Source organism: Rhizobium sp. NPDC092011 (assembly GCF_044756305.1).
Classification (GTDB): domain Bacteria; phylum Pseudomonadota; class Alphaproteobacteria; order Rhizobiales; family Rhizobiaceae; genus Rhizobium.
In genome coordinates this window covers 57,672-171,205 of the sequence record NZ_JBIVSO010000011.1, presented here as the reverse complement: position 1 = coordinate 171,205, position 113,534 = coordinate 57,672, and the positions used below count along the sequence as shown (strand labels likewise).

General features: G+C 60.1%; 101 protein-coding genes and 1 riboswitch (1 of these 102 only partly in view). Of the genes, 51 read left to right on the top strand and 50 right to left on the bottom strand.

Annotation, left to right across the window (positions count from 1 at the left end; all coding sequences use genetic code 11):
- Positions 1-90: 90 nt before the first annotated feature.
- The 9 genes from ACIQJ2_RS30285 to ACIQJ2_RS30245 form a co-directional block, all read right to left on the bottom strand.
- A complete protein-coding gene (locus ACIQJ2_RS30285) occupies positions 91-642 on the bottom strand; it encodes a glutathione peroxidase (RefSeq protein WP_400673803.1) in 552 nt (183 codons plus the stop codon).
- Between the two features lie 78 nt (positions 643-720).
- Positions 721-2,571 (bottom strand): ABC transporter ATP-binding protein, encoded by a 1,851-nt coding sequence (locus ACIQJ2_RS30280; RefSeq protein ID WP_400673806.1) that lies wholly within the window; start codon positions 2,569-2,571, stop codon positions 721-723.
- A 48-nt stretch (positions 2,572-2,619) separates the two neighbouring features.
- The gene (locus ACIQJ2_RS30275; protein ID WP_400673808.1) at positions 2,620-4,407 is read right to left on the bottom strand and encodes a gamma-glutamyltransferase family protein; all 1,788 of its coding nucleotides are present in this window, start codon (positions 4,405-4,407) and stop codon (positions 2,620-2,622) included.
- A 22-nt stretch (positions 4,408-4,429) separates the two neighbouring features.
- On the bottom strand, positions 4,430-5,308 hold the full coding sequence (locus tag ACIQJ2_RS30270) for an ABC transporter permease (RefSeq protein ID WP_400673809.1): 879 nt from the start codon (positions 5,306-5,308) through the stop codon (positions 4,430-4,432).
- Positions 5,305-6,252 (bottom strand): ABC transporter permease, encoded by a 948-nt coding sequence (locus tag ACIQJ2_RS30265; protein ID WP_400673811.1) that lies wholly within the window; start codon positions 6,250-6,252, stop codon positions 5,305-5,307. The genes ACIQJ2_RS30270 and ACIQJ2_RS30265 overlap by 4 nt, the downstream gene beginning before the upstream one ends.
- A 68-nt stretch (positions 6,253-6,320) precedes the next feature.
- The gene (locus ACIQJ2_RS30260; RefSeq protein WP_400673814.1) at positions 6,321-7,829 is read right to left on the bottom strand and encodes an ABC transporter substrate-binding protein; all 1,509 of its coding nucleotides are present in this window, start codon (positions 7,827-7,829) and stop codon (positions 6,321-6,323) included.
- Positions 7,830-7,910: 81 nt separating this feature from the next.
- A complete protein-coding gene (locus tag ACIQJ2_RS30255) occupies positions 7,911-8,648 on the bottom strand; it encodes a FadR/GntR family transcriptional regulator (protein ID WP_400673816.1) in 738 nt (245 codons plus the stop codon).
- A gap of 191 nt (positions 8,649-8,839) precedes the next feature.
- Positions 8,840-10,282, bottom strand: a complete 1,443-nt coding sequence (locus ACIQJ2_RS30250; protein WP_400673818.1) for a M81 family metallopeptidase — start codon at positions 10,280-10,282, stop codon at positions 8,840-8,842.
- A 7-nt stretch (positions 10,283-10,289) separates the two neighbouring features.
- Positions 10,290-11,423, bottom strand: coding sequence for an ROK family protein (locus ACIQJ2_RS30245; RefSeq protein WP_400673820.1), 1,134 nt, complete (start codon positions 11,421-11,423; stop codon positions 10,290-10,292).
- A 308-nt stretch (positions 11,424-11,731) separates the two neighbouring features.
- Between ACIQJ2_RS30245 and ACIQJ2_RS30240 the strand changes: the two genes are divergently transcribed.
- A complete protein-coding gene (locus tag ACIQJ2_RS30240; protein ID WP_400673822.1) occupies positions 11,732-13,228 on the top strand; it encodes an MDR family MFS transporter in 1,497 nt (498 codons plus the stop codon).
- A gap of 64 nt (positions 13,229-13,292) precedes the next feature.
- Here ACIQJ2_RS30240 and ACIQJ2_RS30235 read toward each other — a convergent pair whose 3' ends face one another.
- Entirely contained in the window at positions 13,293-14,087 is a 795-nt protein-coding gene (locus tag ACIQJ2_RS30235) for a FadR/GntR family transcriptional regulator (protein WP_400673824.1), read from the bottom strand.
- Between the two features lie 410 nt (positions 14,088-14,497).
- Here ACIQJ2_RS30235 and ACIQJ2_RS30230 point away from each other — a divergent pair, with 410 nt between their 5' ends.
- On the top strand, positions 14,498-15,961 hold the full coding sequence (locus ACIQJ2_RS30230) for a DHA2 family efflux MFS transporter permease subunit (RefSeq protein WP_400673826.1): 1,464 nt from the start codon (positions 14,498-14,500) through the stop codon (positions 15,959-15,961).
- Between the two features lie 21 nt (positions 15,962-15,982).
- On the opposite strand, the gene ACIQJ2_RS30225 is transcribed toward ACIQJ2_RS30230, so the two are convergent.
- Positions 15,983-16,123, bottom strand: a complete 141-nt coding sequence (locus ACIQJ2_RS30225; RefSeq protein WP_199151500.1) for a hypothetical protein — start codon at positions 16,121-16,123, stop codon at positions 15,983-15,985.
- Positions 16,124-16,381: 258 nt separating this feature from the next.
- On the opposite strand from ACIQJ2_RS30225, the gene ACIQJ2_RS30220 reads away from it, so the two are divergent.
- Together ACIQJ2_RS30220 and ACIQJ2_RS30215 are read left to right on the top strand one after the other, a co-directional pair.
- On the top strand, positions 16,382-17,428 hold the full coding sequence (locus ACIQJ2_RS30220) for an NAD(P)-dependent alcohol dehydrogenase (protein WP_400673828.1): 1,047 nt from the start codon (positions 16,382-16,384) through the stop codon (positions 17,426-17,428).
- Between the two features lie 270 nt (positions 17,429-17,698).
- Complete coding sequence (locus ACIQJ2_RS30215; RefSeq protein ID WP_400673830.1) at positions 17,699-19,441, top strand: cation:proton antiporter; 1,743 nt, start codon at positions 17,699-17,701, stop codon at positions 19,439-19,441.
- A gap of 3 nt (positions 19,442-19,444) precedes the next feature.
- On the opposite strand, the gene ACIQJ2_RS30210 is transcribed toward ACIQJ2_RS30215, so the two are convergent.
- Both ACIQJ2_RS30210 and ACIQJ2_RS30205 read right to left on the bottom strand, forming a co-directional pair.
- Positions 19,445-20,353, bottom strand: a complete 909-nt coding sequence (locus ACIQJ2_RS30210; RefSeq protein WP_400673832.1) for an acetamidase/formamidase family protein — start codon at positions 20,351-20,353, stop codon at positions 19,445-19,447.
- 99 nt (positions 20,354-20,452) lie between these two features.
- Positions 20,453-21,508, bottom strand: a complete 1,056-nt coding sequence (locus tag ACIQJ2_RS30205; RefSeq protein WP_400673834.1) for an alginate lyase family protein — start codon at positions 21,506-21,508, stop codon at positions 20,453-20,455.
- 322 nt (positions 21,509-21,830) lie between these two features.
- Between ACIQJ2_RS30205 and ACIQJ2_RS30200 the strand changes: the two genes are divergently transcribed.
- Together ACIQJ2_RS30200 and ACIQJ2_RS30195 are read left to right on the top strand one after the other, a co-directional pair.
- Entirely contained in the window at positions 21,831-22,811 is a 981-nt protein-coding gene (locus ACIQJ2_RS30200) for an alpha/beta hydrolase (RefSeq protein WP_400673836.1), read from the top strand.
- Between the two features lie 342 nt (positions 22,812-23,153).
- The gene (locus tag ACIQJ2_RS30195; RefSeq protein WP_400674114.1) at positions 23,154-23,987 is read left to right on the top strand and encodes an alpha/beta fold hydrolase; all 834 of its coding nucleotides are present in this window, start codon (positions 23,154-23,156) and stop codon (positions 23,985-23,987) included.
- A gap of 77 nt (positions 23,988-24,064) precedes the next feature.
- Here ACIQJ2_RS30195 and ACIQJ2_RS30190 read toward each other — a convergent pair whose 3' ends face one another.
- The 9 genes from ACIQJ2_RS30190 to ACIQJ2_RS30150 all read right to left on the bottom strand — a co-directional run bounded on the left by ACIQJ2_RS30190 (position 24,065) and on the right by ACIQJ2_RS30150 (position 33,881).
- Positions 24,065-24,238, bottom strand: coding sequence for a hypothetical protein (locus ACIQJ2_RS30190; protein WP_183079448.1), 174 nt, complete (start codon positions 24,236-24,238; stop codon positions 24,065-24,067).
- An 872-nt stretch (positions 24,239-25,110) separates the two neighbouring features.
- Positions 25,111-25,341, bottom strand: coding sequence for a hypothetical protein (locus ACIQJ2_RS30185; RefSeq protein WP_199149424.1), 231 nt, complete (start codon positions 25,339-25,341; stop codon positions 25,111-25,113).
- Positions 25,342-25,402: 61 nt separating this feature from the next.
- Positions 25,403-25,696: a cold-shock protein gene (locus ACIQJ2_RS30180; protein WP_199149425.1), complete on the bottom strand. Its 294-nt coding sequence runs from the start codon at positions 25,694-25,696 to the stop codon at positions 25,403-25,405.
- Between the two features lie 113 nt (positions 25,697-25,809).
- Positions 25,810-26,019, bottom strand: a complete 210-nt coding sequence (locus tag ACIQJ2_RS30175) for a cold-shock protein (protein ID WP_199149426.1) — start codon at positions 26,017-26,019, stop codon at positions 25,810-25,812.
- A 488-nt stretch (positions 26,020-26,507) separates the two neighbouring features.
- Positions 26,508-27,560 (bottom strand): DUF2218 domain-containing protein, encoded by a 1,053-nt coding sequence (locus tag ACIQJ2_RS30170; RefSeq protein ID WP_400673839.1) that lies wholly within the window; start codon positions 27,558-27,560, stop codon positions 26,508-26,510.
- Between the two features lie 2 nt (positions 27,561-27,562).
- Positions 27,563-29,566, bottom strand: a complete 2,004-nt coding sequence (gene fhuB / locus ACIQJ2_RS30165; protein ID WP_400673841.1) for a Fe(3+)-hydroxamate ABC transporter permease FhuB — start codon at positions 29,564-29,566, stop codon at positions 27,563-27,565.
- Positions 29,550-30,428, bottom strand: a complete 879-nt coding sequence (locus ACIQJ2_RS30160) for an ABC transporter substrate-binding protein (protein ID WP_400673843.1) — start codon at positions 30,426-30,428, stop codon at positions 29,550-29,552. Before ACIQJ2_RS30160 ends, fhuB begins: the two co-directional genes overlap by 17 nt.
- Before the next feature lie 211 nt (positions 30,429-30,639).
- Positions 30,640-32,829, bottom strand: coding sequence for a TonB-dependent siderophore receptor (locus ACIQJ2_RS30155; protein WP_400673845.1), 2,190 nt, complete (start codon positions 32,827-32,829; stop codon positions 30,640-30,642).
- 167 nt (positions 32,830-32,996) lie between these two features.
- A complete protein-coding gene (locus ACIQJ2_RS30150; RefSeq protein ID WP_400673848.1) occupies positions 32,997-33,881 on the bottom strand; it encodes a helix-turn-helix domain-containing protein in 885 nt (294 codons plus the stop codon).
- Between the two features lie 220 nt (positions 33,882-34,101).
- On the opposite strand from ACIQJ2_RS30150, the gene htpG reads away from it, so the two are divergent.
- Positions 34,102-35,991: a molecular chaperone HtpG gene (htpG, locus tag ACIQJ2_RS30145; protein WP_400673850.1), complete on the top strand. Its 1,890-nt coding sequence runs from the start codon at positions 34,102-34,104 to the stop codon at positions 35,989-35,991.
- A gap of 270 nt (positions 35,992-36,261) precedes the next feature.
- Positions 36,262-37,035, top strand: a complete 774-nt coding sequence (locus ACIQJ2_RS30140; protein WP_400673853.1) for a siderophore-interacting protein — start codon at positions 36,262-36,264, stop codon at positions 37,033-37,035.
- 63 nt (positions 37,036-37,098) lie between these two features.
- Here the strand turns inward: ACIQJ2_RS30140 and ACIQJ2_RS30135 are convergent, their stop codons facing one another.
- On the bottom strand, positions 37,099-38,094 hold the full coding sequence (locus tag ACIQJ2_RS30135; RefSeq protein WP_400673855.1) for an ABC transporter substrate-binding protein: 996 nt from the start codon (positions 38,092-38,094) through the stop codon (positions 37,099-37,101).
- 401 nt (positions 38,095-38,495) lie between these two features.
- Between ACIQJ2_RS30135 and msuE the strand changes: the two genes are divergently transcribed.
- The 4 genes from msuE to ACIQJ2_RS30115 all read left to right on the top strand — a co-directional run bounded on the left by msuE (position 38,496) and on the right by ACIQJ2_RS30115 (position 40,717).
- Positions 38,496-39,062 carry an FMN reductase gene (gene msuE, locus ACIQJ2_RS30130; RefSeq protein WP_400673858.1) on the top strand — a complete coding sequence of 189 codons (567 nt, stop codon included), beginning with the start codon at positions 38,496-38,498 and terminating at the stop codon, positions 39,060-39,062.
- Positions 39,063-39,125: 63 nt separating this feature from the next.
- Complete coding sequence (locus tag ACIQJ2_RS30125; protein WP_246762247.1) at positions 39,126-39,302, top strand: hypothetical protein; 177 nt, start codon at positions 39,126-39,128, stop codon at positions 39,300-39,302.
- 57 nt (positions 39,303-39,359) lie between these two features.
- A complete protein-coding gene (locus tag ACIQJ2_RS30120) occupies positions 39,360-39,944 on the top strand; it encodes an RBBP9/YdeN family alpha/beta hydrolase (protein ID WP_400673861.1) in 585 nt (194 codons plus the stop codon).
- Between the two features lie 113 nt (positions 39,945-40,057).
- Complete coding sequence (locus tag ACIQJ2_RS30115; RefSeq protein WP_400673863.1) at positions 40,058-40,717, top strand: peroxiredoxin; 660 nt, start codon at positions 40,058-40,060, stop codon at positions 40,715-40,717.
- Between the two features lie 48 nt (positions 40,718-40,765).
- Here ACIQJ2_RS30115 and ACIQJ2_RS30110 read toward each other — a convergent pair whose 3' ends face one another.
- On the bottom strand, positions 40,766-41,668 hold the full coding sequence (locus tag ACIQJ2_RS30110; RefSeq protein WP_400673865.1) for a LysR family transcriptional regulator: 903 nt from the start codon (positions 41,666-41,668) through the stop codon (positions 40,766-40,768).
- A 93-nt stretch (positions 41,669-41,761) separates the two neighbouring features.
- On the opposite strand from ACIQJ2_RS30110, the gene ACIQJ2_RS30105 reads away from it, so the two are divergent.
- From ACIQJ2_RS30105 to ACIQJ2_RS30095, 3 genes are all read left to right on the top strand, one after another.
- On the top strand, positions 41,762-42,796 hold the full coding sequence (locus ACIQJ2_RS30105) for an aldo/keto reductase (protein ID WP_400673868.1): 1,035 nt from the start codon (positions 41,762-41,764) through the stop codon (positions 42,794-42,796).
- A 160-nt stretch (positions 42,797-42,956) separates the two neighbouring features.
- A complete protein-coding gene (gene recX / locus ACIQJ2_RS30100; RefSeq protein WP_400673870.1) occupies positions 42,957-43,493 on the top strand; it encodes a recombination regulator RecX in 537 nt (178 codons plus the stop codon).
- A 129-nt stretch (positions 43,494-43,622) separates the two neighbouring features.
- Complete coding sequence (locus ACIQJ2_RS30095) at positions 43,623-44,171, top strand: DUF922 domain-containing Zn-dependent protease (protein ID WP_400674117.1); 549 nt, start codon at positions 43,623-43,625, stop codon at positions 44,169-44,171.
- A 53-nt stretch (positions 44,172-44,224) separates the two neighbouring features.
- Here the strand turns inward: ACIQJ2_RS30095 and ACIQJ2_RS30090 are convergent, their stop codons facing one another.
- On the bottom strand, positions 44,225-44,950 hold the full coding sequence (locus tag ACIQJ2_RS30090) for a ribonuclease activity regulator RraA (protein WP_400673872.1): 726 nt from the start codon (positions 44,948-44,950) through the stop codon (positions 44,225-44,227).
- 19 nt (positions 44,951-44,969) lie between these two features.
- Entirely contained in the window at positions 44,970-46,706 is a 1,737-nt protein-coding gene (araD, locus tag ACIQJ2_RS30085) for an L-arabinonate dehydratase (protein WP_400673874.1), read from the bottom strand.
- Positions 46,707-46,932: 226 nt separating this feature from the next.
- On the opposite strand from araD, the gene ACIQJ2_RS30080 reads away from it, so the two are divergent.
- From ACIQJ2_RS30080 to nadC, 5 genes are all read left to right on the top strand, one after another.
- The gene (locus ACIQJ2_RS30080) at positions 46,933-47,625 is read left to right on the top strand and encodes a GntR family transcriptional regulator (RefSeq protein WP_400674119.1); all 693 of its coding nucleotides are present in this window, start codon (positions 46,933-46,935) and stop codon (positions 47,623-47,625) included.
- 113 nt (positions 47,626-47,738) lie between these two features.
- A complete protein-coding gene (locus tag ACIQJ2_RS30075; RefSeq protein WP_400673876.1) occupies positions 47,739-48,641 on the top strand; it encodes an NrtR DNA-binding winged helix domain-containing protein in 903 nt (300 codons plus the stop codon).
- A 69-nt stretch (positions 48,642-48,710) separates the two neighbouring features.
- Positions 48,711-49,682, top strand: coding sequence for a quinolinate synthase NadA (nadA, locus tag ACIQJ2_RS30070; protein ID WP_400673878.1), 972 nt, complete (start codon positions 48,711-48,713; stop codon positions 49,680-49,682).
- On the top strand, positions 49,679-51,220 hold the full coding sequence (locus tag ACIQJ2_RS30065; RefSeq protein WP_400673880.1) for an L-aspartate oxidase: 1,542 nt from the start codon (positions 49,679-49,681) through the stop codon (positions 51,218-51,220). Before nadA ends, ACIQJ2_RS30065 begins: the two co-directional genes overlap by 4 nt.
- 1 nt (position 51,221) lies before the next feature.
- Complete coding sequence (nadC, locus tag ACIQJ2_RS30060; protein WP_400673883.1) at positions 51,222-52,079, top strand: carboxylating nicotinate-nucleotide diphosphorylase; 858 nt, start codon at positions 51,222-51,224, stop codon at positions 52,077-52,079.
- A gap of 17 nt (positions 52,080-52,096) precedes the next feature.
- Here the strand turns inward: nadC and ACIQJ2_RS30055 are convergent, their stop codons facing one another.
- The gene (locus ACIQJ2_RS30055; RefSeq protein WP_400673885.1) at positions 52,097-52,873 is read right to left on the bottom strand and encodes an SDR family oxidoreductase; all 777 of its coding nucleotides are present in this window, start codon (positions 52,871-52,873) and stop codon (positions 52,097-52,099) included.
- Between the two features lie 114 nt (positions 52,874-52,987).
- Positions 52,988-53,848 (bottom strand): MurR/RpiR family transcriptional regulator, encoded by an 861-nt coding sequence (locus ACIQJ2_RS30050; protein ID WP_199149448.1) that lies wholly within the window; start codon positions 53,846-53,848, stop codon positions 52,988-52,990.
- Between the two features lie 344 nt (positions 53,849-54,192).
- Between ACIQJ2_RS30050 and murA the strand changes: the two genes are divergently transcribed.
- From murA to ACIQJ2_RS29995, 11 genes are all read left to right on the top strand, one after another.
- Entirely contained in the window at positions 54,193-55,449 is a 1,257-nt protein-coding gene (gene murA / locus ACIQJ2_RS30045) for a UDP-N-acetylglucosamine 1-carboxyvinyltransferase (protein WP_400673889.1), read from the top strand.
- Positions 55,446-56,336 carry a BadF/BadG/BcrA/BcrD ATPase family protein gene (locus ACIQJ2_RS30040; RefSeq protein ID WP_400673891.1) on the top strand — a complete coding sequence of 297 codons (891 nt, stop codon included), beginning with the start codon at positions 55,446-55,448 and terminating at the stop codon, positions 56,334-56,336. The genes murA and ACIQJ2_RS30040 overlap by 4 nt, the downstream gene beginning before the upstream one ends.
- 273 nt (positions 56,337-56,609) lie before the next feature.
- Positions 56,610-57,533: an N-acetylmuramic acid 6-phosphate etherase gene (gene murQ, locus ACIQJ2_RS30035; RefSeq protein WP_400673893.1), complete on the top strand. Its 924-nt coding sequence runs from the start codon at positions 56,610-56,612 to the stop codon at positions 57,531-57,533.
- Between the two features lie 82 nt (positions 57,534-57,615).
- Positions 57,616-59,136: an ABC transporter substrate-binding protein gene (locus ACIQJ2_RS30030; RefSeq protein WP_400673895.1), complete on the top strand. Its 1,521-nt coding sequence runs from the start codon at positions 57,616-57,618 to the stop codon at positions 59,134-59,136.
- A gap of 129 nt (positions 59,137-59,265) precedes the next feature.
- Positions 59,266-60,225 (top strand): ABC transporter permease, encoded by a 960-nt coding sequence (locus ACIQJ2_RS30025; RefSeq protein ID WP_400673898.1) that lies wholly within the window; start codon positions 59,266-59,268, stop codon positions 60,223-60,225.
- Complete coding sequence (locus tag ACIQJ2_RS30020; RefSeq protein ID WP_199151081.1) at positions 60,225-61,064, top strand: ABC transporter permease; 840 nt, start codon at positions 60,225-60,227, stop codon at positions 61,062-61,064. Before ACIQJ2_RS30025 ends, ACIQJ2_RS30020 begins: the two co-directional genes overlap by 1 nt.
- A complete protein-coding gene (locus ACIQJ2_RS30015; protein WP_400673900.1) occupies positions 61,061-62,800 on the top strand; it encodes a dipeptide ABC transporter ATP-binding protein in 1,740 nt (579 codons plus the stop codon). Before ACIQJ2_RS30020 ends, ACIQJ2_RS30015 begins: the two co-directional genes overlap by 4 nt.
- 21 nt (positions 62,801-62,821) lie before the next feature.
- Positions 62,822-63,838 (top strand): serine hydrolase domain-containing protein, encoded by a 1,017-nt coding sequence (locus tag ACIQJ2_RS30010; RefSeq protein ID WP_400673902.1) that lies wholly within the window; start codon positions 62,822-62,824, stop codon positions 63,836-63,838.
- 9 nt (positions 63,839-63,847) lie between these two features.
- A complete protein-coding gene (locus ACIQJ2_RS30005) occupies positions 63,848-64,963 on the top strand; it encodes an anhydro-N-acetylmuramic acid kinase (protein ID WP_199151084.1) in 1,116 nt (371 codons plus the stop codon).
- A 109-nt stretch (positions 64,964-65,072) separates the two neighbouring features.
- On the top strand, positions 65,073-66,023 hold the full coding sequence (locus tag ACIQJ2_RS30000; RefSeq protein WP_400673906.1) for a lytic transglycosylase domain-containing protein: 951 nt from the start codon (positions 65,073-65,075) through the stop codon (positions 66,021-66,023).
- Between the two features lie 117 nt (positions 66,024-66,140).
- Entirely contained in the window at positions 66,141-68,411 is a 2,271-nt protein-coding gene (locus ACIQJ2_RS29995) for an FdhF/YdeP family oxidoreductase (RefSeq protein ID WP_400673909.1), read from the top strand.
- Between the two features lie 101 nt (positions 68,412-68,512).
- On the opposite strand, the gene putA is transcribed toward ACIQJ2_RS29995, so the two are convergent.
- On the bottom strand, positions 68,513-72,217 hold the full coding sequence (putA, locus tag ACIQJ2_RS29990) for a trifunctional transcriptional regulator/proline dehydrogenase/L-glutamate gamma-semialdehyde dehydrogenase (RefSeq protein WP_400673912.1): 3,705 nt from the start codon (positions 72,215-72,217) through the stop codon (positions 68,513-68,515).
- A gap of 184 nt (positions 72,218-72,401) precedes the next feature.
- Between putA and ACIQJ2_RS29985 the strand changes: the two genes are divergently transcribed.
- Together ACIQJ2_RS29985 and ACIQJ2_RS29980 are read left to right on the top strand one after the other, a co-directional pair.
- Positions 72,402-72,863: an Lrp/AsnC family transcriptional regulator gene (locus tag ACIQJ2_RS29985; RefSeq protein ID WP_168813940.1), complete on the top strand. Its 462-nt coding sequence runs from the start codon at positions 72,402-72,404 to the stop codon at positions 72,861-72,863.
- A gap of 241 nt (positions 72,864-73,104) precedes the next feature.
- Positions 73,105-73,371, top strand: a complete 267-nt coding sequence (locus ACIQJ2_RS29980) for a hypothetical protein (RefSeq protein WP_199149982.1) — start codon at positions 73,105-73,107, stop codon at positions 73,369-73,371.
- Positions 73,372-73,419: 48 nt separating this feature from the next.
- Here ACIQJ2_RS29980 and ACIQJ2_RS29975 read toward each other — a convergent pair whose 3' ends face one another.
- Entirely contained in the window at positions 73,420-73,605 is a 186-nt protein-coding gene (locus tag ACIQJ2_RS29975; protein ID WP_199149983.1) for a 4-oxalocrotonate tautomerase, read from the bottom strand.
- Positions 73,606-73,720: 115 nt separating this feature from the next.
- Between ACIQJ2_RS29975 and ACIQJ2_RS29970 the strand changes: the two genes are divergently transcribed.
- On the top strand, positions 73,721-74,605 hold the full coding sequence (locus ACIQJ2_RS29970) for a LysR substrate-binding domain-containing protein (RefSeq protein WP_400673916.1): 885 nt from the start codon (positions 73,721-73,723) through the stop codon (positions 74,603-74,605).
- A 99-nt stretch (positions 74,606-74,704) separates the two neighbouring features.
- Here ACIQJ2_RS29970 and ACIQJ2_RS29965 read toward each other — a convergent pair whose 3' ends face one another.
- The 4 genes from ACIQJ2_RS29965 to ACIQJ2_RS29950 form a co-directional block, all read right to left on the bottom strand.
- A complete protein-coding gene (locus ACIQJ2_RS29965; protein WP_400673919.1) occupies positions 74,705-75,622 on the bottom strand; it encodes a LysR substrate-binding domain-containing protein in 918 nt (305 codons plus the stop codon).
- 16 nt (positions 75,623-75,638) lie between these two features.
- On the bottom strand, positions 75,639-77,219 hold the full coding sequence (ahpF, locus tag ACIQJ2_RS29960; protein WP_400673922.1) for an alkyl hydroperoxide reductase subunit F: 1,581 nt from the start codon (positions 77,217-77,219) through the stop codon (positions 75,639-75,641).
- A gap of 118 nt (positions 77,220-77,337) precedes the next feature.
- Positions 77,338-77,901, bottom strand: a complete 564-nt coding sequence (ahpC, locus tag ACIQJ2_RS29955; protein WP_184706761.1) for an alkyl hydroperoxide reductase subunit C — start codon at positions 77,899-77,901, stop codon at positions 77,338-77,340.
- Positions 77,902-78,136: 235 nt separating this feature from the next.
- Positions 78,137-79,021 (bottom strand): LysR substrate-binding domain-containing protein, encoded by an 885-nt coding sequence (locus tag ACIQJ2_RS29950; RefSeq protein WP_400673927.1) that lies wholly within the window; start codon positions 79,019-79,021, stop codon positions 78,137-78,139.
- 148 nt (positions 79,022-79,169) lie between these two features.
- Here ACIQJ2_RS29950 and ACIQJ2_RS29945 point away from each other — a divergent pair, with 148 nt between their 5' ends.
- Positions 79,170-80,018 (top strand): urea carboxylase-associated family protein, encoded by an 849-nt coding sequence (locus ACIQJ2_RS29945; protein WP_400673929.1) that lies wholly within the window; start codon positions 79,170-79,172, stop codon positions 80,016-80,018.
- Positions 80,019-80,140: 122 nt separating this feature from the next.
- On the opposite strand, the gene ACIQJ2_RS29940 is transcribed toward ACIQJ2_RS29945, so the two are convergent.
- The 6 genes from ACIQJ2_RS29940 to thiC all read right to left on the bottom strand — a co-directional run bounded on the left by ACIQJ2_RS29940 (position 80,141) and on the right by thiC (position 85,036).
- Entirely contained in the window at positions 80,141-80,494 is a 354-nt protein-coding gene (locus ACIQJ2_RS29940) for a hypothetical protein (RefSeq protein WP_400673932.1), read from the bottom strand.
- Between the two features lie 157 nt (positions 80,495-80,651).
- Positions 80,652-81,266, bottom strand: coding sequence for a thiamine phosphate synthase (locus ACIQJ2_RS29935; RefSeq protein ID WP_400673934.1), 615 nt, complete (start codon positions 81,264-81,266; stop codon positions 80,652-80,654).
- Positions 81,263-82,036, bottom strand: coding sequence for a thiazole synthase (locus tag ACIQJ2_RS29930; RefSeq protein WP_400673937.1), 774 nt, complete (start codon positions 82,034-82,036; stop codon positions 81,263-81,265). The genes ACIQJ2_RS29935 and ACIQJ2_RS29930 overlap by 4 nt, the downstream gene beginning before the upstream one ends.
- A 3-nt stretch (positions 82,037-82,039) precedes the next feature.
- Positions 82,040-82,237, bottom strand: coding sequence for a sulfur carrier protein ThiS (gene thiS, locus ACIQJ2_RS29925; RefSeq protein WP_400673940.1), 198 nt, complete (start codon positions 82,235-82,237; stop codon positions 82,040-82,042).
- Entirely contained in the window at positions 82,228-83,208 is a 981-nt protein-coding gene (gene thiO / locus ACIQJ2_RS29920; protein ID WP_400673943.1) for a glycine oxidase ThiO, read from the bottom strand. Before thiO ends, thiS begins: the two co-directional genes overlap by 10 nt.
- A 1-nt stretch (position 83,209) precedes the next feature.
- The gene (thiC, locus tag ACIQJ2_RS29915) at positions 83,210-85,036 is read right to left on the bottom strand and encodes a phosphomethylpyrimidine synthase ThiC (RefSeq protein WP_400673946.1); all 1,827 of its coding nucleotides are present in this window, start codon (positions 85,034-85,036) and stop codon (positions 83,210-83,212) included.
- 92 nt (positions 85,037-85,128) lie between these two features.
- Positions 85,129-85,260, bottom strand: a riboswitch (TPP riboswitch).
- A gap of 683 nt (positions 85,261-85,943) precedes the next feature.
- Here thiC and ACIQJ2_RS29910 point away from each other — a divergent pair.
- The gene (locus ACIQJ2_RS29910) at positions 85,944-87,035 is read left to right on the top strand and encodes a porin (protein WP_199149996.1); all 1,092 of its coding nucleotides are present in this window, start codon (positions 85,944-85,946) and stop codon (positions 87,033-87,035) included.
- A 129-nt stretch (positions 87,036-87,164) separates the two neighbouring features.
- On the opposite strand, the gene ACIQJ2_RS29905 is transcribed toward ACIQJ2_RS29910, so the two are convergent.
- The gene (locus ACIQJ2_RS29905) at positions 87,165-87,806 is read right to left on the bottom strand and encodes a TetR family transcriptional regulator (RefSeq protein WP_400673949.1); all 642 of its coding nucleotides are present in this window, start codon (positions 87,804-87,806) and stop codon (positions 87,165-87,167) included.
- Positions 87,807-88,304: 498 nt separating this feature from the next.
- Here ACIQJ2_RS29905 and ACIQJ2_RS29900 point away from each other — a divergent pair, with 498 nt between their 5' ends.
- From ACIQJ2_RS29900 to ACIQJ2_RS29875, 6 genes are all read left to right on the top strand, one after another.
- The gene (locus ACIQJ2_RS29900) at positions 88,305-89,126 is read left to right on the top strand and encodes an EF-hand domain-containing protein (protein ID WP_400673952.1); all 822 of its coding nucleotides are present in this window, start codon (positions 88,305-88,307) and stop codon (positions 89,124-89,126) included.
- Between the two features lie 292 nt (positions 89,127-89,418).
- The gene (locus ACIQJ2_RS29895) at positions 89,419-90,036 is read left to right on the top strand and encodes an RNA polymerase sigma factor (protein ID WP_400673953.1); all 618 of its coding nucleotides are present in this window, start codon (positions 89,419-89,421) and stop codon (positions 90,034-90,036) included.
- Positions 90,029-90,478 carry a hypothetical protein gene (locus ACIQJ2_RS29890; protein WP_400673956.1) on the top strand — a complete coding sequence of 150 codons (450 nt, stop codon included), beginning with the start codon at positions 90,029-90,031 and terminating at the stop codon, positions 90,476-90,478. Before ACIQJ2_RS29895 ends, ACIQJ2_RS29890 begins: the two co-directional genes overlap by 8 nt.
- Positions 90,475-90,924 carry a periplasmic heavy metal sensor gene (locus ACIQJ2_RS29885; RefSeq protein ID WP_400673959.1) on the top strand — a complete coding sequence of 150 codons (450 nt, stop codon included), beginning with the start codon at positions 90,475-90,477 and terminating at the stop codon, positions 90,922-90,924. Before ACIQJ2_RS29890 ends, ACIQJ2_RS29885 begins: the two co-directional genes overlap by 4 nt.
- A gap of 75 nt (positions 90,925-90,999) precedes the next feature.
- Positions 91,000-92,514, top strand: a complete 1,515-nt coding sequence (locus tag ACIQJ2_RS29880) for a DUF1800 family protein (RefSeq protein WP_400673962.1) — start codon at positions 91,000-91,002, stop codon at positions 92,512-92,514.
- 2 nt (positions 92,515-92,516) lie between these two features.
- A complete protein-coding gene (locus ACIQJ2_RS29875; RefSeq protein WP_400673965.1) occupies positions 92,517-93,737 on the top strand; it encodes a DUF1501 domain-containing protein in 1,221 nt (406 codons plus the stop codon).
- Positions 93,738-93,759: 22 nt separating this feature from the next.
- Here ACIQJ2_RS29875 and ACIQJ2_RS29870 read toward each other — a convergent pair whose 3' ends face one another.
- Entirely contained in the window at positions 93,760-94,656 is an 897-nt protein-coding gene (locus ACIQJ2_RS29870; RefSeq protein ID WP_400673967.1) for a helix-turn-helix transcriptional regulator, read from the bottom strand.
- Positions 94,657-94,896: 240 nt separating this feature from the next.
- Here ACIQJ2_RS29870 and ACIQJ2_RS29865 point away from each other — a divergent pair, with 240 nt between their 5' ends.
- The 8 genes from ACIQJ2_RS29865 to ACIQJ2_RS29830 all read left to right on the top strand — a co-directional run bounded on the left by ACIQJ2_RS29865 (position 94,897) and on the right by ACIQJ2_RS29830 (position 103,528).
- The gene (locus ACIQJ2_RS29865; RefSeq protein ID WP_400674121.1) at positions 94,897-96,348 is read left to right on the top strand and encodes an aldehyde dehydrogenase; all 1,452 of its coding nucleotides are present in this window, start codon (positions 94,897-94,899) and stop codon (positions 96,346-96,348) included.
- A 69-nt stretch (positions 96,349-96,417) separates the two neighbouring features.
- Positions 96,418-97,731, top strand: coding sequence for an ABC transporter substrate-binding protein (locus tag ACIQJ2_RS29860; RefSeq protein ID WP_400673969.1), 1,314 nt, complete (start codon positions 96,418-96,420; stop codon positions 97,729-97,731).
- Positions 97,724-98,491: an ABC transporter ATP-binding protein gene (locus tag ACIQJ2_RS29855; RefSeq protein WP_400673972.1), complete on the top strand. Its 768-nt coding sequence runs from the start codon at positions 97,724-97,726 to the stop codon at positions 98,489-98,491. Before ACIQJ2_RS29860 ends, ACIQJ2_RS29855 begins: the two co-directional genes overlap by 8 nt.
- Positions 98,488-99,216, top strand: coding sequence for an ABC transporter ATP-binding protein (locus ACIQJ2_RS29850; protein ID WP_400673975.1), 729 nt, complete (start codon positions 98,488-98,490; stop codon positions 99,214-99,216). Before ACIQJ2_RS29855 ends, ACIQJ2_RS29850 begins: the two co-directional genes overlap by 4 nt.
- A complete protein-coding gene (locus ACIQJ2_RS29845; protein WP_400673977.1) occupies positions 99,213-100,109 on the top strand; it encodes a branched-chain amino acid ABC transporter permease in 897 nt (298 codons plus the stop codon). Before ACIQJ2_RS29850 ends, ACIQJ2_RS29845 begins: the two co-directional genes overlap by 4 nt.
- Positions 100,106-101,125, top strand: a complete 1,020-nt coding sequence (locus ACIQJ2_RS29840) for a branched-chain amino acid ABC transporter permease (RefSeq protein ID WP_400673980.1) — start codon at positions 100,106-100,108, stop codon at positions 101,123-101,125. Before ACIQJ2_RS29845 ends, ACIQJ2_RS29840 begins: the two co-directional genes overlap by 4 nt.
- A 41-nt stretch (positions 101,126-101,166) precedes the next feature.
- Positions 101,167-101,952, top strand: coding sequence for a coniferyl-alcohol dehydrogenase (locus ACIQJ2_RS29835; RefSeq protein WP_400673983.1), 786 nt, complete (start codon positions 101,167-101,169; stop codon positions 101,950-101,952).
- Between the two features lie 130 nt (positions 101,953-102,082).
- On the top strand, positions 102,083-103,528 hold the full coding sequence (locus tag ACIQJ2_RS29830) for an aldehyde dehydrogenase (protein ID WP_400673986.1): 1,446 nt from the start codon (positions 102,083-102,085) through the stop codon (positions 103,526-103,528).
- A 76-nt stretch (positions 103,529-103,604) separates the two neighbouring features.
- Here the strand turns inward: ACIQJ2_RS29830 and ACIQJ2_RS29825 are convergent, their stop codons facing one another.
- Positions 103,605-103,850 carry a hypothetical protein gene (locus ACIQJ2_RS29825; protein ID WP_400673989.1) on the bottom strand — a complete coding sequence of 82 codons (246 nt, stop codon included), beginning with the start codon at positions 103,848-103,850 and terminating at the stop codon, positions 103,605-103,607.
- Between the two features lie 26 nt (positions 103,851-103,876).
- Positions 103,877-105,166 carry an isocitrate lyase gene (aceA, locus tag ACIQJ2_RS29820; RefSeq protein ID WP_199150919.1) on the bottom strand — a complete coding sequence of 430 codons (1,290 nt, stop codon included), beginning with the start codon at positions 105,164-105,166 and terminating at the stop codon, positions 103,877-103,879.
- Positions 105,167-105,373: 207 nt separating this feature from the next.
- Between aceA and ACIQJ2_RS29815 the strand changes: the two genes are divergently transcribed.
- Positions 105,374-106,786: a short-chain fatty acyl-CoA regulator family protein gene (locus ACIQJ2_RS29815; protein WP_400673992.1), complete on the top strand. Its 1,413-nt coding sequence runs from the start codon at positions 105,374-105,376 to the stop codon at positions 106,784-106,786.
- A gap of 119 nt (positions 106,787-106,905) precedes the next feature.
- Here ACIQJ2_RS29815 and ACIQJ2_RS29810 read toward each other — a convergent pair whose 3' ends face one another.
- The 6 genes from ACIQJ2_RS29810 to ACIQJ2_RS29785 form a co-directional block, all read right to left on the bottom strand.
- Positions 106,906-108,627, bottom strand: coding sequence for an ABC transporter ATP-binding protein (locus tag ACIQJ2_RS29810; RefSeq protein WP_400673995.1), 1,722 nt, complete (start codon positions 108,625-108,627; stop codon positions 106,906-106,908).
- Positions 108,628-108,848: 221 nt separating this feature from the next.
- Positions 108,849-109,811 (bottom strand): sugar kinase, encoded by a 963-nt coding sequence (locus ACIQJ2_RS29805; protein ID WP_400673997.1) that lies wholly within the window; start codon positions 109,809-109,811, stop codon positions 108,849-108,851.
- 54 nt (positions 109,812-109,865) lie between these two features.
- Complete coding sequence (locus tag ACIQJ2_RS29800; protein ID WP_199150923.1) at positions 109,866-110,681, bottom strand: carbohydrate ABC transporter permease; 816 nt, start codon at positions 110,679-110,681, stop codon at positions 109,866-109,868.
- Position 110,682: 1 nt separating this feature from the next.
- Positions 110,683-111,615 (bottom strand): carbohydrate ABC transporter permease, encoded by a 933-nt coding sequence (locus tag ACIQJ2_RS29795; RefSeq protein WP_400674000.1) that lies wholly within the window; start codon positions 111,613-111,615, stop codon positions 110,683-110,685.
- Positions 111,615-112,946 carry an ABC transporter substrate-binding protein gene (locus ACIQJ2_RS29790; protein ID WP_400674002.1) on the bottom strand — a complete coding sequence of 444 codons (1,332 nt, stop codon included), beginning with the start codon at positions 112,944-112,946 and terminating at the stop codon, positions 111,615-111,617. The genes ACIQJ2_RS29795 and ACIQJ2_RS29790 overlap by 1 nt, the downstream gene beginning before the upstream one ends.
- Before the next feature lie 60 nt (positions 112,947-113,006).
- Positions 113,007-113,534, bottom strand: partial view of a GntR family transcriptional regulator gene (locus ACIQJ2_RS29785; RefSeq protein WP_400674005.1) — the 3' portion only. 132 nt of this gene lie beyond the right edge of the window; the window shows 528 of its 660 coding nt (coding positions 133-660); its start codon lies beyond the right edge, outside the window — the gene reads right to left on this strand; its stop codon occupies positions 113,007-113,009.

The following is a 113,534-nucleotide window of genomic DNA, read 5'->3' as shown; positions in this document are numbered from 1 at the left end:
CCGGCTGAACGTGCTTTGCGCTAACCGGCAGGAAATGCAACCTATTGACGCAATTAGCCGTTTCTGGCGTTTAGAAGGTATCCAGGGGCTTTAGTTTGCCCGTGCCAGTTCCTTCTCCAAAACGGACAGAAGGCGAGGGTCGTTCGGCGTTACGTCCGGTGCGAAGCGTGCCACCACCTTGCCGTTGCGGCCGATCAGGAACTTCTCGAAATTCCAGACAACGCCGCCGTCCTGCCCGGTTTCCAGACCGTGCTTTGCAAGACGTTCGCGCATTGGTCCGTCGCCAGTCGCTTCGACGCCTGATGCGATAAGGCCGTTGTAAAGAGGATGCCGGTCTTCGCCAGTTACGGCGATCTTGGAAAACATCGGGAATTGCACATCGTAGGTCAGCGTGCAGAAGCTCAGAATGTCTTCGTTCGTGCCGGGCTCCTGTCCCTTAAAATCGTTGGCGGGGAAGCCGGCGATGACAAGGCCTTGGTCGCGCTTGTCTTCGTATAGCTTTTCCAACGCCTCATACTGAACCGTCAGTCCGCATTTGGAGGCGACGTTGACGACCATGATGACCTTGCCGCGATAATCGGCAAGCGTCGTATCGCTGCCATCGATCCTTTTCACCGGAATATCGAGCACGCTGTCAGTCATTACCTTCACTCCAATCATCTGGAAAACAGGATGCTGATATTTGCCTGGAATTCGAAGTCGTCAAGGCCGGAAACCGTTTCAGGCGGCGTCATCGATCCGAACCAGATGACCGCTCGATACTTCACGGTATTGCCGAACCGGCGGCTTGTAGCCAACAGGCCGAACCGGGCTCTTCAGTTCATCGACGGAAAGATTGCGTTTGATGCCGCGCCGTGCAGGATCCGGAACAGGAACCGCTGCCATCAATTTTTTCGTATAGCTGTGTTGCGGGTTCTCGAACACCGAGGCGCGGGGGCCGATTTCGACGATTTCGCCAAGATACATCACCGCCACGCGATGGCTAACGCGCTCGACGACGGCCATGTCATGCGAGATGAAGAGAAAGGACAGATTGAGGCTCTGCTGCAGATCCATCAGAAGATTGCAGACCTGCGCCTTGATGGACACGTCAAGCGCCGAGACGCTTTCGTCGGCGACGATGACTTTCGGGTCCAGGGCGAGCGCGCGCGCAATGCAGATGCGCTGACGCTGACCGCCTGAAAATTCATGGGGGTAGCGGCTCATCATGTCGGCGCTTAGACCCACGCGCTGCAAAAGGTCGGCCGCCTTCTCGCGCGCCTGTGAACGCGAGCCGAGACGGTGCTCGATAAACGGCTCGGCAACCGCTGCTCCAATCGTCATCCGCGGGTTGAGGCTTGCAAACGGATCCTGAAAGATCATCTGGATGCTGCGCCGCATTCGGCGCAGGTCTTGCGCGTTGAGCTTCATCACGTCGTAGCCGTCGAGACGAACATCGCCCGATTTCGGATTGACGAGGCGCATGATGGAGCGACCGGTCGTCGATTTGCCGCAGCCGGACTCCCCGACCAGAGACAGGGTCTCCCCCTGGGCAAGATTGAAGGAGACGTTTTCGACGGCGTGAATGGCGCCTGTGGGTCGGGCGAGCAAACCGCCGCGGAGATCAAACCGGGTGACGAGGTTTTTAACCTCGAGCACCGGTGGTTTGGCATAGTCGATCGCGTCGGCGAGCGCAGTTGGTTCTTTACGCTCGCCGGTGCCGATATCGACGATCGGGAAACGCAACGGTCGCGGCTGATCCGTCATCGAGCCAAGTCGGGGCACGGCAGACAGCAATGCCCGCGTATATGGATGCTGGCCGCGATGGAAAATATCGTCGGTCTTGCCGGTCTCGACCGCCTCGCCGCGATACATGACGATGGTGCGATCGGAAATCTCGGCGACGACGCCCATGTCGTGGGTGATGAAGAGGACGGACATGCCTTCCTCCTCCTGCAGCACCTTGATGAGGTCGAGGATCTGCCCCTGTATGGTCACGTCGAGAGCGGTCGTCGGCTCATCGGCGATCAAAAGCTTCGGACGTGAGGCAAGCGCCATGGCGATCATCACGCGCTGGCGCATGCCACCGGAAAACTGATGCGGATATTCGTCGAAGCGCGAGGATGCGTTGGGGATGCGCACCTTTTCCAGCAGCCGGATCGTCTCGGCTCTTGCTTGCGCCTTGGAGATGTCGCCGTGGCAGGTGAGTGCCTCGGAAATCTGCCGGCCGATGGTGAAGATCGGATTGAGAGAGGTCATCGGCTCCTGGAAGATCATCGCGATGTCCTTGCCTCTGACGTCGCGCATCTCGCCTTCCGAAAGGGGGAGGATATCCCGGCCGTTCAACCGCACGGCGCCTTCGATGCGGCTGCTGGATTTGGCAAGCAGCCGCATGATCGAGAGCGAGGTCACACTCTTGCCGGAGCCGCTTTCCCCGACGATGGCGACGGTTTCGCCGGGCATGATGTCAAAGGAGATATTCTTGACCACCTGGCGCCATTCACCGTCAACGAGAAACGATGTCGCCAGATTGGATACGGACAGAACGGGTCGTGTTGCCGGATCGGCTTGTTGCGCCTTCGTGGTCGTCATGAAATCCCCTTTTCCTGTTCTTGCACATGGCGCAGCCGAGAGCGGCAGCTATCGTCCGATCGCGTAGGCCTGCATCAGGCGCGGTGTTGCGGCCGCACGCAGGAGGCCGTCCGCATCGCGCCTTGCTGCGGTGAGACGACCGACCGTCCACTCCGGAGCGACCGTCAGCTGGTGGCCCTTTCTGCGCAGCGAATCGAGAACATCAGCGCTGAAATTCGCTTCTGCGGTCAGCCCGCCCGGCTCGCGGGTGCGCGGATAGAAGGAGCTCGGGAAATGCGTGCTGTGGAACAGCGGCTTGTCGATCGCTTCCTGCAGATTCAGCCCGTGATGGACATAGCGCAGGAAGAAGGAAAGCTGCCATTGCTCCTGCTGATCGCCGCCGGGGGTGCCGAAGGCGAGTGTCGGCCGGCCCTCATGCAGCGCCAGTGTCGGCGTCAGCGTCGTGCGCGGCCGCTTGCCCGGCGCAAGCGAGGTGGGCAGGCCCGGTTTCAGCCAGAACATCTGTGCGCGAGAATTCAGGCAGAAGCCGAGGCCGGGGATGATCGGCGAGGATTGCAGCCAACCACCGGAAGGCGTCACCGATACCATATTGCCCTCACGATCGATCACGTCGACATGAACGGTGTCGCCGCGCTTTTCGGTAAGATGCGACATCGTCGGCTCATAGACCGGCCCGCTCTTGGCTTCGGGCGCTTCGAGTATCTGCATGGTAAGGTCGTACTGGTTCTCGAATCCGGCCAACTTGCCCGGTCGCAAGGCGAGCGATGCCTCGGGTGCGATCAACCTGCGGCGCTTCTCGGCATAGGCATCGGAAAGAAGCGTCTCAACCGGGACGGCCGAAAAGTTCGGATCGCCGTAATAGACTTCGCGATCCGCGAAAGCGAGTTTCATGGCTTCGGTGACGGTATGCACGAAATCGGCGCCGGCCGGGTCCATGCCGGCGATATCGAAGCCCTTCAGCAGAGACAGGGTTTGCAGGAACACCGGTCCCTGACCCCAGGGGCCGATCTTCGCGACGTTCCAGCCGTGATAGTCGTATGTCAGTGGCTCCTCGACGGTGGCGGACCAGTTGGCCATGTCCTCCGCGGTCAACACACCCTTGTGGCGCTTGCCGCTCGCATCCATGACCTCGGTCTTGCTGACGTAACGATCAATCGCCTCGGCGACAAAGCCGCGATAGTAGGCATCTCGAGCAGCCTCAACCTGCGCCTCGCGACCGCTTTTGCTTTCCGCTTCGGCGATGATGCGCTTCCAGGTTTCGGCGAGAACCGGGTTCTTGAAATTGGACCATGGCTGAGGGGCCGAGCCTCCGGGCAGCCAGGTCTCGTAGGAGGTCGGCCATTCCTCGCGATAGAAATCCGCCAGGCCCTCGATGGTCGCCGATACGCGTGGAAGAACGGGGTGGCCGTTTTCGGCATAATGGATTGCCGGTTCAAGCACGTCGCGAACCGTCAGCCTGCCATAATCGCGCAGCATCAGCATCCAGCCGTCGAAGGCGCCCGGAATAACGGTGGCGAGCAGGCCGTCGCCAGGGATCATTGACAGTCCCTCGCTCGTATAATGCTCGATCGTCGCTCCGGCGGGTGCCGGTCCCTGTGCACAGATAACCTCGACCTTGTCCTTCTTCTTGGAATAGAAAATAGCGGGCATGTCGCCGCCCGGCCCGCAAAGATGCGGTTCGACAATCTGGAGTACGAAGCCGGTGGCAACCGCGGCGTCGAAGGCGTTGCCGCCTTTTTCGAGAATGCTCATGCCCACGGCAGACGCAATCCAGTGCGTCGAGGTGACGACGCCGAAGGTGCCGAGGATTTCGGGACGTGTGGTGAACGCAGTCATTGGGGGCATCCTTTTAGTTTATTCATGCTTCGCGTGGGTCGAGCGCATCGCGCAGGCCGTCGCCGAGGAGATTGAAGCCGATCACGACGAGGAAGATGGCGGCACCCGGCCACATGGCCATCCAGGGCGCCTGTTCCAGATAGTTCTTGGCGACGTTGAGCATCGAGCCCCAGCTTGCAGCGGGCGGTTGCTGGCCGAGCCCGAGGAAGGACAGACTTGCCTCGGCAATGATAGCCGTCGCGATCGTCAGCGTCCCCTGCACGAGGATGGGGGCAAAGACGTTCGGCAGGATATAACGGGTGATGATGCTGACGTGGCGCAGGCCGATCGAGCGGGCGCCTTCGACATATTCCTCCGTCTTGACCGCCAGCACCTGTCCGCGCGTCAGCCGGACGAAGACCGGCGTCGCTGAAAGCCCGATCGCGATCATCGCATTGGTGAGGCTCGGCCCGAGAAAGGCGGCAAGCGCAATGGCGGTAATGAGGAAGGGCATCGCCAGAAAGGCTTCGGTGATGCGCGAGATGATCTGGTCGATCCAGCCGCCGAAATAACCGGAGAGCAGGCCGAACGGCACGCCGATCAGGACCGCGATGACCACGGAAAACACACCCGCCATCAGCGATGCTCGCGCACCCCAGATCATGCGGGACAGGATGTCCCTGCCGAGATCGTCGGTGCCGAGCCAATGGGTTGCCGACGGCGCCTTGCGGATCGCCGACCAGCTTGTGGCGATCGGATCTGCGATCGGCAGGAGCGGGGCAAGAGCGGCAAGCGCCGTGAAAAAGAAGATGATCCCAAGTCCGACCAAGGCGCCCTTATTGGCTTTCAGCTTCCGCCACGCCCTGTTGGGCGCGCGCTTGGCAGAAACGCCCTTGGCGCTTGCCTGAACGATCGTGCTCATAGGGCGGCCCTCATGCGCGGGTTGAGGAGGACGTAGAGAATGTCGGCAATCAGGTTCATCGCGATGAAGCCGATGGCCGTGCACAGCACGACGCCCTGGACGACGGCGTAATCGCGGTTGAAGACCGCATCGACGATCAGCTTGCCGAAGCCGGGGATCGTGAAGATCTGCTCGGTCAGAACGGCGCCGGCCAGAAGTTCGCCGAAGAGCAGGGCGCTGACGGTGACGACGGGGAGGATGGCGTTGCGGAAACTGTGCTGCAGGATAACGGCCGTTTCAGGCAGGCCCTTGGCGCGCGCAGTGCGGATATAGTCTGCGCTGAGCACGCTCAGCATGGAGGAGCGGGTGTGGCGCATCAATGTGGCGGCCAGCGCGTTACCCAGCACGAAGGCTGGCATCAGCATGGTCTGGATCGAGCGCCAGGGATCCTCCAGGAATGGCTGGTATCCCGAGGCCGGCAGCCAGTGGAGTTTTACCGAAACCAGCAGGATCAGCATGATGCCGAGCCAGAAGTTCGGTACGGACAAGCCGCAAAGGGCAACGATATTGGCGAGAAAGTCGATGAAGGTATTCTTCTTCACCGCCGCCAATATGCCCATCGGGATGCCGATGACGAAGGCAAAGATCATCGACATGACCGCGAGCTGGATGGTGACCGGCAGCTTTTCGGCGACCAGCGTCAACACCGGCTGATTGGTGCGCAACGAGACGCCGAGATCGCCCTTCACGACGCCTTGCAGCCAATAGCCGTATTGATAGATGACAGGGTCGTTCAGGCGATATTTTCCGCGAAGCTGTTCGAGAACCTGAGGGTCGCGCTCCTCCCCGGCCATGGCGAGCACTGGGTCGCCGGGCAGGAGTTTCTGCAGCGAGAAAACAAAGATCGAAATGATCAGCAGCGTCGGTATCGCGACGAGCAGCCTCTTTCCGATATAGCTATACATGGGTGTATCCTCGCCGCGCTATCGATGGCGGAAGCGCCATGCGAGCAAACTCGCATGGCATTGATGGCTCAATTGCTCTTTTTCACGCCGACAAGGCGGATCATGCCATCGGGCGAGGGCACGAAGCCGGACACCTTTTTGTTGTAACCCCAGATCCAGGCCTGATGTCCGATGAATATGATCGGCAGATCCTCGTTGAGGATCGCTGCGGCCGCATCGTATTTCTGTTTGCGCACGGCGTTGTCTTGGGACTGGCGCGCGTCGAGCAAGAGTTTGTCGACCTCCGGATTGCTGTACTTGGAATCGTTCAGGCCGGCGCCGGTCGTGACGAACTGCTGGATATTGCCGTCCGGATCAGAGCGGCCGGACCAGTCGGAACGGCTCATCTGATAGTTGCCCGCCGTCTGTGCATCGAGCAGCGTGGCGAACTCCGTCGTCTTCAGCGTGACGTCGAAACCCGCCTCTGCGGCCATCGACTGGATAATTTGCATCATCTGCATGGTGACGGGATTATTGGAGACCGTCATTTCAACAGGAACGCGATCGAAGCCGGCCGCCTTGACCAAGGCTTTTGCCTTGTCGACATCACGGGCTGGCACCGGGATATTCTTGTCGTACCAGGGGCTGTTCGGCGCGAAGGGCTGGTTTCCGGCCAGGCCCGTGCCGTCAAAGACGATCTGCATGGCCGCTTCACGATCGATCGCCAGTGAGAAAGCCTGGCGCAAGCGCTTGTCCTTGCCCATCGGATTGTCGGCGCGCTGTCCGTTGCCGACATTGGCATAGATGCCGAGCCAGCCCGTTCCGATCGCATCTGCATAAACGAGATTGGCGTCGCCCTTCACCGTGGCAGCGTCCGACGCGGCTAGACGGTCGATCATGTCGAGATCGCCGGAACGCAGGTTTGCGAGGCGAACCGTCGTGTCCGGGATCGGCAGGTAGGTCACCTTGTCGATAAAGATATTGTCCTTGTTCCAGTAGTCCTGGAACTTCTCGAGCACGATCCGGTCCTGCTGCACGCGCTCGACGAATTTGAACGGACCGGAGCAGACCGGATGGTCGCCGAACTTCGCGCCGGCGGCCTTCGCGGCTGCTGGCGAAACCATCATCCCGGAGCGGTCGGAAAGCTGCGCAAGCAAGGTGACGTCAGGCGCCTTGAGGGTGAAGGTGACTTCGTATTCGCCAGATGCCTCGACCTTGGTGACGGAGGAGAGCTCGCTCTTGCGGCGCGATTCCGGCATCGTCTGATAGCGCTGGATGTTGTCGACCACCGCCTGGGCGTTGAACGGCGTTTCGTCCTGGAATTTGACGCCCTGGCGCAGCTCCATGATCAGCTGCTTGCCATCGGCGGACCATTTCCAGGATGTGGCAAGCTGCGGCACGAACTGCAGGTCCGGGGTGACATCGACAAGTTTGTCGCAAAGGGCGGTATAAACGATGCGGCCGACGAATGAGCGCGACTGTGCGGGATCAAGCACATCGGCGTCGTCCTGCAGGCCGATCTTGAGCTCGACAGCGTAGGCCGGCAGCGCGATGAGGGCGCCGGCAGCAAGCGATGCCAGGAATCTGGTGATCTTCATTTCGTTCTCCTGATTATAGTTTTTGTTGTGCAGGCCGCGGCCGGTTTCCTCTCCGGTCTTGGCCTGGCTTCAGATTTTGGTTCAGCTTGCCTCGCCGGCTGGCGGCTCCTTTGCGTGCTGCGCATCGAGCGAGGTGATCCGCGTCAGGCTTTCCTGAAGCATGAGCAGGTGTTCACGCATGGCCTCGCCAGCCTTCATCGGATTGCGCGCGGCAATCGCATCGATGATCGCGATATGCTGTGCATAGGAGACAGGGCGCGTCTTGTTGATGCTGCGGGCCAATTCGCGAATGGTTTGCCAGGCTTCGTCCTGTCGGACATGGTTGATGACGTCGAATATGGTCAGAAAGAACTGGTTGCCGGCACTCTCGGCGATCAGCCGATGCAAGGCGCCGTCCCACAGTTCGCGGCTGTCGGCATCGTCGCTGGCGGTGATTTTCTTCGTCAGCTCATACATGCGATCGATGTCGGCGCGCTTGGCTCGCATGGCCGCCAGCTGGGCGAGTTGCGGCTCGATACGCAGGCGCACTTCCATGACTTCCATGAGATCCGTGCCGGCGACGAGCGAGCTGACATGCTCGCTCCAACCGTCGGGGCGCTTGCCCGCATAGGTTCCCGAGCCCTGGCGCCGCCAGACGCGGCCCTCTGCCTCCAACACCTCCAACGCCCGGCGGATGGCGCGGCGGCTGACGTCGAAAGCCTCCGAAAGCGCCCGCTCGGTCGGAAGCTTGCCGTCGGCGGGCAACCCGTCCGAATTCAGGAGACCCCGGAGCTTTTCCAGGGCATGAACCGAATTCTCCGGAAGGCTATTGATCGCCATGATTGGGGGATGAACCAATTTTGAATTGGTTCGATTGAAATTCAACTCAATCTCGCCGTCAAGCACTTTTTTGTGCAGTTTCGATAATGCACAATGCTTGTGCGCAATGCTTCAAGGCGGCCTGCGATGTGCAGCCGCCTTGGGAAAGATAGGGAGAGCGAATATCCCCCGGCGTTTGCCGAGGGGAAGGTTCAGCGACCGATGGTGCGTGCCGAAAGCGCCGTCTCCGGCGTGAAATCGAAATCCTTATCGAAGGGGTAGGTTGGCGTCGTCTTGCGCAGCCGCGGCAACCGCTCGACAAACTGATCGACGACCCCAGGCGACAGCGCCATGAGGTTCGGATTGGCGATTGGCGCCAGTTCGGGCGAGAGATAGCCCGACTTGACGACGATGATCCTTGCCTTATGCGGGTCGAGACCGAGGCGCGTGAAATCGGCGATGTTATGATAGGGGCGGCGCTTGGCGGATAGGACGAGGTCTATGCCGCCGATGGAAACGACCGCTTGCGCCTCGCTCGCCTCTGCCGTCTCCAGCAGGAACTTGACGGTAAAGCTGCCCCTGACCGGCTTGCTTCCCTTGGTGTCCAGCGATGCACCGACAGAGAGATCGAGGGTGGCGCCAATGCCGGCGGTATAGCAGGCCTGCGTGGCGGCTTTGTCGGCGATGCCGGCAAAGATGACGCCTCTAGCACCTCTAGCAATGAGTTCGGCAAGCAAATCGGCGCGATCGCCCACGCCGCCGCCGGTCGGGTTGTCGCCGGATTCAGCCAGAACCACGGGTGCAGTCGTGCTCGCGATTGCCTTTTCGACGCATTCTTCGGTCGAGCCGATCTCGCAACCGAAAACGAAATCCTCACGCGCATCCCAATAGGCTTTCGCCAGGCGATTTGCCTCGCGTTCGAGTACGGTGCGATCCGTGCCGGTCATGATGGCGGCGGCCGTGCAGCGCGGTTCGTCGGCCCATACGTAGCCGACCATCAGAGAGGCGTCCCAGACGCCATCGACGGCGTCAATTTTCGGCAGCAGATCGTAGAGGCTCTTTGCCGGTTCATCGACCGTGCTGGTACGTTCGCCCGGCAGTACGACTGGGATCGGAGCCCAGAGCAGGATCGGCTTGACGCCGGTCTTCAGGCTTTCCGTCAGCATCTTGACGGCGCGGCGCATCGTTTCCTCGACATCGATATGCGGTGCGGTGCGATAGGTGGAATACATGTCGAGCGCGTCGATAATGCGCTGCGTGACGTTGCCGTGGAGGTCGTAGCTGGCCGAGACCATGCAATCGTTGCCGACGAGGGCGCGCGCGGCGCTGATCCAATCACCCTCCGCATCTTCCATGCCTTCGACATACATGGCGCCGTGCATGGCCAGATAGAGCCCATCGAGCGGCAGCAATGGCTTCAACCGTTCCAGGAACTCCGCCTTGAACGCTTCATAGGTGTGACGGGCGACCGGGCCGCCAGCGATGGCTCTGGCGTGAATGGTCGGCAGAAACTCGCCTTCATAGTCCTTGAGAAAGGCAAAATAGGGCGCAGCCGCCAGCTCTTCGCCGCGCAGAACGCGAAAGTCCCTTTCCTCGTTCAGAACGGGGTTATAGGTGCTGCACTCAATATGAATGCCTCCGACGGCAATGCGCATGGGAACCTCAATTCGCGTTGGGACCAATCAGAAAATTATGAGCGGCAATGCTTGCGGCACCCCGCGCCCAGACATCGCCATCGACGCGGTGGGTGCGGATTGGCGTCTGCCCAGCGTAGCGGGGCAACACATTTGCCTCGGCGGTCTGCCGCATGACAGTGCCGAAAAGACCGTCGAAGCGCCCTTCGACGTGGGCGATCAGGATCATGCCGGGATCGTTGAACTGGATCAGATGAGCGATGGCCAGCCCGAGGGCGTTCCCCGCTCGATGCAGAATGCGCACTGCGGCTGCATTTCCGAGCGCCGCTTCGGCTTCCAGACCTTCGATCGAATGGCAGGAAAGGCCCTCCGCCTTGGCCATTTCCTTGATTGCCCTCAGCGAAGCGACGGTATCGAGGCAGCCGCGCTTGCCGCACCGGCAGGGCGCGCCGCCCGGTTCTATGGTGCAATGAGCGATCTCGCCGGCGCCGCCGTGATTGCCGCGATAAAGCTTGCCGCCAATGAAATGAGCGCAGCCTATTCCGTCATCGAAAGAGACGACGCTGAAATTCTGCACATCGCGAGCACTGCCGAACAGTTTCTCGCTGACGGCAACCGCCTTGGCGTCGTTTTCGATGAATGTGTCGATGCCGCATTTCCGGCGGATGATATTTGCGAGAGGGACGTCCTGCCATCCAAGCAAGGTGGACTGGACACAGTTTGCCTGTCGTTCATCGACGAAACCGGAAAGAGCAACGCCAATCCCCTGGAGCTTTTGCTTGGCGTCCTTTCGGCCCGCAAGCAGCTTCGGCAGCGTGTCCGCAATCAGCCCGGCAATGACGTCCGGATCGCGCGATAGCGGCATGGTCTGGCGGGCGAGAATATTGCCGTTGAAATCGCTAAGCACCATTGGCGCGGGATCTTCCAGCAGCGATATCCCGACGAAGAAGGCGCCTTCGGGATGCAGATCGAGCAGAATCGACGGACGCCCCTGGCCCTGAACCGTTTCTGTCTCGTGCAGGACGCCGAGCGAAATCAGATCGCGGGCAATGCCGCTCATGGCAGCCTTGCTTAAGCCCATGGATGCCGCCAGAACGGTGCGGCTCGATGGCCCGGATTGCCCGATGACCCTTAAAAGCTGCTGTTGGGAAGATGTGAGCAATTCAAGGTTCCGTCCGCTTTTTTCCGACCATAAGTTCAGGAATTAAACAAATCAACGGAAATAAATTCCTCTCAGAACCAAACTAAGGATGTGGCCGGCAAATAGCGCGGGAATTGTCGTCAGGGACGGCCGCATTTAAATAGTTGACATCGGGCCCTATCAATATGCAATGCTTATCATAACGATTCAGCAGGCCCAGCCCTCCCGTCGCCTCGTCCTCCGACGTCGATTCCAAAATCAACACTCGATTCTGGCTGCCCTGCGGCCCGCGTGTCCGATGTCAGGCGCCGCAGTCAGAAAGGAACACCATGTCCACTACGGTCGACCGTTCGAGACGCCCGTTGGTCATCGTCTCGATCATGCTGGCAACCTTTATGGTTGCCGTCGAAGCGACCATTGTCGCGACCGCCATGCCGCATATTGTCGGCCAGCTTGGCGGCTTCACCTATTATAGCTGGGTGTTCTCCGCGTTTCTGCTGGCGCAGTCCACGACGACGGTCATCTACGGCAAGCTTTCCGACATTTTTGGCCGCAAGCCAATGCTCGTTGGCGGAATTCTTATTTTCCTCGTAGGATCCGCGCTTGCCGGCTTTGCCTGGTCGATGGCCTCCTTGATCGCCTTCCGGCTGCTTCAGGGTCTCGGTGCCGGCGCCATCCAGCCCGTGACGATGACCATCGTCGGCGATCTCTATAAGCTGGAGGAGCGGGCCAAAGTGCAGGGCGTGCTTGCCAGCGTCTGGGCTGTTTCGGCCGTGATAGGGCCGCTTGCCGGGGGTATCATCGTCGACAATATCTCCTGGGCCTGGATTTTCTGGATCAACCTGCCTGTCGGTGTTCTTGCCATTGCGGGTTTCATATTCTTTCTGCACGAGCGCATCACGCCGCGCGAGGCGAAGATCGACTATCTCGGCACGATCCTGTTTTCGATATCGATCGTATCGCTGCTGGTCATTCTGACGGAGACCGATTCCGGCTTTGCCGTTCTCTGTCCGCTGGCCATCGTCTTCATCGTCAGTGGCGTTCTGTTCCTATGGCAGGAACGGCGAGCGCCGGAACCGATCATCTCGATTGCACTCTGGAGCCGGCGTCTGATCGCGACCAGCAATGCGGCGACGTTGCTTGCCGGCATGGCCCTTATCGGCCTGACGACGGTTTTGCCGATCTATGTGCAGGGTGTTCTTGGCCGCTCGCCGCTGGAGGCCGGCTTCACCTTGACGATGCTGATCGTCGGTTGGCCACTGGCGGTCATGCTCTCAAGCCGGTTCTTTCGCGCTTTCGGCATCCGCCGGACACTGCGCGCCGGCAGCTTCATGTTTCCGCTCGGTGCGTTGTTTCTGCTGTTTCTCACTCCGGAAAGCAGCCCGGTGATTGCGGGTGTCGGCTCCTTCCTGATGGGCTTCGGCATGGGCCTCATCAGCCTCACCAGCGTCGTGCTCGTTCAGGAAAGCGTCGAGTGGTCGATGCGCGGCAGCGCTACCGCGTCGATCATATTCTCGCGCAGTCTCGGCAATACGCTCGGCGCGACGGCGCTCGGCGCGATCATGAACGTGGGGATTTCGCACTATGGCAGCGGCGAGTTGGCAAGCAGGCTTCACAATATTCTCAATCAGCCTACAGGTCTTTCGGATCTAGGTGCAGACGTGGCGATCCGAAACGTCTTCGACGCCGCCCTGCATTGGAGTTTCTGGGGTGTCGTGGTCGTCGCCATAACGACCTTCGCAACGATCTGGCTCATTCCGGTCGCCCATGATGCCGGCCGTCGCTCGCCACTCAAAACTGATGCGCAAGATGCCATGACGCATTGATATAAAACAATGCCGGCACCCCTGCTCTCAAGTGCCGGCATTCGCTCCATGTCTATAGCGGTGGTCAAAAGTCGCGATAGTTGACCAGCCAGGAATCCAGCAGGCGCCTCGAGGCCTGAAGCGCTGCCTCGGAATCGCGAGCCGAGATCGCATCGAGAATGGCTTTGTGATAGGGCAGGGCGCTCTTCTGGCCTTCAGCCACCTCTTCATGGCCTGAAAGCGTCCGATTGGCATAGATGCCGACCGCGATCAGATCGATCAGCTGCGAATAGATCATATTGTGCGTGGCGCCGAAAATCGCGGTATGAAAGCGCAGATCGGCATCCGCATTGGTATTTACGTCGCCGATACTGGAAACCATGTCCTCATAGGCCGAGCGGATGCTGGCAATATCCTCATCCGTGCAGCGCGCCGCGGCGCGTGCCGTCGCCTCCGGCTCCAGCGCCAGCCGTAGATCCTTGATCGCCCGCATGATTTCAACCGAAGGCCCGGTTTCGTAGTACCAGACCATGACGTCCGTATCGAGGTGGTGCCAGTTGGCACGCTCCTTGACGCGCGTACCGACCCGGGTCTTGATTTCGACCAGACCCTTGCCGGCAAGGCATTTCATAGCTTCTCTGATGACGGTGCGGCTGATGCCGAACTGTTCGACCAGATCCGGCTCATTCGGCAATGTGGTGCCGACCGGATAATGGCCGCCGACGATACGGCGCCCGAGCTCGTGGACGAAATAGCCGAAGACGCCGCGACGAGGGATCGTACCGTATTTTCGCACAAAGGCATCGAATGGTGACTGCGTTACGACCAGTTTCGACTCCGGAGTGGCCGGAGCGGGCATTGCGTCAAGGCCATGTTTCATTATGCGGGGCTCTCATTCCTGATGATGCGACGTCGCGAGACCGGCTGCCCGCTCTTGTTCGCTTGGGAGGCTTCGGCGCCGGCGTCTCGGCTGCTTCGGGACTGTTCCATAGTGTTCTTGTTTCGATACCGTTGTTCTTCACGCGGCATGCTGCGACGGAAAAACCCTACCATGTCTTCCGCATGAATGCCTACTGGCTCCCCATAACCGCTCCGCACACCGCGGATTCCGCGTATTGTATGCCTCCGTTCGCACTGCCGGGCGTGATTGAGTGACGATCAAGTTGCCCGCCATCCCTTAAGCGAAATGTGATCGGCCAAGCGCTGGATGTCGTCATTTCCAGCTATCGTAAACGTTCCCGAACCGGTTAAATGGCTTGAAATGCGAGGAGGATTCGGAGTGATCGACGGATGAATGACATGTCCAGACGCGGGCAAAGAGAGGAGATGCAGGCGGCGGGATCTCGGTCGTTATGGATCGCCCTGCTTGTCGCCGGGGCCTTCTTCATGGAGAACCTGGATGGCACCGTCATCGCAACCGCGTTGCCGCAGATGGCCGTGTCCTTCGGTGCCCGCCCCGTCGATCTCAATATCGGCATGAGCGCCTATCTTCTGACGCTCGGTGTTTTCATCCCCATTAGCGGCTGGATCAGCGATCGCTTCGGCGCACGCCTGGTGTTTACGACCGCGGTCGTGATCTTCACGCTTGCCTCGGTCCTGTGCGGCTTTGCCAACGGTGTCGCCTCCTTCGTCGCCATGCGCATCCTGCAAGGCATCGGCGGTGCTATGATGGTGCCGGTCGGCCGTCTCGTTGTCTTGAACAACACCCCGAAGGACCGGCTGATTTCGGCGATTGCCACCATTACCTGGCCAGCCCTCGTTGCGCCCATCCTCGGGCCGCCGCTCGGTGGCTTCATCACCGACCATGCGAGTTGGCGGTGGATCTTCTTCCTCAATCTGCCGCTCGGGATTTTGGCATTTGCCTTCGCGCTCATACTTATTCCAGAGACGAAGGTCGCGGCGCGGCCGCCCTTCGACTGGACGGGGTTCGTCCTGAGCGGCCTTGGGTTGGCGAGCCTGATGTACGGGCTGGAGCTGATCGGCCGTCCGGATCCTGTCTGGCTGGAAGCCTGGTCCTATGTCGTCGTCGGGGTGATCCTGCTTGCCGTTTCGGTTTTGCATTTTCGTCGGGCGGAACATCCGCTCATCGACCTTTCAGGGCTGAAGCTCCCGACATTTGCGATCACCATTTCCGGCGGGTCGCTGTTCCGTATCGCCATCGGTGCCGTGCCCTTCCTGCTGCCGCTGATGTTTCAGGTCGGTTTCGGGCTCAGTGCCTTCCATGCAGGCATGCTGACCCTGGCGGTCTTTGCGGGCAATCTGGCGATGAAGCCGGCGACGACGCCGATCCTGCGGCGCTTCGGTTTCAAGCCCGTGCTGATCGTCAACGGTATCCTGAATGCGATCTTCATCGCGGCCTGCGCCCTGTTTTCACCGGATACGCCGCTCTGGTTCATCATGCCGGTTCTGTTCATCGGCGGCATGTGCCGGTCTATGCATTTTACGGCTTTGAATACCATCGCATTTGCCGACATACCGCAGCAGCAGATGACGGGCGCCAATACACTCTTCAGCACGATGTTTCAGTTGACGATGGGCATGGGCATTGCCATCGGTGCCATCGGCATTCGTATCGGCCAGGCGATCAGCGGGCCGCTTGGAGTTGGCGGCGTTGTTGCTATCGAGTTTCGCCTCGCCTTCATTCTCCTTGGAATTATCGCTCTTCTTGCCGTGCTTGATTGTCTGCCGCTCGATCGCAAGGCTGGCGACAATGTTTCTCGTAAACCGAAGGTCAGCGCGAAAAAGGCGGCGTGACCCTGTGTCCAACCAAGATGCTCAACGAGGGTACTGAATAAGATTATAGTGCAGCAAGACGGCAGGTATCGCCATCAGGATGATAAGAAACATCGCAAGGCTTGCGGCGCGCACCATTTTCATCCGCCGGGCGCGCTGACCGGTCCAGTCATATACTGTCATGATGATCCCCTCCTCGTCCTCGATTATTAGAGAGGCAGGAAATGGAACTCTAGTCAATATTGGCAATGGGCCCCGTGAATAATGAGATTTCCCTAATATTCACAGGGGCCGAAGTTATCAGGCTGCGCCGATGGAGTAGGATTTTGCCGCCGTGGTGCGAAGATCGTTTCGCGACGCCCGACGGAGCGAATATAAGGGACAAGGAATTCGATCCCGAGATGATGGGGTCATGGGATGTTTTGAAAGAGGAAGAGAGCTATGAGCAAGGTGCGTGCCCTGGTGCTGGAACGTCAGCACGAACTGGCGATCCGTGATATCGACTTGCCGCAGCAGGTGGGGCCGGGAGAGGTCAAGATCAAAATCCATACCGTCGGCGTCTGCGGATCCGATGTGCATTACTACACGCACGGCAAGATCGGCCCGTTCATCGTCAACGAACCGATGGTCCTCGGTCATGAGGCTGCGGGCACGATTGTCGAGGTTGGCGCCGGCGTGACGCATCTGAAGGTCGGTGATCGTGTCTGCATGGAACCGGGTATTCCCGATCCCAATTCCAAGGCCAGCCGCCTTGGAATGTACAACGTCGATCCCGCCGTCACTTTTTGGGCGACGCCGCCGATCCATGGCGTGCTGACGCCCTTTGTCGTGCATCCGGCGAACTACACCTTCAAGCTGCCCGACAATGTGAGTTTTGCCGAGGGTGCAATGGTCGAGCCATTCGCCGTCGGCATGCAGGCGGCGACCAAGGCACGCATCACGCCCGGCGATACCGCCGTCGTGCTCGGCGCGGGGCCGATCGGTATCATGGTGGCGATTGCGGCTCTCGCTGGCGGCTGCGCAAGGGCGATCGTTGCCGATCTGGCGCAGCCGAAGCTCGACATCGCGGCACAATATCAGGGTGTGATCCCGGTCAATATTCGTGAAAAGAACCTGCTTGAAGAGGTTGACCGCCTGACGGACGGCTGGGGCGCCGATGTCATCTTCGAATGCTCGGGCTCGCCCAAGGCCTGGGAAACAGTGATGGAGCTGCCCCGTCCGGGTGGGGTGATCGTTGCCGTTGGCCTGCCGGTCAATCCGGTCGGCTTCGACGTTTCCACCGCTTCGACAAAGGAAATCCGCATCGAGACGGTGTTCCGCTATGCGCATCAGTACGAGCGCTCCATCGCACTGATCGCCTCCGGTCGCGTCGATCTGAAGCCTCTGATCTCGGAGACTTTCGCCTTCGAACAGTCCATCAAGGCCTTTGACCGCGCTGTCGAGGCGCGGCCGACGGATGTGAAGCTGCAGATTGTTCTGGACCAGTAAGTTCCAGCCGTGTCACATCGCCTTGCCTTGAGCCTGATATCGGGCTGCGCATCGGCAAGGCGATGTTTTCTGCGAGTTTGATATCGGCGGTAGACGGCTTGGCAAAAGCGATGCTACTGCATAATTCCTGAAATCGATTCCGATTTCAGGAATTATGCAGCAAATCTATAGTGCTACAGCGACCTTTGCGCGTCATATATGACGCGCGGCACTGTAGGTAGCCGGAAACAAGGGGAACAGGCTTGACGCCGTGAAACGGGAAGGACTGCCGTGCCGCACGACGTTGCATTGATCGCATTGATTGCCGCTGGCTTCGTGTTCGCGGCCGTTTTCGGCTACGTGGCCGACAGGTTGCGCCTTCCGCCGCTGGTCGGCTATCTCGTTGCCGGCGTCATCATTGGTTCGTCCACGCCCGGCTTCGTTGCCGACGTCTCGCTCGCCTCGCAATTGGCCGAGATCGGCGTCATCCTCCTGATGTTCGGCGTCGGGTTGCATTTCTCGGCTGCCGATCTGCTGGCGGTCCGTGGTGTTGCAATTCCCGGCGCCATTGGCCAGATCCTGATAGCCACGCTCCTGGGTATCGGCCTCACCTCACTTTGGGGGTGGAGCATCGGAGCGGGCGTCGTCTTCGGATTAAGTCTTGCGGTTGCCAGTACGGTCGTGCTCCTGAAGGCGTTGGAGGAGCGCAATCTGGTCAGTTCGACGAATGGTCGCGTCGCCGTTGGCTGGCTCATCGTCGAAGATCTGGCCATGGTGCTGGCGCTTGTCCTGCTGCCGGCCTTTGCCGGTGTCATGGGCGGCCATGCGGATGCGGGCGATCATGCTGCATCCGGCTCGATCTGGTTGACGATCGGCATGACGCTCCTGAAGGTAGCGGCTTTCGCCGTCGTTGCGATCTTCCTCGGCCCGCGCGTCGTGCCCTGGCTTCTGACCTCCGTTGCCCGCACGGGTTCGCGTGAACTGTTCACGCTGTCAGTTTTGGCGATCGCGCTTGGCATCGCCTTCGGTGCGGCAGAGATATTCGGTGTGTCCTTTGCGCTGGGCGCTTTTTTCGCCGGGCTGGTGATGAGTGAATCCCATCTCAGCCACAGGGCGGCTGCCGACTCGCTGCCGTTGCAGAATGCCTTCTCGGTGCTGTTCTTCGTTTCTGTGGGAATGCTGTTCGATCCGTCGGTATTGATCCGCGAGCCGTTGATGATCATCGGCGTGCTCGCGCTGATCATGCTGGGCAAGGCTTTGATCGCCTTCGGCGTCGTGCTTTTGCTCCGTTATCCCGCCAGCATGGGCTTTGCGGTGGCGGCTGGTCTGGCACAGATCGGGGAATTCTCCTTCATCCTGGCAGGGCTCGGCGTTTCGCTGGGGCTTCTCACTCGCGAAGGGCAGGATCTCATTCTTGCGGGAGCGATCCTGTCGATCACGCTCAATCCGCTGGCTTTCTTTGCCATTGACAAGTTGGAGGCTTGGACGTTTGCCCGATGGCCGTCATTGGCGAACAGATACGGCATGGCAAAGCAGGACGGGTTGCGCCGCGAACTGGCCGTCATCAACAAGCAGCGCGAGGAAAGGGATCGGCAGCATCATCTCGAGATCGAGCAGTTGATCGAGACATTCCCAATGTTTGCCGAGCTGGACGACAATGCGCATGAAGAGCTTCTTCTGCTCTTCCGGCCGCGGTCGGCTTCGCCGGGGGATCGTGTCATTCGCACCGGCGATCGGGGCGACAGCATGTTCTTCATCGCCTCCGGCGCTGTCGAAGTGCAGCTTGAGGAGGACGAAATCCCGCTCGGTGCCGGGGCGTTCTTTGGCGAAATGGCTCTGCTGACGGGTGCGCGCCGGACCGCCGACGTCGTTGCCGTTGATTTCTGTCAGCTCTTCGTGCTGGAACGCCGCGACTTCAACCTGTTCATGTCGCGACACCCGCAGTTGCGCGCCGCCGTCAGCCGAATGGCGAGGGAGCGGCAGGAAAGCAACGTGTCGCGCCAGCGGCGCGACCAGTCGCTCGATGCGGGCTGATGCCTATCTGCGTTTGAGCCAGGATTTAGAAACCCGGCAGGCCATGGTGTAGGCCGGGTCGAAAACATTGCCGACATCGTAGCGGACGACCTGACCGAGCAGATGGCTGGCGGCCGTCTTGTCGAGGCCGTAATCGGAGCCGAGCCAGCGCAGCATTTCGCTGGTGGCATGTTGCAAGGCCTGATCGAGCGGCCGGGCATTGCCGATGGTGAAGATGTCGTCTGCCGTTTCGCCGCGGGGCCAGATGATCTTCTTCTTTTCAACGCTCAGTCGCACCGTCACCTCAAAGGTGGTTTCGATCCCCGTGCCGACGATCTCACCATCCCCTTGCACGGCATGGCAATCGCCCAGAAACAAGAGTGCGCCGGGTGCGGATACCGGAAACCAGACGGTTGTGCCCGGTCCGAGCAATCGATAGTCCATATTGCCGCCGAACTCACCGCTGGTGGCCGTCGATATCGCCTGACCGAGCGATGGTGCGACCCCGAAACAACCGATCATCGGCGACAGCGGCAAGGTGAAGTCCTCAAGGCCCGCGACCGGCTCGGCAAGCTTGGTCGTCAAGGCCTGGCGGTCGATCTGCCAGATTACCTTCTCGCTTGGGGGCAGCGCGCGCACGTCCTGGGGATCAACGACATTTGCGGCCAAGACGCTGCGGGTGAAACCCGTATCCCGTGTCGGCACCATGCTCAGAATTTCGACCTTGAGGGAATCACCCGGTTCCGCACCTTCGACGTAGATCGGGCCATTCATCGGGTTCGGGCCTGAGATGCGATTGATATCGTGTTTGTCGTAACCGGCTGCATCGAGCGTTTCGGTTATGACGGTATCGCCGTCGGCGACATGCAAGGCCGGCGGCAATGAGCCGATGACGTTGTGGAAACTATTCGGAACGAAACGGTGCGTTGTCATTGCGTTTGCAGCCTTTGTGCGTTTGGACCCAACGAATGTTTTAAGCGGCCGGGGCATCGTCGAAAAGACTGCGGTGAAGAGGAAAATTGCTTCCTTCTATCAGGCCGGCGGCAGACCACCGAGATAGGGCACGCTGCGCGCGGTCAGCTTTTTCACCAATGCGGCAAGCTGGGTGTTTGGGAAGCGACGCTCAAAAGGGGTGGCCCATGCGATGTCGTCGGCATGAAAATGCATGGCTTCCTGGGCAACTCCGGCTTTCGCTGCAAATAAAGAGGGATCATCGATGCCTGCAACGACCAATCGAACGAGACGGGACAGGGCGTTGTCGTTGGTCTTATAGAGGTCGATGCCGTTGGCTGAGGCCAGTTCTGCCATTGTCACGAGCGGGGCGGCGGCGAAGATATGATAATGCAGCGCCCGAGATCGCCGCTCCATTTCTCGGGGCATGGTTCCATCAGGCTGGATCTGGCTTGCTCCGATTTTGAAGCTGCCCACGCCCCAATCGAACAGATCTTGCCGATTTGCGGCGATCCCCGCGGCCATGGCGGTAAAACCGGCCCAATAACGGTGATTGTTGCGGCCGTCGCTCTTGTCGTCTCGCTTCTTGTAGTAGTCGATGTTTCGCGAGGCGACATCCGCGAGCCAGGTCGTGATCTGCGTCCGCTCTTCCGCCGGAATGTTGCCATCCGAGCGGATCTTGAGCCATGCGATCGCGAAGGAGCCGAGGGTCCAGCCTTGCACGTAAACGGCCTGGTTCGTGGCTGTGTCGCCGGTCAGCGCGCCGCTTGCTGCAAAACTCCCGAGGAAATGCGCGGCGCAGCGAGCGCTTGCTTCATTCCCCTCTGTCCGATAGCGGTCGGCCATGCTGATAACATCTCGCATTGCCGAACGCAGGCCATCGGTCGCCGCATCATAAGCTTTCTTGCGTACGGGATCGACGATGGAATGGGCCGCGTCGGTATAATAGTCCGCAGCCTTGATCGTGCTCGGCAGTTCTGGCGTCGGCGGGCATGTAAACGTATCGCTCGTCTGGACCGCGACGGGGATGTCCCATGGGCTTCGCATGTCCGCGGCCCGTCCATGTGCAGTACCCACAAGCAGGAGAGGGAGGGTCAGCACGGCGGACTTCAGACTTAAACCATTCAAACGGGACATTTTGACACCGGGCTTGTGATCGCGTGTTGGCGGCTGATTGCCACATCACTATTGTCGGGTTGATGGCGATTTTGCGTTCATCTTTCACCGCGTCGTGCCGGCTTCCGATCTTATTCGCCGTACATCTGGCAGACGCCGCGGCAATGCTTGCGTCGCTGGCGATCTATCCCGTCATTCCCGCTGCTTGACACAAGGCGCAATTCTGCGACCGTAGCATCGCGACATCCCGTTCGGCCTTGAGGGAAAAGGCTTATCTATGAATGAGTTCCGGCCACCGCGTTGTATATCCCGCCTTGCCCTGGCAACCGTTGTCGTGGGAGCCATGAGCCTCTTTGCCGCCGTATCGGCGTCGGCAGATGACACGACGGATTTGCCGCCTCAGACCAAGGCATCGAGTGAACAGGTCGAGAAGCTGATCAGCGCCATACGTGACAATGGCGCGATGTCCGACAAGGATCTGTTGCAGCGGCGAGCGGATTTCGAGAAGCTTATGGCGTCGACACCGGATGCGACGCGCGTGCAGATCCGCCGCGTTGATGCAAACGGGGTCGATGCCGACCTCATCTGGCCGGCCCGGCTGCACCATCCGATTGGCCGGCGTGCCATTCTCTATCTGCATGGCGGCGGCTTCTATAGCGGTTCTCTCAGGACGCACCGAAATATCGCCTCCGCACTCGCCAAGGCGGCCTCCGCAGATGTTTTGCTCATCGATTACCGTCTTGCGCCCGACTACAGCTTCCCGGCACAGATCGACGATTGCGTTGCCGCTTACCGCTGGTTGACGACATCGGGATACAAGCCGGGAAACATCGTCATTGCGGGTGAGTCAGTCGGGGCGACCCTGGCAATCGAGGTCGTCCTCAATCAGATGCGCCTTTCAGGGCCACTTCCCGCAGCCGTTATCGCCATGAGCCCGGTCACCGATTTTGGCGCATCGGGACCGTCGCTGATTGCCAACGCCGCCAATGATCCCTTCATGGGCAAGGACGAGTTGGCGACCATTCGCCGTGCATTTGCACGCGACCATTCTGCGGTGGATCCTGCCTTGTCGCCGCTTTACGCCAAATTTGCTGGTTTTCCTCCGCTGCTAATACAGGTTGGTTCGCGCGAGACGCTGCTCGACGACAGCAAGCGGTTGGCGGACAAAGTGCGGGAGGCGAATGGCAATGTTGATCTGGAAATCTGGCCCGGCATGACCCACCAGTGGCAGATTTTCCCCTTCTGGCTGGACGATGCCAGAAGGGCGATTGGGAGAGCCGCTGAGTTCGCTATTTTGCATTTTGCGGACAAGCCCGGGCAATAGGCCAGGGCGGCGGTCCGACCATCCATGGTCAGGCAATCATATGGTCCGGTGAGGCGGAGTTTCATTGGTCGATGCCGTTCCAGTAAATTGTATAGCGCGATAAATAATTGGAAGATAAATTTTATTGTAGACAGCGCGATGGAAGCCCGCTATGCATATCAATATCGCGATAATAAATCGCGCGATATTAAATATGTGGAGATTGAAATGAGCCAGTCGATCCATCAAGCTACTCGCCGGGGTGTCATGGCGGCAGGGCTCGGTCTTGCCGCCGCAGCCGCCACGCCCTTCGCTCAACCTGCACAAGCCTCTACAAAGCAATCTTCGAAAGGTAAGGACACAATGAGCAGCAACACGATCACCACCAAGGACGGAACTCAGATCTTCTACAAGGATTGGGGAACGGGTCAGCCGATCGTCTTCCATCACGGATGGCCGCTAAGCTCGGATGACTGGGATGCCCAGATGCTGTTTTTCCTCAATCAGGGCTATCGCGTCATTGCTCACGACCGCCGTGGCCATGGCCGTTCGAGCCAGACGGCGACCGGCAACGAGATGGATACCTATGCCGCCGATGTGGCGGCGTTGACGGAACATCTGGGCCTCAAGGGGGCTATCCATGTCGGCCATTCGACCGGCGGTGGCGAAGTCGCTCGCTACGTGGCGCAATATGGCGGCCACGGACGTGTTTCGAAGGCGGTTTTGATCGGTGCGGTGCCGCCGATCATGGTCAAGTCTGACAAGAATCCCGGCGGCTTGCCGCTTGAGGTGTTCGACGGCTTCCGCACAGCGCTTGCCGCCAATCGCGCTCAGTTCTTCCGCGATATCCCGGCCGGCCCGTTCTATGGCTTCAATCGCCCCGGTGCTGCGGCGTCGCAGGGCGTGATCGACAATTGGTGGCGCCAAGGCATGATGGGCGGCACCAAGGCACATTACGATTGCATCAAGGCCTTCTCGGAAACCGACTTCACCGAAGATCTGAAAAAAATCGAAGTGCCGACGCTCGTCATGCATGGCGATGACGACCAGATCGTGCCGATCGCGGACTCAGCGCTTCTCTCGGTCAAACTGCTGAAGAACGGCACGCTGAAAATCTACAAGGGCTTCCCGCACGGCATGGCCACCACGCATGCGGATACCATCAATGCGGATCTGCTGGCTTTCTTCAAGGCCTGATCCGACTGAAAGACGGGGCGCCCGCCATAAGGCGGGCGCTTCACAGCCTGCCGGGTGCTGTTCTCACCCCTGCCTTTTCAGCTGTCGAGTTTCAACGAGAGCTGAACGGCGCGCGGCAAGGGCGGAAGCGGCCGGCTGATTTCGACACGGCGCGTCCAGCTGGCGCGCCGTTCCTGTTCGCGCTCCCGAAGGGCCTTCGAGACAGCGACAAATGTCATTGCACGTTCGATGACTTGCTCGGCTTTTGTCATGGAAAACTCCATTTGTTCACTTTATGTTCTCATGAAGAGTTCATATTGTCAAGACAGAGGTGAATGCCGCCCAGCCTCTCCGCTTGCAGCGCGAGGCGCGTCGCAATCTGTGCGGAACGATCCAATGCGGGGTTCCCTAGAGCATGTCGCGCAAAAGTGTGCGGCGGCTTTTGCGGCCACGACATGCGTGAAATCAAAGAGCTAAAGCGCGTGAAGCAAATCTTAGAGATCGCGACGCACTTTAAACGAATGTCAGATCGCGCTTATGCTCTATGGGCGGTTTGCGGGTTGTCGCCTCCCCCGATCCGCTCGCATTTCTCCGCCGCACACTTCCTGAAATCGGAAGTGATCTCAGGACCAAATCATGCGGCCGATCCAAAGTGCTGTGGCGACCTTGCCGCGTCACATATGATACGCGGCGCTGTAGCGGCAGGGCAGGGTGGGTTGTTTGCCTGTTGAAGCCAGGAGACTTTCAAGCCGTGCCGTAGTGTCGGCAACAAAAAAGGCCGGAGCGAAACGCGCCGACCTTCCTGAAGTCGCTTCCAAACCAATGCCAGTACATCCGTGGTCAGAAGAAGAAAGCGAACCGAACATTGCGAGCGTCAAATTTCATCAGCGCTCACCAGCAACGTTCTATCCCTATATAGACCATCATTCCGGTCATTGCAAGTGTTGTGAAATTTATTTCTAATGATCGGTAACTGGGGCGGCGCTGATGGAACGATTTTCGATAGCGCTGCAAGGCGAACCGGGATTGACCGGGCAGGTATGGCAATGGGCATGAGGCTAGCCCAGGTCGATTCGAAGCTGGATTTGCTCTCCTCTTCGCGGCGACCAGGCCATTGCCGATGACCTCTCGGAGATAGCCCAATCTATACGCTACTGCGGCGTACGGCCTTTTTCTTTTCCTTTGCCGGCTTGTCGGCCTTCAGTTCTTCCGTGGCTTCCTGCTGTAAACGCAGAGCGCGCAGGGCTTCGGTTTTCTTTTCTCGGGCGGTATTTTCCGCCGCAACGATGCTTTTTGCCAGGCTATCGGTCGTCGTAGCCTTATCGTTACGGATGGATGCGGTCTTCTTGAAGAATTGTCCTTTGGTAGCGGTCATGATCGCTCCTTTCTGCTGGCGGCAAATGCGGACCTTTGTTCGGGCACAGGCAGATTAGGCCCTATCGGATGACTTGCTTTCTGGTTCCCTTGCCAAGGGGTTTCAGCCACGGCTCTGCTTTGGATGACGCCGATCCCGATTGGTCGGTGAGCGGATCCGTGCAGAGTTTCTCGATTTCCGTCGCCGAAATACGCCGTTCGAAGCTCTCGTGCGTGAAGCGAACCTGGTAGTTGGCGTCGTCAGTTTCGGAGGGAAGCAGACTCAATATGCGGCATACCCTCGGCGCTGCCTTTAGTCGGGTGAGATCGGCCTTCATGACCACGAGGTCGCCGATCGAATATTTCATTCCGCTCATCGCATCCCCATACTGATGGTTCGCAGAAATACAAAAGGCCGGGGTTGCCCCGACCTTTCCGTCACCTAGATCATTGCTGCCAGTACATCCGTGGTCAGCATGATGAATGACAATTAGATGGCTTTCAGATTGTCAGCAGAGCTCTTGCCGGTCTTGCGATCGCGTACCAGCTCGTAGCTCACCTTCTGACCTTCTGCGAGAGAATTCATGCCAGCGCGCTCAACGGCGGAAATGTGAACGAACACATCCGTCGCGCCATCTTCGGGCTGAATGAAGCCAAAGCCCTTGGCGCTGTTGAACCACTTTACGGTCCCTGAAGTCATGGTTGATTCCTTTCAATTAGGCACAGAATTTCTTTCTGCTGAAAGGTTCTTTCAGCAGTATTGCAAACCGAAATTGAAAGAAAATTCGCGCCACGCTTTCGCGCCAACAAAGATCATCAAGCAAGATCGACGGTTACTAACATAAGGGCGAAATAGGGCGAAGGCAAGACTACATTTCGAAGTCGATGAGCCAAACTGCGTTGCGCCTGATGGTTGCAGAAAATCGGCGCGATGTCTGCGGCTTTTGTGAGTGTGTCCGTCGTAATTATTTCAGTACGACTTGGGAGATGTGTCGGTCGCATTTGATTGGCGTTCGGCGAGCGTCCGGGCACCGGCCTGCTCTGAAGTCCTTCTCATATATCGGTGCTGCTCGAACCATATCTCGAGGAGTGCAAACGTGGTGCACGCGTCCGGCTTCGGCTTCAAAAGCAGCTATCAGCAAGGAGGAGATATCGTCCTCCTTGCGTGATTGTTGCAGAGACGGTGTGTCAGCGTTGCCAATAGCCGGCAACGCTGAAGCTTGCCTGTTCCTTGGCTCTCTCGCCCTTCATGAAGGACCGGATGGCGCGGGCCTCGGTCTGCTCGCAGCCGACCCAGACATAGGTTTCCGGATCGCATCTCGGCACGATATTACGGACGATACGCTCCAGCGCACCGGTCGTTCCGGCCGGCGCCCCATCACGGTGAAGCCAGGTGATGTTCATGGAGGCGTCGGAGGTCAAGGGCTGTTCCTCGAGCCTGTCCGCGACTTCGAGAATGACGCGCAGTTCCGCATTGGGCTGCATGGCTGCGGCAATGCGCGCGATTGCCGGCAACGCTGTTTCATCACCGACAAGGATGAGCTTACGGGCGGTAGGCACCCCACCTCCGCCCGGACCGATGAGGCCGGCGCGATCACCTGGACGGGCGTTCAGGGCCCAGGTGGCTCCCGGGACATTGTCACCCTCATGCACCACGAAGTCGATGTTCATCTGGCCGCGCGCCAGATCGATGCTGCGGATCGTATAGGCGCGGATCGTCAGCGCGTCGTCGCCCTTGGGCCAATGGATCCGGCCGTCTTCCTCCGTGTGCGGCCAGACCGGTTCGCGATCTCGCGGGGGGATGAGCAGCCTCACATGCAATCCGCCCTCGACGAAGTGCCTGATGTCGTCTGTCGCGACCACGACCCGGCGCATATGTGGGGTGAGCCCGTAGGCGTCGACGACGCGGACCTCACGGAAGTTCGGAATGATCGACGATTGCGGCCCGTCGGCCCAATTGAGGTCAAGCGGGTGGTGCGCAGCCAGTTCGAAGAGGTTTTCGGCGACCATGCTGCGGATGGTGAAGAGCATTGCGGCAGTCGGGCAACGCAGCTGGATGTCGAGGCGATTGCTGGAAACGGCGATGTCGGCGCTGCCGATGACCGTTTCCAGGCGCGCACCCGAGGCGCTGCGCGTGATGGTGACATGTTCGGCAAAGCGCGCGCAGAACTGCTCCAGTAGCTGTCCGGCATCCTCGTGTGTGGCAGTGCCGGAAGCCGTGAAATCCCTTGCATGCATCATTGCTAAGTCTCCTTTCGGGTCAGGAACCAGATGAGATACGGGCCTCCGATCAGGGCCGCGAAGAGGCCGACCGGCACCTCGTAGGGGAAGATCACCATGCGCGAGAGCCAATCGGAGAGCGTCAGCAACATGGCGCCGAGCAGGATGCTGGCGAGCAGTTGCCGGCTTGCACCGTGAAAACCGATGAGGCGCGCGAGATGGGGAGCGATCAATCCAATCAGGCTGAGAGGCCCGACAAGATAGGAAGGAATGGCGGTCAGCAGGGCGGCGACAAGCGCCATTAGCGCCCTGCAGACTGCAACAGGCAGGCCGATTGAACGGGCGACACTACCGCCCAACGGCAGGATATCGAACCATCGCCGTAACAACGGCAACACCGGAATGAGGATGGCAGCGGAGACGATGCCGATCCAGGCCTCGAAGGCACCGGCACGATTGGTCGAGCCGGACAGCCAGGTCAGCAGGAGGTAGCCCCGCAGGTCGCCACGAGCGAGAACGACGGTAACGATCGCCATAGACAAGGCGCCGATCGCCACGCCGGAGAGCAGCAGCCGTTCCGGTCCGAACCCGCCGCGGGCGCTGATCGTCAGCATCACGAGGAAGGCGAGAAGCGCGCCGAGCGTCATGGCCGTAATCGCGATCGCGGGTGAGGGGAAGGCAAAGAAAAAGAGCGCGACGGTCAGGCCCGCTCCGCCTCCAGCGCTGACGCCGAGCACTTCGGGGCTGGCCAATGGATTGCCGGTTAGCCGCTGCATGATGAAGCCCGAGGCCGCGAGCATCGCACCGGCGGTGGCCGAAACGACTGTCCTTGGCAAGCGGAATGGCAGAAGCTCCAGGAACTGGCCGCCTGTTGCCAAATGCCATCCGTCGGAACTGCGACCGATCGACAGCACCAAGGCAAAGAGAAGGATGAGGGTGATGCCAAGCAAAATCAGCGACCGCTTGGCCGATGCAAGCTCTCTCCAGGCATGAGCGGCGCTCTGTGGCCGAAGACCATTGGCGGAATGCAGTCTTGGCATTAGCAGAAGCAGCAGCGGACCGCCCAGGAGGGCCGTGACCGCTCCCGTCGGCGCAAGATCCGTGAAGCCCGGCGAGAGCAGCTGGACCGCGCAATCGCTGAGGAAAAGCAGGCCCGCCCCGGCAAGCGGAGCGGCAATCAACAGCTGTCCGGTGCGGCGAGCGCCGCAAAACCGGGCGAGATGCGGCGCGGCGAGGCCAAGAAAGCCAATGATCCCGACCTCTGCCGTCACCGAGGCGGAAAGCCAGACTGCAAGTGCCAGAATGGCAAGACGTACGCCCTGGAGCGCAAGCCCAAGGCTTTTTGCGCTGTGATCGTCCAGGCTCATGATGCTCAGCGGGCGGATCAACAATGCCGCGGCCGCAGCGCCAACTGCAAGGCGAGGCGCGAGCGCAATAACGCCGTTCCAGTCTTGTTGGTTCAATGCGCCCGCACCCCAGATAAAGATGGACATGGCATATTCGCCGCGAGCCAGAATGATGGTCACGCTGAGGGCGGAAGCGACCAAGGTCACCATCGTGCCGCATAGCGCCACCGTCATCGGCTCGAGGTCCCGGCGCCAGCTCAGGGTCAGCACGACCGCGACGGCAGCCACTCCTCCCGCGAAGGCGGCGATTTCTCTTGGGATGCCGATCAGCAGTGGGAAAAAGCCGATCGCGATCGTCATCGCCAATTGAGCGCCGGCGGCGATCCCGAGGGTTGAGGCGTCGGCGACGGGATTGCGCAGGACGCGTTGTAAGAGCACGCCGGATAGTCCGAGGGCCGCGCCGGCGATCAGCGCGATCGTCGAGCGTGGCAGTAGGCCGTCGACGAGCAGGATGCGGTTGAGAACGGCAGCGTTGCCCAGATCGCCGGCGAGTTGCGGGCGCAGTATGACCAGCAATGCGAAGGCCAGAATGCAGGTGACGCCGAGCAGAATGCCTCCGAGAGCGAGCGGCCCGCCCGTGGTGCTCGTGACAGTCGCGGGCCGTTCAGCCGTTCCATGCATGGGTGAGCCCTTCCGCAAGGAGATCGGCGAAACGCCCCGCGGCCGGTAGCGCCCCATAGGGATTGATCGAACCCAGAGCGAGGACGCGGCCGGCCTGCACTGCAGGCAGCGCTCGCCAGAACGCACTTTGCTGCAGTTCGGCAAATGCTTCGGCGGGGTGCGGCGGGATCAATACGATCCACGCGTCAGGCATGGTCGCCAACTGCTCTATTCCGACAGGCGCGGTGGCGGAGTAGCTCGTCAGATCCGGCCAGGCGTTGGCAAGGCCGGTTCGTTTGAGGACCTCGCCGAACATGCTGTCGGAGCCGAAAACGCGGACATGCCTGGCGTCGCCAAGGTTGATGGGGAGGATGGGTCGGCGGTCCCCCTTGGCGAACTGCCTGCCGTAGGTTTCGAGCTTTGCTCTGGTCATGTCGACGAGCGTGCGTCCAGCTGACCGCTCAAGGCGGTCACCGAGCGCAAGGGTCATCTGTTCGGAGAGCTGATAGGGGCTCGCGCCGGGCTGATAAACGGCGTGGCTTTCGACGGGGGCGATCAGGCGCATGCGATCGTCTGCCCAGGCATAGAAGTTGGAATTGAAGATCAGCTCAGGTTTGGCCGCATAAAGCACTTCCAAATTCGGCGTGCCGCGCAGACCGAGATCGGCAATACCGGCGGGTACCGTAGGTGTGACTGCAACGTCCCTGAACTGCAGCAGCTCGGTTCCGGCAACGACATTGGCGCCGATGGCCAACAGGGTTTCCAGGATTGCCCAGTCGAGCGTCGCGACCCGCGGGCCGGCCGCCGCTCTTGCCGGCGCAATGCCTGCAACTGCACCGGCTGCAAGCGTTGCCGTTGTCAGAAACTGCCGACGTGACAGCATATGATCGTGTCGTGCAATCATGGAAAATAGCTGATCGTTTCGTGACGTTGCGAGGGGGAAAATAGATCCAATTCGAGACCGAAAAAGTGTTGGAGCTGTTTCGCCGTCATGATGACGTCGCCTTTGGTTTCAAACGAAGATGGGGATCGCCGTCAGGCAATCCCCGGCTCTTTGCCATGGTTGTGAATAAAAGTATACTTAAATTCTCAAGTTACCACTTCTTGCTGAGTTTGAAGGTAATGGTGCGGGCATCGCCATAGCCGCAGACATTCTCGCCGGCACAACCCGAGACGTATTCCTTGTCGAAGATATTGGCGACGTTGAGCGAGGCGCCCCAGCCCTTCTTCTCGTAGCGAATGCCGGCATCGAAGAGCGTTGCCGAAGGCACGCGTAGGGTGTTGGCCTGATCTGCCCAGGACTTGCCCTGGTAACGCACGCCAGCGCCGATGCTCAGACCGTCAAGCGCGTCGCTGGTAAAGGCGTAGTCGAGCCAAAGCGAGGCTGTCGAGTTCGGCACGAGGTAAGGAGAGTTGCCGACGATCGCGGAGTTAAGATCCTTGGTGATTTCGAGATCCGTATAGGAATAGGAGCCAAGCAGCTTCCAATTGTCGTCGAGATTGACCTTGCCTTCGAGTTCGACGCCTCGCGAACGAACAGCGCCAATTTGACGCTGCAGGAAGGTTGTGGGATCCGTCAGCGCCATGTTCTTGCGATCGATCTGGAAGATTGAGGCGGTGAACAGACCGTCGATGAAGTCGGGTTGATACTTGATGCCGGCTTCATACTGCTCGCCCTTTTCCGGGGTCAGGCCGCCGCCGGTGGCGCTGGTTCCGATCAGCGGATTGAAGAAGGTGCCGGCGCTGATATAGGGCGTGATGCCGTTGGAGAACTCATAAGCCAGGCCCGCCCGCCCGCTCGCCGCACCTTCGTTCGACTTGTAGGTCGTGCCGACCTTCGAGTCGGAATTGGTGTCGACGAAGTCGTAGCGGCCATTGAGCGTGACCAGCCAGCCGTCGCCGAAGCGCATCTGGTCCTGCGTATAGATGCCAAGCTGCTGCTGCGTCATGACCTGATTGAGGTAGACGGAGTTGGCTCCTTGCGGTGTGCCGTAGACCGGGTTCGTTGCGCTGATCGGATTGGAGCCGCAGCACGCCTGGATCTGGTCGAGCCGGTAGATCGAATAGTCCGTGCCGATCAGGAAGTCATGGCTGATCGGGCCTGTGTCGAACTTGTTCTCCGCGCGGGTGTCGACGGAGAAGGTGTCGACCTTTGAACGTTCGAAGAAGCCGATCCGGTTCAGCATATAATTCGGGTCGCTATAGGTCGGGCTGAGCGGATTTCCGCCCACATAGCCGTTCAGATACGGGCCTTCTTCGCGCTTGTAGAGATGGCCGTAGCGCGCGTTCTGCGACACGGTCCAGCCGCCGTCGAAGTCGTGCGAGAACTCGTAGCCGAGCATCTGTTGGGCATATTTTAAGTTGTCGATGCTGCGCTCGCCGTAGAATGCGTCACGCTTGATCTTGCCGAAGGGCGCATCGACGACGGTACCGACATAGGGAAAGAAGCCGTTGCCGCTGTGGATTTCGTCGAGGCCGCTCAGCATGCCGAAAACGGTCAGCTTGGTGGATTCGTCGGGAGAGATCGTCACTTGCGGCATGATGAAGCCGCGCAGGTCGTGGGTGCCGTCGCTATAGGTATCGCCACCGGCGATCTTGCCGGTCAGGCGGTAGCGGAAAACGCCGTCAGCCGAGAGCTTGTCGGAGAAATCGAAACCGACAAAGGCGTTGCCGATGTTGTTGATCCCGATCTCGGTGGAATACTGAGGAGTGTCGGTCGGCGCCTTGCGGACCATGTTGACCAGGCCGCCCGGATTGGCGCCGCCGTAGAGCACGGAGGCCGGCCCCTTCAGTACTTCGACACGCTCGAGCATGTACGGATCGATCTGGAAGCCACCGAAGCCGTAGCTGTAGAGCGTCAGGCCGTTCATGAAGACGCCGCTCTGCGTCGCGTCGAAGCCGCGAACATAAAACCAGTCGGTATCGCCATCATTGCCGAAGGGCTGCGTGGTGACGCCGGGCGTATAGCGTAGGGCTTCGTCGACCTTATTGGTGATGCCGCGATCCTGCATTTCCTGCTGACCGATGACGGAGACCGATTGCGGCACTTCGGTGATCGGCGTGTCGGATTTCGAGCCTGATGTGGTCTTCTTGGCCACGTAACCCTTGACCGGGGCGGTGCCGCTGTCTTCCGCCTTCTGTTGCGAGCCGCCTTGAATGACCAGCGGCTGCAATTCCGTGGGCTTTTCCTGTGCTGCAACCTGTGAGGCCGCCAGCAAGGCGGCAATAGCCACGCCTGTCGCCAAGAGCCGCATCTTCGATTGGTTTTTCTTCAATCCCAGCATTTCCGTCTTCTGTCCCGATCTTGCGCCTGCTCGGCCAGGGTGGCCGATCCCTTAATAAGATGAGCAGTTAACTCATATTTAAGGGCGACTCTTGTCCGATGTCGGGAAATTTGAATGTTTTTGGGCAATTCTCCGCGAGGCGTACAATTGCTCGCGAGCTGTGGTTTTCACGCAAGCATGCTGCGTTTCCAGGTTGCAGGCGCCGTACCGACATTCTTGCGGAAAACGCGTGTGAAGTGTGCTTGATCGGCAAAGCCTGTTTCGACGGCAACCGTGGTCAACGGCAGATGGCTCTTCAGCAAGAGTTCTTTGGCCCGCTCCAGCCGCACTTGCGTCTGCCATTGATGCGGCGGAAGGCCGGTCGATGCTTTGAAGGCGTGGCTGAAATGCGATTGTGAGAGACCGGTCAGTGCCGCCAATTCTTCCAGCCGGATCGCCCGCGAGCAGTGCTCCTCGATATAATCGACTGCGCGACGCAGCTGCCATGTGGCAAGTCCGCTGCGTTTCCGCGGCGGAGTGCCGCGCAATTGCAGGACATCGATCAGCAGTGAAAGCGTCAGGCCGTCGCCATAAAGATCGTGCAGTGGTTCAGAACTTTCGCATTCGGCGGCAATCAGCTCGGCAAGCGCCATCACCCGCTGGTCGTTGAAATGCAGTTGCGGGCGATCGAGCCGCGCAGGGTCGATATTTTCCATCAGGCGCTGGCTGACGATCTCCGCGTTGAAGTGAATATCGAGATGACGCACGAACTCGACGCCGGAAATATCGACCCAGAGCTCCATTCCAGCAGGGACATAGGAGATGCGTCCGTTGTCGTAATCCTGCAACCGACCCCTTGCGCGGGGTGATTGTCGGACATTGGTCGTGCCCGCGCCGCGTTGTTCGAGAAGGATGAATAGGCGCGGGTCGTGCGCGAGATAGTAGCCGCCGGCCTGTGCTTCGCAATTGACGTTCCAGATGTCAGCGACAATTCCGTTCCACTCTCGGCGATGCATGCCGCCTATGACGGAAAAGCCGCCGATCTTGTTCTGCATTCTTGGCTGAAACGTCATTTGCGGCTTCCGGTCGTGCTCCGTAATATAATCCTTCGGGCTAAACTCAAGTTATTATAGTAACGAACCGCGAATGGCAATTGAGATGCTGTGGGCGCGGCTTCCCAGGGATGCCGTTTGTCCGTTTTGTTCTCGGAGCGACAACACCAGCTTGAAATTTGCCTCGTCTTCCGCCACCTGTTCGACGCGATATTTGTTATTCCCAGGAGACTAAACGCACATGACAGCCACCACAGCAGAAAATACCGCCGAGAGCCACGTCTTCGAGGCCGACGTCGCCCGGCTTCTGCATATGATGGTTCACTCGGTTTACTCGGACAAGGATGTCTTCCTGCGCGAGTTGATCTCGAATGCCGCCGACGCCTGCGAGAAGCTGCGCTACGAGGCCATCGCGCATCCCGGCCTGCTTGCCAACGATCCCGATAGCCGGATCCTGCTGACGCTCGATGCCGACAGCGGCAAGCTGATTGTCGAGGATAACGGCATTGGCATGAGCCGTGACGAGATGATCGAGGCGCTCGGCACGATCGCCCGCTCCGGCACGCGCGCTTTCATGGAGCGGATCGAGGCCAACAAGCAGGGTGAGGGTGCGCAGCTCATTGGCCAGTTCGGTGTTGGCTTCTATTCCTGTTTCATGGTCGCTGATCGAGTCGATGTCGTCTCGCGCCGCGCTGGCGCCGAGGATGCGTCGCTCTGGTCTTCCGATGGCAAAGGTGGTTATAGCGTTGCGCCTGTCGACGTGAGTGAGGCTCCGGCGCGCGGCACGCGCATTACCTTGCATCTGATGGAGGACGCCAAGAACTACGCGTCGCGCTGGACCGTCGAGCGCATCGTCAAGGAACAGTCGGGCCACGTACCGGTTCCGATCAAGATCGTCGAAAAGCCCGGCGAGGAAGCCACGCAGCTAACGGACGGCACAGCGCTCTGGACGAAGTCGAAGAACGACATCACGGGCGAAGAGTATACCGATTTCTACCGCAGCGTTTCCGGACAATATGACGAACCGGCGCTGACGGTGCATTTTCGCGCCGAGGGTCGCCATGAATACTCGGCTCTCGCCTTCGTGCCCGGCTCGCAGCCCTTCGATCTCTTCGACCCCGATCGCAAGGGGCGTATGAAGCTCTATGTGAAGCGCGTCTTCATCACAGACGAGGCGGAATTGCTGCCGCGTTATCTCCGCTTTGTCCGCGGTCTCGTCGACACCGCCGATCTGCCGCTCAATGTTTCGCGCGAGATGATCCAGGAGAGCGCCATCCTGTCGGCAATCCGCAAGGGTGTCACCAACCGCATCATCACCGCGATCGAGAAGCAGGCCGAGAGCGACCACGATGCTTTCCTGAAGATCTGGGAAAATTTCGGCGGCCTGATCAAGGAAGGCATTCACGAGGATTTCGAGCGTCGTGCGCAGCTGCTGGCGCTGTCGCGCTTCCGTTCGACAGCCTCCGGAGACGGCTATCGTTCGCTTGCGGACTATGTCGCGAATGCCAAGGAAGGCCAACAGGCGATTTACTATCTCGTCGGTGGCAGCCTTGAGCAGCTGAAGGCGTCGCCGCAGCTGGAAGGCTTCCGTGCCCGCGGCATCGAAGTGTTGCTTCTGACGGATTCGGTCGACAGCTTCTGGGTGATGAATGCTCCTGAGTTCGAGGGCAAGAGCTTCAAGTCCATCACCCAGGGGTCTGCCGATCTCGCCCAGTTCAAGAAGCTCGATGAAGACAAGCCGGAAAGTGCGACAGCTCCGGCCGATGTGCAGGCATTTATCGACTTTGCCAAGGAAAAGCTGGCTGACGAAGTCTCCGACGTGCGCGCATCCGATCGCCTGATCGAGAGCGCCGTCTGCCTCGTCGCATCCGAGCAGGGTTATGACCGGCAGCTCGAGAAGATCCTGCAGGGAGCGGGACGCCTGCAGTCCGGCGCCAAGCCGATCCTGGAAGTCAACATGGAGCACCCGGTGGTCAAGGCGATCGCAGCCAAGATCGATGCGCCGTCGCTGCGCGACGATGCTGCTTTCCTCCTGCTCGATCAGGCGCGTGTCCTGGATGGCGACAAGCCGGCCGATCCGCGCGCCTTTGCCGAGCGTCTGGTGCGGGTGATGGAAAAAGCGCTGCAGTAGTCAATGAGGCCGGCCGGCGCGCGAGGGGCGTGCCGGCCGATCCAGCTTCGCGGCAGCCGGCCAGCGACCACATAAAAAACTTGTCTCGAATTATCATCTTTTAATTGCGAGATCGGTTTTCTTCTTTTATAGAGAACGCGAATTGGTCGGGCGTTGCCCGGCCACGTAAGCGTTAACGTCACTCAACGCGTATGATCGAACGGCTCTGCGGCTTCGGTCTGCGCGACTGTGTCCTGCGGATTGAGACTGAAGAGCCGCGAAAGGATGCAGATGGATATCCCCCAAACCTCAAATCCGAATAGCGCGACTCCGAAGATCGAGCGCGTGCGCCACGAGCTGAAAAGGCGCTCCTTGACCGTCTCCAGCGTTGAAAAAATCACACCCGGGATGCTGCGCATCGAGGTCATCGGCGACGATCTTGCCGATTTCGTCAGCCTCGCTCCTGATGATCATATCAAAGTCATCGTGCCCGGGGCTGGTGAGGAGATGGAGCGGCGCGATTATACGCCTCGGCGATACGACAATGACGCCCGCACTCTTGTCCTCGATTTTGCCATCCACGAAGCTGGCCCCGCCACGCGGTGGGCGCTCGATGCCCGTTGCGGCGACAAGCTGGAGATTGCCGGTCCCCGTGGTTCGGCGGTCGTGTCAAGCGAGATCAAGAACTGGTTGCTGATCGGTGACGAGACAGCCTTGCCGGCGATCGGGCGCCGCATCGAGGAAGCCGACAGCGACGCACGCATCACGGCCATCGTGGCGGTGGCGAACGATGCCGAGCATCAGGCGTTTCGGAGCGATGCCCATGTGCAGACGCATTGGGTGCACCGGCCCCTGTCGGAGGCGACCGAAGCCTCCATGCTGCTGGCGATACTCCGGTCGGTCGAGCTTTTGCCGGAAACCTTTGTCTGGATCGCGGCCGAAGCATCGGTGACGCGAGCAATGAGAAATTATTTCGTCGAAGAGCGTGGCTACCCGCTGAGCTGGATCAAGGCATCCGGCTATTGGGTCAAGGGCAAGGCGGATACGACCGAGAAATTCGAGTAGGCGCCGGCCGGCGGGTGTCGCGCAAAACGGCGCGCGATCACCCTGCGGCGTCGGCGCCCGCACTTATAGAGACGCCTTTACCTTCTTGGCGACCTCGGGGCTTACCCAGGTCGTCCAGATGTCCTCATGGGTCTTCAGAAAATACTTGGCGGTATCTTCATTGGTGCCCTGATTGTCGGTCTGCCAGGCAAGGACGCTGTTCACAACGTCATTCGTCCATTTGCGCGTCTTTAGATAGTCCATCGCAACGCCTGCCTTGTCGGCGAACTTCTTGGTGACGACGGTAAAGACTTCGGAGACGGGATAGGAATTGACCTTCGGACTAGCGCAATCGATCACCGAGGTGCAGGCGTCCCACTCCGCCTTGTCATGCGGTACGCCAAAAGAAAGGCGCACCATCGGATATTTGCCGAGGATGGCCGTCGGTGACCAATAGTAGCCGAGCCAACCGGTCTTTTTTTCGAAAGCGTTTGCGATCGTTCCGTCGAGAGCCGCGGCCGAGCCGGTCTCGACGATTTCAAATCCCTTCTTCTCGCCGTCGAGCGCCCGGAAGAGATTGCCGAGTGAAGCCTGGCATTGCCAGCCGGGTGGGCAATTGTAGATGACGCCCTTCTTCGGGTCGTTCGGCGAGGGGAAAAATTCCGGATGCTCCAGCGCCTGCTGAACAGTCTTGATCTCCGGATGTGCATCGGCAAGGAATTTCGGAATCCACCAGCCGTCCTGGCCGCCTTCGGAAAGAATGCCGGCGGCAATCACCAGCCGGCCCTCGGAAACGGCCTGATCGAGAGGCGTGCGCACGGCGTTGATCCAAAGCTCCGGCGCAACATCGGGCTGGCCTTTTTCGTTCATCGAGGTGAAGGTCGGCAGCGTATCGCCAGTGACGAGCTCGACCGAGCAGCCATAACCTTCCTGAAGGATGATCTTATCGACATTTGCCGCGACGCCGGCCGAAGCCCAGTTCATTTCGGCGATAGACACCGAGCCGCAATCGGCGTGCGCGGTGCCGGCAAAGGTATAGAGTGCTGCTGCGAAAATGGCGGCAGCGATATGCTTTCTCATTTAAGACCCCAGGTCCTGATGTTGCTGTTGTGGAAGGGCGTCGCGACAGAGCCCGCCGCCCACCTTCCTTCGCGCTTGCGATAATCCGGCCGCGTCGCGGCCAATCCCGATCAACCATTGCTTCGGGATACCGGGCTTAGTGCCACATGCGTCCCACGGTCGTGTGTTGGCGATGCGAAGTTTTGGGTTTTCCCACAGGAAATGATCCGGACGATGTGTCGCCAACTGGCCGAAGCTCAAGATGGCGAGGGAACGCCGCACCAAGTCTTCAGTCCCGGCACGCAGGAAACATATTTCCCCATTCCGGCGAACAGAGAGACGCCTGTTTCTTTTAATCTACCATTTTTGTGGACAATATTCGGACTATCGAAAACGTATCCGTCGTTCGGAAAGGAATGATGATGAGTGCGCCTAAACTGGTCGGCATTGCCGGCAGCTTCAACCGGCCGTCCAAGACCTACACGCTGGTTCAGACCGTCGCCGACCTGGCGGGCGAACGCTATGGGTTCACAGGCAAGGTATACGATCTGCACGATGTCGGCCCTTCGCTTGGATCGGCGCAATGGCGCAAGGATCTTGATGATCAGGCGAAGCGCGTGCTCGACGACATCGTCTCATCCGATGCGCTGATCATCGGTTCCCCCACCTTCAAGGGATCATATCCGGGACTGTTCAAGCATCTCATCGATCTTATCGATCCACACGAGCTGCGTGCCAAGCCCATCATCATCACGGCAACCGGCGGCGGCGACAGGCATGCGTTGATGGTGGAACACCAGTTGCGGCCGCTCTTCGGCTTCTTCATGGCTCATACGCTGCCGACCGCGGTTTATGCCTCGGATCGCGATTTCACCGACTACAAGGTTTCCTCTGAACCTCTGGCCGCCCGGATCAATGAGGTTGTCGGTGAACTGGCGGCCTTCTTTCCGCATCGGCATCCGGTGACGGTCTTGGCGGCGGCGGAGTAGCGCTGCAAATCAAGCTGGTTGAACGCGAATATCCGTATTGAATTCAACAGGATGGAGGGTTGCATGACAGCGAGTATCATCAGTCGTCTGAAGACATTCTTCGGTTTGTTTCCATCGGATAAAAAGCAGGATGGGCTTGCCGCAGTCTATGCGGCACCCGCGGCAAGCTACGATCGGGAGCCATCGGCCCGCGATTACGAACTCTACTATTGGTGCTCCTCACCGGCGCCCTGGTATTGAGGGAAACTGCATCGGCTTCGTCTTGCGGGGCTCGCTGAAATCGGCTGCGAGGATATCATGAGCAGAATTCTCATCGTGCCGGGCTTGTTCGGGTCGGGCGAGGGACATTGGCAGCACTATTGGCTTCAGGATCATTCCGACGTTCGGCTCGTGGAGCAGAACGATTGGGATTTTCCCAATCTCGGCAGGTGGATGGAGGGGCTGGAAGTTGCGCTCGAAGAGGCGGGTGAAGCCTATATCGTCGCGCATAGTCTGGGCTGCTTGCTGGCGGCCAGACTGGCGGGACGCCCGGCGGCGCGAAGGGTCAAGGGGGCGCTTCTCGTCGCGCCCTGCGACATTCCGGCGACGGAGAGACTTCATGCCGGCCGGCTTTCGTTCGGGACCATGCCGACAGAGGCTTTGCCCTTTCCCAGCATCACCGTCGGCAGCTTGAACGACGTCTATATGTCGCTCGATCGTCTCACAATGTTCGGACGGCTGTGGAATTCCGAGGTTCGCAATATCGGGCTTGCCGGACATATTAACGTTGCTAGCGGATTTGGACGGTGGCCGAGCGGCTACGGCTTTCTCGAAACACTGAAAACACGCGCGAGACACCGCAGACCACAGAGCCTTTCAACGGCCATCGCAGCCTCGGTTTGAAAGGGTTTTTCATGAGACGCATTCAACGCCATGGTGCGGCCGGCATTTCTTGACCATGGCCCCATGTCGCAGCTCAAGGTGCGCGGCGGGACCGATATTTTGGAGGTAATCTAATGAGTTTGCGTATCAATGATATTGCGCCCGATTTCACAGCCGACACCACTCAGGGCGAACTTCAGTTCCACGACTGGATCGGCAACGGCTGGGCCGTCCTGTTTTCCCATCCGAAGAATTTTACGCCCGTCTGCACGACGGAACTTGGCGCCATGGCAGGACTGGAGCAGGAGTTCGTCAAGCGTGGCGTCAAGGTCATCGGCATTTCCGTCGATCCGGTCGAAAGTCATGGCAGGTGGAAGAGCGACATCAAGACGGCGACCGGCTTCGATGTCGAATATCCGCTGATCGGCGACAAGGATCTCAAGGTCGCCAAGCTCTACGACATGCTGCCGGCCGGCGCCGGCGAAAGCTCGGAGGGGCGCACGCCGGCGGATAATGCGACCGTTCGCTCCGTATTCGTGATTGGTCCGGACAAGAAGATCAAGCTGATCCTTACCTATCCGATGACGACGGGCCGCAACTTCAGCGAGATCCTCCGCGCCATCGACTCGATCCAGCTCACGGCCAAGCATCAGGTGGCAACTCCGGCGAACTGGCAGCAGGGCGAGGATGTCATCATTACCGCAGCCGTTTCCAACGAGGATGCGATCACACGCTTCGGGTCGTTCGATACAGTCTTGCCCTATCTGCGCAAGACTCGCCAACCTGCCGCCTGACAGCGCCAAAAGTGCCCATCGATGCGGCCTTGCGGGCCGCATCGCTTTTCACAATCGGACGTTTTCGCTGAGAAATTCGAGAAGCGCTCGTACGCGTGCCGGCAGCGGGCCGCCTTGACCAATATAGACTGCGTAGAATTCCTCGACATCGCCGGGATTGAGTTCTTCGAGGACAGGAAGAAGGCGCCCGGCCTCAAGATCGGCTTTGATGGTGAAGGCGGCGAGGCGCGCAATGCCTGCGCCCGCAAGCGCGAGATGGCGTACGGCTTCACCGTCGCCTACCTGCAGCCCGCGCGCCGCCGGGAGTGTCATCATCCGGTCGCCGAGCTTTACGGGCCAACCGTCCATCGCCCGAGAGTAGGAAAAGTCGATGCGACGGTGCCTTCCGATTTCAGCTGGTGAGCCCGGAACGCCGTGCCGGCGTAGATAGTCCGGTGATGCGACAATCATATTGCGCGTTGCGCCGAGCTTGCGCGCAATGAGGCTCGAACTCTTCAGTGGCCCGGTGCGGATGGCGACATCCGCGCGCTCTTCCATCAGATCCACGACCCTGTCCGTGTGAACGATTTCGAGCGAAACCTTCGGATAGAGTCCCATAAAGAGGGGAACGAGCGGAGCCAGCACATGATTGCCGAAGGAGCCGCTAGTGTTGACGCGTATATGTCCCGCCACCTCTTCGCCGGCCGAAGCATGACGTTCCGCCTCGGCCATATCAGCGAGGATTGCCACGCTGCGTTCGTAGAAGCCGCAACCTTCGGGTGTCAATTGCAGCCGCCTTGTGGAGCGATTGATAAGACGCGCGCCAAGGCGTTTCTCCAGCCTCGTGACGAGTTTGCTGACTGCCGATGGTGTCATCCGGCACGCCGCGGCGGCAGCGGTGAAGCCACCCAGTTCCACGGCGCGGACGAAGACCTCCATTTCGCCTGAGCGATTGATATCCTGGCGGCTCATGATGAATTCAAATCACAAATCAGTTTCTTTCCGGCAATCTATATCAATCTGCTGGCAGCGTCTATCTATGTGGAACAGCAAAGGAGATAGACGATGGAATACAGAACGCTTGGCGCTTCCGGTTTGAAAGTGTCGTCCTTGAGCTTCGGCGCCGGCACCTTCGGCGGTAGCGGGCCACTATTCAGCGCGTGGGGCTCTACGGGTGCCGCTGAAGCACGCCGGCTTGTCGATATCTGCCTCGAGGCCGGTATCAGTCTTTTCGATACGGCGGATGTCTATTCGGCTGGCGTCTCCGAGGAAGTTCTCGGCCAGGCTATCCGCGGCATACGCGGTGCTGTGCTGATTTCGACCAAGGTCGGTTTGCCAATGGGGGATGGGCCGGCCGACTGGGGTGCTTCGCGCTCCCGGTTGATCAATTCGGTCGATGCAGCCTTGCGTCGTCTCGGCACCGACTACATCGACCTGCTGCAACTGCATGCCTTCGATGCTTCGACGCCGCTGGAAGAGACGTTTTCCACGCTCGATGGTCTCGTGAAGGCGGGGAAGGTCCGCTACGTCGGCGCTTCGAATTTCGCCGGCTGGGAATTGATGAAATCGATAGCCGTGTCGGAACGGCATTCCTATGTCCGTCCTATCGCCCATCAGGTCTACTATTCGCTGGCCGGCCGCGACTACGAATGGGAATTGATGCCGCTCGGTGCCGATCAGAAAGTCGGCGCGCTGGTCTGGAGTCCGCTTGCATGGGGCAGGTTGACCGGCAAGATCCGTCGAGGTCAGCCATTGCCGGAGACCAGCCGCCTGCACGAGACCGCCTCCTTCGGACCACCGGTCGACGACCAGAAGCTCTTTGATATTGTCGATGTGCTCGACGAGATTTCTGCAGAAACAGGCAAGAGTGTGCCGCAGATCTCGATCAACTGGCTGCTGAGCCGGCCGACTGTTGCAAGCGTGATCATCGGCGCTCGCAACGAGCAGCAGCTGCGGGAAAATCTCGGCGCGATCGGCTGGACGCTCTCTGCGCAGCAGATCGAGAAGCTCGATAAGGTGAGTGCCGTCGCCGCACCCTATCCTTATTTCCCCTATCGACGGCAGGAGGGATTTTCCCGGCTGAACCCGCCGCTTGTCTGATCGGGGTAGTGCTTAGAGCGCTTCGCCTTTCACGGAAACGCGAAGCGCTCCGACTGTTTGTCGCAGGGCCACTCCAGGCAGAGGTGGCTTTCGTTGCCCAAGCAGAACGGGTCGGCTAGTTTTGCAAGACTGATTCCTCTCTTGCCGAATGCCATTTCCCATGGATGAAACGCCGACCAGCCGCATGCTTTCCTGGGCACGCAACTCCACGATCTACCGCCTTGAACGTCGGATGATGACGGAGAAGCAACTGTTCGATGCGATCGCCAAGAAGGCGAAGCAGAAGTTCGAAGATATCAGTGAGGTGCAGATCAAGGCACTTGCCGATTTTGCCGTCAAATTCGCCTATGAGCTGAAGGTACTTGACGATGTCGCCTTTGCCGAAATCAGCACGCGCTCGGCGGTTCGGTCCGGTAAATCGAAGAAGGCCATCGCCTTCAAACTTGCCTCCAAGGGCATAGATGGCGAGACGGTCGTCGCGGCAGTCGGGGGGGTCGATGATCTCCATTCCGCCGTCATTTTCGCCAGGAAGCGCGGCTTTGGGCCTTTTCGGCGGGGCGATCTCGATGAAAAGCGCAAATCGAAAGAATTGTCCGCCTTTGCGCGCAATGGTTTCAGCTTCGCCATCGGCAAACGGGTTTTCGACATGGAGAGGGAGGACGCCGAAGAGCTACTGCAGTCGGGCTCGGCCCTCTGAATTCAATGCTCATTGAAATGGTTGGGGGCAATGGTTAGCTTTGCCGCGCTTCAATAGGATGTGCAGGGGAAGTTCGTGAAAGCAGGCATTCGATCACTTGCAGCAGCAATAACCATCGTCTCCTTACCGATGGCTGCCCATGCCGACTGGCAGGCTGTGGAAACAACCAAGACCTATGCGATTTCTGGAACATCCGGCCGCGAGCTTTACGACTCCATCGGCGAACGCGGCCCCTTGCTCGGACCGAAGGTCAGGGCGATTGCTCACACCGATTTCAAGCTGACCTGGACGCGGAAATACGAGCCTCAGCCGGATGGTGCTTGCAAGATCACCGTCAACATACCGAAACTGATCATCTCCTACACATTGCCGAAGCCCTCGGCGCAATTGTCGGCATCGACCCGTAAAAGCTGGCAGAAATTCATCGCCGGCGTTGAGGCGCATGAGCGCGTGCATGGTGGTTACATCAAGGACATGGTCAAGGAAATCGAGGCCATGAGCGTCGGCTTTGCCGTGCCGAATGATCCGAAATGTTCCAAGATCCGTGTGGAACTGACGAAACGGCTCGGCGAGATTTCGAATAAGGAGCGGCGGCGCAACAGTGATTTCGACAAGGTCGAATTCAGCGATGGTGGCAATCTCCAGCAGCTCGTTCTGAAGCTGGTCAAGGAAGAATAGCCTTGGTAACGGCAGCCGGCCGTATCCCGCCGGCTGCCCGACCTAATATGGTCTTATCGGCCCTTCTGTTTCCGCCATTCGGCAAATTTGAGTTTCGGCGCGTCGCTGGTTGCCGGATAGAGGCCGATGATGGTCGCGCCATTCATGACCTCTTCGGTGACGAAATCTTCATAGGCCGTCATCTCCACCGTCTCATTGGCAATCTCGCCGGCAAGATGGGCCGGGATGACGATGACGCCCTCATTGTCGCCGACGAGAACGTCGCCGGGGAAAACCGCCACATCGCCGCAGCCGATCGGACCGTTGATTTCGATGGCCTGATGCAGCGTCAGGTTCGTCGGAGCAGACGGGCGGTGATGATAGGAAGGAATGTCGAGGGCGGCGATTTCCGGACTGTCGCGGAAACCGCCGTCGGTGATGACGCCGGCAACACCACGCACTTGCAGCCGCGAGATCAGGATGGAGCCGGCCGAAGCAGCCCGGGCATCCTTGCGGCTATCCATGACCAGCACGAAGCCGGGAGGGCATTGCTCGACGGCCGCGCGCTGCGGATGCTCCGGGTTGCGGAAGACTTCGAGCGTATTCAGATCTTCGCGCGCCGGAATATAGCGCAGCGTAAAAGCCTGGCCGACCATGTTCGCCTTCTTCGGCGAGAGCGGGCGCACATCCTGAATGAACTGGTTGCGCAAGCCCCGCTTGAAAAGCGCGGTCGCGATCGTGGGTGTCGCGACGCCCATCAGCTTGTCGCGCGTCTCATGGCTCAGCACGTAATTGCTCATGCGGTTTATCCTCTTGAGATCAATAGATGTCGGGTTCGCCCGGCGACGGGCCGAAGCTTGATTCCAGGAAGTCGAAATCGCAGCCGGTATCGGCCTGCGCGACATGGCGCGAAAACATCCAGCCATAGCCACGGCCGAATTTCTCCGCGGGCTTGACCCAGGCGTCGCGCCGCCGCTGCAACTCGTCTTCATCGACCAGCATGTCGATGCGTCGCGCCTCGAGATCGAGACGGACGATGTCGCCGTTGCGCAACAGCGCCAACGGGCCGCCGACATGGGATTCCGGCGAAACATGCAGGATACAGGCGCCGTAGCTTGTGCCGCTCATGCGGGCGTCGGAGAGACGAAGCATGTCCCTGTGGCCCTGCTTGAGGAGCGCCTTCGGGATCGGCAGCATGCCCCATTCCGGCATGCCGGGACCACCTTGCGGGCCGGCGCCGCGCAGCACCATGACGTGGTCGGGCGTGATGTCGAGAGTTTCATCGTCGACCGCCGCCTTCATCTCTGCGTAGGTGTCGAAGACGAGCGCCGGTCCCTGATGCCTGTGGAAGCGTGGGTCGCAGGCGGCGGGCTTGATGACGGCGCCCGTTGGGGCAAGATTTCCCTTCAGCACCGCCAGCGACCCTTCGTGATAGACCGGATTGTCGAGCGAGCGGATGACGTCGTCATTGTAGCATTTGGCACCTTCCAGCGTTTCCCCAAGGGTGACGCCGGATACGGTCAGCGTGGTGAGATCGAGCTTGGATGCAAGCTTCGCCATCAGTGCCCGCAGGCCGCCGGCATAATAGAAATCCTCCATCAGGTAGGCTTTGCCGGTCGGCCTGATATTGGCGAGCACCGGCGTCGTGCGTCCGGCCTGATCGAGATCATCGAGCGAAAGGTCGATGCCGGCACGCCGCGCCATCGCGATCAGATGCACGACAGCATTGGTGGAACAGCCCGTTGCCATCGCAACGGCGACGGCATTGTTAACGGCAGCTTCCGTGACGATCTTTGCGGGACCAAGATCCTCCCACACCATCTCGACGATGCGCCGACCGACGGCCGAGGACATGCGGATATGATTGGCGTCGGGGGCGGGGATAGAGCTTGCGCCGGACAATGTCAGGCCCAATGCCTCGGCGATTGCCGTCATCGTGCTTGCCGTACCCATGGTCATGCAGTGGCCGTAGGATCGGGCGATGCCGGCCTCGACATCGACCCATTCCTTCTCCGAGATGGTGCCGGCGCGGCGCTCGTCCCAGAATTTCCAGGCGTCCGAGCCGGATCCCAGATATTCGCCGCGATAATTGCCGCGCAGCATCGGGCCGGCCGGCAGATAGATCATCGGCAGGCCCATCGAGAGCGCGCCCATGACAAGACCGGGTGTGGTCTTGTCGCAACCGCCCATCAGCACGGCACCGTCGACAGGGTGCGAGCGCAGAAGCTCTTCCGCTTCCATCGCCAGCATGTTGCGATAGAGCATGGTGGTCGGCTTCACATAGCTTTCCGAAAGGGAAAGCGCGGGTAGCTCCAGCGGAAAACCGCCGGCTTGCAGGATCCCGCGTTTCACATCCTCGACGCGATGCTTGAAATGGGCATGACAGGGATTGGCGTCTGACCAGGTGTTGAGGATGGCGATAACAGGCTTGTCGATCCATTCCTCGGGGGCGTAGCCCATCTGCATGGTGCGCGAGCGATGCCCGGAGCTTCTGAGATCGTCCGGGGCGAACCATCTGGCGCTGCGCAGTTCCGAGGGCTTCTTCCTGCTGTTCATTGTGTTCGAGCCTTGTTCGTGACGATGGGCAGAACCGAGTGGCGCAAGTGTCGCATCATTGGATGATTTCCGATTGCTGGCTGCGACGCCTGTTCGCTCAATCCTCCCGATTGCGCCAACTGCAAGAAAGGACGTTGGCAGAAATGGACTAAAGCACTAATGTATCAGTGCATCAAGTCCGAAGCTGTGCTTAATGGATCGACATTCTCAGTCAGAAAGGCTGCCGGTGAAACTCAATCCGAAAGAATTCGCGCTGGATCGTTCCCGTCAGGTGGCACCGCAGATCCTGGAAATCCTGCGTTCGCGTATTCTTTCCATGGCCTTGCCGCCGACGACGGTGCTGTCGCGCATTTCGCTGCAGAGCGAGTTCAATGTCAGCCAGACGCCGGTGCGCGACGCCTTGATTCGCCTGGAGGAGGAGGGGCTGGTCGAGGTCTACCCGCAATATGCGACCGTTGTTTCGCGCATCGATGTAGGCAATGCGACCGAGGCCCACTTCCTGCGGCTGTCGATAGAGCTTGAGGCTGTGCGCCGGTTGACGCTGGAATCGCCCGCCGAGACCGCGGAGTCTCTGGAGACGGTTCTGACCCGGCAGAAGCGCGTCATGTCGCCGGAGACCTACGATCTCTTCGACACCCTCGATAAGGATTTTCATCGGGTGCTCTACGAGAGAGCCGATATTCTGGGCCTGTGGTTGACCGTTCGGCGCCAAGGCGTGCATCTTGATCGGTTGCGTATGCTGAACCTGCCGATGCCGGGCAAGCTGCAGCAAATCATTGGCGATCATGAGGGCATCGTCGACGCCGTTCGCTTGGGCGATCCGGACGCGGCCGTTGCCGCCATGCGCAAACATCTGTCCGGCACCTTGTCGATCGTCGATCTGATTTGCGAGCAGCATCCGGACTATGTGAGCCGATAGGCCCAATCTACCCCTTAAAATTGCCGGGAGATGTGGACCGAGCCGCCGCACGCATTGGCTTGTGCGCCGCTTCATGCGAGAAAGCATGGGATTGACATGACGAGGGAGTTTGCTTGACCATCGGGCTTGCGCATGCCGAACTGATCGCGGTTTTGACGGCTGTCACGGGGAATGATCCCAGGGTGATGACGGTCCGGTCGGGCGAGGCCTTGCCGTCAGGTCCGTTCGAGCTTGGACATCGAACGCTGCAGAGCGGGCTGCGCGAATGGATCAGGGAGCAGACGGCTCATCCGGTCGGTTATCTCGAACAACTCTACACTTTCGCCGACCGCGATCGGAATAACGAGATCCTCGGCGGCCGGACGATTTCGATCAGCTATCTCGGTCTCGTGCGCGAACAGGCGGCGCCTGGTGCTGGCTTGCCGGGTTGGCACGGCTGGTACGAATATCTCCCCTGGGAAGATCACCGCAAGGGCCGGCCGGCGATCCTTGACGACGTCGCCGCCCGGCTTGAGTCGTGGGTGGCAGACGATGCAGCCAAGGCCTATGGGCGCAGACGCCGTGCCGATTTCGATTTCGGGCTGAACGGCACCGCCTGGAACGAGGATCTCGTCCTGCAGCGCTATGAGCTGCTCTATGAGGCAGGTCTCGTGGCCGAAGCGCGCTGCGATCAATCGCACGCATTCGGTCGCCCCATGTTTGCAGATCACCGCCGTATCCTGGCCACCGGAATGGCGCGGCTGAGAGCCAAGATCAAATATCGCCCAGTTGTCTTCGAGCTCATGCCCGAGACCTTCACGCTTCTGCAATTGCAGAAGGCAGTGGAGGCGCTGGCCGGCCTGACTCTGCACAAACAGAATTTCCGCAGACTGATCGAGCAGCAGGACCTGGTAGAGGAAAGCGGCGGCACCGAGAGCGAGACCGGCGGTCGTCCGGCAAAGCTCTTCCGCTTCCGCCGCGCCGTCCTCGAAGAACGCGAGCTCGCCGGAACGAAATTGCCACTCTCCCGCAATTGACATGTGCTCACATTGAGAATATCTATTTGCGCATAATATACTCAATATGAGCATAATAAGGAGCCGGCCATGAATCTTCCCATATCCGCATCCTCTCTCTACGAGCGCGTCAGTCGCGTCATTCCCAAAGCCGAATGGCTGACGTTTCAGGATGACGTTGAAGCGATCCTTGAATTGAAGCGACGACACAACGCCGTCATTCTCGCGCATAACTACCAGACGCCGGAAATCTTTCATGGTGTTGCCGATATCGTCGGCGATAGCCTGGCGCTGGCCCGCAAGGCTGTCGAAGTGGATGCCGACGTCATCGTTCTCGCCGGTGTGCACTTCATGGCCGAGACCGCCAAGCTGCTCAACCCGACGAAGACGGTTCTGATCCCGGATCTGGAAGCGGGGTGTTCGCTGGCTGAATCGATCACGCCGCAAGATATAGCCCTGCTGCGCCAGGCCCATCCGGGCGTTCCGGTCGTCACCTACGTCAACACATCGGCGGCTGTGAAGGCTGCATCCGATATCTGCTGCACATCAGGCAATGCCCGCCAAGTGGTGGAATCGCTCGGCGTGCCGAAGGTGCTGATGCTTCCGGACGAGTATCTGGCGCGCAACGTCGCGCGCGAAACCAATGTCGAACTCATTGCCTGGCACGGACACTGCGAGGTTCATGAACTCTTTACCGCGGATGATATTCGCCAGCTTCGCGAGAACTATCCCGGCGTAACAGTCCTCGCGCATCCGGAGTGCCCGCCCGAGGTCGTCAAGGCGGCGGATTTCGCAGGCTCGACGGCCGTCATGTCTGATTATGTCGGCAAGAAGCGTCCGTCTCGCGTCGTGCTTTTGACCGAATGTTCGATGAGCGACAACGTCGCCGTCCATCATCCGGATGTGGAGTTCGTCCGGCCCTGCAATCTCTGCCCGCACATGAAGCGCATCACACTCGGCAACATCCGCAAGGCTCTGGAAGAGGGGCGGCATGAGGTCACCGTCGATCCGGCAATCGCGGCCGACGCACGCCGTGCCGTGGAAAGGATGTTGGCGATATGAGCGAGATTCTCGAAGGGTTGAGAGATCGCGTCGTCATCGTCGGCAGCGGTCTTGCAGGATTGATGGCGGCCTTGACGCTCGCGCCGGAACCGACCGTTATCGTGACGCGCGCTGCGCTCGGTGGGGAAAGTTCAAGCGCCTGGGCGCAGGGCGGCATTGCGGCCAGCATCGGCAAGGATGATAGTGCCGCGCTGCATCTGGCAGATACGCTCGCTGCCGGCGACGGTCTTTGCGATGCGAAAGTGGCGGCGAGAATCCTCGCGGAAGCACCGGCTGCCATCGCCGCGCTGGAGCGGGCGGGCGTCGCGTTCGATCGCGACAGCGAAGGTGCTTTGTCCCTGGGGCTTGAAGCGGCCCACTCGTTGCGTCGCATCGTGCATGCCAAAGGAGACGGTTCGGGAGCGGCTATCGTTCGCGCGCTCGTGGATGCGGCGGTTCGCACGCCATCGATCACGATCCTTGAAGGCTATGAGGCAAGACGCCTGCTGCTCGACGGCGAGCGCATTGCTGGCCTATTGTGCGCGACCGACAAGGGGACAGTCATTCTCCCATCTTCTCGCGTCGTGCTCGCCACGGGCGGCATAGGCGGCCTTTATGACGCGACGACCAATCCCGCCGGCAACTTCGGCCAGGGCATCGCGCTTGCCGCGAGAGCCGGCGCCCTTGTGGCCGACATGGAGTTCGTGCAGTTCCATCCGACGGCGCTTGACAGCAGGCGGTGGCCATTGGCGCTTGTCAGCGAGGCCGTTCGCGGCGAAGGCGCCACGCTTTTAAACGAAAGAAGCGAGCGCTTCATGGCCGGTGTCGACGGTGCTGAGCTCGCGCCGCGTGATGTCGTCGCCCGTGCCATCAGCGCTGAAATCGCCCGCGGTGGCCGGGTCTATCTCGACGCCCGCCAGGCTCTTGGCGATAGTTTCACCAGGCGGTTTCCAGTTATCGATGCGCTTTGCCGCGAAGCCGGCGTTGATCCCTCGCGCAATCTCATTCCGGTGCGTCCGGCCGTTCACTATCACATGGGTGGGGTCGCCACGGATGAGCAGGGCCGCAGCTCCGTATCCGGCCTGTGGGTGGTTGGTGAGGCAGCATCGACCGGCCTGCATGGCGCCAACCGATTGGCCAGCAACTCGCTGCTCGAAGCTGCGGTTATGGGCATCCGCGCGGGACTAGATATTTCCGGCCTCGATGTCAGCCGGACCAAGCTGCCGCAAGGGGAGGCAAATCCTGCTGCGCCTGATGCATCGCTGGTGCGGTCGATCGTCTCCAGCCATCTCGGTGTGTTGCGCAATGCTGGGTCCATTCATGGTGCAATTGCAGCGCTGTTGCCGCTGGTTGACAGCGATGGTCCCGCCGCCGACCCAGCTCTCGTTGCACTGCTGATCGCCGTCTTCGCCAGCCTGCGGACGGAATCGCGCGGGGCGCATGCGCGCACGGATTTTCCCTTGAAATTACCGGATTCGCAGCGCCGCCGCATGAGCCTGCCGGATGCGCTCCATATCGCATCCTCCATGACCTTCAATTCCCTTGCAAGGAGTGCCTGACATGACCCTCGCTCCCCTCCCGCGCCTCATCGTCGAACCGCTGGTGCGAAATGCGCTGTTGGAAGATCTCGGCCTGGCCGGTGACGTCACGACCACAGCGGTCATCCCTGCTGCACATCGATCCCGTGTGGCGATGGTGACGCGCCAACCGGGCGTGGTCGCCGGCCTCGATGCGTCCGAGCTTGCTTTCCAACTGGTCGATCCCAGCATCGTCATGACCCGTCATTTACCGGATGGGACGAAAGTCAAGCCTGGTGATGTGATCGCAACGATCGAAGGACCTTCGCGTGGCTTGCTGACGGCTGAGCGCACCGCATTGAACTTCCTTGGCCACCTGTCCGGCATCGCATCCGTGACCGGCGGTATCGTCGAGGCCATCGCGGGTACGAAAGCTTCGATCGTCTGCACGCGCAAGACGACGCCGGGTCTCAGAGCCCTGGAAAAATATGCAGTCCGAGCCGGTGGCGGTATGAACCATCGCTTCGCGCTCTATGACGCGGTTCTGATCAAGGACAATCACGTCGCCATCGCCGGCGGCATTGCCGAAGCCATCCACCGCGCCAAGGCGGGAGTCGGGCATATGGTCAAGATCGAAGTTGAAGTGGATACGCTGGAGCAGCTTCGCGAAGCGATGCACGAAGGCGTCGATGCCGTATTGCTCGACAATATGACGCCGGATCAATTGCGGGAGGCGGTCGATATCGTCGGCGGGCGGGCGATCACCGAAGCGTCGGGTCGCATCACGCCGGAAACCGCCGTTGCGATCGCTAGAGCGGGTGTCGATCTCATATCCGCCGGCTGGCTGACGCATAGTGCACCCACGCTCGATATCGGACTGGATTGGAAGTCGGCGGCCTGAAGCCGCCGACTTTGAACTCAGACGATGACGGGCACCTGCGCGCCGTCCATGCTGATCACGACGCCGGTGACATAGCCTGCCTTGTCCGAACTCAGGAACGCGACGACATTGGCAATGTCTGTGGGATCGGCCATCCTGCCGATCGGGATACGTTTCAGGGCATCGGCCAGGGCTTCCTCTTCAGTCGAGCCGGCAACCTTCGCTGCTGCCTTCAAGCCTTCGGCGACGCGATCCGTTTCGGTCATGCCGGGATTTAGACCGACAACGCGGACGCCGCGGCTGGCATAGGCATTGGCAAGCCCGACGCTGGCGAGCATCAGGGCAGCATTGGCCGATCCGCCTGCGAGATGCACGGGGGAGGCGATCTTGCCGCCATTGCCGATGATGTTGATCACCGCGCCCGAACCGCGCGCGCCCATGCGCTTGATGACGGGATCAACTACGTTGATGTAGGAAAAATACTTCGCATCCATCGCCGCTCGCCAGATGGCCGGGGTCAGTTCATCGGCCGGCGTGCGCGCCGCCGCACCGGCGCTGTTGACGAGAATATCGATCGGACCGATGTCCGCCTCGACCTTATTCACCACCGCAAGCGCCTGTTCATCGGATATCAGGTCGGCGATATAACCGTGCGCGCCAGGGAGCTTCACAAGTGCCGCATCGACATTGGCTTGCGAGCGCGAGCAGATTGCGACCCGTGCACCCTCCTGCAGAAAGAGCTCGGCGCAGGCAAAGCCGATGCCCTTCGAGCCGCCCGTGATCAGAACGACTTTATCCTTGAGGCCAAGGTCCATGACATGTCTCCGTTTGCATTGCGAAAGGCTCGCAAGCTACGGGCCGAAATCCTTGCCGTACAGATGTGAAGCCGTCACAGCTTGTTTACCAGGCAATATCGTCTTTCGCCTGCTCTAAGAAAGCCGCTTGGCTTTCAGCACCGAAACGGCCGTCTCACTATTGTGAACATAGTCGTTGGCGTCGGGCTGGCGCTGTACCAGTAGAATGAACAGCAGATCGGTCAGCATCAGTTGCGCATCGCGCGCGGTGATCGCCGAAGAGCGGACGCGATCTTCATCGCCGACGGTGTGAAGGCAGATATCGGCAACGCGGGCGAGGGGGTTGTCCTGCAGGCCGGTGACGGCAATGACCGTTGCCTTGCGTTGGCTTGCCAGCTCCGCGATCCGCAGCGTCTCGATGCTGGCGCCGGAATAGGAAAGGGCAAAGAGCAGGTCGTCGGGGCCAAGCGTCGATGCGTTCGCCATTTGCACGTGGCTGTCGCTATCATGCAGGACATTGCGGCCGAGTTTCATCAGTTTGTAGGAAAAATCGCGGGCCACCAGCGAGGAGGCGCCGACACCGGCCAGATGGATGCGCCTTGCGTCGTGAAGAGCCTCCAACGCCTTGTCGATATCGCCTTCGTTATTGACCGAAATGGTTTGTTGCATGGCCTGAAGCTTGCTGCTTAGCAGCTTCTGCAGAATGGTCAGATAGCCGTCGCCGACTTCGATCGTGCCGTGGATCATGCCCGCAGGCGCAGGCCACTCCTGAGCTTTCGCCTCACTGACAGCAAGCTTCAGTTCCTGATAGCCGGCATAGCCGAGCTTCTGACTGAACTTCACGACGCTCGACTGGCTGCGCCCGGTTTCCACTGCGAGCGCCGCCGATGAGAGGCGCAGCATCTGGTCTGGATTTTCGACGATGAACTGTCCGATCTGGCGGTCGGCCGGCGCCATGGCTTCGAGCTGCGCGCTGATTTTCTTCAAGATAGACATTGGGTCCTTTGGGCGTGCCTTTGAGCCACCGTGGCCGATTCATCATCACGAGCATATCGAAAATAGCATTCGGGCGAAGCTGGGCAACCTTGCCTCGGACGATGCTAGAGCGCCGAGCTTCCTTTCGGAAGCACAAAGGTCGCTCTACCTCTCCTATCCGACGCATCAGGCATTCCGAAAATCCTGTCAGATTTTCGGGCCGATGCTCTAAGCCTATCACAGAGAATTGGAATAAAAAATTCCAAATGCCGTTGACAGGGTGGAATGATCGAATAGTCTTCGGTAGGAAGCAGATGGCGAGGTCTACGGGACTTGCTTCACCTCTCCTCAACGGGTTTCTGATCATGGATAGACTTCGCATCTCCGGCGGCAAAAGGTTGCAAGGAGCCGTGACGATTTCTGGCGCCAAGAATGCCGCTCTGCCGCAGATTGCGGCTGCGCTTTTGAGCCCGCATTCGTTGGAATTGACCAACCTGCCCGTCGTGAGCGATGTTGAGAACATGCTTGAAGTCATCGCTCTTCATGGGGCGAAGATTGCGCGCACCGCGCATTCGACCACGATCGATCCGAGCGCCATCATCTCCAAGGAGACCTCTTACGATACCGTTCGCCGCATGCGGGCGACCGTCCTCGTGCTGGCTCCCCTGCTTGCTCGCTTCGGTCATGCGCGCGTTTCGCTGCCCGGCGGCTGCGCCATCGGCGCCCGCCCTGTAGACATGCATATCAAGGCGCTAGCGACCCTCGGCGCCGAAATTGCGATCGAAAACGGGCTGATCGTCGCATCCGCTCCAAAGGGCCTGAAGGGCGCCCGCATCGTGCTGAGTTCGCCGTCGGTAGGTGCGACCGAAACGACGATGATGGCGGCTTGTGCTGCAAGCGGCGAAACAGAGATCCTGAACGCAGCGCGCGAGCCTGAAGTCGCAGATCTCGCAGCCTGCCTCAGCGCCATGGGCGCGCGGATCGAAGGGGCTGGCACGCACCGCATCCTGATCGACGGCGACACGCGCTGGCGGCCGGCGAAACATCACGGTATTCCGGACCGAATCGAGGCCGGCACCTATGCGGTCGCGGCTGCCATTACCGGCGGTCAGCTTGAGCTGATCCACGCCCGGCTGGAAAACCTTGCCTCGGTCGTGCAGGCGCTGGAAGCCATGGGCGTAAGCGTGTGGCCGAGCGATCGTGGCCTTGTCGTTTCAAGAGACGGGCCGCTCAAAGGCGCCGATCTTACCACAGAGCCCTATCCGGGCTTCCCGACCGATCTGCAGGCGCAATTCATGGCGCTCGCCTGCTGCGCCGAAGGTGCGTCGCTGATCCGCGAGACGGTTTTCGAAAATCGCTTCATGCATGTGCCGGAGCTGATACGGCTGGGCGCCAACATAACACTGCAGGGCACGACGGCTCTGGTGCGGGGCGGAGCCCCCCTTAAGGGGGCGCAGGTGATGGCGACGGACCTGCGCGCCTCGGTTTCACTGGTGCTGGCCGCGCTCGTTTCGCAGGGCGAGACGATCGTCAATCGTGTCTACCATCTCGATCGCGGCTATGAACAACTGGATCGCAAGCTTCGGCTCTGCGGCGCCGATATCGAACGGCTGACATCATGAGCGATGCGGCGAAAGGTTCCCCTTATTTCCTGGGGGTCGATGGCGGAGGCACGGGCTGCCGTGCCCGCATCGAGGATATGGCCGGCACGGTGCTGGGGCAGGGGCTTTCCGGCCCGGCGACGACGCGGCTCGGTATTGATGAGGCATGGGCTTCCATCAAGAGGGCATTTGACGCAGCGATCGAAGAGGCGGGTCTGGACGTCGCCGATATCGGCCGCATCCATGCGGGCATCGGTTTGGCGGGCATTGGCCGCAAGGGAGCCCTCACGGCCCTCAAGGCGATAGAGCATCCCTTCGCCAGCATCGATTTCGTCAGTGATGGTGAGGGTGCCTGTCTTGGCGCCCATTCCGGCCGTGACGGAGCAATCGTCATTGCCGGGACCGGATCCATAGGCCTCGGTCTTGTCGAGGGACGGCAATTGCGGGTCGGCGGCTACGGCTTTCCGATTTCCGACGAGGGCAGCGGCGCCTATCTCGGGCTGAAGGTGGTGCAGCTTGCGCTGCGCGCCCATGACGGCCGCGAGCAAAAGACGGCGTTGCTGAGCGAGATCCTGCAGCGTTTTCAGAATGATCCAATGGAGGCCGTTGCCTGGATGGATCGGGCATCAGCGACGGATTACGCGACTTTCGCGCCGATGGTCTTGCGCCACGCCGATCAGGGTGATGCGGTGGCGCGGCGTATCGTCCAGAGTGCCGCCGGGCATATCGACACTTTGATCCGGACCCTTTTCGAGAAGGGATCGCCGCGTGTTTGCCTGCTTGGCGGCCTTGCCAGCCCGCTCGAGCCCTGGCTTGCGCCGGATGTGCGCCGCAGCCTTAAGCCGATCGACGGCGATGCCGTTTCGGGCGCCATTATCCTCGCCAGAAGAGCGATTTGTCAGCATTGAGCGATGGGAATGCAAATATTCATTTGCGCGCCTAAAATGGAATATATTATTCCATTTTAGATTGACGAATGGAATAAACGGGCATAATGTTAATCAAGGTAAACAGGGAATGGGTGCGGAACGAAGCCAAAAAAGGCCGCTCGCATCTTGGCTGATTTCAGTCGTCCATTTTGTTGACAGCCGAATTTTGCAGCGACAGGCCCGGCGGCCCTATCGGCCGGACTTGTCATCCCTGATCTATTGATATCGAAGCGCATTTTCGCGAGCAGGCCCATGACAGAGCAGAAGTTGATATCCGAACTGGAGCAGTTGGTTTCCGAAGGCCGCAATCCGAATACGATGCATATCGATCTGCTGCCGACCTTGGATCTTCTGCGCGAAATCAATTATGAGGATCAGACGGTGCCTGTCGCCGTCGAGAAGGTCATTCCGGCGATCGCCGCCGCTGTCAATCAGATCGTTGCGGCCTTCCAGAAGGGCGGCCGGCTGGTTTATATAGGTGCCGGCACCAGTGGTCGCCTTGGCGTTCTCGATGCGTCCGAGTGCCCGCCAACCTTCAGCGTGCCATCGAATATGGTGATTGGCCTGATTGCCGGCGGTCCCGATGCGCTGCGCCGCTCGATCGAAGGTGCGGAAGACGATCCGGAGCAGGGCCGGCAGGCTCTGGAGGACGTCAAGCTGACGAAGGACGATGTCGTCGTCGGTATCGCTGTTAGCGGACGCACCCCCTATGTCATCGGCGCGCTGAACTATGCCAAGAGCCTCGGAGCCTTTACGGTCGCGTTGTCCTGCAATCCCAATTCCATCATTGCCGGTATTGCCGATCTGGCGGTCTCGCCTGTTGTCGGTCCCGAGATCCTCACCGGCTCGACCCGCCTGAAGTCCGGCACGGCGCAAAAGCTCATCCTCAATATGCTGACGACGGCGAGCATGATCCGCATCGGCAAGAGCTATCAAAATCTGATGGTCGATGTCAGCGCCAGCAACAAGAAGCTGGTGGCGCGCGCCTCGCGTATCGTCATGCAGGCGACCGGTTGCTCGCAGCAGGAAGCGCGGCGCGTCCTCGATCTGACTGACAATGACGTGAAGCTCGCCATTCTCATGGAAATAACCGGAATGGGCATTGAAGAAGCCCGCGTGGCATTGCAAAACGCTGATGGATTCCTGCGCAAGGCCATCAACGCGAAGAGTGCTTAAAAGGACATCGCGCTGCGCCGCGATAGCAATCAATTGGCCAAAATCGGCCGGGGACATTTGAAGAAAAGTCGGAGGGATAGGAATGAAGGCGTATTTTGCAAGGAAGCTGATTTCGGGGGCGGTACTGGCAGCAGGTGTTGCGATGGCAGCCGTCGCAATTCCGGCGCAGGCTGCAACGTTGCGCATGGCATGGTCGCAGGATGCGACCGGACTTGATCCGCATAAGCAGACCGCCTTCTCCTCCATCCGTTTGCTGGAGCTGATCTACGAGCCGCTCGTTCGCCTCGATGGCAATCTGCAGATCGTGTCCGGCATTGCCGAGAGCTGGCAGTTTTCGCCTGATGGCAAGCAGTTGACCTTCAAGCTCAATGCCAAGGCCAAGTTCCAGAACGGCGCGCCCGTCACCTCTGCCGACGTGAAGGCCTCTTTCCAGCGCATTCTCGACCAGGCGACCGGCGCCGTCGCCCGCGCCAATTTCCTCTCGATCGCAAGCATAGACACGCCCGACGCCAACACAGTTGTCTTCAATCTGTCGCAGCCCGACGTTCCCCTGCTGACCGCAATGACGAGCCTCAATGCCGCCGTCGTCCCGGCAAGCGAGATTGCCGCTGGCACCATCGGCACGAAGGCGATCGGCTCCGGCCCCTTCAAGCTCGACAGCTGGGTTCCGAATTCCAAGGAAGTTCTGAGCGCCAATAAGGACTGGGCCGGGGGCGCCATCGGCGTCGACGGCATCAACATCAGCGTATTGCCCGATGAAACCGCGATCCTTGCATCGCTGCGCACCGGCCAGACCGATTTTGCGCTGCTGAACGATCCGCTCGTGGCGACCTTGGTACCGAAGGAGCCGAAGCTGCAGCTGACTCGCACGCCGGTGCTGTCTTATAACGTTCTGCAGCTCAATCCGTCGCGCAAGCCGATGGATCAGCTGGCCGTGCGTCAAGCTATTTCCTGCGCCATCGATCGCAAGGACGTAATGGATACCGCGGCGCTTGGCGAAGGCAAGGTGACCGGGCCGCTGACCATGCCACTTTATGCGACCGATCCCAGCAAACTCTTCTGTTATACGCGCGATGTGGCCAAGGCTAAAAAGCTGATGGCCGATGCCGGCCTTGCCAATGGCTTTACCGCGACCGTGATCGCCGCCACCGGCGAACCGCCGACCGCAACGGCCGAAGCGCAGGTCATCCAGTCGCAGCTTGCCGAAATCGGCATCAAGCTCGATATCAAGGTGATGGAACTCAACGTCTATGTCGACACCTGGCTCAAGGGTAATTTCGACATGGCGGTTGCGCTGAACGGCGGCAGTGCCGATCCCTATTCGATGTACAATCGCTATTGGACGAAGACGGGTAATCTTCAAAAGGTCGCCAACTATATCGACGACACGCTCGACAGCCTGATGCAGAAAGGCCGCGTCGAAACCGATCCGGCCAAGCGCAAGGAAATCTTCGCCGAGTTCGAAAAGCACATTGCCGAGGTCTCGCCCTGGATCTGGCTCTACACGGCCTATGGCTACACGGCCGAGCAGAAGAATGTCGAAGGCTTTGTGCCGACGCCGACCGGTTCGCTGTTCGGTTTGAGCAAAGTCTCGATCAAGTAAAGACTGCCGAGACCTGGGGCATTTCCGTTTCGAACGGAATGGCGGGAATGCCCTATCTCCTTGTTTTCATGCAGTTCCCTCAGTAAAGCGGCTTCGCATGTCTGCTGGAATTGCTCTAGAGGAATTGCAATGGCATACCTGACGCGCCGGCTGATGACATTCCCGCTGATCATGCTGGGCGTGTCCATCTTCGTCTTCGTCGCCATCCGGCTGGTGCCGGGCGATGCGATCACGGCGATGCTCGGAACCAATGCAGGCCTGCTGACGCCGGAACAGCGGGAGGCCCTCGCCGCCTATTTCGGCATCGACCAGTCCTGGCCCATCCAATACTGGCATTGGTTGCTCGGCGTGTTTCAGGGCAATCTTGGCATATCAGTCACCTACGGCAAGCCGGTTCTCGACATGATCCTGGAGCGCTTTCCGCTGACGCTCGAACTGGCATTGCTTTCGATGGTGATTGCGCTTGCGGTCGGCTTGCCCGCTGGTGTCTTTGCAGCCACGCGCAATGAGAAGCCCTCTGATCTTGCCGTGCGCATCGTTGCGATGATCGGGCAGTCGACGCCGAATTTCGTTCTCGGCCTGCTGCTGATCTATGCTTTGTCCGCCGGTTTCGGTGTATTGCCGACCATGGGCGCCTTCACGCCCATCTGGCAGAATCCAGTCGAAAATCTCGGTCAGATGATCCTGCCGGCAATCACGTTGGGCTTCGCCTTTGCCGCCTCCGTGACCCGCGTCGTGCGATCCGCCATGCTGGATGTCTTGAGTGATGACTACGTTCGCACGGCCCGAAGCCGAGGCGTGCCGGCGCGGGGTGTCATCTGGCGGCATGCCCTGCCGAATGCGCTGATCCCTGTGGTGACGCTGAGCGGCGTGGAATTTGGCTATCTGCTCGGCGGCGCCGTGCTGGTCGAGCAGATCTATGCCTTGCCAGGACTTGGACGCATGGTGCTCGATGCCATTCTGCAGCGAGATTATGCATTGGTGCAGGGCAGCGTGCTGTTCATCGCCTTCAATTTCATGATCGTAAACCTGCTTGTCGATCTCACCTATGTCGCGCTCGACCCGCGGGTCCGCCTGGGAGAAGGCTGATGCGGATCGTCAAAGCCATCTTCGGGCATATGAGCGGCCGGATCGGCGGCATCATTGTCCTCATCTATATCCTGCTTGCCATTCTTGGCACCCTGGGCGTGACCCCGCATGATCCCCTGATGCAGAACCGCATCGACCGGCTGCATGCCCCGAGCCTCACCTATTGGATGGGCACCGATCTCTTCGGCCGCGATGTGGCCAGCCGCCTGATGAAGGGTATCGGCGAATCCTTCATCGTCGCCTTCTTCTCCGTCGCTGCTGCGACCTTGATCGGCACCGTGCTCGGCTTGACCGCCGCTTGGTCGGGTAAGCGCTGGGACGGCGTGATCATGCGCACGATGGACGTGCTTCTGGCTTTTCCGGCCATTCTGCTTGCGCTGTTGATCATCGCCATTGTCGGGCCGGGGACCTGGACCAGCGTCGCCGCGATCGCGATCGTCTATACGCCGATCTTCACCCGCGTTGTGCGCGGCCCGGCCCTTTCGCTGAAGGGGCGGGATTTCGTCGATGCTGCGCGCACCTTCGGCAGCAGCCGCTCGTATATCCTGACACGGCATCTCCTGCTCAATCTCGTCGCGCCCTTGACGGTGCAGGTGACGCTTGCCCTTGCCTGGTCGCTGCTGACGGAGGCGGGCTTAAGCTTCCTTGGTTTGGGAACGCAGCCGCCGGCCTCCTCGCTTGGCCTGATGTTGAGCGACAGCCGCAATCTCATGGAAACGGCGCCCTGGCTGCTGATTTTCCCCGGCGTGACCATCATGATCTCCATTCTTGGCTTCAACCTGCTCGGTGATGCCTTGCGCGATATTCTCGATCCGAAGATGCGGAGGTCTACGGTATGACGCCGCTTCTCTCGGTTTCCGACCTTCGTGTCGGCTTCGGACGCAACCCCGAAGCCAATCCCATCGTCAAAGGTGTCAGCTTCGATCTTGATGCCGGCGAGACGCTGGCAATCGTCGGCGAAAGCGGCTCCGGCAAATCGGTGACCGCGCTGTCGATCAATCGGCTTGTCGATTTTGGCGGTGGCCGCATCATCGGCGGGTCGATCCGCCTCACGCGGGCCGACAACAGCGTTCTGGATCTTACCAAGGCTAGTGAGAGGGAGCTGACGAAAATCCGCGGCGCCGAGATCGGCATGATCTTCCAGGAGCCGATGACCTCCCTCAATCCGGTTTTGACGATCGGCACGCAAATCGAGGAATCGTTTAGACTGCATCGCGGTCTGACCGGCAAACAGGCGAGGGCTGCTGCCAAGGATGCCCTGGATCGCGTCCGTATTCCTGATGCCGCCCGTCGTCTGACCTATTGCCCGAACCAGCTTTCCGGCGGCATGCTCCAGCGCGTGATGATTGCGACCGCGCTGGCTTGCAATCCGCGCCTGCTGATCGCCGACGAGCCGACGACCGCGCTCGATGTCACCGTCCAGGCCCAGATCATGGCCTTGCTTGCCGAGCTTAAGCGCGAGACCGGCATGTCGATGATCTTCATCACGCATGATATCGGTCTGGTTGCCGGTATCGCCGACAAGGTGATGGTCATGCAGGCGGGCCAGGCAGTCGAACAGGGCGAACTCAATCAGATCCTCGATCATCCCGCGCACCCCTATACCCAGCATCTTTTGCATTCCGTCCCGCATTTCGCAGCCGGACAGGCAGCACGCACGGACTTCCAGCGTGCCGGGACGCAGGACAAACCGGCGTTGAAGGTGGATGGTTTGACGGTTCGTTTTCCGGTGGCAGGCAGCTTCCTGCGCCGCTCGACCGGTGCCGTTCACGCTGTCGAAGGCGTCGGCTTCGACCTGATGCCCGGCGAAACGCTGGCCATCGTCGGCGAGAGCGGCTCGGGCAAGTCGACCACCGCACGGGCGATCCTCGGGCTGGTCAAGTCGACCCGCGGCACCTTCACGACCAATGCCGGCAAAGCCGCCGATCGAACCAGTGCCGTGCAGATGGTTTTCCAGAACCCCTATGCCTCGCTTAATCCGAGGCTGCGCGTCGACAATATCCTTGCCGAGCCTGTGATCGCTGCAGGTGGCCGCATATCCGCCGAAACGCGGGAGCGGATGTCCATGCTTTTGAAGCGCGTGGGCCTGCCGGAAAATGCCCTTGAACGCTATCCGCACGAGTTTTCAGGCGGCCAGCGACAGAGATTGTGCATTGCCCGGGCTTTGATGCTGAACCCCTCCGTACTTGTTCTTGACGAAGCGGTATCGGCGCTCGACGTTTCCGTTCAGGCGCAGGTTCTGGAATTGCTGGTCGAACTTCAGCGCGAATATGGGCTCGCCTATCTGTTCATCTCGCACGACATGGCCGTCGTGGAGCGCATCGCACACCGCATCGCCGTGATCTATGCGGGACAGATTGTGGAGATCGGCGATGCCGCTTCGATCTTGTCTGAGCCCAAGCATTCCTATACCAGGCGGCTGATTTCGGCAGTGCCGACGGTTGCGCGCCGAAAGGAAAATTTCACGCTCGATACGCGTCAGGTTCCGTCGCTCGTGCGGCCGATCGGCTTTGAACCGGCAGCGCCGGAATGGCGCCAATTCGCGCCGGATCACATGGCTCTGACGGAAGCCTGAGCAACCGGCGAGGAGTAGGATATGGCTGGGGGGCATATGCAATTTGAAGAACGGTTCGATCGGGCCTTTATACCGGTCGAGCAGGCGGTCGCGTCGGCCCGCATTCCAGGCGGCGTCCTCGGCATGGTCGATCTCGACGGCAACCGGCTGGTGCGTGCCATCGGTTCGGCACAGAAGATCCCGAGCATCAGGCCGATGCTGACCGACACATGGTTCGATCTTGCCTCTCTCACCAAGGTGATTTTCACCACGCCGCGCATCCTTGCGCTGGCGGAGGCCGGCACCATCGATCTCGACGCACCCTTGACGACGCTTCTCCCGGACCTGCGTCAATACAGCGCCGAGGCTTGGGAGCGAAAGGTGACCTTCCGCCAATGCCTCGGCCATCAGACACCATTTCCGGCGGTCGAACCGATCTACACCTATGGCCGCGATCCCGAACTTCTGCGCGCCTTCATCCTGCAGCGTGAGTGGCGGGCCGGGCCGCCCGTCTATTCCGACATCAACTTCATTCTGCTGGGGTTTGCGCTCGAGCGCCTGACGGGAAAGACGATCCGCGCCATGGATCCGGGACCGGGTTTTGCTTTCTCCGCTGCACCCGATCAGGCGGCGGCGACGGAAGATTGCACCTGGCGCCACCGCATCCTGTCGGGTGAGGTTCATGACGATAATTGCTCGGCATTGCAAGGCGCCGGTCATGCAGGTTTGTTCGGCACTGCAGGCGCTGTCCTCGATTTCGCCAAGGGGCTGCTTGATGGCAGTGGCGCATCGGCGCCATCGATCGCGCTGATGCGGACACCGCTTTCGGCGACACGGACGCATGGCTGGGAGCGGCCTTTTGAGGGTTGGCATGGCGGTTCTCTGTGCTCGCCCGCAACCATCGGTCATACCGGGTTTACCGGTACGGCTCTCTGGATCGATTTCGACAAGGGCAAGGCCTGGACCCTGCTCACCAACCGTATTCATCCGACACGCCATTTCGACAGCGGTATCCTGACTCTTCGCCAGACCGTCAGCGATCTCGTCAACGCAGCATAGGAGCTGACCATGGAACCAATCTGGGCAGTCGGTCTGATGACCGGAACCGTCCTCGACGGCAATATCGATGTCGCCATGCTGAAGACGGATGGCGAGCGGATCGAGGAGTTCGGCCCCTATGTTCTGGCTCCTTATCCCGGTTGGATCAGGACGCTATTGGAAGAGACGCTACGCCAGGCCCGGAGCTGGAATTTCGAAGGCCCGGAGCCGGCGATCTTCAAGGAAGCGGAAGAGGCCCTGACGAGAGCCCAGTCCGAGGCAGTCAGAGAACTGGTGGAAAGCAAGGGGATGACGATGGCCGACATCGGCATCGTCGGCTTCCATGGACAAACCGTGCTGCATCGGGCGCCGCAGAAGGATCGGCTGGGACAGACACGTCAGCTCGGCGACGGAGAGCTGATGCACTCCATCCTCGGCACCAAGGTTGCCTATGACTTTCGCTCGGCGGACATGCGCGCCGGCGGGCAAGGGGCGCCCCTTGCCGCTGCCTATCATACTGCGTTGCTGCGTGGCGCGGGTGCGGCCGGCGAAACCGCCATCCTCAATCTCGGCGGCGTTGCCAACATCACATGGTGGGATGGCGAAGACACGTTCATCGCCTTCGACACCGGCCCCGCCAATGCGCCGCTCAACGATTTCATCAAGTCTCATGGCCTCGGCGAGATGGACCGCGATGGTGCACTTGGCCGCGCCGGTACGGTCGACGAGGCTCGGCTCGAGCGGCTCTTGCAGCACCCCTATCTCACGGCCCCCTATCCGAAGTCACTGGACCGCTTCGATTTTGGTGCTTCGATGGCCGATGGCCTTAGCCCGGAAGACGGTGCTGCAACGCTCTCCGCCTTCACGGCAGGTGCGGTCGGCAAGGCGCTCGATCTCTTGCCGCGCCGGCCGAAGAAGGTCGTCGTCAGTGGGGGCGGCCGCCACAATCCGACGATCATGGCGATGCTGCAAAGCCGGGCCGGCGTCGAGCCTATTTTTGCTGAAACTCTGGGCTGGCGTGGCGATGCCGTCGAAGCGGAATGCTTCGCATTTCTGGCGGTTCGCGTGCTGCGAGGCTTGCCGATCAGCTTCCCTGGAACGACCGGGGCACCGGCGCCGATGCGCGGCGGACGCCTCGCCGGATAGAGGGTTTCTGCGAGGGGGCGGACGCCGCCGCTGTTTTCGCCGTCGCCCATCGATGCTATGAACATGCCACGAATTTGCAATCGGTTGGTCTCGGACGGATATCGCTGGGATGGCAGGCAGGCAGCATCGGACAGGTTTTTTCCGCGTTATCGTCGCCTCTACGATCGCATGCGGTATCGCTGTTGCGACCTTCAGTCCGGCGAGAGCGCAACCGGAATGGAGTGTCGCACCACCGGTTTGCGTCTCCGGACCGATGACGACAGAGACGGGCGAGACGCTTTGTCTGCGCAAGGATAGTTATAATCGCGATCTGTGCATCGCCATCGAATACTTCGCCGGTGCCAACCATTTGCCGCCGGATTATCTGGCGCGGTTGGTCTGGCGCGAAAGTCTGTTTCGTTCCGATGCCGTAAGCCCGAAAGGCGCCCGCGGGATTGCGCAATTCATGCCGGGGACGGCAAGGCTGCGCGGCGTTCGCGACAGCTACGATGCGCTCGAAGCGCTTGGCAAGGCGGCGACCTATCTCGATGAATTGCGCAACCGTTTCGGCAATTTGGGGCTCGCGGCAGCTGCCTACAATGCCGGTGAGGGCGGCCTCGCCAACTTCCTGAACTCCGGCGGGCTTCCCTATGAGACGCGCAATTACGTGACGGCGATCACCGCCCACAGTGTCGAGGAATGGCGGGATGATCCGCCCAGTTCGGCCGCCCCCGTGCTCGACAAGGGCAAGCCCTTCATCGAGTCCTGTGTTGCGCTCGCCGAGAGCCGGCGTCTGAAGCCCGTCGCCTTGGAGCAGGAGCGCCCCTGGGCGCCCTGGGGCGCTCAGTTGGCGGAGCATTTCCAGCCCGATGTGGCCCGACGGATCTTTGCAGCGAATATCAGAAGATTGCCGTCACCGCTGAATGCTGAAAAGCCTCTGATCGTACGCCAGCGCAATGCCGATTTCGGCCGCCGGATTCGGTATGCGGCGCGCATAGGCCGCCAGACGCGGGAAGAGGCCGATGCCGTCTGTACCCAGGTTCGGCAGCAGGGTGGCTCCTGTCTGGTTTTCAGGAACTAGCTTTTTGGGCGCAGGAAGGCGACGTCGCCTGATTGCGCTTTACTCGCTGATGTCACGAGCCTATTTCTTGTAAGCCCGACCTTTGGGAGGAAGTCTTGGTAACCAAAGGAGCTTGCGATGGCGAAGAAACGTGAAGTCCCGGGCATCCGCCCATATAACAGCCCGGCAGGCGGTTGGGGGGCCTTGAAAGCGACCGCCAATGCGGTGCGCGAGCAGATGGACATCACGGAGGCGCCTGGCCTTCTTTTCCGCACGAACAAGCCTGCAGGTTTCGATTGTCCCGGCTGCGCATGGCCGGACAAGGAACATACCTCCACGTTCCAGTTCTGCGAAAATGGCGCCAAGGCCGTCACCTGGGAAGCGACGAACAAGCGCGTCACGCCCGAATTCTTCGCCGAGCACACCGTCAGCGAACTCCTGACATGGAGCGATTACGAGCTCGAAAATTCCGGTCGGCTGACCCATCCGATGGTCTATGATCAAGCGACCGATACCTATCGACCCGTCGCCTGGGAGGATGCTTTTGCCCGCATCGGCGAAGTCATGCGCAGCGTGCCCGATCCGGATATGGTCGAATTCTATACGTCTGGTCGCGCCTCCAATGAAGCAGCCTTTCTTTTCCAGATTTTCGCCCGCGAATATGGCACCAACAATTTTCCCGATTGCTCGAACATGTGCCACGAGGCGACCAGTGTCGGCCTGCCGCAATCGATCGGCATCGGCAAGGGCACGGTATCGCTCGACGACTTCGACGAATGCGATCTCATCATCTCCATGGGGCATAATCCGGGCACCAACCATCCGCGCATGATGGGTACTCTCCATGAGTGTTCGCGTCGAGGCGTCCCGATCATCGTCTTCAACCCGCTGAAGGAACGGGCGCTCGAGCGTTTTGCCGATCCGCAGAACCCGATCGAAATGGGCACCTTCGGTTCGACGCGGATTGCTTCCTCCTATTATCAAGTCAGGATCGGTGGTGATGCGGCGGCGCTGAAAGGCATCATGAAGGCGGTACTTGCGCTTGCCGAGACCTCCGAAGACGTGCTCGATCATGCCTTCATCGCCGAACATACGACAGGCTTCGAGGCGCTCGTTGCCGATCTGGAACAGACGGAATGGGCTGATATCGAGCGCGTCTCCGGCCTGCCTCGGATCGATCTGGAACGCGTTGCCGCGGCCTATGTCAAATCCAAGGCGACGATCGTGGCCTACGGCATGGGCATTACCCAACATGCCAAGGGGACGGCCAACGTGCAGCAGATCGCCAATCTGCTGTTGTTGCGCGGCAATTTCGGCAAGCCCGGCGCCGGTATCTGCCCATTGCGCGGTCACTCCAACGTGCAGGGCAACCGCACCGTCGGGATCACCGAAAAGCCGAACGCTGCGTTGATCGAGGGCATTGACCGCGCTTTCGGCTTCAAATCACCCGCCCATCACGGCCATGATGCCGTCGCCGCCATGCAGGCGATGGCGGAGGGGCGCTCCAAGGTATTGATCTGCCTCGGCGGCAACTTCTCGATTGCACTCCCCGATCCCGAGCTATGCGCCGAGGGTATGCGCAAGCTCGATCTGGCCGTTCACCTGAACACCAAGCTCAATCGTTCGAACCTGCTCATCGGCAAGGAGTCTTTCCTGTTTCCCGTGCTTGGCCGCACCGAGCAGGATATTCAGGCAACCGGAGCCCAATCGGTGACGATCGAGGACTCCATGTCGATGGTGCACGCCTCGCGCGGCCGCCTGAAGCCGGCCTCCGACGAATTACGCTCTGAGCCGGCCATCGTTGCCGCCATGGCACAGGCGAGTTTGCCCGATAGCAAGGTCGGCTGGATGGAACTCGTCACCGATTACGATCTGATCCGCGACAAGATCGAAATCGTCTATCCCGACTTTGCGAATTACAACGAGCGCATCCGCGTGCCTGGCGGCTTTCGCCTGCCGCTTGGGCCGACGGAACGCATCTGGCATACGCCTTCGGGCAAGGCCGAGTTCAAACTGTTCTCAGGTCTGAATGAGGATATCCTGCTTTCTGACGGCAACATCCTCAAGCTTGCGACTATTCGCAGCCATGATCAGTACAATACCACGATCTACGGTCTCGACGACCGCTATCGCGGTGTCTTTGGCCGCCGTGACGTGCTGTTCATGAACGACAAGGATCTGCACGCCAACGGATTGGAGCATGGCGATCTCGTCGAGATCGAAACAGCGTTGCCTTCCGGCGCGAAGCGGCTGCTGCAGCTGACGGCGATTTCCTACGATATTTCGGAGGGCTCGGTCGCGGCCTACTATCCCGAAGCCAATTGCCTGATCCCGATCGACTACCAGGACAAGGAAAGCGGCACGCCGTCTTACAAGTCCATTCCCGTGCGCATCAACAAGGCGGCGTGATCCGATGCGGCGACGATATCGTCGTCGCAGGCATGCTTAGGAAGTTGTCGGCCGGAGCGATACTCGCCCGGCCGACATCCATTATGGGAATATGTTCGGTATTACCCGATCGTCATCAGGCTCGCATTGCCGCCGGCTGCGGCCGTGTTGATTGAGGTGGTCACCTCTTCCAGCAGCCAGTTCAGGCAATAAGCATCGGCCTTGTTGGCGATCTCATCGCTTGAGGCGGCCTGGGTGAGAACCAACGGGCCGGGGAGCGCGGCGATCGCCTTGATGGTTTGCTTGACCCTTTCGGCATCCCCCTCGATGAGGGCGCCGGCGAACGGCCCGTCGACCGCCCAGTCCTTCGACCAGGAAATGCGGCTCGCAACCGTAGACGGTAGGTTCCGAAGCTCGTTCTGCAAGCCCGAGGCGGCGTCGATGGTGATCGAATTGCCCGTCGCAAGAGCGGCGGCGAGCTGGACCTGCAGGCCGAGTGCGGTCTGCGGAACAAGCAGGACCCGCCCACGCGGATGCAGGGCATAAAGGTTCAACTCACCAACCGGGCCTGGAAGCTCGACGTTGAAGCCGAGGGAGGACTGGCCGGCAAGAGCCTTGGCCTGCTTGGCAGCCCCGGCGGCACCGTTGCTGTCGAGCCAGCTGAGATACTGCTGCGCAGCTGGATCGGTCTGGACGCTCGCGTCGCGCAACGGCTCGGTCGAGGAGACGACGAGGCGGCGCAGATACATCGGACCGCCCGCCTTGGGGCCGGTGCCGGAAAGGCCGCGGCCACCGAAGGGCTGAACGCCGACAACGGCGCCGATGATGTTGCGGTTGACGTAGAGGTTGCCCGCCTTCACACGGCTGGTGACATGGGCAATCGTATCGTCAAGCCTGGTATGCAGACCGAAGGTCAGGCCATAACCGGATGCGTTGACGTCGTCAATCAGCTTGTCGAGCCCCTTGCGCTTGTAGCGGATGATATGGAGCACGGGGCCGAAGACTTCGCGCTTGAGGTCGCTCAGCTTCTTCAGCTCGATGATGGTGGGGGCAACGAATGTGCCCTTTGCAGCGCTGGCGGGGAGGTCGAGTTGTTCCACGGAGCAGCCGAGCTTGCGCATGCGCTCGATGTGCTCATCGATGCCGCGTTTGGCGCTGTCGTCGATAACAGGTCCGATATCAATGGCGAGCTTGTCGGTGCGGCCGACCGAAAGTTCGCGAAGTGCGCCGCGCAACATGGTCAGCGTACGGTCGGCCACTTCTTCCTGCAGGCACAGCACGCGCAGGGCAGAGCAGCGCTGTCCGGCGCTATCGAAGGCGGAGGCGATAACGTCGCCGACGACCTGCTCGGCGAGAGCCGATGAGTCGACGATCATGCCGTTCTGGCCACCGGTTTCGGCAATCAACGGGATGGGCTTGCCGTATTTCGACAGGCGTTCGGCAAGCTGCGCCTGGATCAGGCGGGCAACTTCCGTCGAGCCGGTAAACATGACGCCGGCGGTTTCAGGCGCACCGACCAGTGCGGCGCCCATTCTGCCGCTGCCCGGCACGAACTGGAGGACATCTTGCGGGATGCCGGCTTCATGCAGGATGCGAACGCCTTGGGCTGCGATCAGCGGCGTATTGCCGGCCGGCTTGGCGACGACCGGGTTGCCTGCGACGAGAGCTGCGGCAACCTGACCGGCGAAGATCGCCAGCGGGAAGTTCCACGGGCTGATGCAGACGACCGGGCCGAGCGGGATGCTCTCGGTCGATAGTACCTTGCGAGCCTGTGTTGCGTAATAGCGCAGGAAATCGATGGCTTCGCGGACCTCACCGACGGCGTTGGCGGCAGATTTGCCCGCTTCGCGGATCGTCAAGCCCACAAGCAAGGGCATCTCGCCCTGCATCATGTCAGCGGCGCGTTCCAGGATCGTCGCGCGCGCATCCGGGCTAACGGATGCCCAGGAGGCGGCGGCGCCCGCGGCAAGACGCATCACGTCGGCCGCATCATTGGGATCGAGTTCTGCAACCTGGCCAACGATGTCGGAATGGTCTGCAGGATTGAGAATGGGGCGCGTCTCGCCACGCTCGGAACCATCGGCAAGCAGCGGTTTGGCGATCCAGCCCTTGGCGGCGGAAACGTGCAGCTGGCCGGAAAGATCGGCAAGGGCCATTTCGTTCGACAGATCGATGCCGGCGGAATTCTGCCGCTTACCCTCGAACAGGTCGGCGGGAAGAGAAATCTTGTCGTGCTGAGCGCCCATCACAGGCATGGCGCGCACAACGTCGACGGGATCGGCGATCAGATCGGCAATGGAAACGGCGGGATCAGCAATCTTGTTGACGAAGGATGAATTTGCGCCGTTTTCCAGCAGGCGGCGGACGAGATAGGCGAGCAGGGTCTCATGGGTGCCGACGGGCGCGTAGATGCGGCACGGACGGTCCAGATTCTTGGCGCCGACGACCTCTTCATAGAGCGGCTCGCCCATGCCGTGCAGGCATTGGAACTCATACTTGCCGACCGAGAAATCGTTGCCGGCCATCTGGTAGATCGTCGCCAGGGTCTGGGCGTTGTGGGTGGCAAACTGCGGGAAGATGACGTCGGTTGCCGAGAGCAGCTTCTTGGCGCAGGCCACATAGGAAACGTCGGTGTAGATCTTGCGGGTGTAGACAGGGAAGCCTTCGAGGCCGTCCAGCTGCGCGCGCTTGATCTCGGCGTCCCAATAGGCACCCTTGACGAGGCGCACCATCAGGCGGTGACCGGAGCGGCGGGCAAGATCGATGATGAAATCGAGGACGAAGGGGCAGCGCTTGCCATAGGCCTGCACGACGAAGCCGATGCCATCCCAGCCGGCGAGCTGAGGATCAAGGCAAAGCGCTTCGAGCAGATCGAGCGACAATTCCAGCCGGTCGGCCTCTTCGGCATCGATGTTGAGGCCGATATTATACTGCTTGGAAATCAGCGCGAGCGCCTTCACCTTCGGCAGGAGTTCGCCCATGACGCGGTCGACCTGCGAGCGCGAGTAGCGGGGGTGCAGCGCGGAGAGCTTGATCGAGATGCCGGGGCCTTCGTAGATACCACGGCCGGCAGACGCCTTGCCGATCGCATGAATGGCGGTCTCGTAGTCGCGGTAGTACCGTTCGGCGTCCGCATGTGTGGTCGCTGCTTCGCCGAGCATGTCGTAGGAATAACGGAAGCCCTTCGCCTCGAGCGAGCGGGCGCGCTTCAGCGCCTCGTCGATCGTTTCGCCGGTGACGAACTGCTCGCCCATCATGCGCATGGCCATGTCGACACCGCGACGGATAACCGGCTCGCCGCAGCGCGCGATCAGTCGGGTCAACGAGGCGGAAAGGCCGCTTTCGTTTACGGTCGATGTCAGTTTGCCGGTGACGACCAGACCCCATGTCGCGGCATTGACGAACATCGAGCGACCACCGCCCAGATGCGACCTCCAATCGCCACCGGCGATCTTGTCGCGGATCAGCGCGTCGCGGGTTGCGGTATCGGGGATGCGCAGCAGGGCCTCGGCAAGGCACATGAGCGCGACGCCTTCCTGGCTCGAAAGCGAGTATTCCTGCACCAACCCTTCGACGCCGTCGCCCTTGTGCTTGGCGCGCAGTGCCTCGATCAGTGTCTTGGCGGTTTTCTTCGCCGCGTCGCGAACGGTGTCCGGTAGCGTGGCGGCCTCGACCAGCATGGGGAGGCATTCGGTCTCGGGGCGCCGATAGGCTGCGGTGATCGCCTTTCGAAGCGGGCTCTGATGCTGGATCGGGGGCGCAAATTGCTGGAATGGGGCAGCGTCTGGAGCTGGTTCTTCGGTGGCGAGCTGGGCAGAGACAGTCATGATAACCTCAAAATGCAAGGGTCCCGATAACCAGGCAGGCGCGATGTTTTCGCCTTTTCCGGTCCTCCCCGTTGCTTCGACGAGAACATACTTCATTCCGGGAAAGCGTTCCGCCTTGAAACTGCGGCTTTCCAGTCATATTGAACTTCAAATTACTCCATTTCAAATAGGAATGCCTACGCAGATGATCAAATCCAGTGAAATCGACCAGTTCGATCAAAAGATCCTCGATGCCCTGGTCGAGGATGGCCGCATGTCTATCACCGAGCTTTCCGAGCGGGTCGGTCTTTCCAAGACGCCATGCCAGGCACGGCTGAAAAAGCTGATCGACTCCGGATATATTGACGGGTTCAAGGCCGTGCTCAATCCGATCAAGCTTGGCCTCGACCATGTCGCCTTTGCAGAAGTGAAGCTGACGGACACGCGCGAGGAGGCTTTGCTCAGCTTCAACAATGCCATCAAGAAGATCAAGGAGATTGAGGAGTGTCACATGATTGCCGGACGTTTCGACTATCTCTTGAAGGTGCGTACTTCTGATATCCGGCGCTATCGCATCGTCCTGGGAGAGAAGATCTCCAGCCTGCCTTTCGTCGCGAGCACCTCCACCAATGTGGTGATGCAGTCGGTGAAGGAAAACTGGTCCTAGGGCATATCGCGCAAAATGCTGGGTTTTGCGCGGCATGCGCAAAATTGAGCACCCATAGCGCCGAGAGCGCGTCTGAAGGTCGCGATGCGCCTTGGGCAAGCTGCGGTATTCCACTTTGAAATGCAGCGTGTGAGTTTGGCTTTGATCGCCGATACCCATCCCGTCAGCGAGGCAATGATCTAGATTTCGCCATCCGAATCGGATCATTGCCGGGAGCTAAAATTAGTAAGGTGGAGTATGAATGGAAATGAATGCAAGCGACCGCGACCTTGTCGAGGTCATGAAGCAGTACTTTGCTGTCAAAGTCGAAGTAGAGGATGTGAAGTCTCGCCTCGAAGCGGCCAGGCGGGAAAGCGGCAAGGAGATCGATGAGTTTTACAATCCTCGCACGAATATCGATCACGCTGCCGAGATCCTTCGCTCCTATTCCCTCAAGCAGGAACTGGCCCGGTTGATGGATTGGGCCGAGGCGTGGGGACGTCAGCGTCTGGCGCCAGATTCTGCCTGACGATCGAGCTCTGACCGTCAGGCTTGGCAATGGTTTTGCCGGATTGTCTTAGCTATCCGATTTCAGCTTGCCCGCTGTCGCCCAGGAATCCTTCGAAATCTCGGTAATGATGATTTCCACCGATTCCGGCGGGCACGCCAGCGTTTCGGCGGCGGCCTTGGTCGCCTCGCGAACGAAGGCGCGCTTCTGGTCCTGTGTGCGGCCGGGATGCATTTCCAAGCGCAAGATGGGCATGGTAACTCCTTGAGAGAATGTCGCCAGTTGTTTGGCACCCCGAACTATCTTGCAAAACCACGGGGTGATAAATAGGCTTCCGATTGCTTCATTCCAAACCTATAGGTATGCAATCGTGGACAAATTGGCTGGCATGGCGATGTTCGTGCGCGTGGTCGAGCATGGCAGTTTTGCCGCCGCCGCCGAGATCAGCCAGGTATCGGCGACAATGGTTGCCAAGCATATCGGGACGATAGAGCAACGGCTCGGCGCGCGGTTGCTTCACCGCACCACCCGCCGTCACCAGATGACCGAGGTCGGCAGGCTTTATTACGAGCGCTGCAAGACAGTGCTGGCCGAGGTCGAACTGGCAGAGGCGTCGGCCTCGGAGCTGCAAGCGGCGCCGCGCGGCCGGCTTCGGGTCGTTGCCCCGGTCAGCTTCGGAACGCAAAGTCTTGTGCCGGCTCTTGTCGAGTACCTGCATCAGAATCTGGATGTTAGCGTCGATCTGGCTCTCGACAACAATCTCCACGACATGATCGGCGAGGGTTACGAACTGGGCATCCACATCGGGGACCTGACGGATACCAGTTTGGTCGCCCGCCCGCTGAAACCTTATCGGCGCATTCTGGCGGCATCGCCTGACTATCTTGATCATCACGGCCGGCCGCAAATTCCGGAAGATCTCGTCAATCACATGTGCCTCGGCCATTCCTATTGGCGCCTGCAGGGGCGCTGGCATCTGGTTGGTCCGGGGGATGAAGTAAGAGAAATTACGATAAAAGGTCGGTTCACCACGAATCAGGGCGCAGCGCTGCGCGTCGCGGCCCTGAACGGAGCGGGGATCGTGCTGCAGCCGGAGCTGCTGCTGGCCGCTGATCTCGATGCGGGCCGGCTGGAGCTCGTGCTGCCGGATTGGTCTTACAAGCCGACGCCGATGCATTTGGTCTATGCGCCAGATAGGCGCCCGACGGCGATGCTGCGCAGCGCCATCGATTTCCTGATCGCCCGCTTCGGCTGATCACCGGGCCTCTCTTCCGACGTGCATGTACCTAGCTGGCGCTGGTTCGCAGCGCCATTGACCGTGTCCGGGCTGATTGTCCGTCGAATGCCCTTGTTGCTAGGTGCCTGTTTTTCCGACCTGTAAAAGCTGCTGTGCTGTCGAGCGGAAGATTTCGGCGAGCTGTGCAAGCAGAGTGCCGGTCGGGGCGCTCTTGCGCCAGCAAAGGCCGATCCGGCGCGTCGGATTGCCGTCTTCGAACGACAGCAGCCGTATCGTGTCCGATGACCCCATGGGGCCGACGGTTGCCAGCGTCGGCAGCAAAGTGACACCAACATTGGTGCCGACCATGAGACGCAAGGTCTCCAGGCTTGTTGCCTGAAAAGAGGATCGATGTCCCGCGCCGGAGAGCCGGCAGACGTCGAGCGCGTGTTCGCGCAGACAATGGCCCTCTTCCAGTAGCATCAGATCATAGCGACTGAGGTCGTCCATTCCGATACTGTTGCGCTCGGCCAGCGGATGTTTCTTCGGAACTGCGAGAAGGAACGGCTCCTCGAAGAGGAGCTCGGTCTGCAATTGATCGGCATCAACGGGAAGAGCAAGGAGCGCGGCATCTAGCTCACCGCTCCGCAGACGCGAAAGCAGCGTACTGCTTTTTTCTTCGACGAGTAGCAGTTCAAGCTCGGGGAAACGTTCATGGATTGGAGGCACGACATGCGGCAGGAGATAAGGGCCGAGTGTCGGAAAGACGCCTAGGCGCAACACGCCCAGTTCCGGATTCTGTCGCAAAAGCGCAGCATTTTTCAATTGGCGAACATCGGCTAGAATTCGCGTCGCCCGTTCAACTGCATCCTTGCCGAAGTCAGTCAACATGACAGAGCGGGAATCGCGCTCGACAAGAGGCGTGCCAAGCTCGGCCTCGAGTTTGCGGATTTGGGCCGACAACGTCGGCTGGCTCACCAGGCATGCCTCGGCCGCGCGGCCAAAATGGCGATACTTGGCGAGCGCGACGAGATATTCCAGTTCTCTCAATGTCATGAGACGCCTCGTCTCATCAGGCGGCTTTGGCTTCTTCTTCGTCTGGCGCCGACGTGCGGATCAGGTAGTCGAAGGCCGCAAGCGAAGCCTTCGCGCCTTCACCGAGAGCAATGACGATCTGCTTGTAGGGGACCGTCGTGCAATCGCCGGCCGCAAACACGCCTGGGATCGATGTCTGGCCGTGATGGTCGATCTCGATTTCGCCGCGAGCCGAAAGGGCGATCGTGCCCTTCAGCCATTCGGTGTTCGGCAGCAGTCCGATCTGCACAAAGATACCGTCGAGCGTCAGAGTGTGCGTATTGCCCTTCGCGCGATCCTCATAGGCAAGGCCGGTAACCTTGCTGCCGTCGCCCAAAACCTCCGTCGTCTTGGCCGACAGAATGATGTCGACGTTGGCAAGGCTGCGCAGCTTTCGCTGCAACACATCGTCGGCGCGGAGCTTGCCGTCGAATTCAATGAGCGTGACATGCTTGACGATGCCGGCAAGATCGATCGCCGCCTCGACGCCGGAATTCCCGCCGCCAATGACGGCAACGCTTTTACCCTTGAACAACGGGCCATCGCAATGCGGGCAATAGGCGACGCCCTTGTTGCGATAAAGCTCTTCGCCCGGTACGCCCATCTGGCGCCAGCGCGCGCCCGTCGAGAGGATGACGGAACGGGATTTCAGCGTTGCGCCGCTTTCCAGCTCGACCTCGAAGAGATCGCCGTGGCGGACGAGCTTCCGCGCATGCTGCAGGTTCATGATCTCGACCGGATAGTCCTTCACATGCGTCTCAAGCGCAGTGGCAAAAGCCGGCCCTTCGGTATGTGGAACCGAAATGAAATTCTCGATTGCCATGGTGTCGAGCACCTGGCCGCCGAAGCGTTCGGCAACGACGCCGGTGCGGATGCCCTTGCGGGCGGCATAGATTGCCGAAGCGGCACCGGCCGGCCCACCGCCCACGACGAGGACGTCGAAGGTTTCCAGCGTCTTCAGCCTCTCGGCGGCGCGCTTGACGGCACCCGTATCGAGCTTGGCGATGATCTGCTCGACCTCCATGCGGCCCTGTCCGAAAACCTCACCATTCAGATAGATGGTCGGCACGGACATGACCTGTCGGTCGGCGACTTCCTTCGGGAAGACGGCGCCGTCGATCGCGACATGGCTGATCCGCGGGTTGAGGATGGACATCAGGTTCAATGCCTGCACGACATCGGGGCAGTTCTGGCAGGATAGCGAGAAGTAGGTCTCGAAGCGGAATTCGCCCTCAAGATCGCGGATCTGGTCGAGGATCGCCTGCTCCACGCGGGGCGGGTGGCCTCCGGTCTGCAGCAATGCAAGGACGAGGGAGGTGAACTCGTGACCGAGGGGGATGCCGGCAAAACGCAGGTTGATATCGTGGCCGGGGCTCGTCAATGCGAAGGAGGGCGCTCGCTCGCCGCCATCGCGCTGTTCGGCAAGGGTAATCTTGTCTGAGAGATCAACGACGTCTTTCAGAAGCGCTACCATTTCCGCTGACTTGGCGCTGTCGTTGACATTGGCGCGGATCTCGATCGGACGCACGACCTTCTCCAGATAGGCCTTCAATTGGCTTTTCAGCGCGTCGTCAAGCATCGATATGTCTCCTGCAGGAAATGGGAATTCGTCACCTGCCTGATACGGCAGACGTAAGGGCTCGCGTATTTATTGGGGTGGCCTTCCCCTGTTTCAGGGAAGGCCAATGGTTCTCAGATCAGATCTTGCCGACGAGTTGCAGCGAGGGAGCGAGCGTCTTTTCGCCTTCTTCCCACTTTGCCGGGCAAACTTCGCCCGGATGCGAGCGAACATACTGAGCGGCCTTGATGCGGCGCAAGAGATCGACGGCGTTGCGGCCGATGCCTTCTGCGGTGATTTCCATGGCCTGAATGACGCCGTCCGGATCGACAACGAAGGTGCCGCGGTCAGCAAGGCCTTCGGCTTCGCGCATGACGTCGAAGTTGCGCGTGATTGCGCCTGTGGGGTCGCCGATCATGGCATACTGGATTTTGCCGATGGTCTCGGAGCTGTCATGCCAGGCCTTGTGGGTGAAATGCGTGTCGGTCGAGACCGAAAACACTTCGACGCCGAGACGCTGAAGCTCGGAATAGTGGTCGGCGACGTCGCCAAGTTCGGTCGGGCAGACGAAGGTGAAGTCGGCCGGATAGAAGAAGAAAACCGCCCACTTGCCTGCGATGTCAGCTTCTGTGACTTCGACGAATTTTCCCTGCTTGAAGGCCTGGGCTTTGAACGGCTTAACGGCGGTATTGAGAACGGACATGGTACCCTTGCAATGTTTGGACAGTTGTATTTCGCGCCGCAACATAGTGCGTGCGCCGCAATAAGCAAAATAGATAAATCAGAAAGAATCGATAGTTTCCATCTATCTCGGCGGGCTGATGCCGCCTCGCTTGTGGATATTCGCTCGCGCGGTCTGGCCCTTAGGGCGATAGGAGGGTGATGGGTCGGACGGCATTCTTCTAGGGATGAAGTCGCAGATTCAAAGGCGCAAATTTTCACGAACGCTGCAAAGAAAGTGGGTTGCCGCTCATGGCAACGAGCCAGTTGCGGAATGTCTCCGCCTCCCGGGAAAGCTGGGTGGTCTGGATCAACCAATAGGCCTTGTCGGTGTCGAGGGACGAATCGAACAGGGTGATCAATGTTCCCGCGGCAAGCTCTTCGGAAATCAGGGAAATGGGGCAGAGGCCAACACCCTGCGCGCCGATAACGGATCCGATCATCAAGCTGAAATCGGCAAAGACCGGGCTGGGTTTGAGAGGTTTGTGGACATTATGAAGCGCAAACCAACGCGTCCAGGCAGACCTCGTCTCATCATGCAGCAGGTCGGCATTGTGCAAATCGATCGGCGTATCGAACGGCCCATGTTGGCGTTTGAATTCCGCCGAACAGACGGGACGTGTCTCGGCGCTCAAAAGGGCAGTCGCTTCAGCATCCGGCTTCGTTCCGTGACGGATCAACAGGTCGACGCTTGCGGCTTCCGGCGTTTTTGCGTCGAGCGCATAGACGATGTTGATGCGGATATCCGGGTACTTTTTTCTGAATTCCGGCAATAGAGGTATCAGCCAGCGCGTCGCAACCGATGCAATGCACGCAACGCTGACCGGTCGTTCCTGGTTTTCGCGCCGCAACTGCTGCGCGGCGCTCTCGATATGCGCAAGGCCGCTGGCCACGGCCGCTCCGAATTCACGGCCAGCAGCCGTTACGGTTACGCCACGCGCATGGCGCGTAAACAAGGTAACGCCGAGCCAGGTCTCTATCACCCGCACATGCTGGCTTATCCCGGCGGCGGTCTGATTGAGTTCGACCGCGGCCCTGGCGAAGCTTTCGTGGCGTACGGCCATCTCGAAGGCGCGGAGGGAGGCGTAGGGAATAGGGCGCATCCACCAAGGCTAAGTATGACTTGGCCAAAGCGCAAGAGCAAAGAGCGTTGTGCATTGTCTCGATCCGGCTACAGTGTAAGCGAATTTGCCGCCCGAGATCGCGGGCACCGCGAAGGACAGTGTGACCTTGATGCAGAAAGCCCATACCATGCCAGCCTCAGCTCCGGCCGATGCCGAGGAGCGTCGCAGCAAGCCGGCGGTTGTCGTCTATCCGAATGAAACGTTGCCGCCGGTGAACATGGATATCCTCCAGGCGGCAAGGCAAAGCATGATCAAGGTTGCCGAGATCATCGTGTCGCCCCGGGATGCTGCCAGCTTCCGGGTGCCGAAGGGGCACTTTTTCCGCATTGTCAGCATGGAAGGGTCGCAGGTCGGCGACCTCAATTTATGGAACGCCGACGATCTCTCGGAGCGCTTCTTCAGCGGCAAGACCCGCGCGCTTCATGCCACGCATGTCGGCGTCGGCGATCGGCTATGGAGCAGCTTGCCCTATCTGCGCCCGATGGCGACGATTACCCACGACACACTCGGCTGGTATGGCTGGGATGTGGATGGAGCCGGCGTCCATGATGTCATCGGCACGCGATGCGATCCCTATACCAATCGCCTGCTCAAGGGCGATGATTATCACCATTGCTGCCATTCGAACCTGTCTCGCGCGCTTGCGTCAGAGATGAAGATTCCTGTGCGGGACGCGGAAATGCATGTTCATGATGTGCTGAATGTCTTCATGTGCACGGGGTTCACCCGCGATACCCATCAGTATTTCATGAAGGCAAGCCCGGTGCGGCCGGGTGATTTCATCGAGTTCTTTGCGGAAATCGACCTACTGGGCGCTCTTTCGGCCTGTCCCGGCGGCGATTGCGGCAGCGGTCATTCCAGCGATGCTGCGCCGTGCTATCCGCTGGGTATCGAAATCTGGCGCCCCGATGCGGAGAAGCTTGTCGGTCGGGATTTTCCCGAGCGCAACGCCTATCCGAGAACGCACGGTCTTTAGGCGAGCAAATCGCTGGTGATCCGGCGGCTGCCCAAACAAAATTGCCGGCGGGTTCTACCGCCGGCAATTCTAGATCTTTCGTCAGACGAAACGTCTGGCTGTGCATATGCTGCGTTGCCAGCTTAGTTGCAGACGCGCATGCGCTCGTAATGGTAACCGTCATCATACTGGTTCTGAACCGCTTGGTTCTCGAACCAGCATCTCGGCGGCGGAGGCGGCTCTTCATAGACCGGACCCCGGTTGGAAAGAGCGCCGCCGACGATAAGGCCGCCGATCAGGCCCGCAGCCACGCCGCCGGCGATTGCCGCGCCATTGTTGTGACGATGATGGCGACGCCAGTCGTCATGTCCGCGCCAGTCGCCGCGATAGGGGCCACGGCCGTCGTAATACTGTGCCTGTGCGTAGGTGGCGGGAGCGAGCGCGCTGCCGATCACCGTTACGGCCAGCAAAGCCGTTAGAATTTTTTTCTTTATCATGACTACCTCCAAAGCAGTCTTCATGCTCAGCGAATGCGCGAGCTGTCTATTCAACGTTTAGAGCATGATTATGTTCGGCTGAATATTTAATGAATGAGCCGTTCATCGGCGCCAAACTCTGGAAATCCTGCGCTTTTGCCGGTGATTTCGCAATGGGTCAGCTCGCTGAAACGTGTTTGCGAGTCGATTCCAGCCATTCCAGCGTCCGTGATTCGGGGGCAGGATTGCGCGTTATGTCGGTCACGACGGCGGCGCAGTCGGCACCGTTCTCGAACACTCCGGAGATTCGCTCCACGGTCAGGCCGCCAATCGCGACAAGCGGGATATTGCCGATGCGGGCTTTCCATGCGCCGATACGTTCGAGCCCCTGGGGCGCCCAGGACATGGCCTTCAGAATGGTAGGATAGATTGGTCCAAGCGCGATGTAGTCGGGGCAGGCTGCAAGCGCCGTTTGCAGTTCCGCATCGTCATGCGTCGAAACTCCGAGCTTCAGTCCCGCTGCTCGGATGGCGCCGAGATCTGCCACCGCTAGATCCTCCTGGCCGAGATGGAGGAAATCGCAGCCTTCTTCTATCGCCAATTGCCAATAATCATTGATGACCAATTGGCATCCGTTTGCTGCACAGACGGCCTTTGCCCGGCGTATATCCGCCCGGATTTCCGAAGAAGGGCGGTCCTTGATCCGTAGTTGCACAAGCTTTACGCCAAGCGGCACCAGCCGTTCGATCCAGGCAGCACTATCGACGATCAGGTAGAATGGATCAAGCGTCACGCAAACACCGCCCTTCCGATGACGGGAGTTGACGGCACCGCCATGTCGCGCGGCTCCAGCAGGCCCGCGCCGAAGGCTCGCCTGCCGGCATCGATAGCCCCGGCAAATGCTTCTGCCATGGCAGCCGGATCGCCGGCGCCAGCGACGGCGGTGTTCAAAAGCACCGCATCGAAGCCCAGTTCCATGACGGTTGTCGCGTGCGAGGGTCGTCCGATGCCGGCATCGACGATCAGCGGCACTTCGGGAAAATGCGCCCGCATGGAGCGAAGGGCCGAAAGATTGAGCGGCCCTGCTGCCGTTCCGATGGGAGCGCACCAGGGCATAAGGACCTTGCATCCGGCCTCGATCAATCGTTCGGCCACGACCAGATCGTCCGTCGTATAGGGAAAGACCTCAAAGCCTTCGCTTAAAAGGATCCGCGCGGCTTCGACCAGTGCAAAGACATCCGGCTGCAGCGTGTCGTGATTGCCGATCACCTCAAGCTTGATCCAGTTGGTCTGGAATACCTCACGAGCCATCTTTGCGGTCAGGACCGCTTCCGAGACGCCATGACAGCCGGCTGTGTTGGGCAGCACGCGAACGCCGAGTTGACGGATCATGTCGAAGAATGCTCCGCCATTGCGACCGCCGGCCGCTTCGCGCCGGAGTGACACGGTGACGATTTCCGTGCCCGATCGCCTGACCGCTTCGGCAAGAATCAAAGGCGAGGGGTAGCGTGCGGTGCCGAGGAGAAGGCGCGATTCGATTTTGCTACCATAGAAATCGAGCATGGTTCAGCCTCCCTGCATCGGTGTGAGGATTTCGATCTTGTCATTGTCGTTCAAGGCATGGTCGTTGCGATCTTCCCGATGGACGAGTTCGCCGTTGACGGCCGTCGCGAGCCAATCGTTCTCGTAGTCGAGCAAGGCCAGAAGCTGTGAAAGCGTGGCTGCTTCGATGGTTTGAGCTTCGCCGTTGATGATTAGGCGCATTTGGAGCTCCTCTGGTCTGACTGCCCGGAAAGGACGAGATCGGCAACTTCGACGGCTATTGTCGGCGCCAACAGGAAGCCATGGCGATAAAGGCCGTTGAGGGCGGTGGTCTTCCCTTCTCGGGTCACGCGCGGGAAATTGTCGGGAAAGGCGGGACGGATGCCCGCGCCGGTTTCGATCACGGTGGCCTCGGCGAAGGCCGGATGCAGAGCATAGGCGGCATTCAGCAGTTCCATCAGGGATCGCGCCGTGATCGGCCCGTCGAAGTCGGTCTCGATCATCGTTGCGCCGACCATGAAGAGACCGCCGCCGCGCGGGACGATATAGACGGGAACGCGCGGATGCAGCAGGCGGACCGGCCTGGCGAGCGCGATTTCTTCGGTTTGCAGATATAGCATTTCGCCGCGGACACCACGCAGGTCGTGAGCCTGTCCGATTCGAGCCGCACCCGTGCAATCGACGATCTCGGAGAAATCGTCTTCGCTCGCATCAGCGGCGACAAAAGCGATACCCTTTGCCCGAAGCTGTGCTTTCAAGCCAAGCAGCGCGCGGCGAGGATCGAGATGAGCCTCGTCCGCAAAGAACAATCCGTGTCTGAACCGGCCGATAAGTGCGGGTTCGAGAACGGCGATTTCGCTTTCGTCGACCCAGCGGTAGCCGGTGGTCCGGGTGGCGAATCGCTTGAGTTCGTTCTGATCGCGTGTCGATGCGAGGACGAGGGTCCCGTTGCGCACCACTTGGCCCGGCAGGATCGCCTCCCATCGGTCGGCGGCATCGAGGCCGCGCTTGAGCACGGCCTCATCGGCGCTTTCCCGTTCGCACCACGGGGCCAGCATACCGCCGGCGAGCCAGGAGGCGGCCTGATCGAAGTTCGCGTGTGGATCCAGAACGGTTACATCAACCCCGCGAACGGCAAGTTCGCGGGCGACCGTGAGGCCGGCAACGCCGGCCCCTTTGACAAGGACGCGCATCTCATTCGGCCGGATGGGCCGACGTGTCGATCCGCATGTAGAGGTCGCCGCCATCGCGGTATTTGGCCGCCATGGCGTCCAGCCCTTCCTTCTGTGCCTCGGCGCGAATGTCGTGCGAAATCCGCATCGAACAGAATTTCGGGCCGCACATCGAGCAGAAATGCGCAACCTTGTGCGCTTCCTTCGGCAAGGTCTCGTCGTGGAAGCTGCGGGCGGTATCGGGGTCGAGCGACAGGTTGAACTGATCTTCCCAACGAAACTCAAAACGGGCGCGCGATAGCGCATCGTCCCGCACCTGTGCCGCCGGATGACCCTTGGCGAGGTCGGCCGCATGGGCGGCAATCTTATAGGTGATGACGCCGGTCTTGACGTCGTTGCGGTCAGGCAGGCCGAGATGCTCCTTCGGCGTGACGTAGCAGAGCATGGCCGTGCCGAACCAGCCGATCATTGCCGCGCCGATGCCCGAGGTGATGTGGTCATAGCCCGGTGCGATATCCGTCGTTAGCGGTCCGAGCGTATAGAAGGGCGCCTCGCCGCAGACAGCGAGCTGCTTGTCCATGTTTGCTTTGATCTTATGCATCGGGACATGGCCCGGGCCTTCGATCATCACCTGACAATCCTTTGCCCAGGCGATCTTCGTCAGCTCGCCCAGCGTTTCCAGCTCGGCGAATTGCGCCGCGTCGTTGGCATCGGCGATCGAACCGGGGCGCAGGCCGTCGCCGAGCGAGAAGGAGACGTCATAGGCGCGGCAGATGTCGCAGATTTCGGCGAAATGTTCGTAGAGAAAGCTCTCGCGATGATGATGGAGACACCACTTGGCCATGATCGAGCCGCCGCGCGAGACGATGCCGGTGACGCGATTGACGGTCAGCGGAATGTAATGCAGGCGCACGCCGGCATGGATCGTAAAGTAATCGACGCCCTGTTCGGCCTGTTCGATCAGCGTATCGCGATAGATCTCCCAGGTGAGGTCCTCGGCGATGCCGCCAACCTTTTCCAACGCCTGATAGAGCGGTACCGTGCCGATCGGGAGCGGCGAATTGCGGATAATCCACTCGCGGATATTGTGGATGTTGCGCCCGGTCGATAGATCCATCACGGTATCCGCACCCCATCGGGCAGCCCAGACCATCTTTTCGACTTCCTCCGCCATCGAGGAGGTGACGGCCGAATTGCCGATATTGGCGTTGATCTTCACCAGGAAATTCCGGCCGATGATCATCGGCTCGCTTTCGGGGTGGTTGATGTTGGCCGGGATGATCGCCCGGCCGGCGGCGACTTCCTGGCGGACGAATTCCGCCGTCACGTGGTCGGGAATATGGGCGCCGAAGCTTTCGCCATCGCGAATCATGGCCTCGGCGCTGGCCTTGCGACCGAGATTCTCGCGGATGGCGATGAATTCCATTTCCGGCGTGATGATGCCGGCTCGCGCATAGGCAAGCTGGGTGACGGCCTTGCCGTCCTTGGCCCGCAAAGCTTGGCGCTGCCCGGGAAATTCCGGTGTCAACCTGTCGGCGCTGACGAAGCCGTTGTCTTCAGGGCGGATATGGCGGCCCTCGTAGGCCTCGACATCACCTCGAGCGAGCACCCAGTCTCGGCGCAGCTGAGGCAGGCCCTGTTCGATGCGGATGTCTTCGCCTGCGATCGTGTAAGGGCCGGACGAATCGTAGACGATGACAGGCGGTTCGCCCGCTGTCGGATGGACGCTGATTTCGCGCATCGGCACACGGATATCGCTGTGGATGTCGCCGGGGATGTAGATCTTCCGCGATGCCGGCAAGGGGCCGGTGGTAACGGTCGGGGTGATGTTTTTTGCGGCAATGGTCATGGTTTGAGGCTCCAAGTTGCAGTTGGAGACCCAGTCATCAGCCGGAATGATGGAAAGACGCCGGCCGTGGAATCCACGCGGGAATCCGAAGCCTTCGAGCGCTTGCACCGTCCCTACGCCAGTATGAACTGGATCAGGTTCAACGGGTCACTGCGCCACAATCGACAAAGTCGTATTGTCCAGCAGTATCTCAGCCCCTTGCCGGGACCCCCCTGGTGAATGTCGAAAGGCTAAGCCTTCTCTTCGGCTGCTGTCAACCCTGCAAGGATGGTCCCGTTTGTCTCCGCCCGAAAAGACAGCGTCTCGGCAATAAAGCTGTTGAAGTCGTTTGAGAGGGGAAACGCCGCCGGAAGCGTTGTTTGATCGAGGCTGTATGCGATCGTTTGGCCGATATGCGAATTGCCCATGGTCGCAACTCTCCAATGTCCGTCCAAATAGTTCCACCACAGATGGTGGATTGTCGCGCCTCGTTACTAGCTTCGATCGCCATCCGGGCTTACCGAGATTTATCGAGCAATCGCTTTTCGCGCTGCGGCAACGTATTCGGCGCGTTTTTTCCATCTGCCGGAGGAGCTGTCGGTGCGGCGCAGGCGTCAGTTGCATTTAGGCAACAGCTTCCAAGACTAATAGCCAGTCGAGTTTCACATAATTGACAAACATACGGACTGTTTGTAACTCAGAAGCAGGACACAAGCTGTCTTACGGGCGAGTGATCGTCCGGATCGGTAGAGGCATTTCAACGCCTTTGCCGCGGGGTCAAGTATGGAGGTTAGAGGGGACTCAAGCCAACATTATGTGTGTATCTGCCGGGCTGCCTGTCGCGTTTCGACCGAACCGAATTTGAGGTGGTATTGCAGCTTTGCACTCGCGGTAAGTTAGAAATGCATATTAAAACCAGGAGTTTATAATGAACATCAAGAGCCTTCTTCTCGGCTCCGCTGCTGCGCTGGCAGCAGTATCCGGTGCCCATGCAGCCGACGCTATCGTTGCCGCTGAGCCCGAGCCGCTGGAATACGTTCGCATCTGCGACGCATATGGTGCTGGCTACTTCTTCATCCCGGGCACGGAAACCTGCCTCAAGATCGGCGGCCGCGTCCGTTCTGAAGGTCAGTGGTTCGACGCTTACAACCCGAACAGCAAGAACGGCACGCTCTGGCACACTCGTGCGGAACTCAGTGTCGACACTGCAACGGACACGGAATACGGCCCGCTGAAGACCAACACGGTCATCCGTTGGGATTGGAATGACGGCAACTCCACCGCTACGAAGCTGCTGTTCGCCAACATCAGCCTCGGTGGTTTCCTCGTCGGTAAGGCTGACTCGCAGTACAACTCGTACATCGGTTACGCTGGCGACGTCATCAACGACGACGTGATCTATGACGGCCCGTACGAGCTGAACCAGTTGACGTACAACTACGATGCAGGCAACGGCTTCACGGCTATGGTCTCGCTCGAAGACTCGAACTCCAGCGGCTCGGGCGCCTCTTACGGTTCCAGCTGGTGGACGGACGACAAGTCCAACCATTACGCTCCTGACGTTGTTGCCGGTGCTGGCTTCAAGTCCGGCGCATGGGGCTTCAAGGTCGTCGGCGGTTACGACTCGATCGTCGAAGAAGGCGCTGTCAAGGCTCGTATCGATGCTGACTTCGGCGTATTCTCGGCCTTCTTGATGGGTGGTTACAACACCGATGGCAAGAAGCTGAACAAGTATGCCGGCACGAACCTTGACCGTTCTGCTTGCCCGATTGCCGATGCATCGAAGTGCGGCTGGGGTGACTGGGCTGTTTGGGGTGGCGCTAGCGTTCCGATCAACGAAAAGCTGAAGTGGAACCTGCAGCTCGCCTACACCGACAGCAAGATCTTTGCCGCTACCACGAACCTGAAGTGGAACCCGGTCAAGAACCTGCTCATCGAGCCGGAAGTTTCCTACACCAACTTCGATTCTGTGAACCAGGATCAGTGGGCTGGTATCCTGCGCTTCGAGCGTAGCTTCTAATCAAGAGATTACCCGGCCCGCGCCGGGTAAGAGAAGCCTGGCGTTCCAATCCGTCAGGCTTCTTAACTGATCGGTTGACCTCCGATCAAAGAGAAAGGATCCGGCTTTCCCTCCGGATCCTTTTTATTTTTAAGCGGCAGATGTCTCGATTTCGTGGGTTTGGACCGACGGAAACCAAGTCTTCAAGACCATCTTGATGAACATTTGCCCGCAGGGCACGAGCTGGAAGTTGCCCCGATCCAGTGTCCATTCGGTAATCAGGCCGCCGATGACAGCCGTCAGCGCTGAAGCAGCCGTATCCGGCGTCCACGGGGTGGGGAGCTGCGTCTTCTCGTTCATCAATGTAAATATGCGCTCGAAATTATCGTGCATGTCTTGGCGGAAAGAGCTCGCACGGTTCGTCGTTCCATCGCAAAAAGCCATATCGAGATGCATCATGACCTTCAGCATGCTGCGCTTGCGCGGGTCGTGCTGGACGTCCTCGAAAATGGATGCAATGGCGTCGGCAATAAGATCCAGTGGGTTGGGCGGCAATTCCTTCGACATCCGCTCCGCCAATTCATCGAATGGCTGCTGCGCTTCGTCGCGGATTGCAAACATCAGGCCTTGCTTGTTCTTGAAATGCCAGTGCACCGCCCCCCGCGTCACACCGGCCGCGGCGGCTATCTCCTCCAGGCTGACATTTTCATATCCTTTGTCGAGAAACAGCGCTTTCGCGGACTGCAAAATCTCGCTCCTCGTTTCTGCAGCCTCCTCTTTAGTGCGCCTCATTCAGTTCTCCACATGTGCCCATTTTCATGCGCCTCCCCTCATTCTTATTCTTATTCCATCAACGCCACACCGGTGCTCGCAGTCTTCTTATATTAGTAGCATACGGTGGCGAAGCGAAGCTTAGACATCCTCTAAAAATCGAGAAAGAAAATCGCAATGAGATGTATTCGTCAAGCACTATAAGTTCCGCACAAGTTTCTGTGTGCAAATTGCCTGCGTTGGGAAGTGCAAAATCGAAAATGTGCAGATGCCGATAGCGCCATGACGGCGACGAATAACTTCGGGCGATTCTGAGTTCAGCCGCTTCATGATTGGCTTTATCCGCCAAACCGGGGCACAGAGCGGCTTTGATCTCCGTCCTCGGCAATCTTCCGCTCATATCGATGGTCAAGAGCCGTGGCATCGCATCTGCGCAGGCGTGCCTTGGCGATTCTGTGTTGAGTTCGTGTGCGCGCAGGCCATCGGAGTTCCTCTCAACGCTCGCAACTGGAGGCCCCAATGACGAGCATTACCTCAATTCTGCCCAATCGCTATTTTCAGTACCAGACATCTGGCTCGACATCGTCCGTCAACGACGATTCGGCATCCTTGATTCCGGCGGCCGGCTCTTCGGGCAATTCATCCGGTGCGGGTACCTCTTCGTCATCGGACGATCAGTCTCAGATTTCCGCCGCCCAGCAACTGATCGCACAGTTGATGAACGTTATTCTCAATCTTCAGTCCGGTAGCGGCGGTGGCGACACCGACGGTTCGAATGCCAACTCCGACAGCGATTCCGCCGGCTCGACATCGAGCTCTCAGCCAGTAGCGGCGACGACAGCTCAAAGCAGCAAACAGGCTGATCTGATCAAAGCCATGGACACCAATGGCGATGGCAACATCAGCGAGGCGGAATTCGTCGCCGCGCGTCCGGCAGACGTCAGTGCGGACCAGGCAAGCAAGCTGTTCGAAAGCTTCGACAAGGACAAGACTGGCTCGCTCACCGAAGCGCAGCTGACAAAGGCGATGAAATCCGGCCACCATATGCATCATGGCGGCAAGATGGGCGATAACGAGCTGTCCAAGGCATTTTCCTCGATGGATACCGATGGCGACGGCAATGTTACGGAGGCTGAATTCGTTGCCGCGCGTCCGTCCGATATGGGGGCAGACCAGGCAACCGCACTGTTCGGCAGTCTTGATACGTCGGGCTCGGGATCCTTGACCCAAAGCCAGTTCGAAGCAGCAGTCAAAGCGCAGCGTCAGCAATCCCCGGAACTTGGCAATCTCTATGCTTCCGATACGCAGGATCAGACAACAGCTGACCTGCTGACGCTGTGATCCAAAAGCGCTCTGGCATTCGGATCTTTGCATGGGCCGGCAACCCTGTGGGGGACCTTGTGGTCTTCCCGCCTGGGTGGCCGGCCTTCTTTGGTTCTCCGAAAAAGATACCGGGTTTGCGGAAATAATCCGAAATCGGCGATGCCGCAGCGACGGAATTCGACAGCCGGACCGTTCAACGGTTGAGACCCCATGCTTCATGTCGAAGGAAAGAGACGCTGCGATCGGATTGGTATCCCGTGTCGGGAAAGACGAACAGGCACAGCCCTCTTGTCAATGACAGGGAAGAGGCGTGCAATGCGCGGAGCGATCGAATTTTGGACGGTGGCGATTGTCGATGAAAAGGGATCGCGCGCCCGAAAATGGCGACCTGGAAGGGGATCTGGTGGCCCGCATCGCCGCCGGCGACGTGCCGGCGATGCGCATGATGGTGACGCGGCAGCTGCCGCGCATCCTTTCGGTCGCGACCCGTATGCTCGGCGATGCCGTCGAAGCTGAAGATGTGGCGCAGGAAACTTTTCTGCGCGTGTGGAAAAATGCCGGCGGCTGGCGCCAGCGCAACGCCCGCTTCAGCACCTGGGTGCATCGCGTGGCGATCAATCTTTGCTATGACCGGCTGCGCCGGCGCAAGGACGTCCTGGCCGAGTCGCCGCCCGAGATCGAATATGAGGGGCCGGCGCCGGATGCGGGCCTGATGAGTGAGGACGATCCGTCGCGGCGCGTGGAGCTGGCCATGCAGATGATTGCGCCGCGGCAGCGCGAGGCGATTATTCTGGTCTACTATCAGGCGCTGTCGAACGTGGAAGCGGCTTCCATCATGGAGATCAGCGTGGACGCATTGGAGAGCTTGCTGGCGCGGGGAAGGCGTTCGTTGCAGGCGCTTTTGTTGAAGGAACAGGGCGATGGTTGAACATATCGCAGGTCCGATGAGTAGTGAGCGGTTCGCTGAACTGGCCGACGCCTATGGCGGCGACATCAGCCGCTGGCCGCAGGAAGAGCGTGCGGCCGCCCGCGAATATGCCGCCCAAAACAGTGCTTATGATGTGCTGGATCATGCCGCTGATCTGGATGCGTTGCTTGACACCTATACGCTGAAACCGGTCCCCTCGCGTCTTGGCAGTCAGATCGTCGAGCGGCTTTCGCGCCGGTCTCGGATCCGCAACTGGTTCCGGTTCGGCTCTGCCGGCATCGGTCTCGTCGGCGTCGGGCTTGCCGGCGCCTTTGCCGGCAGCGTCGCCATTGCCGTACTGGCGCCGAGCCTGACATCGGAAACCACCGTCGTGTCGGAGGGGACGAGCACCATGTTCGGCGATATCGGATCGGACGTGACCATAACGCAGGAAAGCCAATGACAGACCGCAGTTTCCGAATATTGGTCATATCCTTGCTGGTGTTGAACACTTTCTTGATCGCGGCGCTTGCGGGCGGGGGATTGACGTGGATCCGCAATTCGCGCGCACCCATCGGTGCGATGCCCTTGGGCGCTGAGCAACTGCCATCGGGTCAGAGAAAGGCTCTGCGTGCCGCTCTCAACGAGGCCCGTAAGGAGGAGCATCAAACCATTCTCGATGCGCAGCAGGCCAAGGTCGATGCAGCCTCGATTCTGGGACAGCCGACATTGGATGCGGCGGCGCTCTCGGCTGCTTTGGCGAGGGCGCGCAATGCCGATGTCGGCTTGCGGGCCAAGCTTGAGCAACGAGCCGTGGATTTCGCCGCAACGCTTTCTTACGACGAACGCCGTGCCCTCGCTGAAAGCATGATCCGACGCAGCATGCCGAGGGCTGCCGTCACAAAATGATCACACCCGCCGACCGACGGATCGGAAACGCACCCGCGTTTAAGCTATGTGTTTGATACAGGAGTTGGCAGGAACATGGCTCAGCAATCGAATGATGTTTATGCCGCGCTCGCCCTTTCCCGATTCGGGTTGGGAGCCGACCACAATGGCACCGCGCCGATCACATCCGATCCACGCGGCGCATTGATGGAAGAGATAACCGAGCGCTTCGTTCCCGTTCCGGTCGGGCCGGAACTTCAATCGACAGCCGATCTCCTCGTTTCTCTCTATGCCTTTCAGGAGCAGCGCAAGGAGGCAAGACAGCAGGCGGTCACCGCTGTTGCCGCCACGCCGCAAGATAAGCTGATGCAAGGGCCGCCACGGCCGCAGCAAGCTGCGCCACAGCCGGCGGCTGCCATGGCCGCCCAACCGGGTAATCCGGCAATGGCGCCGCCACTCGGTAAACCTGCCGAAAAGCCTGTACAGCCGGCCATGCCCTATCTTCCGCAGCAGATCCTGCTTGCCGAGGTGGATGCCCGTTTCAACGGCACCATCCGGCAGCCGCTCATCGGTTTTGGCGAGCGGCTTGCCATGTTCTGGGCAAACCACTTTGCTGTCGCAGTGTCGAAGAGCGAAGAGGTCCATATCGTTGCCGGCGCTTTCGAGCGCGAAGCCATCCGGCCGCATGTCTTCGGGCGTTTCGCCGATATGCTGCTTGCCGTCGAAACCCATCCGGCCATGCTCGGCTACCTCGACAATCAGCAGTCGATCGGGCCGAATTCCAGGGCCAACGCCAACAAGAAACGCGGTCTCAACGAGAATCTTGCTCGCGAAACGATGGAGCTTCACACGCTTGGCGTCAATGGCGGCTACACGCAGGCTGACGTGACGACGCTTGCCAAGATCATCACCGGTTGGACGGTGGCGCGGGCTGAAGGAAAGCTCGGCGCTCCCGGCACTTTCGTCTTCAATGCGGGCGCGCATGAACCCGGCGATCAGACGCTGCTTGGCCTGACTTACGCCGACAATGGCGTCGGGCAGGGGCGCGAAGCGCTGCGGGATCTTGCTCGCCATCCGGCGACCGCCCAACATATCGCCACCAAGCTCGTTCGGCATTTCGTCGCCGACACCCCACCGCCGGCACTTGTGCAGACGGTTGCTGCCACCTTCAGCAAGACGGATGGCGATCTGTCGGCCGTCTATCGCGCGCTCATCGGCTCCGAAGAGGCCTGGAATCCCACTTTGTCCAAGGTTCGCTCACCGCTGGAATTCATGACCGCACTTCTGCGGGCGAGCGGCGAAACACCGAAGCCGAACGTCATTCTCGGCACCTTGAACGCGATGGGGCAGCCATTCTGGGCTCCGGCCGGTCCCAACGGATTTGCTGACACCGCAGATGTTTGGGCTTCCAGCGAGAGCCTCAGCATGCGCATGGATGTCGCCAACATGATCGCCAATGCGGTGCCGCCTCAAATCGATCCGCGCCGTTTCGTGTCCGACAGTCTGGGTCCGCTTCTTTCGAAGGAGACCCTACAGGCCGTGTCGCGTGCGGAGACGCGCAGCCAGGGCCTGGCGATCGCTTATCTCTCTCCCGAATTTCAAAGGCGTTGATCATGACTTGCGAATTGATGACTCCTACTCGCCGCGCAGTCCTCGGTGCATCCGGTGCCTTGTTCGCCTGGGCCTTCATCCCTCGTTTCGCCCATGCCGCCGGCGGCCGTGATCCGCGCTTCATCACCGTCATCCTGCGCGGTGCGCTCGATGGATTGACGGCCGTCCCACCCGTCGGTGACCCTGACTATCAGGCTTTGCGGCAATCGATCGCCATGACGACGAGCGGCCCGCATGCGGCTCTGCCGCTCGACAGCTTCTTTGCGCTGCATCCTTCGATGCCGAATTTCAACCAGCTTTATCGTGCGGGGCAGGCGGCTGTCGTCCATGCCAGCGCGACGCCCTACCGCGATCGATCGCATTTTGACGGTCAGGACGTGCTGGAATCCGGTTACGAAATGCCTGGCCGCGTCGAGTCCGGCTGGCTGAACCGGATGCTTGAGGGATTGCCAAAGGGAGACAAGGTTTCGCCCGGCGCCTCAGCGATCCGTGGATTGTCCATCGGCGCGAATGCGCCGCTGGTTATTCGCGGCAAGGCGCCGGTTCTCGGCTGGTCGCCGTCCAATCTTCAGCCCGTCAGCGTCGATCTGCCACCGCGGCTGATGGACCTCTACAACCACACCGACCCGCTTTTCGCGAAAATCCTGGCCGAGGGCATTTCCACCGGCAAGATCGCCGCCGGCCTCGACGTCAAGGCAAGGGGCGGTCCGGGCGATCCCACAGGCATGGAGCAGATGGCCAGAGGTGCCGCGCGCCTGTTGGCACAGGATGATGGTCCCCGCGTCGCGGCCCTTGCCTTCGAAGGCTGGGACACCCATGCCGGCGAAGTCGATCGGCTGAACAAATTGCTTGTCGGTCTCGACAATTCACTGGCGGCCTTCCAGCAGGAGCTTGGTCCCGCCTGGAAAGATACGGCGATTGTCGTTGCGACCGAATTCGGCCGTACCGCGCAGGTCAACGGCACAGAGGGCACTGACCATGGCACCGGGACCACCGTTTTCCTTGCGGGCGGTGCGATCAAGGGCGGCCGGGTGATCGCAGATTGGCCAGGTCTCAAGCCGGCGCAATTGCGCGATGGCCGAGATCTTGCCGCTACGACCGACCTGCGCGCGGTCATCAAGGGAATTGCCGTCGATCTGCTTGGCGCGTCGCCGGTGGTGCTGGCGCGCGACGTCTTCCCCGGTTCCGACCACGTCATGCCGATGAAGGGACTGATCGTGTGATCGATAACCGGATGTCCCGATATCAGGGCCAGTCGGCGTAGCCTGATGACAGGGTGACCGTAGAGGCCTCGCTCTTGCGGGCGAGATCTCGATAGATGGCGGGCGAAAAGCCGGTTTTCTTCTTGAAGAAATGGCTGAAATAAGTGGGATCGCGGAAGCCGAGCCCATCGGAAATCTCCTGGACCGTGCGAGCGGAGCGCTCCAGTCGCAGTTTTGCCTCCTGCACGACCCTTTCATGCAGCAACTGAACTGGTGAACGGCCAAGCTCGCTGCGGCAAATGGAATGCAGCCGATCCGTGGTCACGCCGAGCTCCCCGGCATAATCCGCTATCGACCGATGCTGACGGAAGCCGATCTCGACCAGTTGCCGGTATCTTTGCAGCACCGATGCACCGCCACCGCGTCCGCGCTGCTCGGCAGCCTCTGCGCCCGCAGCCCGCCAGAGCGCCATCAGGATCAAGCGCATATAGGCTGCAATCGCCATCCAGGAGGCGCGGGAGGGGTCGCCAAGCTCGCGCACGAAGCCCGCGACCAGCGGCTGCAGCTCGTTGACGGCGCCGGCATCCGGCTCGGCCATGAACCATGGCCGCTCGCTGAAGATTCTGAGCGCATAGGATTCGGCGCGATCACCGATTGCGTCGACGATGATTTGCGGCGAAGCACCAATGATGAAGCCCGCGGCACCGGCCGCCATATGCAGCTCGCAGCGCGACTGCGACGGCATATAGGCGATGGTCGGTGCCTGCAGGGGTCTGGGCTCTTGTCCCTCCAGCGCCAACGTCGCCGTTCCCGCTTGCAGCACGTAGAGATGATGAAACTGTGCGTATAGGCCCTTCTGGAAACGGATCGTCCGAAGGGTTAATGACGGCTCGCGCCATTCTCCTCGCGCATGCAGATGAATGCCGCTGTCGGAAACCAACGCACTCTCCTTCGTGTGGCATGACGAACCGATGACATGATTGCCAGATATTTGCAATATTAACCCAGAAAGTCACATTCAAAGCTCTCGGTAACCACGTAATCTCCTTTCATGAGCCTTTGGGAGGAGGTCTCCACAGGAACGATCAGGCGTTTGCGGTTCCATCTCGCGACGCCGGCCTGCGTCCCTCTCCCCTCCGGAAAACTGCAGGCGATGCCTGCCCAAGCACGGACGATCGCAATGTTCCTGGCAAAGCTGCTGATCGATAATGAAGCGTCCGATGCTTTGGACGCCGCCACTTTCGAATGCATCGATCCGGCGACCGGCGATGTCGCCACCATCGCGCCGGCGGCTTCGGTGGCGGATGGTGCCCGCGCTACCTCAGCCGCAGCGGCGGCTTTTCCCGCCTGGTCGCAGACCGGACCTGGCGAGCGCCGGATATGTCTCAACAGAGCGGCCGACCTTCTGACGGCACGTCGGGCAGAATTCGTTGCGGCGATGGTCGGCGAAACCGGAGCAACCTCGCTCTGGGCTGCGATCAATTGTGACCTCGCAACCGAAATTTTGCGCGAGGCAGCCGCCATGACGACGCAGGTCGCTGGCGAAATCATACCCTCCAGCGACCAAGGCAGCCTCGCTATGGCCGTGCGTCAGCCAGCCGGGGTTTGCCTTGGGATTGCCCCGTGGAACGCGCCGATCATTCTCGGCGTCCGTGCTATCGCCATGCCGCTTGCCTGCGGCAATACGGTCATCCTGAAGGCATCCGAACTTTGCCCTCGAACTCACTGCCTTATCGGCGAGGTGATGCGCGATGCGGGTTTCCCGCCCGGTGTCGTCAATGTCATCACCAATGCTCCCAAGGATGCAGCGGCGATCGTCGAGACCTTGATCGCCCATCCGGCCGTGCGCCGTATCAATTTTACCGGCTCCACGCGCGTCGGTCGTCTCATCGCCGAAGCCTCGGCACGGCATCTCAAACGATGCCTGCTGGAACTCGGCGGCAAGGCGCCGTTCATCGTGCTTGCCGATGCCGATATCGATGAGGCCGTGCGGGCCGCCGCTTTCGGTGCCTTCATGAACCAGGGCCAGATTTGCATGTCGACCGAACGCATCATCTTGATGGAGGCGATTGCCGATGAGTTCGTCGAAAAGTTCAAGGCGAAGGCTCAGACACTTGTCGCGGGCAATCCGCGCGACGGCAACACGCCGCTCGGAACGATGATCACGGCAGAAGCGGCAAGGCGTGTTCGCGCCCTCGTGGAAGATGCGACGCAGAAAGGGGCGGTGATCGTCTGTGGCGGGCAAGCGCGCGGCACGTTGATCGACGCGACCATCATCGACCAGGTAACGCCCGCCATGCGCATCTATCGCGAGGAAAGCTTCGGGCCGGTCGCCGCGATTATCCGCGTCGAGAGCATCGATGAGGCGATCACCGTCGCCAATGACAATGAATATGGCTTGTCGTCCGCGATATTCAGCCGCGACATCAATCAGGCGCTCATCGTCGCAAAGCGCATCGAGACCGGTATCTGCCACATCAACGAAGCAACGGTAGCAGACGAGCCGCAAATGCCGTTCGGCGGCGTCAAATCAAGCGGCTACGGCCGCTTTGGCGGCAAGGCGGCCATCGACGAGTTCACGGAGCTGCGCTGGATCACGCTTGCATCGGGCAGGCGAGACTATCCGATCTGACGTTGGCGGCCGGAAATGCACAAGGGCATGCGGAGTAAGAGGGCTCCGACAAAAAGGGAGGAAGATCACATGATGGATAAGTTCAACAGGCCGATATTGACGAGTGGGTTGACGCGGCGCGGGTTCATGGCGGCGACGGCAGCCGGCACCACCGCAATGGCACTCGGCAACCGTGCCGCTTTTGCCGCAGACGATACGCTGAAGGTCGGCTTTATCAGCCCGCGCACGGGGCCGCTTGGCGGTTTCGGCGAGACGGATGGCTATGTCCTGGATCTCGCGCGCAAGGCGCTGGCCGGCGGCCTGCAGGCCGGGGGTAAAACATGGAAGGTTGAGATCCTCGACCGCGACACGCAGTCCGATCCCTCACGGGCCGGACAATTGGCAAAGGATCTTATCAACAATCAGGCGGTAGATCTGATGCTGGCCGTTTCGACGCCGGAGACGATCAATCCCGTTGCCGATGCCTGCGAGGCGGCAGGTGTTCCCTGCCTATCGACAGTCATGCCGTGGGAGGCCTGGTATTTCGGTCGTGGCGCCAAGCCCGGCGCACCATCGCCGTTCAAATGGACCTATCATTTCGGCTTTGGCGTCGGAGAATTCCTGAAGACCTATATTTCGCAGTGGAACCTGATCGAGACCAACAAGAAGGTCGGCGTCATGTATCCGAACGACGCGGATGGCAATGCGATCCGCGCCAATCTGGCGCCGGCGCTCGCCAAGGCTGGCTTCACCATCGTCGACCCCGGCGCCTACGAGACTGGAACGACAGACTTTTCCTCGCAGATCGCGCTGTTTCGCCAGGAAGGCGTTGAGATCTTCAACAGCTTCCCGATCCCGCCGGATTTCGCCGCTTTCTGGCGGCAGGCGGCGCAGCAGGGTCTGACCCAGCAGATCAAGATTTGCCAGATCGCAAAGACCGGTCTCTTTCCGTCCGACATCGAGGCGCTCGGCGATCTCGGCATGAACATCGGCAGTGCCGCCTATTGGCACAAGGCCTTTCCCTACAAGTCGACATTGACGGGTGTCTCCGGAACCGAGCTTGCCAATGGCTATGAGGCGGCAAGCGGCAAGCAATGGACTCAGCAGCTCGGTGCGAGCCTTTCGCTTCTCGACGCCGGTTTTGACGCCCTCAAGGCTGCTTCCGATGCCAAGAGCAAGGAGGCCGTCGCCAAGGCAATGAGCACGCTGAAGACGACGACGATCGCCGGAAAGGTGGATTTCACCAGCGGTCCCGTCGCCAACGTGTCTCCAGGGCCGATCATCGGCACGCAATGGGTGAAGGCGCCCGCCGGCTCGAAATTCGCGCTCGACTATGTCGTCACCGAGCATGCGACCGATCCGAACGTGCCCGTCGCGGCCAAGCTCATTGCTTATAATGGGTGAGACTATCGTGCAGGAGCAAGAACGACATAGGCCAGACCGGGATTTCCTGTCGGCCAAGGGAATCCACAAGCGCTTCGGGGCGCTTGTGGTTCTCGAAAACATCGATTTCTCCATGGGGGACGGCGACGCGGTCGGCATTGTCGGTCCGAACGGAGCGGGTAAGACGACCTTGCTAAGCGCGCTGGCGGGCGCCTTTCCGCTGAGTGCGGGGACGATCTCCTTCGATGGAAAGAATGTCACCGCCTTGACGGCGGCTGATCGCTGCCGGTCCGGCCTGGTCAGAACGCATCAGATTCCCAAACCATTCAGTGGCATGACAACCTTCGAAAACGTCTTTGTGGCGGCCTCCCATGGCAAGGCATCCGGGCGTGACGAGACCTATGAGCGGGCGATCGATGCCTTGCGGCTCTGCGGCATGCTCGGCGTCGCCAACCGCCGGGCGGACACGCTTGGCCTGCTCGACCGCAAGAGGCTGGAACTGGCCCGCGCCCTTGCAACGGCCCCCCGGTTGCTGCTGCTCGACGAGATCGGCGGTGGATTGACCGATGGCGAAGCGGCGGAGTTGGTCGAGACCATTCTCGAATTGCGCCGCCGCGGCATCGGTATCGTCTGGATCGAGCATATGGTCCATATCCTGCTGCAGGTCGTCGAACGGCTGATCTGCATGGATGCGGGCAAGATCATTGCCGATGGCGATCCGAAGGCTGTTATGAGCGATGCCGACGTGGTGCGTGCCTACCTTGGAGGAACGCCCGCATGACGATCCTTTCCGTGCGCAATCTTGATGTTCGCCACGGCTTGCTGCAAGCGGTGCGCGGCCTCAGTTTCGACCTCGCCAAGGGTGAGGTGCTGGCCCTCGTCGGAGCCAATGGTGCCGGCAAGACGACTTTGTTGCGCGCCATTGCCGGCGCGCATCTTCCCGCCGGTGGTCAGATCTTGCTCGACGGCTCTGATGTCACGCTCATCCCGTCGCACAAACGCATTGCGAGAGGCATTGCCCTGGTACCGGAAGGGCGACGGCTCTTTTCGCAAATGACGGTCGAGGAAAATCTGCTTCTCGGCAAGAGTTCGGGCCGCAAGGGCGACTGGACGGTCGAGAGGGTCTTCGACGCCTTTCCCAATCTGAAGCCGCGCCGCCATGCCAAGACCGGCCATTTGTCGGGCGGCGAACAGCAGGCGACCGCCATCGGCCGGGCGCTGATGAGCAATCCGGATATCCTGCTGCTCGACGAGGTATCGCTTGGGCTCTCGCCGCTGGTCGTCGATCGCGTTTACCAACAACTGCAGGGTCTTTTGTCATCCGGCACGACGATCATTCTCGTCGAGCAGGATCTGGCGCGGGCGATGGGCGTCGCAAACCGCATCATCTGCATGCTCGAGGGGCATATCGTGCTTGATAGGCCGGCGTCAGGCGTCACGCGCGACGAGGTCACCAGAGCCTATTTCGGCCTGCATCGGGCTACGGCTGAGAGGAGCGCGTCGTGATCAATACCTTGCTTCAAGGTGTCCTGCTTGGTGGCTACTATGCCGTCATCGCCTGCGGATTGTCCTTCATGTTCTCGGTCATGCGCATCATCAATCTCGCGCATGGCAGCCTTGCGGTCGTCGCTGCCTACAGCCTTTGGCTGCTGGCTGCGAAACTCGGCGTTCCGCCTTTCGCCGGCTTGCTGATCGTCCTGCCAGCCATGGCGGTCATGGGTTGGGTGCTGCAGAGATTTGTGCTCGAGCGCAGCGCTCACGGCGGCACGCTTCTGCCGATCCTGACGACGTTCGGCTTGTCGATCGTGATCGACAATCTGCTGTTCGAGCAGTTCGGCGCCGACACGCGCTCGCTGGCGCCGTTTATCGGCAATCTCTCCTACGCTTCTTGGCAACTGCCGGGCCATATCTTCGTCGGTAAGCTGGCCGTGCTGATGATGGTAAGCGCGATCGTCATTCTCGGCGGCCTGCAGCTCTTCCTCAGCCGTTTCGCCCTCGGCCGGTCCATACGTGCGACGGCCGAGGATCCCGATACGGCAGGCCTCGTCGGCATCGACGCTCGCAAGGTCAATGCGGTTGCAACAGCGATTACGATGGTGACCGTCGGTATCGCCGGGGCGTTCCTCGCGATGCGGGCGACCTTCAATCCCTATTCGGGCGGGCCGCAGCTGCTGTTTGCTTTTGAAGCGGCGGTGATCGGCGGCGCGGGCTCTCTCTGGGGAACCCTGCTTGGCGGCATCGTCCTCGGCCTGGCCCAGTCCGTGGGCGCTCAAATCCACCCGCAGGGTTTCCTGATCGGTGGCCACATCGCCTTTCTGCTCGTTCTATTCGTTCGGCTCCGCCAGCTCCCCGTGCCGGGGCTCGGCAGGATCCGCGCTCTTCTTCGGAGCCCGACATGACCACGATTGTTCCCGGAATATCTGTCGAGCGCTGGACCGCCTCATCCCGACGGGCATTGGCTCTGATGATCGTTGTTGTCATCCTGCTGACCGCTTCGCCTGCGGTTCTCGGGGCTGGCGCCATCGACCGGATGACCACGCTGTTCATTTACATCATCCTTGCTGCCATGTGGAATGCGCTGGCGGGCTTCGCCGGCCTGGTTTCCGTCGGCCAGCAGGTCTTCTTCGGTCTCGGCGCCTATTTCACCATTCGTCTGGCAGATGCAGGGCTGGATCCATTTGTCTCGGTGTTTGCCGCCGCTGTTATCACCGGCATTCTGTCCGTGCCCTTGTCATGGCTCATGCTGCGGCTGAAGGGTGGGGAATTTGCGATCGGCATGTGGGTGCTCGCCGAGCTTGCCCATCTGCTCGTCAACCTCGACCGGCTTATTCAAGGGGAAACCGGCACCTCGCTCATCGCATTGAATGGTTACGACAGTGCTGTGCGGCGGGTGGCGATCTATTGGCTGGCGCTTGCAGCCATGATCGCCTTGCTTGGTGCTCTCTTTGCCTTGATGCGCAGCCGGGCAGGTGCGGCAATGCAGGCGATCCGTGACAATGAGGACGCAGCAACCTCGGTTGGCGTCCAAGTAGCTGCGACCAAGCGATTGCTCTTCGTGCTTGCCGCTTTTGGTATCGCCGTTGCCGGCGGATTGTGGCTGGCGACCGCGGTCACCTTCCAGCCGAAGACCTATTTCAGCGTACAATGGACGGCCTACATGATCTTCATGGTGCTCGTCGGCGGCATCGGCAAGTTCGAGGGGGCGATCCTCGGCGCGCTATTGTTCTTCGTGATTGAAACCGTCTTTGGCGGGACGGGGGTCTGGTATCTGGTCGGCCTGGGCGCGGCAGCCTTGCTGTTTTCGCTCTATCTGCCGCAGGGTCTATGGGGCGCGATTGAGCGACGCTTTGATCTGCAATTGTTGCCGGTCGGCTACCGGCTGACCATTTCGGATCTTTTCAAAGACAAGCAATAGCGACAGAGCCAATCGTCGCGTTTCATGAGAAAGGTGAAATCATGCTTTTCGGCAAGACCATCGTCGTCACCGGGGTCGCCTCGGGTATCGGTGCACGCACTGCTGAGCTTGCGGGCCAGTTGGGCGCGGATGTCATCGGGATCGACGTGCGCGAACCATCGCAGGGCATCGCGTCCTTCATCAAGGGCGACATTTCGAGCGCTGCGGGCGTGGCCGATATCGTCAGGCAATTGCCTCACAGCATCGACGCATTGGCCAACGTCGCCGGCCTTTCCGGCAGTACTGGCATCGCGGCAGCGCTTGCGGTCAATTTCTACGGCTTGCGGGCGCTTTCGCAGGCGGTCGCCCTTCATTTGCGGGAGGGGGGCGCGATCGTCAATGTCGCCTCGATCGCAGGCTATGGTTGGCGGGCCAATCTGGAGCGGGCAAAGACGCTGACGGCGATCGAGGGCTTTCCCGACGTCGCTGCTGTCGCTGCGGAGCACGGCTTGAAGAACGAAGAGGGTTATCCGCTGTCGAAGGAATTGCTGCTGCTTTGGACCATGCAGGCGGCCCATCAGCCGCTGTTCAGGGGTCGCGGCATTCGCGTCAACGCCATTAGCCCCGGCCCGGTGGAGACGCCGATCCTCAAACAATTCCGCGCCGTGCTCGGTGACGAGCGCGTCGATAGCGACATCACGCGCGTCGGGCGGGCCGGAACGTCAGCCGACATCGCGCCTGCGATCCTGTTCCTCTGCTCGGATGGCGCGCGCTGGGTAAGCGGGGCCAATCTTCCCGTCGATGGCGGGCTCGAAGCCTCCATCAATGCCGATGTCCTCGGTTTCTAAAGCGCGTCGCAAACCCTAGGGTTCGCTTCTTGCGCTTTAGGTCTTTGAATTCACGCATGTCGTTGTCGCAAAACCGCTAGGCACTTCTGCGCGACATGCATTGGAAAACATCCTCATCAGGAGACAAGAGATGAATATTTCCCTTCTCATCAACGGCGTCGACAGGCCGGCGGCCAGCGGGCGCACTTATGATCGCCTCGACCCCTTTACCGAGAAGCTCGCAAGCCGCGCACCGGCCGCTGGTCTTGAAGATGTAGCCGCCGCGATCGAGGCGGCTTCCAACGCCTTTTCCGCCTGGTCGAGCACCGGTCCCGGGCAACGTCGCACGATCTTGGCGAAGGCGGCCGATATCATGGATGCGAAGGTCGGTGAATTCACGCGCCTGATGATGGAAGAGACGGGCGCGACGGCGCCCTGGGCCGGCTTCAACGTCATGCTGGCGGCCAATATCCTGCGCGAGGCCGCGGCGATGACCACCCAGATCGGCGGCGAGATCATTCCGTCAGACAAACCCGGCACGCTTGCCATGGGTGTGCGTCAGGCGGCCGGTGTCTGCCTTGCCATCGCACCCTGGAATGCACCTGTTATTCTCGCCACACGCGCCATCGCCATGCCGATCGCCTGCGGCAACACCGTCATCCTGAAAGCCTCCGAGCAGTGCCCCGGCACGCAACGGCTGATCGCGACCGCATTGACGGAGGCCGGCCTTCCTGCCGGGGTTATCAACGTCATCACCAACGCACCCGAAGATGCGCCTCGGATCGTCGAAGCGCTGATCGCGCATCCAGCAGTTCGTCGCGTCAACTTCACCGGCTCCACCAAGGTCGGCAAGATTATCGCGGAGCTTAGCGGCAAGCATCTGAAGCCCGCACTGCTGGAACTTGGCGGCAAGGCGCCGCTCGTTGTGCTTGACGACGCGGATATCGATGGAGCCGTGAATGCCGCGATCTTCGGTGCCTTCATGCATCAGGGCCAGATCTGCATGTCGACGGAGCGCATCATCGTGCATCAGGCTGTTGCCGATGCCTTCGTTGCCAAGCTTGCCGAGCGCGCCGCAGCACTGCCGGCCGGCGATCCGCGCGGTCATGTGGTCCTCGGCTCGCTGATCAGCCTCGATGCCGCCAAGAAGATGGAAGAGCTGATTGCCGATGCGCAGGCAAAGGGAGCGAAGCTGGTTGCAGGCGGCAAGCGCACCGGCACCGTCGTCGAGGCGACGCTGCTCGATTTCGTGACGCCCGATATGCGGGTCTATGCTGAGGAATCCTTCGGTCCGGTGAAGCCGATCATCCGCGTTGCGGATGAGGACGAAGCAGTGCGTGTCGCCAACGATACCGAATATGGCCTCTCGTCGGCCGTCTTCAGTCGCGACTTGCAGCGCGCGCTGGCTGTGGCGGCGCGTATCCAGTCCGGCATCTGCCACATCAACGGCCCGACCCTGAACGACGAGGCACAAATGCCGTTTGGCGGCGTCAAGGGCAGCGGCTATGGCCGCTTCGGTGGGAAGGCAGCGATTGCTGAATTCACCGATCTCAGATGGATCACCATCGAAGATCCGGCACAGCATTATCCCTTCTGATCAAACGGCATGGCGGCGGCCAAAACGTGTTGGCCGCCGCAATGCGCATTCACCGAGTGCTCCTGAGCTGCGTCCGTCAGGCAGGACGAGTCGCATTGGCGACGACGACCGGGATCAACAGGTCGCCCCAGTTGCCGTCCCCGCCATGGTGGCGGGAAGAGCGGACGAGTTCGACGGAGACGCCTGCCTCGACCGCATTCATGACCGCCTGGTTGAGGCGGTGCAGCTCATTGGCGAGCATGCGGATAACCGCCTGCTGATCGGAATTCATGGTGAGAGATTGCTCGTCGGCTCTCTCGCGAACGCGTGCTATCGATGGCATGTCTTTCTCCTCCTTTGATCTCGATTTCACTCTGCTGCTGGTTTGAATTGGGCATGCTCGGTCGAGCCGTGCATGGCCGTGGTGGATGACTGGCCGCCGGTGATTGCCAGCGATACCGCGTCGAAATAGCCAGTACCGACTTCGCGCTGGTGCTTGGTGGCGGTATAACCATTGACCTCGGCTGCGAATTCCGCCTGCTGCAGCTCGGAATAGGCAGCCATTTGGCGGGCCTTGTAGCCGCGGGCAAGCTCGAACATGCCGAAGTTCAGCTGATGGAAGCCGGCAAGCGTGATGAACTGGAACTTGTAGCCCATCGCCCCCAGCTCGCGCTGAAACTTGGCGATCGTCGCATCGTCCAGGTTCTTCTTCCAATTGAACGACGGTGAGCAATTATAGGCAAGCAGCTTGCCCGGATGTACCCGATGCACACCTTCCGCAAACTTCCGCGCCTGCTCGAGATCCGGCTTCGACGTCTCGCACCAGATGAGATCGCAATTCGGTGCGTAGGCGACGGCGCGGGCGATGCAGGGCTCGATGCCATTTTTGACCTGGTAGAAGCCCTCGACCGTACGTCCCGCATCGTAATCGACGAAAGGCTGGTCGCGTTCGTCGATGTCGGAGGTCAGGAGCTTGGCCGCTTCCGCGTCGGTCCGCGCAACGACCAATGTCGGTACGCCCATGACGTCGGCCGCCAGACGGGCCGCATTGAGATTGCGGATATGGGCGGCAGTCGGGATCAGAACCTTGCCGCCAAGATGGCCGCACTTCTTCTCCGATGCCAGCTGGTCCTCGAAATGCACGCCGGCAGCGCCTGCCTCGATATAGGCCTTCATGATCTCAAAGGCATTGAGCGGGCCGCCGAAACCGGCTTCGGCATCGGCAACGATCGGTGCGAACCAGGTGTCGACCGACAGGCCCTTTCCTTCGGCAGTCTCGATCTGGTCTGCACGCTGCAGTGTCCGGTTGATGCGCTTCGCCAGCTCCGGGCCGGCATTGGCCGGGTAGAGGGACTGGTCGGGATACATGGCCGAGGCGGTGTTTGCATCCGCAGCGACCTGCCAACCGGACAGATAGATCGCCTTCAATCCGGCGCGAACCATCTGCATGGCCTGGTTGCCGGAAAGCGCTCCGAGCGCGTTGACGAAATCTTCTTCGTGGATGAGCTGCCACAGGCGGTTTGCACCCATCTCAGCAAGGGAGTGGCGAATGGCGACCGACCCGCGCAGCCGCTTCACATCCTCGGCCGTGTAAGGCCGTTCGATGCCATCGAAACGGCCTGTCGGTGCGCTTGGAACCAGTTTGTAAAAATCTGTCATGCCAGTCTCCCAATGCTGTTCTGCTGATCGTTGTGTCGATGTGCGATGCATGACGATATTTACAAAACATCTCGCGAAAGGCTAGGGAAACAAAGAAAACCCAATAGATAAAGGGGTTATGATGTGCTACATTTGACAAGAGTGGCCTGTAAATTTGTAAATATTGTAAATCCGATCGCTAGCACAGCTTTGTAAAAGGAATGACAAATGGCGGAGCGCAAGATCTTTGCCGGACCTCGGGTTCGCCGTATCCGGACCGGTCTTGGCCTCACGCAGACGACGATGGCGCAGGCACTGGACATATCTCCGTCCTATCTCAATCTCATTGAGCGCAATCAGCGGCCCCTGACCGTGCAGCTGCTGCTGAAATTGGCGGCCGTGTACAAGGTCGATCTCGATGAATTGCAGGGCGAGCAGGGCGGCAATGCCGGGCAGTTGCGCGAAATCTTCGCCGATCCGCTGCTGGTCGGCGAAGTCCCGGGCGATCAAGAGCTGATCGAACTTGCGGAAGCTGCGCCCAACGCGGCGAATGGCATGATCCGCCTCTATCGCGCCTATCGGGAACAGGCTGCGAGATTGTCGGATCTTGCCGAGATCCTGTCCCGCGAGGGCAGGATCGCCGAGGTTGCCGGGCCGCGTCTGCCGCTGGATGAGGTGCATGATCGACTGCAAGGCAGGCCCAATTTCTTTGCACGGATCGACGATGCCGCCGAGGCTTTCCACGCGCGCCTTGCGCCCGGAGACGATATCGCCGGCGCCCTGAAAGCATGGTTGAAAAGCGAGCATGGCATTGCCGTGCGCCCGCTGCCGGTGCATGCCATGCCCGGCTTGCGCCGTCGCTATGACCGGCACTCCATGCGCTTGTTCCTTTCGGAGCGCTTGTCGCCCTTCGACCAGCTTCGTGAGATCGCAACAGAAGTTTCGCTGCTTGTCATGCGCGACGAACTTGCCGCCGAGGTGGATGCCCTTGCTTTTTCAACACCGGAAGCCAAGCGGATCGCCCGCTTCGAACTGGCGCGCTACGCGTCGCATGCCTTGCTGATGCCCTATGGCGCCTATCTTTCGGCGGCGCAGCGTTTGCATTACGACATTGAGGGGCTTGGCGCGCGCTTTGGTGTTTCCTACGAACAGGCGGCCACGCGGTTGACGACGTTGCAACGTCCGGGGGCCGCAGGCATCGCCTTCTTTCTGATGGAAGTCGACAGCGCCGGTCATCGCCTGCGAAAGGCAGGAGCACAGGGCTTTCCGCAGGCTCGCTTCGGCGGCAGCTGTCCCAAGCTCAACGTTCACACGGCCTTTGCTCAGCCGGGGCAGATACTGACCGAAGCCACGGAAATGCCTGATGGTCTGGGCTTTCTGACAATATCGCGAACGATCGAAGGTCCTCGGGCCGATTTTGGCGAAAGGATTCGCCGCACCGCGCTTCTCGTCGGCTGCGACCTCACGCACCGCGAGGAGGTGGTTTACGGCAAGGCGCTGAGTTTGATGTCGGTTGCGATCGGTCCTGCCTGTCGTCTGTGCGAACGTCAGGGCTGTCTCGCAAGGGCAGAACCGCCCGTCACGCGGCCACTTGGCCTCGACGAAATGGCGGCAGGTCTGAGCGTGTTTGATTTTCAGTGAGGGCGAAAGCAAATCGCGCAAAAGTGTGTGGCGATTTGTCTGCAGGATTGCATGAAAGTAAAGAACCTCAAGCCGAGACACGCGGCCTCGGCTTGAGGCGGCCGGTTGATCCCAACCGGCTAAGCGTAAAGCCCGAACTGCGCGTTGTGCAGCCGGGCGTAAGCGCCATGGCGCGCAATCAGCTCGTCATGCGAGCCCTGCTCGATAATGCCCTTGTCACCCATAACGATAATGCGATCGGCGTTGCGGATCGTCGAAAGCCGATGTGCGACGACAAGCGTGGTGCGTCCTTTCGCGAGTTCCAGCAATGCCTGCTGAATCGCGTATTCGGTTGCGGTATCGAGCGCCGAGGTGGCCTCATCGAGAATAAGGATCGGCGGATCCTTGAGGAAGATGCGAGCGATTGCCAGGCGCTGTTTCTGGCCGCCGGAAAGCTTGACGCCACGTTCGCCGGTCGGCGTATCGAGGCCAGCCGGCAGGGAGCGGACAAAGTCGTCGAGCGAAGCGCGCTGCAACGCCTTCATGATGTCTTCATCAGTCGCGCCGAGCTTTCCATAGGCGATATTCTCGCGAATGGTCGAGCCGAACAGAAAGACATCCTGCTGCACGATGCCGATCTGATTGCGCAGCGATGTCTGCGTCATGTCTCTGATATCGATGCCATCGATGCTGATGCTGCCAGATGTCACGTCATAGAAGCGCGGCAACAGTGAGCAGATGGTGGTCTTGCCGGTGCCGGAGGCGCCAACAAAGGCGACGGTTTCACCGGGTGCAATCGTCAAAGAGAGATCTGTAAAGATAGGTCTCTGGTCGGAGTAGCCAAACGAGACATGCTTGTAAGCAATGTCGCCCTTCAGGTGATCGAGCGCGATGGCGTTCGGCCTGTCGGCAAGATCCGGTTCCGTGTCGATCAACGACAGGAAGCGTTTGAAGCCCGCAATGCCCTTGGGATAGGTCTCGATGACCGAGGTGATCTTGTCGATCGGCCGGAAGAACACATTGATGAGCAGCAGGAAGCTGACGAAGCCGCCATAGCTCAGTTCTCCCGATATGACGAACCAGGTTCCCGCCATCATGACGATGAGCTGTACCAGGCGCGTGCTGAAGTAGCTGAGAGCAATGCCTGCCGTCATATAGGCGTAGCCGTCGAGTTTGGTCGCCTTGTAATCTTCGTTGTCGCTGGCAAACAGCTGGCTCTCATACCTCTCATTGGCGAAAGCCTTGACCACGCGAATGCCGCCGACGGTCTCCTGCATGCGGGTGTTGAAGTTGCCGACCTTGCCGAAAAGGCTGCGTGAATTGAGCGTCATCTTCGAGCCGTAACGGCTGACCAACCAGGTCATGAAGGGTACAATGGTGGTGGTCAGCAGCGCGAGCTTCCAATGGACGCTGAACATCAGCAGGAAGGCGCCGATGAAGGTCATGATCGCGATGAACAGGTCTTCCGGGCCGTGGTGAGCGATCTCGCCCACGTCCTCGAGATCCTTGGTGACGTGCGTGATCAGATGCCCGGTCCGGTTGTTGTCGAAATAGCGGAAGGACAGTTTCTGGATATGGTCGAAGGCCTGACGGCGCATGTCGGATTCGATCGAAATGCCGAGTGCGTGGCCCCAATAGTTGACGATGGCCGAGAGGCCTGTGTTGAGCGCATAGACGACGAGCAGCAGCGCGGCTGTTCCGAAGATCAAGCCCCAATCCTGGCCCGGCAAAAGTTTATCGATGAAGAGCTTGATCGCAAGCGGAAAGCCGAGTTCCAGCAGGCCCGCGAGCACGGCGCAGCCGAAATCGAGGAAAAACAGCCGCTTATAGCGCGCATAATAGGAAAAGAAACGGCGAAGCATGAATGCCCTCCATGGGCACCAAGAGGATAGAAATGGACGAGAGTGAGCCGAGGGATAGCCCGAATTCGGTGCTGCCAGTCAGCGTCAGTGGGTGCCGAAATTTCTCATCTGGCGATCCTCCTGCTTGAGTCGCGGGAATTGATATAATCCACGCGTGCATAGCTGTCATCCCCCTATACGATGGATGACCTATGCTTGGACCGAGAGTTGAATGCGGCCGCCTATAGCTGACCTGGCGTTTCAGTCATCTCCATCCGGGCCATGACCTCGGCCCGAGTGGGAGCGCCCGATCGCCCTCCGAACACTTCGCATTTCATGGCCGCGGCAATCGATGACAGCTCGATTGCATCCGTTGGCGTTTTCCCTTCCGCGACGGCAAGGGCAAAGGCGCCATGAAAGATATCGCCGGCGGCCAATGTGTCCATGGCCTTGATGCGAATTGTCGGACTGTGTCTGACAAGATCGCTTTGATCGTCAAACCAGAAGCTGCCGGCGGCGCCGGCTGTCACGCAAATAAAAGCATGGCTGAATTTTTGCTTCAGGAGGCGTGCCAATTCGGCGAAGTCGGTAACGCCAGCGAGCCGCTGAGCGGCAGGTTCGGAAAAGACGATATGGGTCGCTTCCGGCGCCAACTGTTCGATCACGCCGTCCGGCGCCACATCGCCATCGAGGATGGCCGGTTTGCCAAGGCGGCGTGCCGCTCGTAAAACCTCAAGCGCCAGGGATGGCCAGCGCACGTCAACGAGTACCGCGTCGAAACCGGCAATCTCGTCATGCGTGAAATCTTTGATGCTGTGATGCAGTTTGGGATCGTAGAAGGGCACGATCAGTCTTTCGCCGTTGTCGTCGACGAGGATGGTCGATACGGCTGAGCGTGCGCCTTCGACACGCTGGATGCCCTCCGTGACGATGCCCGCGTCAGTCAGATCACGGATGATCCGCTCGCCGGTTTCGTCGCTGCCGACTGCACCCCACAGGCTTGCTCGCCCTCCGAGCCGAGCAACGGCATAGGCCGCGCTCGAGGCCATGCCCTCAGCGATTTGCAGCATCTCATAGGGTAAAACCTTACCCTCGCCGGAGGGTAGCGTCCGAACCCGAAACAGCGTGTCGAGGACGGCAGCACCGACGCAAAGGATATGCTTTGGGGCACCCGCCGGCGGATCATAAATGGAAGAAGGGGTCAAAGCCGCTTTCCGTATGTCTTCATGAATGGGATCCTCCGAAACGAGAGAGCTGCCTCATTTGACGGCGCCGGCGGTCAGCCCGGCGATGATCTGGCGCTGCGCGAACATTGTCAGCACGAGCACCGGCAGCGTCACGATCAGGGCGGCCGCCGCAAGCGGCCCCCAGCTGACCTGCTCGAAGGAGAGCATATTGTAGACGGCGACGGGCAGCGTACGGGTTTCGCGGCTCGCAAGCACGATGCCAAAGACGAAATTGTTCCACGAGAAAATCACCGAAAGGATGAAGGCGACGACGATGCCAGGCCGGGCGATCGGCAGGGCGACCAGACGAAAGACTTGCCATGGCGTCGCACCATCGATGCTTGCGGCCTCCTCCAGCTCCATCGGGGTCGTCTCGAAATAGCCGATCATGATCCAGACGACGATGGGGACTGTGACGACAAGATGGATGATGATCTGTGGCCAGAGCGTTCCCAAAAGATTGAGCCATTGGAACAGCAGGAACAGCGGAATGAGGAAGGACAAGCCCGGCGTCATGCGGGCGACCATGATGACGATCGCCGACTTTTCAGCCTTCAGCCGCGCAATGCCGTAGCCGGCCGGCACGCCGATGATAAGTGCAAGCAGCGTCGCTGCCCCAGTCACAAGGATAGAGTTCCAGAAATACAGGAAGAAGTTGTTTTCCTGGAAGACGTTGACGTAGTTCGTCCAGGCGATGCGATCTGGAATGAGGATCGGTGGGTAGGCGCCGTTGTCGATCTCGTATTTCAGCGAGAGCGAGATCATCCAGAGGAAAAACAGCACGACGGGTGAAACGATCACCAGCGCCACGAACAACAGGCCGATGCGGTTAAGCGTCGAACGCTTCATCTTAATGTCCCTCCGCATCTGTCCACTTCGTTCGCTGTCGCATCATCAGAAGGATGAAGGAGAGCGCGACGATGAGGATGAAGAACACCACTGCCATGGCCGAACCATAGCCGATGTCGTAATAGGAAAAGGCGCTATTGTAGAGGTATATATTGATTGTCTCGGATGCCGTTCCCGGGCCGCCCTGCGTCATCGCATAAATGATGTCGAAGCTCTTGATCGCATCGATGCCGCGAATGATGACGGCGATCATCAGGAAGGGCGAAATCATTGGCAGCGTCAGATAGCGAAACTTCTGCCACGCATTGGCGCCGTCGATTTCAGCGCTTTCATAGGGCTCACGTGGCACGGAGGCGAGGCCGCCGAGCACGATCAGCATGACAAGCGGCGTCCATTGCCACACCTCGACCAGAACGAGCGACGGGATGACGCTGGACTGATTGTAGATCCATTCCTGCGGTCCGATGCCGACAAGGGACAACAGGTAGTTGAGCACGCCGAGTTGAGGATGGAACATCATCGTCCAGACCAGCGCCACCGCAACCGGCGTCGCCATCATCGGCATGACGAAGACGCCGCGCAGGAAGCCGCGCAGCGGAAAATTTGCATCGAAGATCAACGCTGCGAGCGTCCCGAAGATCAATGGACCGACCACGGACAGCACGGTGTAGAGAACCGTGTGCCATAGAGATTCCCAGAACCGCCCGTCGGTCGCCAGCCGGACATAGTTATCCAAACCGACAAAGCTCTGCGACTGGCCGAGCGTCCACTTGTTTACGCTCATCCAGAGGGTGAAAACCCAAGGGAAGACGATCACGGCGGCAATCACGATCAGCGCCGGCACGACGAAGGGCCAGTAATTCGGAGCAAGCCTTTGCGGCTTGCTCCTCTTCTCAACCGTCGCTCCGGTATCTTCGATGCTCACGGAGGCCATTATCCCTCGCTTCGGGCCAGCACCGGCTCGAATTGCGCCGTTGCCGTCTTGAGTTCGCTTGCCGGATCGGCACCGCCGATCATGTTGGTGAGCGCGACGCCGTAGATGTCACGGAACTCGGTAACCGGAATGATGACAGGCAGCGCGAGCTGTGAAACCTTGGCGGAACCCGCCACGGCATCCAGCCATGCGGCCGGCATCTTCACGCCTTCGCGCACCTTCTGATCTTCCAGGATGGACTGGCGGAAGGGAACGCCGGCGCCGGCCTGCAGCAGGCGCGCGCCCATGTCGTGCGAAATCGCCCATTGGCAGAAGAGATAGGCCGCTTCCTTCTTCTGGCTCGCCGCCGTGACGCCGATGCCGTCGCCAGTGGTGGCCGCCGCCTGGGCATTCGGCCCTTTCGGCATGATGCCGTAGCCGACCTGACCGACGACGCGGGACTTTTCCGGGTTTTCGATCGGCGGTGCGAAACCGACGCCGTCAAGCCACATGCCGATCTTGCCCTGCAGGAAGGCGGATTGTGCTTCGGCCCAATTGAAGCCGGAAACTCCGGGAGGCGCTGATTTCGTCATCAAGCGCTGATAGAATTTCGCTGCGTCTACGGCGCCCTGGGTCTCGGTCTGCAGCTTCCCATCTGCAGAAAGCGGCGTTGCGCCGTGGCCAAGCATGAAGGTGGTCCAGACAGGGGTATTGGCGTTTTTCAGACCGCGGGCGACGAAGCCATAGGTATTCGTCGACTTGTCGGTCAGCGCCTCCGCCGCCTTGGCCATGTCTTCGAAGGTCTCGGGATAGGTAAGTCCCTTCTTCTCGAAGAGCGCCTTGTTCCAGTAGACGATCCAGTAGTCGACCGAGAACGGCAGCGAGCGCATCACGCCCGCAGTGTCTTTGGCGAACTTCAGGCCGGCCTCGGCGAAGTCGCTCTCCGTCAGCGACGGATCGGTGAGCGACGGATCCTTCATGAAGCCGCTGATATCAGCGAGCCAACCACCTTTTTCAAACTGGCGCTTCTGGACGTGATAGCTCAGATGCACGACGTCGAAGCTTGGCTTTCCCGAGGAAAGTTCGATCGTGGTCTTCTGGCGCTGCTGTTGCTCCGGCGTCGCTTCGGCGTTGACCTTGATGCCGGTCAGCGCTTCGAACTCACTTAGGTATTTGAGGATCGTTTCGCTACGCGGGCTCTTGATCAGATTGACTTCAAGCGTCGTGCCGGAAAAACGCTTCCAGTCCACGGCTGCCGAGGCGGTGCGAACACCCAGAAGGCTTGCAGCTCCAAGTGCGGCGGTGCCGGCCATGAAGCCGCGACGTGTCGGATTGAAAAATGACGATGACATTCCGTTCCTCCTCTTGTGGCCGAGAATCTCCTCATTCGCGGCCTTGTTATTCAAACCAGTTCAAATCTTCAATGCGCGGTCCCGCGCCCCGCCGATGTGTGACACCAGAGCCGTCACAGCCTCATCGGCCGAGCGTCGTTCTATCGCTTCAAGCACTTTCAAGTGTTCTTCCATGACCGGTCCGACATGGCCGTTGATGCGGAATCTGTCCTGGCTGATCAGCCGCATCTTGATGGAATTGACGCGATAGGCATTCGAGATGATCGTATTTCCAAGCGCGTCGATGAAGGCGTCGTGCATGCCCCAGTCCACCGACTGCGCATGCAGCTCGAGTTCCGGAGAGTTGTCGCCGGAGCGGATGGCATCGGCAATATCGCGATGATCCTTCAAGAGCTTGGCGATCGTATCGTCCGACGCCGAATAGGTGAACAGTGCCACCGCCTCTTTCTCGAGGAAGAGACGAAGCTGGAACGCTTCGCGGATCAGATCCAGATCGATATGGGCGATCTGCAACCCGCGCTGCGGAACCGTCTTGATCAGCCCTTCCGCTTCCAGACGGGGGATCAGCTCGCGGATCGCTCCGAGCGT

What these genes read in the sequence shown, in the direction of transcription:
- ACIQJ2_RS30135 (WP_400673855.1), bottom strand. Translation starts at nt 38,094, where the DNA reads ATGAGAAAGCATATCGCTGCCGCCATTTTCGCAGCAGCACTCTATACC.
- ACIQJ2_RS30260 (WP_400673814.1), bottom strand. Translation starts at nt 7,829, where the DNA reads ATGAAGATCACCAGATTCCTGGCATCGCTTGCTGCCGGCGCCCTCATC.
- ACIQJ2_RS30125 (WP_246762247.1), top strand. Translation starts at nt 39,126, where the DNA reads ATGACAGCGAGTATCATCAGTCGTCTGAAGACATTCTTCGGTTTGTTT.
- aceA (WP_199150919.1), bottom strand. Translation starts at nt 105,166, where the DNA reads ATGACAGATTTTTACAAACTGGTTCCAAGCGCACCGACAGGCCGTTTC.
- ACIQJ2_RS30225 (WP_199151500.1), bottom strand. Translation starts at nt 16,123, where the DNA reads ATGACAGTATATGACTGGACCGGTCAGCGCGCCCGGCGGATGAAAATG.
- nadC (WP_400673883.1), top strand. Translation starts at nt 51,222, where the DNA reads ATGACCCTCGCTCCCCTCCCGCGCCTCATCGTCGAACCGCTGGTGCGA.
- ACIQJ2_RS30275 (WP_400673808.1), bottom strand. Translation starts at nt 4,407, where the DNA reads ATGACTGCGTTCACCACACGTCCCGAAATCCTCGGCACCTTCGGCGTC.
- ACIQJ2_RS30195 (WP_400674114.1), top strand. Translation starts at nt 23,154, where the DNA reads ATGAGCAGCAACACGATCACCACCAAGGACGGAACTCAGATCTTCTAC.
- recX (WP_400673870.1), top strand. Translation starts at nt 42,957, where the DNA reads ATGGATGAAACGCCGACCAGCCGCATGCTTTCCTGGGCACGCAACTCC.
- ACIQJ2_RS30055 (WP_400673885.1), bottom strand. Translation starts at nt 52,873, where the DNA reads ATGGACCTTGGCCTCAAGGATAAAGTCGTTCTGATCACGGGCGGCTCG.
- ACIQJ2_RS30190 (WP_183079448.1), bottom strand. Translation starts at nt 24,238, where the DNA reads ATGACAAAAGCCGAGCAAGTCATCGAACGTGCAATGACATTTGTCGCT.
- putA (WP_400673912.1), bottom strand. Translation starts at nt 72,217, where the DNA reads ATGACTGTCTCTGCCCAGCTCGCCACCGAAGAACCAGCTCCAGACGCT.
- ACIQJ2_RS29950 (WP_400673927.1), bottom strand. Translation starts at nt 79,021, where the DNA reads ATGCGCCCTATTCCCTACGCCTCCCTCCGCGCCTTCGAGATGGCCGTA.
- ACIQJ2_RS30170 (WP_400673839.1), bottom strand. Translation starts at nt 27,560, where the DNA reads ATGATGCATGCAAGGGATTTCACGGCTTCCGGCACTGCCACACACGAG.
- ACIQJ2_RS30150 (WP_400673848.1), bottom strand. Translation starts at nt 33,881, where the DNA reads ATGACGTTTCAGCCAAGAATGCAGAACAAGATCGGCGGCTTTTCCGTC.
- ACIQJ2_RS30040 (WP_400673891.1), top strand. Translation starts at nt 55,446, where the DNA reads ATGAGCGATGCGGCGAAAGGTTCCCCTTATTTCCTGGGGGTCGATGGC.
- ACIQJ2_RS29880 (WP_400673962.1), top strand. Translation starts at nt 91,000, where the DNA reads ATGGCTCAGCAATCGAATGATGTTTATGCCGCGCTCGCCCTTTCCCGA.
- ACIQJ2_RS29945 (WP_400673929.1), top strand. Translation starts at nt 79,170, where the DNA reads ATGCCAGCCTCAGCTCCGGCCGATGCCGAGGAGCGTCGCAGCAAGCCG.
- ACIQJ2_RS30155 (WP_400673845.1), bottom strand. Translation starts at nt 32,829, where the DNA reads ATGCTGGGATTGAAGAAAAACCAATCGAAGATGCGGCTCTTGGCGACA.
- ACIQJ2_RS30265 (WP_400673811.1), bottom strand. Translation starts at nt 6,252, where the DNA reads ATGTATAGCTATATCGGAAAGAGGCTGCTCGTCGCGATACCGACGCTG.
- ACIQJ2_RS30090 (WP_400673872.1), bottom strand. Translation starts at nt 44,950, where the DNA reads ATGAGCAATTACGTGCTGAGCCATGAGACGCGCGACAAGCTGATGGGC.
- ACIQJ2_RS30115 (WP_400673863.1), top strand. Translation starts at nt 40,058, where the DNA reads ATGAGTTTGCGTATCAATGATATTGCGCCCGATTTCACAGCCGACACC.
- murQ (WP_400673893.1), top strand. Translation starts at nt 56,610, where the DNA reads ATGACAGAGCAGAAGTTGATATCCGAACTGGAGCAGTTGGTTTCCGAA.
- ACIQJ2_RS29815 (WP_400673992.1), top strand. Translation starts at nt 105,374, where the DNA reads ATGGCGGAGCGCAAGATCTTTGCCGGACCTCGGGTTCGCCGTATCCGG.
- ACIQJ2_RS29825 (WP_400673989.1), bottom strand. Translation starts at nt 103,850, where the DNA reads ATGCCATCGATAGCACGCGTTCGCGAGAGAGCCGACGAGCAATCTCTC.
- ACIQJ2_RS30235 (WP_400673824.1), bottom strand. Translation starts at nt 14,087, where the DNA reads ATGAAACATGGCCTTGACGCAATGCCCGCTCCGGCCACTCCGGAGTCG.
- ACIQJ2_RS30000 (WP_400673906.1), top strand. Translation starts at nt 65,073, where the DNA reads ATGGCAGGCAGGCAGCATCGGACAGGTTTTTTCCGCGTTATCGTCGCC.
- ACIQJ2_RS30065 (WP_400673880.1), top strand. Translation starts at nt 49,679, where the DNA reads ATGAGCGAGATTCTCGAAGGGTTGAGAGATCGCGTCGTCATCGTCGGC.
- ACIQJ2_RS29850 (WP_400673975.1), top strand. Translation starts at nt 98,488, where the DNA reads ATGACGATCCTTTCCGTGCGCAATCTTGATGTTCGCCACGGCTTGCTG.
- ACIQJ2_RS29865 (WP_400674121.1), top strand. Translation starts at nt 94,897, where the DNA reads ATGTTCCTGGCAAAGCTGCTGATCGATAATGAAGCGTCCGATGCTTTG.
- ACIQJ2_RS30210 (WP_400673832.1), bottom strand. Translation starts at nt 20,353, where the DNA reads ATGACAACGCACCGTTTCGTTCCGAATAGTTTCCACAACGTCATCGGC.
- ACIQJ2_RS30255 (WP_400673816.1), bottom strand. Translation starts at nt 8,648, where the DNA reads ATGGCGATCAATAGCCTTCCGGAGAATTCGGTTCATGCCCTGGAAAAG.
- ACIQJ2_RS30095 (WP_400674117.1), top strand. Translation starts at nt 43,623, where the DNA reads ATGGCTGCCCATGCCGACTGGCAGGCTGTGGAAACAACCAAGACCTAT.
- ACIQJ2_RS29965 (WP_400673919.1), bottom strand. Translation starts at nt 75,622, where the DNA reads ATGACATTGAGAGAACTGGAATATCTCGTCGCGCTCGCCAAGTATCGC.
- ACIQJ2_RS29810 (WP_400673995.1), bottom strand. Translation starts at nt 108,627, where the DNA reads ATGCTTCGCCGTTTCTTTTCCTATTATGCGCGCTATAAGCGGCTGTTT.
- ACIQJ2_RS30230 (WP_400673826.1), top strand. Translation starts at nt 14,498, where the DNA reads ATGAATGACATGTCCAGACGCGGGCAAAGAGAGGAGATGCAGGCGGCG.
- araD (WP_400673874.1), bottom strand. Translation starts at nt 46,706, where the DNA reads ATGAACAGCAGGAAGAAGCCCTCGGAACTGCGCAGCGCCAGATGGTTC.
- ACIQJ2_RS30200 (WP_400673836.1), top strand. Translation starts at nt 21,831, where the DNA reads ATGAGCCTCTTTGCCGCCGTATCGGCGTCGGCAGATGACACGACGGAT.
- ACIQJ2_RS30205 (WP_400673834.1), bottom strand. Translation starts at nt 21,508, where the DNA reads ATGTCCCGTTTGAATGGTTTAAGTCTGAAGTCCGCCGTGCTGACCCTC.
- msuE (WP_400673858.1), top strand. Translation starts at nt 38,496, where the DNA reads ATGAGTGCGCCTAAACTGGTCGGCATTGCCGGCAGCTTCAACCGGCCG.
- ACIQJ2_RS29980 (WP_199149982.1), top strand. Translation starts at nt 73,105, where the DNA reads ATGGAAATGAATGCAAGCGACCGCGACCTTGTCGAGGTCATGAAGCAG.
- ACIQJ2_RS29885 (WP_400673959.1), top strand. Translation starts at nt 90,475, where the DNA reads ATGACAGACCGCAGTTTCCGAATATTGGTCATATCCTTGCTGGTGTTG.
- ACIQJ2_RS30240 (WP_400673822.1), top strand. Translation starts at nt 11,732, where the DNA reads ATGTCCACTACGGTCGACCGTTCGAGACGCCCGTTGGTCATCGTCTCG.
- ACIQJ2_RS30105 (WP_400673868.1), top strand. Translation starts at nt 41,762, where the DNA reads ATGGAATACAGAACGCTTGGCGCTTCCGGTTTGAAAGTGTCGTCCTTG.
- ACIQJ2_RS30005 (WP_199151084.1), top strand. Translation starts at nt 63,848, where the DNA reads ATGGAACCAATCTGGGCAGTCGGTCTGATGACCGGAACCGTCCTCGAC.
- ACIQJ2_RS29930 (WP_400673937.1), bottom strand. Translation starts at nt 82,036, where the DNA reads ATGCTCGATTTCTATGGTAGCAAAATCGAATCGCGCCTTCTCCTCGGC.
- ACIQJ2_RS29995 (WP_400673909.1), top strand. Translation starts at nt 66,141, where the DNA reads ATGGCGAAGAAACGTGAAGTCCCGGGCATCCGCCCATATAACAGCCCG.
- thiS (WP_400673940.1), bottom strand. Translation starts at nt 82,237, where the DNA reads ATGCGCCTAATCATCAACGGCGAAGCTCAAACCATCGAAGCAGCCACG.
- ACIQJ2_RS30140 (WP_400673853.1), top strand. Translation starts at nt 36,262, where the DNA reads ATGGATATCCCCCAAACCTCAAATCCGAATAGCGCGACTCCGAAGATC.
- thiO (WP_400673943.1), bottom strand. Translation starts at nt 83,208, where the DNA reads ATGCGCGTCCTTGTCAAAGGGGCCGGCGTTGCCGGCCTCACGGTCGCC.
- ACIQJ2_RS29835 (WP_400673983.1), top strand. Translation starts at nt 101,167, where the DNA reads ATGCTTTTCGGCAAGACCATCGTCGTCACCGGGGTCGCCTCGGGTATC.
- fhuB (WP_400673841.1), bottom strand. Translation starts at nt 29,566, where the DNA reads ATGCATGGAACGGCTGAACGGCCCGCGACTGTCACGAGCACCACGGGC.
- htpG (WP_400673850.1), top strand. Translation starts at nt 34,102, where the DNA reads ATGACAGCCACCACAGCAGAAAATACCGCCGAGAGCCACGTCTTCGAG.
- ACIQJ2_RS29985 (WP_168813940.1), top strand. Translation starts at nt 72,402, where the DNA reads ATGATCAAATCCAGTGAAATCGACCAGTTCGATCAAAAGATCCTCGAT.
- ACIQJ2_RS29800 (WP_199150923.1), bottom strand. Translation starts at nt 110,681, where the DNA reads ATGAAGCGTTCGACGCTTAACCGCATCGGCCTGTTGTTCGTGGCGCTG.
- ahpF (WP_400673922.1), bottom strand. Translation starts at nt 77,219, where the DNA reads ATGCTTGACGACGCGCTGAAAAGCCAATTGAAGGCCTATCTGGAGAAG.
- ACIQJ2_RS30185 (WP_199149424.1), bottom strand. Translation starts at nt 25,341, where the DNA reads ATGACCGCTACCAAAGGACAATTCTTCAAGAAGACCGCATCCATCCGT.
- ACIQJ2_RS30025 (WP_400673898.1), top strand. Translation starts at nt 59,266, where the DNA reads ATGGCATACCTGACGCGCCGGCTGATGACATTCCCGCTGATCATGCTG.
- nadA (WP_400673878.1), top strand. Translation starts at nt 48,711, where the DNA reads ATGAATCTTCCCATATCCGCATCCTCTCTCTACGAGCGCGTCAGTCGC.
- ACIQJ2_RS29905 (WP_400673949.1), bottom strand. Translation starts at nt 87,806, where the DNA reads ATGAGGCGCACTAAAGAGGAGGCTGCAGAAACGAGGAGCGAGATTTTG.
- ACIQJ2_RS30160 (WP_400673843.1), bottom strand. Translation starts at nt 30,428, where the DNA reads ATGCTGTCACGTCGGCAGTTTCTGACAACGGCAACGCTTGCAGCCGGT.
- ACIQJ2_RS29900 (WP_400673952.1), top strand. Translation starts at nt 88,305, where the DNA reads ATGACGAGCATTACCTCAATTCTGCCCAATCGCTATTTTCAGTACCAG.
- ACIQJ2_RS30050 (WP_199149448.1), bottom strand. Translation starts at nt 53,848, where the DNA reads ATGTCTATCTTGAAGAAAATCAGCGCGCAGCTCGAAGCCATGGCGCCG.
- ACIQJ2_RS30010 (WP_400673902.1), top strand. Translation starts at nt 62,822, where the DNA reads ATGGCTGGGGGGCATATGCAATTTGAAGAACGGTTCGATCGGGCCTTT.
- ACIQJ2_RS30120 (WP_400673861.1), top strand. Translation starts at nt 39,360, where the DNA reads ATGAGCAGAATTCTCATCGTGCCGGGCTTGTTCGGGTCGGGCGAGGGA.
- ACIQJ2_RS29830 (WP_400673986.1), top strand. Translation starts at nt 102,083, where the DNA reads ATGAATATTTCCCTTCTCATCAACGGCGTCGACAGGCCGGCGGCCAGC.
- ACIQJ2_RS30250 (WP_400673818.1), bottom strand. Translation starts at nt 10,282, where the DNA reads ATGCGCATTGCCGTCGGAGGCATTCATATTGAGTGCAGCACCTATAAC.
- ACIQJ2_RS30280 (WP_400673806.1), bottom strand. Translation starts at nt 2,571, where the DNA reads ATGACGACCACGAAGGCGCAACAAGCCGATCCGGCAACACGACCCGTT.
- thiC (WP_400673946.1), bottom strand. Translation starts at nt 85,036, where the DNA reads ATGACCATTGCCGCAAAAAACATCACCCCGACCGTTACCACCGGCCCC.
- ACIQJ2_RS30175 (WP_199149426.1), bottom strand. Translation starts at nt 26,019, where the DNA reads ATGACTTCAGGGACCGTAAAGTGGTTCAACAGCGCCAAGGGCTTTGGC.
- murA (WP_400673889.1), top strand. Translation starts at nt 54,193, where the DNA reads ATGGATAGACTTCGCATCTCCGGCGGCAAAAGGTTGCAAGGAGCCGTG.
- ACIQJ2_RS30030 (WP_400673895.1), top strand. Translation starts at nt 57,616, where the DNA reads ATGAAGGCGTATTTTGCAAGGAAGCTGATTTCGGGGGCGGTACTGGCA.
- ACIQJ2_RS30220 (WP_400673828.1), top strand. Translation starts at nt 16,382, where the DNA reads ATGAGCAAGGTGCGTGCCCTGGTGCTGGAACGTCAGCACGAACTGGCG.
- ahpC (WP_184706761.1), bottom strand. Translation starts at nt 77,901, where the DNA reads ATGTCCGTTCTCAATACCGCCGTTAAGCCGTTCAAAGCCCAGGCCTTC.
- ACIQJ2_RS30285 (WP_400673803.1), bottom strand. Translation starts at nt 642, where the DNA reads ATGACTGACAGCGTGCTCGATATTCCGGTGAAAAGGATCGATGGCAGC.
- ACIQJ2_RS29875 (WP_400673965.1), top strand. Translation starts at nt 92,517, where the DNA reads ATGACTTGCGAATTGATGACTCCTACTCGCCGCGCAGTCCTCGGTGCA.
- ACIQJ2_RS30180 (WP_199149425.1), bottom strand. Translation starts at nt 25,696, where the DNA reads ATGAGCGGAATGAAATATTCGATCGGCGACCTCGTGGTCATGAAGGCC.
- ACIQJ2_RS29940 (WP_400673932.1), bottom strand. Translation starts at nt 80,494, where the DNA reads ATGATAAAGAAAAAAATTCTAACGGCTTTGCTGGCCGTAACGGTGATC.
- ACIQJ2_RS29975 (WP_199149983.1), bottom strand. Translation starts at nt 73,605, where the DNA reads ATGCCCATCTTGCGCTTGGAAATGCATCCCGGCCGCACACAGGACCAG.
- ACIQJ2_RS29795 (WP_400674000.1), bottom strand. Translation starts at nt 111,615, where the DNA reads ATGGCCTCCGTGAGCATCGAAGATACCGGAGCGACGGTTGAGAAGAGG.
- ACIQJ2_RS29840 (WP_400673980.1), top strand. Translation starts at nt 100,106, where the DNA reads ATGACCACGATTGTTCCCGGAATATCTGTCGAGCGCTGGACCGCCTCA.
- ACIQJ2_RS29790 (WP_400674002.1), bottom strand. Translation starts at nt 112,946, where the DNA reads ATGTCATCGTCATTTTTCAATCCGACACGTCGCGGCTTCATGGCCGGC.
- ACIQJ2_RS30015 (WP_400673900.1), top strand. Translation starts at nt 61,061, where the DNA reads ATGACGCCGCTTCTCTCGGTTTCCGACCTTCGTGTCGGCTTCGGACGC.
- ACIQJ2_RS30020 (WP_199151081.1), top strand. Translation starts at nt 60,225, where the DNA reads ATGCGGATCGTCAAAGCCATCTTCGGGCATATGAGCGGCCGGATCGGC.
- ACIQJ2_RS29910 (WP_199149996.1), top strand. Translation starts at nt 85,944, where the DNA reads ATGAACATCAAGAGCCTTCTTCTCGGCTCCGCTGCTGCGCTGGCAGCA.
- ACIQJ2_RS30110 (WP_400673865.1), bottom strand. Translation starts at nt 41,668, where the DNA reads ATGAGCCGCCAGGATATCAATCGCTCAGGCGAAATGGAGGTCTTCGTC.
- ACIQJ2_RS29855 (WP_400673972.1), top strand. Translation starts at nt 97,724, where the DNA reads ATGGGTGAGACTATCGTGCAGGAGCAAGAACGACATAGGCCAGACCGG.
- ACIQJ2_RS30270 (WP_400673809.1), bottom strand. Translation starts at nt 5,308, where the DNA reads ATGAGCACGATCGTTCAGGCAAGCGCCAAGGGCGTTTCTGCCAAGCGC.
- ACIQJ2_RS29890 (WP_400673956.1), top strand. Translation starts at nt 90,029, where the DNA reads ATGGTTGAACATATCGCAGGTCCGATGAGTAGTGAGCGGTTCGCTGAA.
- ACIQJ2_RS29860 (WP_400673969.1), top strand. Translation starts at nt 96,418, where the DNA reads ATGATGGATAAGTTCAACAGGCCGATATTGACGAGTGGGTTGACGCGG.